A 95,439-nucleotide genomic window follows, 5' to 3' on the forward strand; every position below is an offset into this window, starting at 1 on the left:
CCCTCCTCGCACTCGCGGCGGGCGTCGCGATCAAACGCGCCGGCCCGCACCGGACGCCCCCCCGGCCGACCGCGCCGGGCGCGCCGGCGGCGGCGCGGGGGGGGGCGGTTGGCACCCCGCCGCGAACGGAAACCCGAACAAGATGCCCAATAATCCGTTGTCGCGTCAACTGTCGGATATGTAAGACTCGATTACGGCCCGTCGATCCGGCCGCGTCGGCCGTCGCGCACAAGCCCGCCGACAGCGGGCCGGCCGGGACGCGACCGGCCGCCTGCCGATCGCCCGCTGCGCGACCGAATGCTTGCGGATTGATACGGGAAACGCGCCAAGGCTCCTGCCCGACCCGCGCGCGCATGGCCGCGCGGCCGCGAAAAACGCGGCGAGCGGCGACCATGCACGACGCGCGCCCGCCCTCGCCCGCTCCCCGCGTACGCGCGCTCAGTGCAGCTTGACGCGCGGCAGCGTCGTGCGCCGCAGCCAGTGCGCGACCGTGTCGAGCATCATCCGCGGATAGCCGTGCAGCGCCGCGATATGCAACCGGTAGAGCGACATGTACATGAAGCGCGCGAACAGCCCCTCGATCAGCATGTTGCCGCCGATCAGCCCGCCCATCAGGTTGCCGACCGCGCTGAAGTGGCCGAGCGACACGAGCGAACCGAAATCGCGATACGTGAACTCGGGCAGCGGACGCCCGTCGAGCCGGCAGCCGATCGCCTTCAGCAGGAAGCTCGCCTGCTGATGCGCGGCCTGCGCGCGCGGCGGCACGTTGCGCTCGTTGCCGGGCCACACGCATGCCGCGCAATCGCCGAGCGCGAACACGTTGTCGTCGGTGAAGGTCTGCAGCGTGCGGCGCACGTCGAGCTGGCCCAGCTTGTTGACCTGGAGACCGTCGAGATGCGCCAGCACGGACGGCGCCTTGATGCCGGCCGCCCACACCGTCAGGTCCGCGCGCACCGCCTTGCCGCTGGCGGTATGCACGACGCCCGGCGCGACCTCGGTCACGCGCTCGCCGAGCATCAGCCGCACGCCGAGCTTTTCGAGCAGTTCGGCCGTCGCCGACGACACGCGCTCCTGCAGCGCCGGCAGAATGCGCGGCCCCGATTCGATCAGCACGATGCCGACGTCGTGGCGCGGGTCGAGCTTGTGCAGGCCGTACACGGACAGCACCTGCGCCGTATTGCGCAGTTCGGCGGACAACTCGACGCCCGTCGCGCCGCCGCCGACGATCACCACCTGGATACGCGGCTCGGCCGCTTCGCCCGGCGCGGCCTGCGCCGGCGCCGGCGCCGGCGCCTGATGTTCGGCGCGCATGCACGCGGCGATCAGGCGCTTGCGGAACCGCTCGGCCTCGCCGACGGTATCGAGCGCGATAGCGTTTTCCGACGCGCCCTGCACGCCGAAGAAGTGGGTCGTGCTGCCGATCGCGATCACGAGCGTGTCATATTCCAGCTCGCGCGCCGGCAGCAGCGCCTCGCCGTCGCTGTCGTTGACGGGCGCGAGCGTCAGGCGCTTCGCCGCGCGGTCGAGCCCGGTCAGCTCGCCCTGCTGGAACTCGAAGCCGTGCCAGCGCGCCTGCGCCGCATACTCGAGTTCCTGCGTGAAGGGATCCATGCTGCCGGCCGCGACCTCGTGCAGCAGCGGTTTCCAGATGTGCGTCGGATTGCGGTCGACAAGCGTGACGAGCGCACGCGCGGGACGATTGCCGCGTGCACCGTAACGGTCGCCGAGCCGCGTCGCCAGTTCCAGGCCGCCCGCGCCTCCGCCTACGATGATGATCCGGTGCATCTGTTCCCCCCTTTGCGATTCGAAACTGCCATCGCCGGACGATGCGTACGCGATGCATGCGCGCCGCCCGGTGGATTAACCGGTTAGGACATCATCGATGTGCAGTTCGAAGCACTTCGATACGTCCGCCCCGGAACGCGGGGCGTGCCGCCCCCGCATCAATGACATGGTTGACATGCATTGTCCGGGAGCTTGCACGCTGACCACAAGCAAACCATCTCGATATTCAGCATCCCTGCAACAATATGCCGCAGGAATCGGGAGCCGTGCGGCGGTGCGTCAGTGCGCCTCCTCCCAGTTCGCACCGGCGCCCACTTCGGCGACGAGCGGCACCTTCAGCTTCGCCACGCCGCACATCATTTCCGGCAGCTTTTCGCGCACCAGCGACAACTCGCTTTCGGGCACCTCGAGCACCAGTTCATCGTGCACCTGCATGATCATCCGCGACGCCAGCCCGTCGCGCGTGAGCCAGCCGTCCACCGCGATCATCGACAGCTTGATCAGGTCGGCGGCCGTGCCCTGCATCGGCGCGTTGATCGCCGCGCGCTCGGCCGCCTGGCGGCGCGGACCGTTGCCGCCGTTGATCTCGGGCAGCCACAGGCGGCGGCCGAACACGGTTTCGACGTAGCCCTTCTCCTTCGCGAGCGCACGCGTGTCTTCCATGTACTGCGCGACGCCCGGATAGCGGGCGAAATAACGGTCGATATAGAGCTTCGCCGCATCGCGCGTAATGCCGAGGTTCGACGCGAGACCGAACGCGCTCATCCCGTAGATGAGCCCGAAGTTGATCACCTTCGCGATCCGGCGCTGATCGGAATTGACCTCCAGCGGCGTCACGCCGAACACCTCGGCGGCCGTCGCGCGGTGGATGTCCTCGCCCTGCGAGAACGCGCGCAGCAGCGACGCGTCGCCCGAAATGTGCGCCATGATCCGCAGTTCGATCTGCGAATAATCGGCCGACACGATCCGGTGGCCCGGCGACGCGATGAACGCTTCGCGGATCCGCCGGCCTTCGGCCGTGCGCACCGGAATGTTCTGAAGATTCGGATCGTTCGACGCCAGGCGGCCGGTGACGGCCACCGCCTGCGCGTAGTTCGTGTGCACGCGGCCCGTCGCGGGGTTCACCATGCGCGGCAGCTTGTCGGTATAGGTCGACTTCAGCTTCGACAGCCCGCGATGCTCGAGCAGCAGCTTCGGCAGCGGGTAATCCTCGGCCAGCTTCTGCAGCACTTCCTCGTCGGTCGACGGCGCGCCGCTCGGCGTCTTCTTCACGACCGGCAACTGCAGCTTCTCGAAGAAGATCTGCCCGATCTGCTTCGGCGAGCCGAGATTGAATTCGCCGCCCGCCAGTTCGTACGCCTGCGCCTCCAGCTCGATCAGGCGCGTCGCGATCTCGGTGCTCTGCGCCTGCAGGCGCGCATCGTCGATCAGCACGCCCGTGCGCTCCATCTTGCGCAGCACGAGCGACACCGGCATCTCGATCTCGCGATACACGCGCTCGAGGCCCGGCTCGCGCGCGACCTGCGGATACAGCGCGTGATGAAGCTGCAGCGTGATGTCCGCATCCTCGGCCGCGTATTCGGCGGCCTGCTCGAGCGCGACTTCGTCGAAACCGATCTGCTTCGCGCCCTTGCCCGCCACGTCCTCGTACTTGATCGTCTTGACGCCCAGATGACGCAGCGCGAGGCTGTCCATGTCGTGCGTGCGGTGCGATTCGAGCACGTACGATTCGAGCAGCGTGTCGTGCTCGATGCCGTTCAGCTCGATGTCGTAGTTCGCGAGCACCTGCGCGTCGTACTTCAGGTGCTGCCCGACCTTCTTGCGATCGGCCGATTCGAGCCACGGCTTCAGGCGCGCGAGCACTTCGTCGAGCGGAAGCTGCTCGGGCATGTCGGGGCCGCGGTGCGCGACCGGCAGGTACGCGGCCTTGCCCGGCTCGACCGAGAACGACAGGCCGACGAGCCGCGCGAGCATCGGGTCGAGCGAGGTCGTCTCGGTGTCGAACGCGGTCAGCGCGGCCGCGTCGATCTTCGCGAACCACGCGTCGAACTGCGCCCAGGTCTGGATCGTCTCGTATTCGCGGACGAGGTCGGCCGCCACCACCGGCGCCGGCTCGCCTTCCGGCGCATCGGCGCCGCCGCCTTCCGCCGGCGCGCTGTCGACTTCGCGCAGCCAGGTCTTGAAACCGTAGCGCGCGAAGATGTCGCGCAGCAGATCGCGCGCTTCGCCGTCGGTCTTCAGCGACGCCTCGATCGATTCGAGATGCGGCGCGAGATCGCAGGCCGTCTCGACGGTCACGAGCGTGCGGCCGAGCGGCAGGAAGTCGAGCGCGCGGCGCAGGTTGTCGCCGACCACGCCCTTGATGTCGCCCGCATGCGCGATGACGCCGTCGAGGCTGTCGTACTGCGACAGCCATTTCACGGCCGTCTTCGGCCCGCACTTCTCGACGCCCGGCACGTTGTCGACGGTGTCGCCGATCAGTGCGAGGTAGTCGATGATCCGCTCCGGCGGCACGCCGAACTTCGCGATCACGCCGTCGCGGTCGAGCGTCTCGTTGGTCATCGTGTTGACGAGCGTGACGTGGTCGGTCACGAGCTGCGCGAGATCCTTGTCGCCCGTCGACACGATCACGTTCATCCCGTGCCGCTCGGCTTCGCGCGCGAGCGTGCCGATCACGTCGTCGGCCTCGACGCCCTCGACCATCAGCAGCGGCCAGCCGAGCGCACGCACGGCGCCGTGGATCGGCTCGACCTGCAATGCGAGATCGGGCGGCATCGACGGGCGGTTTGCCTTATAGTCGGCATAGAGGTCGTCGCGGAACGTCTTGCCCTTTGCATCGAACACGCAAGCGCTATACTCTGCACTGACTTCCTTGCGCATACGGCGCAGCATGTTGATGATTCCGTAGAGCGCTCCGGTCGGCTCCCCGCCAGGGCCACGCAAATCAGGCATCGCATGGTAAGCCCGATAGAGATAGCTCGAACCGTCAACCAATAGCAGGGTCTTACCTTCCAGATTTCGTTCTTCAGGCATTATGAACAAGAGAAAAGTGATTCCGAGTCTGCGTTCGCTCGCAGATCAAGAACGCGCGACGGCCAAGAAGGCGCGCGCATCGTGGCAGATGTTCACGATTATGGCAGAGTTTATCGAGGCGACCGAGTACCTGTCGGAGATCCGCCCGGCCGTCAGCATCTACGGTTCCGCCCGCCTCAAGCCCGACACGCCGCACTACAAGCTCGCCGTGCAGATCGCGCGCAAGCTGTCCGACGCCGGCTTCGCGGTGATCTCCGGCGGCGGCCCCGGCATCATGGAAGCCGCGAACAAGGGCGCGCACGCCGGCAAGGCGCCGTCGGTCGGCCTGAACATCGAGCTGCCGCACGAACAGGCCGGCAACCACTACCAGGACATCTCGCTGCGCTTCCGCCACTTCTTCACGCGCAAGGTCACGTTCGTGAAGAATTCGGATGCGGTGATCGTGATGCCGGGCGGCTTCGGCACGCTCGACGAACTGTCCGAAGTGCTCACGCTGATCCAGACGAAGAAGTCGCGCCTCGTGCCGATCATTCTCGTCGGCAGCGAGTTCTGGAAGGGGCTGCTGCAATGGTTCCGCGACCAGTTGATTCCGATGGGCCTCATCAATCCGGAAGACATGGACCTGATGCAGGTGATCGACGATCCCGACCAGGTGCTCGATGCTGTGCTCGCGTTCTACGAGGACAGCGGCGAGGAAGAAGGTTCGGACGAAGAAGGCCGCCCGCCGCGGCCCGAAGAAGACCGGATGTTCTATCTTTAAGCCCTCCGGAGCGACAGCCGGCCCGCTGGCCGGCGCACCGCTTCCCGCGCGGCAGGCACGGCTGTCCGGCCGCCTGCCGCGCATCACTTTGTAACGCGCCGTTAATCCCGCTTCGCGGCCGCGCGCCGTCGAATGTCAAATCCGCGCAGCCGTTGCCGCGCGATGCACACGCAATCCTCTGCACCCGTGTTCCGCCATTGTCAAATGACGCGGCTCGATGCCCGCGCACCACGCGCGCCGGCCGCCAACCCGGCGTAATAAACCCGCCTCGCGTTTTCCGTCCCTCGCCAGCACACTGAACGGGTCGGTGCGGCGATCCCCCGGTGGAGCGGTCCCCGTCGCTTCCATCGCGTCGCGCCGGCCTTTTGCAACGACATCACGGAAAACAACATGAAGCGCTCATTGATCGCTCTCGCCTTCACCGGCCTCGGCCTTTCGCTCTCCAGCCTCGCTCACGCCGTCAACGTCGACGTCAACATCGGCACGCCCGCGCCGGTCGTCGTCGCGCCCGCCCCCGTCGCGGTCGCCCCGGCGCCCGCGGTGATCGTCGGCTGGCATGGCGATCGCTACTGGGACGGCCACCGCTACTGGGAGCGCCGCGAGTGGGAAGATCACCAGCGGCACCGCGGTCATGACGATCACGGCTATCGCTGCCCGCCGGGACACCCCAAGAACGGCGAGTGCTGAGCGGCACCGCAGCCGTTCGACGCATGCAAGACCGCCCGTGCGCTTCGGCGCCGGGCGGTTTTTTATTTGCCGACTGCCGGCCGCCCACATCGGCGACCGGTTCGACCGGCAAACGCCCGATGGTAGTATTGCCATTGTCCGAGGCCAATCCCGCCACCCATGCCGCTCATCCGAATCTGGGCTGTCGAACATGCCCTTGCATCCGGCGTCGCCGCGCCGACCGACATCCTCACGGCGGCCAACCATCTCGCATCGAGCGCTCCCCAGGGCCGCGCGACCGCGCCGTTTCGCTGGCGCGTCGAATCGATCGGCGGACGGCCGGTACGCGCGGCCTCCGGCCAGATCATCCCGGTCGACGGCGCGATCGACGGCGGCAGCCCCGCCGATGCGATCTGGCTGACGAGCCCGTTCGTTGCGGATCTCGAGCGGCTGCTCGACCGCCCCGCGTCGCTCGCGCCGCTGTTCGACGCATTGCGCCGGCAACACGCACGCGGCACGCTGATCGCGACGTACTGCACCGGCGCATTCCTCCTCGCGGAAGCCGGCCTGCTCGACGGCCGCGTCGCCACGACGCACTGGTCGAAGGCATCGAGCTTCCGCGCACGCTATCCGGACGTGGCCTTGCGCGCGTCGGACATCCTCACCGAGCAGGACGGGATCCTGTGCGGCGGCGCCGTCACCTCGTATCAGAATCTCGCGCTGCGCGTCGTCGACAAGCTGGCGAATGCGCGCCTCGCCACGTCGGTCGCCAGGCTCATGCTGATCGACATGAACCGCGAATCGCAGGATGCGTTCATCGATCTCGACCGGACGGGCCATCGCGGCCATGACGACGCGACCATCGCACGCGCGCAGCGCTGGATGGAAAAGCATCTGCGCGAACCCTTCAGCCTCGCCCGGCTGAGCGAGCACGTCGCAATGAGCGAACGCACGCTCCATCGCCGCTTCAGGGACGCGGTGGGCGCGCCGCCGCTCAGGTATCTGCAGACGCTCAGGATCGAGGTCGCGAAGCGGCTGCTCGCGGACACGAAGCTCGCGATCGACACGGTGTGCGAGCGCGTCGGCTATGCGGACATCAGCGGGTTTCGGCAATTGTTCAAGCGCGAGACCGGCATCTCCCCCGGCGAGTATCGGCGTCGCTTCACGCCATGATCGCGCGCGGCAAGCGTCGCGCATGATGTCCGGAATGGCATTGCGGAATGGCAGTTTCGCCACTGCGCGTATCGGTATGCGGTCCATACACTGGATTCACGTCGCCCGGCACCGGAGCGACGCCATCTCCAACGAACCAGGACTTCACACCATGCCGATGATCGACGTCTACATCCCCGAAGGTGCGCTCGCGCCGCAAGCCGAAACACAACTGATGGCGGAGCTGACCGACACGCTGATCCGTCACGAGGGGCTCGATCCCGACAATCCGCGCGTACGGGACGTAACCTGGATCTTCGTCCACCGGCCTGCGGCCGTGTATCGCGCCGGCGCGCCCGCGCCCGCGCCGATCTACCGGATCGTGCCGACCGTACCGGAAGGACAGTACACGGACGCCGCGCGCGCCGGGCTGATCGCGGACGTGACCGCCGCCGTCGCGCGTGCGGAAGGCGTGCCGGTCGACGCCGTCGCGACACGCGTGTGGGTCTTGCCAACAGAAATCGACGACGGCTGCTGGGGCAGCCGCGGCGTCGTGCGCCGCCTGCCGGACATCATGGATTACTTCGGCGGCGCGCCGCTGCGGGCACTCGGCGAACAGCGGCTGGCGATCAAGCGGCGCACGGATGCGTTGAAGCTCGTCGATGCGGTGCGCGATTCGCTGCATGAGACGGACCTGGGCGCGTCGCACAAACCGGGCAACGGCGCGGTGCGCTAACGTTGGTTCGCCGTATCCGGGCTGGATGAGTGCGGCGAGAGAACAGCCGGCGCGCTCCGGCAGGCGATACGTCGCACAACGCGATGTGCGACGTATCCGGGGCCGCGGCCGGTATTACTGAAACGCCACTTCCGCAAAGCTCCGCAGCTTGCGGCTATGCAGCTTGTCGAGCCCGTTCGTGCGCAGGATCTCCATCGCCTTCACGCCGATCTGCAGATGCTGGTCGACCTGCCCGCGATAGAACGTGTCGGCCATGCCCGGCAGCTTCAGCTCGCCGTGCAGCGGCTTGTCCGACACGCACAGCAGCGTGCCGTACGGCACGCGGAAGCGGAAGCCGTTCGCGGCGATCGTCGCGCTTTCCATGTCGAGCGCGACCGCGCGGCTCTGCGACAGCCGCTGCACCGGTTCGCGATGATCGCGCAGTTCCCAGTTGCGGTTGTCGACGCTCGCGACGGTGCCCGTGCGCATCACGCGCTTCAGTTCGACACCTTCGAGCTTCGTGACGTCGGCCACCCCACGCTCGAGCGCGAGCTGCACTTCGGCGAGCGCCGGGATCGGCACCCACAGCGGCAGGTCGTCATCGAGCACGTGATCCTCGCGCACGTAACCGTGTGCGAGCACGTAGTCGCCGAGGCGCTGCGTGTTGCGCAGCCCCGCGCAGTGACCGAGCATCACCCACGCGTGCGGACGCAGCACCGCGATGTGATCGGTGATCGTCTTCGCGTTCGACGGACCGACGCCGATGTTGACCATCGTGATCCCGCTGCCGTCCGCGCGCTTCAGGTGATACGCGGGCATCTGCGGCAGGCGCGGCGGCGCGGCACCCTCGGCCGGCTCGCTGCCGAGGTTCGCGTTGTAGGTCACGACATCGCCCGGCTCGACGAACGAGCTGTACTGGCTGCGATACGCGCGCACCTCCGGATCGTCGCTCTCCGTCATCACCGTGCGGCCCAGCTTCACGAACTCGTCGATGTAGAACTGGTAGTTCGTGTAGAGCACGTAGTTCTGGAAATGCGTGGGCGACGTCGCCGTGTAGTGGCGCAACCGGTGCAGCGAGAAGTCGACCCGCGCGGCCGTGAACAGCGCGAGCGGATACGGCTCGCCCGGCGCCGGCTCGAACGTGCCGTTGACGATGCGGTCGTCGAGATACGACAGGTCGGGCGTGTCGAAGATGTCGCGCATCGCGAGCAGGCGGTCGCGGTCGAGCTCGCCCTCGAGGTGGATGCCTTCCGGAAACGCGAAATGGATCGGGATCGGCTGCGACGACACGCCGATCTCGATCTTCACATGGTGGTTCTTCGCGAGCAGGCGCAACTGCTCGCGATAGTAGTTCGCGAAGAGATCGGGGCGCGTGACCGTGGTCTCGAACACGCCGGGGCCCGCGACGAAACCGTACGAGCGGCGCGAATCGACGTGCGTGTTGACGTCGGTGCGGATCCGCACGAACGGGTAGCACGCGCGCACGTGCTCGGTGATCGGCTCGTGGCGGCGATAGCGCGCGAATGCGTCGCGCAGGAAGCCCGTGTTCGTGTCGTAAATGGCGGACAGCCGCGCGACGGCGGCGATCGGATCGTCGAAAGCCTCGACCGACGGGCTTTCGGGGGTCAGCACACGGTGCCGGCGGCTCAAATCGTTCTTCATTGTCATACCCTCGTCTGATCCGACGACATTACCACGGAACCCTGTCGCCCTCATGGCCGCCGCATCCGCACGCGGAGGCCGGAAGGGGCGCAGTATTTGCTAAAATCGCCGGGTTCACTGGAGACTCATCATGAAGCCGCTCATTCTCGTCGCCGCTGCCGCCGCGTTTGCCGCCGCCAGCGTCGCTTACGCCGCCGGCAGCACGCCTGACGCCGACGCGCAGGCCCGGGCCGACGCCAACGAGGCCGCCGGCCTGCCCGATCTCCGTCAGATCAACCGGCCGGGCGCCGAAGTCACGTCGAAAGTCGACTTCGCCGACATCCGCCGCACGCCGAGCTTCCACGAAAAGAGCAAGAGCGGCACCGAAGTCACCGAGTACCGCGACCGCGGCAAACCGGTCGAGATCGACGTGAAGTCGAACTTCGGCACGCGCTATCAGATGAGCTCGACGCCCGACACGTCGCCGAAGCCACACGACGCGGGCGTCCCGATCACGCGCCTGCCGTCGCTGAACCTGCGCTACTGATTCCGTGGCGCGCGGCGCCGGGCGCCGCGCGCCGCCCCCTTCACCTGCTGTCGCGACGCACGCCGCCCGCGTGCCGACACCCTGACCTGACGCATCCCGCATGGCCGTTTTCACCGCTGTTTCCGACTCCGATCTCGCGCAATGGATGCGCCACTACGAACTGGGCGACGTGCTCGCGTTCCGCGGCATTCCGTCCGGTATCGAAAACAGCAATTTCTTCCTGACGACGACGCGCGGCGAGTACGTCTTCACGATCTTCGAAAAGCTCACGGCGCAGCAACTGCCGTTCTACCTCGACCTGATGAGCCACCTGGCCGGCCACGGCGTGCCGGTGCCGGATCCGATCCCGCGTGACGACGGCGCGCTGTTCGGCGAGCTGCACGGCAAGCCGGCCGCGATCGTCACGAAGCTCGACGGCGCGGCCGAACTCGCGCCCGGGGTCGAACACTGCATCGAGGTCGGGCAGATGCTCGCGCGCATGCACCTCGCCGGGCGCGACTATCCGCGCAACCAGCCGAACCTGCGCAGCCTGCCGTGGTGGCAGGAGAACGTGCCGGCGATCGCGCCGTTCGTCACGGACGCGCAGCGCGCGCTGCTGGAAGGCGAGCTCGCGCATCAGGCAAGCTTCTTCGCGTCTGACGATTACGCGGCGCTGCCGTCGGGGCCGTGCCATTGCGACCTGTTCCGCGACAACGTGCTGTTCGCGCACGCGGCGCCCGGCACCGGCCACGACGTGCGGCTCGGCGGCTTCTTCGACTTCTATTTCGCGGGCTGCGACAAGTGGCTGTTCGACGTCGCGGTGACGGTCAACGACTGGTGCGTCGACCTCGCCACCGGCGTACTCGACGTCGCGCGCGCCGATGCGCTGCTGCGCGCGTACCAGACCGTGCGGCCGTTTACGGCCGAGGAGCGCCGCCACTGGAGCGACATGCTGCGCGCGGGCGCGTACCGCTTCTGGGTATCGCGCCTGTACGACTTCTACCTGCCGCGCGCGGCCGAGATGCTCAAGCCGCACGACCCCGGCCATTTCGAACGCATCCTGCGCGAGCGTATCGCGCATACGCCCGCGCTTCCCGAGATCCAAACCGCATGCAACTGATCGAAGTACCCGCCAAAACGGGCTATGTCTGGTTCCGACAAGGCATCTGGCTGTTCCGCCGGAATCCGCTCGCGTTCATCACGCTGTTCTTCACGTACCTGCTGGCGATCACGCTGGTGTCGATGGTGCCGGTGATCGGCTCCGCGCTGCCGCTGGTGTTCATTCCCGGCATCGCGGTGGGCTTCATGGCCGCCTGCCGCGACACCGTGGCCGGCAAGACCGTGATGCCGACGATCCTCATCGACGGCTTCCGTTCGTACGGCACCGTCGCGACCCAGCGGCTGCTCGTGCTCGGCGTGATCTACGTCGTGTCGATGGTGCTCGTGTTCGCGGCGTCGTCCTTCGTGGACGGCGGCGCCCTGTTCCACGTGATGATGGGCGCGGCGGACGAAGCGAGCACGACGCCGGAGGCGCTCGCCGCGCAAGGCACGCTCGGCGCGCTGTTCTTCGCGACGCTGCTCTATCTGCCGGTCGCGATGCTGTTCTGGTTCGCGCCCGTGCTAGTCGCATGGCACGACGTCCCGCCCGCCAAGGCACTGTTCTTCAGCGTCGTCAGCTGCTGGCGCAATCGCGGCGCGTTCATCGTGTACGGCATGCTGTGGTTCAGCGTCGCGCTCGGCACGTCGCTCGCGCTGTCGCTGCTGCTGCAGGCGCTCGGCGCCGGCGCCTATGCGCTGACGATCATGATGCCGGTGACGATCATCATCGTCACGATGCTGTACTGCTCGTTCTACGCAACCTATCGCGGCTGCTTCGGCATTCAGGAACCGGGCGCGACGCCCCCCGCCACGAGCCGTTGACGCGCGGCGCGGCCGGCGCCCGCCGGCGGCTCTCACGCCGCACCCCGCGCCGGGCCGCCGCCCGGCGCAGCCTTCCCGCTCATGCCCCCTCTGGCCCGGCATCCGTCGCCGGTCGCGTGTCGCAGCGCGCCCCTGTTCATCCCGATCTTTTGCGCGCAGAATAATTTGCGTGCAAATTTTTCGCGCGTTCGCCGCGCCTCCCGAATCATGGATCGCCTGCCCCCGCTCCCCCAGACGCTCGACGAGCAACTGTGCTTCGCGCTCTATTCCACCTCGCACGCGATGACGAAGGCGTACAAGCCGCTGCTCGACAAGCTGTCGCTGACCTATCCCCAATATCTCGCGATGCTGGTGCTGTGGGAGCGCGACGACATGGCGGTCAAGGACATCGCCGCGCGGCTGGACCTCGATCCGGCCACGGTCACGCCGCTGCTGAAGCGGCTGGAGGCGCTCGGCTACGTCGAACGCGTGCGCAGCGCGGCCGACGAACGTGTCGTCAACGTGCGCGTGACGCCGGAAGGCCGCGCGCTGAAGGATCGCGCGCGCTCGGTGCCCGCCGACCTCTTCTGCGCGATGCAGCAGACGCCGGATTTCCTGGTCAGGCTGCGCGCCGATCTCCAGCAGTTGCGCGACGCGCTGTCGGCCGCCAACGGCCGCTGACAGCCGGCCTCGGACAACCGGCCCGGCATCGCCGGGCTTTTTCTTCAAAATTTCATTTGCACACTAATGATTTGTGTTCTATATTTTCCCCGTGGCAGGCGACATCCCGTTCGATCCGGCCGCTTTTCTCCCCTTTTTCCGACAGGAGCTGCACGATGAACATTCTGTACAAGACCAGCGCTACGAGCACTGGCGGCCGCGACGGTCGCGCGGTTTCCGCCGACAACAAGCTGGAAGTAAAGCTGGCCGCACCGCGCGAACTCGGCGGCACGGGCGCGGAGGGCACCAATCCGGAGCAGCTGTTTGCCGCAGGTTACTCGGCCTGCTTCCTGAGCGCGATGAAATTCGTCGCCGGCCAGAACAAGCAGGCGCTGCCGGCCGATACGCAGGTCACGGCGGAAGTGGGCATCGGCCCGAACGACGCAGGCGGCTTCGGGCTCGACATCGAGCTGCGCGTGTCGCTGCCGGGGCTCGACAAGGCCGATGCGCAGGCGCTGGTCGACAAGGCGCACCACGTGTGCCCGTACTCGAACGCGACGCGCAACAACGTGCCGGTGCGCCTGACGGTCGTCTGACGCAACGCAGCGCGGCGAATGCAAAAAGGGCGCGTGCGGCATGTAGCCGCACGCGCCCTTCTGCGTGACTCGCCGGATCGGCGGACCGGCCGGCCCGCCCCGCGCTGCTTAGCGCGCGCCGATCGAATACGGGCGGTTCATCGCCGCTTCGCGATCGATCTTGCGCATGCGGAATTCGAGATCGTGGATGTCGGTGGCTTCGGCCAGGTACGCCTCGGCGCGCTCTTTACGGGCCGTTTCAGCGTTCTTGGTCAGCATCAGGAAGAGGTGGCTCAGCAGGTACATGTTCGATCTCGCAATCCAAGGGTTCTTTGACTAGGGTTTTCCCGAATTATAGGGAAAACCCTAGTCCTTGGCCAGCGTCGATCAGACGATGCGTCGTTCGGTCGCCACAGCCCGACGCTGCGCCTCGAAAAAGGCCCAGATCATCGCGCTCGCATCGGGGCCGACCGCCGCATGAAACGGCACGGCTTCGTCGCCGCCGGACCACGCGTGATCAAGCCCTTTCACATGGCAGAGTCGCACCACCGGCTCGCCGTCGCGGCACACGTCCGTGATCTGCGCCCCTTCGTCGTGCGTCTCGACCCGCTCGCCGCCGCGCAGCGCGCCGCGGCTGTCGGCCAGCCCGTTCAGGCGCATGAACTGCACCGCCAGTTGATCGGCATTTTTCGGCGCGACGACGTGGTCGCCGTCGCCCTGGACGATCAGCGCGGGCATGCCGGGATAGGCGCCGGCATCGACCAGCGCGTCGATCGCCGCCGCCGGATTCTGCCGCAGGCCGCGCCGCATCACGTCCATCGCGGTGATGCCGGAGTTCGCCTCGCCGAGCGCGGGGCCCGAATGCAGCGCCACCGCCGCGAAACGGTCCGGATGGTGCAGTGCGAGAAGCGACGCGAGCCCCGCGCCGGCCGACAGCCCCGCGACGTAGACGCGCGACGCGTCGAAACCGCGCTCGTCGACGAGCGCGTCGACGAGCGACGCCACCGCATTCGCCTCGCCACGGCCCGCGCGGTCGGTGTCCTCATACCAGTGCCAGCAGCCGTGCGCATGCGCGCGCAGCGACTGCTCCGGATACAGCACCGCGAAACCGTGCTTGTCGGCCAGCAGGTTCATGCGCGTACCCTGCACGAATTCGTCGACGGACTGCTGGCAGCCGTGCAGCATCACGACCAGCGGCATCGCGCCGCGCCGGCGGCCGGGCGGCACGTAGAGGCCGTACGCGAGATGCTGGACGAGGCGCCCGAGCGCAGGCGCCATCGGATGTTCGCCGCGCGTCCACTCGCCCGCCGCCCATGCGGCGGCGCGCGGCCGCACGCGCGATTCGCGCGGCGGCGACAACTCGGATACGGCGGACGCAACCGCAACCTCGAGCGCGTCGCGCGTAATCCGTTGCGCATCGCGCGTCGCGCGCTTGGCGGCCGGGGACAGCATGCGTTTCACACCGCCCAGCCACACCTTGGTCAGACTTTTGGTCATCGATCGGGCTCGCAGTCAGGAAAAATAGGGGCACCACAACAGGTGCATCGCTCGTCTTTGTGCAATGCACCATAACATTGTTTCTGGGATTTTTCCTGCATGCGGATAGTTCCCGGCGCCGCAAAATGCGGGCCTTATGCACACGCGGCGCTATACTGAGACTTCGCCGCTTGTATCCGTTGTAGTCGTTCTTTCCGGCTCGCGCGTTGATTTAAGCATCTTCCCCGCCTTCGTTCGTCCCCTTCCCGATGTTCGACCTGTCGTCTCACCTGTGGATCAAGATCACCGCGTTCGGCGGCGCCGGCCTGACCTTGCCGCTGGCGATCACGATCGCCGTCTGGCTCGCGCTCGGCTACTCGTGGCGGCGCGCCGCCGCGTGGCTCGGCGTGCTCGCCGCCGCGATCGGCGTGGTCGCGCTCACGAAGATCGCCTTTCTCGGCTGGGGGATCGGCATCCGTGCGTGGGATTTCACGGGATTCAGCGGCCATGCGATGCTGTCGACGTCGGTTTATCCGGTCGCGATTTTCCTCGCGCTGATCCGCACGCGTGCGCCGCTGCGGATCGCCGGCATCGCGCTCGGGCTCGCCGCCGGCATCGCGGTCGGCGTATCGCGCGTCGCGCTCGACGCACATTCGCCGTCCGAATCGATCACCGGCTGCATCGTCGGCGCGATCGCCGCGCTCGTGTTCATCGCCGGCTCGTGGCGCGCGGTGCCGCACCGCTGGTCGGTGCCGGCGGTCGTCACGAGCCTCGCGCTCGTCACCGTCGCGCTGCACGGCATCACGGTGCCGTCGCATCGCTGGGTCACCAAGGTTGCGCTGCAGTTGTCGGGCCACGAGCGCCCGTTCGTCCGCGCACGCTGGAAAGCCAACCCGAACTACCGTCCGGCGTCGCAGCCGTCGCCGCTGCAGCGCACCGAATCGTCGCTGCACACGCTGCGCACGTGACGGGCCGCCCGGCCGTCACGCCCGTCCGCTTTCACGTCTGACATGACCATGCGCGCCGTCGCATGAGCGGTATGTCGAGCGTTATAACCCGCCCTATATTACGATTACGGTTTCCATCCAATCGAACGAACCTGCCATGCGCTCCTCGACCGTCCGTCCGCTTCGCCGCACCCTGCTTCGCCTGTTGCCGATCGTCACGCTTGCCGCCGGGGTCGGGTTCAGCGCGCCCGCTTCCGCCGCCGACGAACTCGTCGTGTCGGCCGCCGCCAGCCTGACGAACGCATTCAAGGCCGTCGGCGATGCATACGAGAAGCAGCACCCGGATACCAAGGTGCTGTTCAACTTCGGCGCGTCGGACGTGCTGATGCAGCAGATCGCCAAGGGCGCACCGGCCGACGTGTTCGCATCGGCCGACCAGAAGGCGATGGATCGCGCGGCCGACGAAAAGGTGATCGTGCCCGGCACGCGGCGCGATTTCGCGGCGAACTCGCTCGTGCTGATCGTGCCGGCGGACAGCCGCGCCGCCGCGCCGACGTCGCTGAACGACCTGACCGCGCCCGGCGTGAAGCGCATCGCGTACGGCGATCCGGCGTCGGTGCCGGTCGGCCGCTACACCGAAGGCGCGCTGCGGGCAGCCGGCGTGTGGGACGCCATCAGCGCGAAGGGCGTGCTGGCCGCGAACGTGCGCCAGAGCCTCGACTATGTCGCGCGCGGCGAAGTCGACGCGGGCTTCGTGTTCGGCACCGACGCCGCGGTCATGCCGGGCCGCGTGAAAATCGCGCTGACGGTGCCGACGAAGACGGCCATCACCTACCCGATCGCCGTGGTCAAGGACAGCCGCCACGCCGCACAGGCGCAGTCGTTCGTCGATTTCGTGACGTCGCCGCAAGGCCAGGCCGTGCTGTCGACGTTCGGCTTCAAGCCCGCGAGCAAGTGAGCGTATCGCGATGCAAGGCGCCTGGGTCCCGTTGCTGCTGTCGCTGAAGGTTGCCGGCTGGGCAACCGCGCTCGACCTCGTGCTGGGCGTCGCGGCCGCGTTCGCGCTCGCGCGCTGGCGCTCGCCGCTGCGCGACGTCGTCGATTCGCTGCTGACGCTGCCGCTCGTGCTGCCGCCGACGGTACTCGGCTATTACCTGCTCGTGCTGCTTGGCCGGCGCGGCGTATTCGGCGCGTGGCTCGACCGGCTCGGCATCGAGCTCGTCTTCACGTGGCAGGGCGCGGTGATCGCATCGATGGTCGTCGCGTTCCCGCTGATCCTGAAATCGGCGCGGGCCGCGTTCGAAGGCGTCGATCCGCATCTCGAACGCGCGGCGCGCACGCTCGGGCTCGGCGAAGCCGCCATCTTCTTTCGCGTGACGCTGCCGCTCGCGACACGCGGGATTCTCGCGGGCGCCCTGCTCGCGTTCGCGCGCGCACTCGGCGAGTTCGGCGCGACGCTGATGATCGCGGGCAACCTGCCCGGCCGCACGCAGACGCTGTCGGTCGCGATCTATGCGGCCGTGCAGGCCGGCGACGACAGCACGGCCAACTTCCTCGTGCTGGTGACGTCGATCACCTGCATCCTCGTGCTGCTCTCGGCCGGCTGGCTCGTGCCGTCGCGAGCGCGACGGAGCCAGCTCACATGACGCGCCGCGCCCATCCGCACGGCCGGCCCCGTCCGGCAGCCCCGCGGCTTCGACGGAGGTCCGCATGAGCCTCGTCGTCGACATCCGCAAGACCTACGCGAACGCCGAGCGCCGCTTCACGCTCGACATGTCGTTCATGGCGACGACGCAGCGGGTCGTGCTGTTCGGGCCGTCCGGCGCCGGCAAGAGCATGACGCTGCAGGCGATCGCCGGCCTGCTGTCGCCCGACGAAGGCACGATCGTGCTGAACGGCGAACCGCTGTTCGACGCCGCGCGCCGCATCGACGTGCCGACCCGCGAACGCCGCGTCGCATACCTGTTCCAGGACTACGCGCTGTTTCCGCACCTGAACGTGCGCCAGAACATCGCGTTCGGGCTCACGCCCGGGCTGCGCAACCCGCGCGCGAAAACGGTGCCGCCGGAAGTCGCGTACTGGCTGCGCGCATTCGACCTCGAGGCGCTCGCGGGGCAGTATCCGGCGCAACTGTCGGGCGGGCAGAAGCAGCGCGTCGCGCTTGCGCGCGCACTGGTCGCGCAACCGCGGATCCTGCTGCTCGACGAGCCGTTCTCGGCGCTCGACGGCGCGATGCGCCAGCGCATGCGCCATGAGCTCGCCGAACTGCAGGCGCGGCTCGATATCCCGATGGTGCTGATCTCGCACGATCCCGACGACGTCGCCGCGTTCGGCGACCAGGTCGTGCAGTTGAGCGAAGGACGCGTGCAGGCGGCCCCGCCGCACGCCGAGTGGCCGACGCACGTTGCGTGAACGCGTAGGTTTGAGGGAGCCTGAGAGAGAGGCCGCGCGTAGCGGCACCTGCTGAAAACGGAAACGGAGCCGGCGTCGGGCGCACGCCGTGCGACGCCGGCTTCGTTCCGCCCCTCGCACGCTCGCGCCGGCGCCGCGCGGCCCTCCTTCGTCAGCCCGTCACCGCGAGGATCACGCTCGACGCCTTGAACAGCGCGATCACCCGCCGGCCGGCGTCGAGCTGCAGCGCGTCGACGCTGTCGTGGGTGACAACGGCCGTCAGCGTCCCGCCGCCGTCGAGCGCCAGCGTCACCTCGCTGTTCACGGCGCCCGCCGCGACGGTTTCCACGCAACCGCGCAGCCGGTTCCGCGCCGAAACCTTCGGCTCGGGCCCGCCCTCGTCGATCGCGAGCACGACCCACGACGCCTTCACCAGCGCGCACGCGTCCGTGCCGGCCCGCAGGCCGAGCGCATCGGCGCTTTCGTGGGTGAGCACCGCGACGACCGGCTGCCCGCCGGGCAGCGTGAGCGTGACCTCGTCGTTGACCGCGCCGCGCACGATCGACGCGACCTTGCCGAACAACTGGTTGCGCGCGCTGGTCTTCATTCCGATCCGGCCGATCAGCGCCCAGTCGACGTCGAACCCGGCCACCGCCGCACTCGCGGCCTCGATGAAACGGCGATGTTCGCGCTCGATCGTGCGGAACGCGGCGATCAGCGACGTCGCGCGCGGCGTCAGCGTCGTGCCGCCGCCGCCCTTGCCGCCCGTCGAGCGAACGACGAGCGGTTCGCCGGCGAGATTGTTCATCGTGTCGACCGCATCCCACGCGGCCTTGTAACTGAGGCCGACGGCCTTCGCCGCGCGCGTGATCGAACCGGTGTCGCCGATCGCCGCGAGCAGCGCGATGCGCGTCGCGCCGCCGAGCGTCTGCTCGCCCGCGCGCAGCCATAGCTCGCCGCCCAGTTCGAGCGGCTCGGCGGACGGGGAAACATGCGGGGCGTCGGTCATCGGGATGCGTGCGAAAAACGGTCGGCCATTATAGTCAGCGTGCGCCGCTCAACCCGGCTTGCCGTCGAGCTTCGGCGGACGCAGGCCGGCCAGCAGCGCCTCGGCGTCGCGCGCCGCGCGCTGCTCGAGCGCCGCGCCATAGCCGCGCACGAAGCCGAGCTGGTACGGCGGCGCCGCCAGCTTGTCGAGATGGTGGAGCGCGACCATCGTGTCGTTCGCCTCGCCCAGCACGCCCTGCACGCGGGTAAGCGTCTTGACCGTCTCGGTGCGCGTGCGGCGCGACGCCAGCGACGCGAAGAATTCGAGCGCATAGCGCAGCCGCTTGGCGTCGATCCGAACCTGGTGGCGCGCGGCCGTGTCCAGCGACGTGAGCGCCGGTGTTGCGTAGAGATGGCCGAACAGCCGCCGCACGCGCTTCGTCGCGTGGCGCCGCAGCGAGGGGGCGTCGCCGTCGTCGGCCTGCGGCAGCGCGAGCGTGCCCAGCCATTCGAGCCAGCCGAGCGACAGCCGCGCGTAGCGGGCCGAATGCAGCGCCTGCCGCAACTCGACGCGCGCGGCCGCGCACTGCGCGCGCGCGGCGTCGAGCGTTCCGTTCCATTCGCCGTCGCCGCCGTCGGCCGCGATCAGCGCGGGCAGGCTTTCGGTCGTGAACACATCCCAGTCGCGCACCGTGCCGAGCAGCGCGGCGAGCCAGCGCAGGTCGACGCCGAGCGTGTCCCGCCACTGGCGGTCGGCAAAGCGCGGAAAGAACCGCATCAGCGTGCGCAGGCGGCGCAGCGCGACACGCATCTGGTGCACGAATTCGGGATCGTCGTGTTCGAGTACGCCGCCCTCGTTGCCGAGCCATTGCGCGGTGATGTCGCCGGACAGCGCAAACAGCGCGGCGCGCTGCGTGCGCACGCCGGCCAGATCGACGGGCTGCGCCTTGACCGGCCCGACGGCGGGCGGCTCGCCCGCGCACGCGCGATCGAGCACGCTCGTCAGTTGCACGAATGCGGGCCACGCGCCGCTCAGTTCGCGCGCCGCGGCAAACAACGCGTGCAGCGCGGCCGTGCGCGCGGCCTGGGTTTCCCAGTCGGGCGCGGCGAGGCGCAGCTCGACGTAGCGGCGCGGCGGCGCGCCGCCGTCGTGCAGCGTGACGTCGTCTAGCGTCATCTCGACCACGACGCCGCTATCGTCGGCCCAGCGCCCGCGACGCCGGTCGCTGACGAGGCGCAACGCCGACGATTCCGGCTGCACGCCGGCGTCCGAAGGCGCGGCAGCCTCCGGCGCCGTGCCGTCGACGTCGCCGACCGGCGCATCGGCATCGGCCGCAGCGGCGGTCGCGGTCGCAGGCGACGGCGTCGCGACGGCGATGCCCGCATGTTCCGCGTCGAACCGTTCGCGCTGCGTGACGCCGGGCGCGAACGCCTCGGTGCGGGACGCGACGACCCGCCGCCCCTGCGCGCCCGATTCGACCCAGGTCCACCAGCTTGCGCCGGGACTCGGCTCGGCCTCCTCGACCTGGCACGGCTCGATCGTCACGCACTCGTGGCCGCGGCGCATCCGGACCTGCGGGCAGATCCGCCACGCGCGCACGAGTTCGGCGCCGAAATCGCGCTGTGCGCCACGGGCGCGGCTTGCGGCCTTGACGGGCCAACCTTCCAGCGACAGCGACAACACGATTTCCAGCACACGCGACATGGAAGCTCCTTCACATGAGAAAACGCCGGCGCATCGACCGCGCCGGCGTAGCCTGCGAACCGGCTTCCATAGTACACGCCGCAAAAACGCGCCGTCGATGATCCGGCCCTGTCGACGTGTCGTGCGTCAAACGGCGTATTGCGCGAGGCCGTTGCCGAACGACCAGTCCTCCTTCAACACCTCGACCAGGCCGATGAAGACATCCTCCTTCCGTACGCCGGGCCGCTGCGCGAGGTTTTCCGCGATCGTCCGGTACAGCGCCCGCTTCTGCTCGAGCGTACGCGTGTTGTTCGCGGTGATCTGGATCATCACGAGATCGTCGCTGCGCTCGATATCGAGGTAATGGCGGCCGAACACGAAGTTCTCGGCCGCATGCTCGGTCACGACCATGAAGATGTCGTCCTCGGGCACGTTGAACGTCTGCATCAGCGCGCGATGCACGCCGTCGACGAGCGCCGCGCGATACGCGGCCGGTTTGCCTTCGCGCACGGCGATACGGGTAAATGGCATGGTGCTGCTCCTGTCGGTGAGGTTGACGTTGAAGAACGGAAACGCAAGATCAGGTTAGGCGCATCGATCTATAATGAACAGTCATCGATGAATATTTCATCCATTTATATTTGAAATGAAAGTACTCGACCTCGATGCGGTGCGCGCGTTCGTGCTGGTTGCCGATCTCGCCAGCTTCACGCGCGCCGCCGACGCGCTCGGCATCACGCAGTCGGCCGTCAGCCTGAAGCTGAAGCGGCTGGAGACGCATCTGGGCAAGCCGCTGCTCGCGCGCACGCCGCGCGTCGTCAAGCTGGCCGCCGACGGCGAGAACTTCCTGCCGGCCGCGCGTGCGCTGCTCGACGCGCACGACCATGCGCTCGGCGCGATTTCGGCCGGCACGCACCGCCTGTCGCTCGGCGTCAGCGAACACGTCGCGGTGCCCGACCTTCCGGCCGTGCTCACGAGCCTGCACCGGCAGGACCCGGGGCTGTCGCTGGAAATGCATCTCGGCACGTCGACGAACCTGCTCGCGCAATACGACGAACGCCGGTTCGACGCGGCGATCGTGCGGCACGAACCCGGCGAGGACCCGCCGCGCGACGATGGCACGCTGCTGTTTGCCGAGCCGCTGGCCTGGCTCGCGGCGCCGGACTGGGCGCCGCGCGCGGGCGAACCGCTGCCGCTCGCGGTGCTGGCCGGCCCGTGCGGGGTGCGGGCGGCCGCGCTGCGCGCGCTCGACCGTGCCGGCCGGCCGTGGCGCGAGCGCTTTACCGGCGGCGGCGTCGCGGCGGTCACTGCGGCGGCGGCGGCGGGGCTCGCCGTCTGCCCGCTGGCGCGGCGTGTCGCGCCGCGCACGCTGGTCGACGTCGGCGCGAAATTCGGGCTGCCGCCGCTGCCGTTGTCACAGGTCGTGCTGTATTCGCGGGTGCGCGACGCTCGCGCGGCCGCCGCGTTGCGCAGGTTTGCCGACAGCCTTGCAATCTCGGCGTAAAGTATCGGGTTCCGCCGCCCGCAATCTCCAGAAGAATTCCGATGAAGCCCGACGCCCGCAAGCACCTCCGCGCCAACCTGCTGATGCTCGCCGCCGCCGCGATATGGGGCTCGGCTTTCGTTGCGCAGCGATTGAGCCTCGACGTGATCGGGCCGTTCCTGTTCACCGGGCTGCGCTTCCTGCTCGGCGCGCTGGTGCTCGTGCCGCTGCTGAACTTCAACGCGGCGTCGCGCGCCCAGCTCGCGGCGATCCGCCGCGAGCCGGCGCTGCTGCTGCCGGGCCTCGCGCTCGGCGGGCTGCTGGCGGTATCGATTTCGCTGCAGCAGATCGGCCTGCAGTACACGCGCATCGCCAACGCGGGCTTCATCAGCTCGCTGTACGTCGTGATCGTGCCGCTGATGGGCGTATTCGCGCGACACCGGATCGGCGCCGGCACGTGGTTCGGCGCGCTGCTCGCGGCGATCGGCCTGTATTTCCTCAGCATCGACGAGCACTTCTCGGTGCTGTACGGCGACTGGTTCCAGCTCGCCGGCGCCGTGATCATCGCCGCGCACGTGATGGCCGTCGGTCATTTCGCGAAGCGCCACGATCCGCTCGTGCTGGCCTTCCTGCAGTTCGTCGTGTGCGGCGCGCTGTGCCTCGCGATCGGCCTCGCCGTCGAGCCGGTCAGCGTCGCGATGCTGCGCGGCGCGCTGCCGACGCTGCTGTACGGCGGACTGCTGTCGGTCGGCGTCGGCTATACGCTGCAGGTCGTCGCGCAACGCGACGCGGCGCCCGCGCATGCGGCCGTGATCTTCAGCATGGAAGGCGTATTCGCGGCGATCGCCGGCTGGGCCGCGCTCGGCGAAACGCTGACGCTGCGCGCGCTCGTGGGTTGCGCGCTGATGCTGGCCGGCCTGCTCGCGTGCCAGTTGCTGCCGAACGGCGACGCACGGAAAAAGGACGAGGACGCGCTGCCGGCGTGACACGCACCGTCCCTATAATGGCGGTTCGCGTGACTGCCACGCCAACCGCTTCCGACAGGCCAGCTCCGTGACGTCCACTTCCGTCGATCCCGCCGCCGACCTGCTGCGCGAACGCGCAGCGCACTACGCCGCCCAGGCGGCGCTGTTCCTGCGCGACCACGCGCTCTCCACCGCGTCGCACGACCTGCGCAGCCCGCTCAACGCCATGCACAGCTGGGCGTACGTGCTCGAGCGCCAGCTCGCCAACGCCGACCCCAACCTGCAGCGCGCGCTCGCGGGCATCCGGACCGGGATCGACCAGCAGGTCGCGCTGATCGACGACGTGCTCGACGCGCCGCGCGCGGAAACCCGCACGCCGGCCCTCGCGCGGCAGCCGTTCGCGCTGCGTGCGCTGCTCGACGACACGATCGCGCTCGTCCGCTTCGCGCTCGCCGATGCGCGTCAGGTCGCGCTCGACGCAACGCTGCCGGACGGCGAACCGGTGCTGACGGCCGATCGCGAACGCATCGCACAGGCGCTCTGGACGATGCTGACGGCCGCCGTCGAGGCCAGCGCCGCCGGAAGCCGCGTGACGTTCGCGTGCACGCGCGACGGCGCCCGGTTCACCGCGCGCGCCGCCTGCTTCGTGAACGCCGACGCGCTCGCCGATCCCGCACAACCGCACGCGTTCGAACCGTTCGCCCGGCGCGAGATGCTGCGCGAGCGCGACGCGAAGCGGATCGCCTGGACGCTCGCGCTCTGCCAGCGCGTCGCGCTCGCCCACGGCGGCGCGTTCTCGCACGACGCGTTCGCCGACGGCGCAACGGCCGCCATCGCGTTCTCCATCCCGGGCGAGGCGCCGGTGTAAGCAATCGGCCGCCCAATACATTACGAATACCTTTCTGGCTCTATACTGATGAGCCTGTCATAACCGGAGCGATTCTTTGTTACAGATCTTCGCGCTCATCGGCGCGTTGTTCCTGGTGGCCCTGAACGGGTTCTTCGTCGCGGCCGAATTCGGCCTCGTCAAACTGCGCGCCACGCGCGTCAAGACACTGGCCCGCAAGCACGGCCTGCGCGGCCGCATCCTCGGCATCGTGCACGGCCGGCTCGACGCGTATCTTTCCGCGTGCCAGCTCGGCATCACGCTTGCGTCGCTCGGCCTCGGCTGGGTCGGCGAACCGGCGTTCGCGCAACTGCTCGGCCCGCTGCTCGACCTGATCGGCGTGCAGTCCGAACGCGTCGTGCACCTGATCTCGCTCGTGTTCGCGTTCTCGCTGATCTCGTTCCTGCACATCGTCGTCGGCGAGCTGGCGCCGAAATCGATGGCGATCCGCCAGTCCGAGAAGGTCGGCCTGTGGGTCGCGCTGCCGCTGTATGCGTTCTACTGGGCGATGTACCCGGCGATCTGGGTGCTCAACAACAGCGCCAACGCCGTGCTGCGGCTCGCGGGGCTGTCCGCCGACCACGGCAGCGACGCGCACTACTCGACCGACGAGCTGAAGCTGATCCTGCGCAGCCGCCGCAGCACGGCCGGCAGTGCCGCCCAGCCGGCGCGCGGCACGTACAGCAACGACGAGTGGAACACGCTTGCGCATTCGCTCGATTTCTCGTCGATGACCGTGTCGGACCTGATGCGGCCGGCCCATGAAATGATCGGCCTGCGGCGCGACCTGCCGCTGCCCGACAACATGGAGATCGTCGCGCGGCACCGCTTCAGCCGCTATCCGCTGTTCGAGAATGCGTCGCGCGAACAGGTGAGCGGGCTGATCCACCTGAAGGACCTGCTGCTCGCGCGTCACGCCGGCGCGGCGCTCGAGGACTTGTCCGACTACGTGCGCCCCGTGCAGTACGTGAAACCCGACACCCCGGCGCTCGACCTGTTCCGCCGCTTCCGCAAGGGCGCGCCGCACTTCGCGCTGGTCGGCAACAAGGGCGAGAAGCCGATCGGCTTCCTGACGCTCGACAACCTGCTCGGCGCGCTGGTCGGCCAGATCCACGACGAGTTCCGCCAGGGCGACGCCGACTGGAGCCGCCTCGACGACGGCACGCTGATGGGCAAGGGCAGCCTGCCCGTCGTGTCGCTCGAACAGGCGCTCGGCATCGACATCGACGAAGGCCGCGCGGAATCGGTCGGCGGCCTCGTGATCCAGGCGCTCAACGACCTGCCGACCGAAGGGCAGCGCGTGTCGTTCGACCGCTTCGACGTCGTCGTGAAGAAGATGAACGGGCCGCGCATCGTGCTCGTGCGCGTCTATCCGAAGATCGCGAAAGAGGCCGACGAATGACGGCCCCGCTTCGCCGCACGCGATGACCGCCGCGCTGCCGCGCTGCTGCGTGATCACGCCGGAGCCGGCTTCCGCGTCGGCGGCCGATTGCGCGGCGTTCCTCGACCGGCTGGCCGACGTGCTCGCGCGCGGCGAGACGCTCGTGCAACTGCGCGTGAAATCGCTCGACGCGGCCGCGTTCGCGGCGCTCGCCGTCGCGGCGCTCGCGCGCTGCCGCGCGGCCGGCGCCCACCTGATGCTGAACGGCCCGGTCGACGCGGCAGGCGTGATGCGGCTCGACGGCGCCGGCTGGCATCTCGACGGCACCGCGTTGCGCGCCGCCGCGCAGCGGCCGTTGCCGGCCGGACGATGGGTGTCCGCCGCATGCCATACACGCGACGACCTGCTGCTGGCCGCGCGCGCCGGCGCGGACTTCGTCACGCTGTCGCCCGTGTTGCCGACGCTCAGCCATCCCGGCGCGCCGACGCTCGGCTGGACGCAATTCGACACGCTGGCCGCCCGGGCCGCGATGCCCGTCTTCGCGCTCGGCGGCATGACGCGCGCCCACCTCGACGACGCACGCCGTCACGGCGCATACGGCATCGCGGGCATTCGCGGGTTCTGGTAGCCAGGGGCTTTCGCGCGACGCGGCGGGAGACAGGCGGGCCCGACCGTCCGGACGCCTGCCCGCTCATCCCCTCATGCGTTCAGGTTCGGACGCGCCCCGCGCCACGCCCCGTCGTCGATACGCCGCACATCGTGCGTGAGCGCGTACCGGTTGACGTCGCCCGTCAGCCACGCAACGAGCGAATACGCCGGCAACGCGCCTTCGTCGACCCGGTCGCGCGCACGCGCCGGCGTCTCGAACACGACCCGCCCACCCGGCGCGTCGAACGGCACCGCATCGGGCGACAGGTTCAACGCGATCGTCAGCGTCTCGTCGTCGGCGAGCCGCCATGACGCGAGCAACGCGTCGGCATCGCCGTCCCCGTCCGCCTTCAGCGCGCGCGCATCCTGCGGCCGGCAATCGGACAACCGCGGCGCGATCAGCTTCGCGCGCACCGCGAGCGCCGACTGCACGAAATGCGCGCGCTCGGCATCGCGCGCGGTTTCGTCGAAGATCAACGGAATCTGCGGCGTGAGCAGCGACAGCGCCAGCGCGGCCAGACCGGCCGCGTGCCCGCCGTTGCCGGGCCCGCCGTCGCGCCACGCGCCGTCGGACAGCACGAGCGACGTCAGCGAAAGCCCCGCCTCGGCGGCCATCCCTTCTCCCGGCGCGGCCGGCTGGAACGCCGCGCCGGCCGCGGTCAGCGCGCGGGCCAGCGTGTGGATCGACTGGTGCGTGGAAATGCCTTCATGCGCCGACGTGTCACGCCCGGTCAGGCGGTGCAGCGCGCGTTCGCCGCAACCGTTCCACTGCGCATCGAAATGGGTATCGGCAAGATGCGCCGGATGCCGCTCGCTGCCGAGCACGAGATGGATCAGCCGGTCGGCCGGCACGGCCGCGCGCACGCGGTCGGCAATCTCGCGCAGCCACGACACGCCGATGCGATCGGCTTCGCGCAGGCGCAGCCCGTCGCAACGATATTCGTCGATCCAGTACAGCGCGTTGTCGCAGAAGAAATCGCAGACTTCCGGATGATCGAGCGCGAGCGGCGGCGCCTGCAGCGGATCGTCGCGCGTGTGGAAGAACGGCGCCGCATAGTGGCGCAGCGCATCGGTGCCGCTGCCGAAGCGCGCATAGTCGAGCTCGAGCAGCACCGCGAGACCGTAGCCGTGCGCGTCGTCGATCAGCGCCTTCAGCGCGTCGGGGCCGCCTTCGGACGCCAGCGGCGCGAACGGCAGGCTGTCGTGCGGCGACGCGAGCAGCTCCAGCGCGGTCACGCCGAGGCGGGCAAGCTGCGGCAGGCGGCGGCGCACGCCGGCGAAGCCGCCCACCGCGTGCGGGCGAATCGCGTAGAGCGCGATGTCTTCCCACGCGCGCCCGCGCCAGAACGTGTTGCGCCACGTGAACGCACGCGGATCGACGACTTCGCTCGGGCCGTTGAGCCCTTCGGGTTGCGAGCGCGATGCGGGATCGGGAATCGACACGGCGTCGTCGAGGCGATAGCGGTAACGCACGCCCGCGCCGTAATCGGCAAAGACTTCGAACCAGTTCGGGCCGGCGGCCGTCATCGGCACGACCACCGGGCCGTAGCCGGTATCGAGTTCGAGCTGAACCTGCGTGACGCCCGGCGCCCACACGCGAAAATGCGTGCGCGGCGTCGCGCAGAGCGCGCCGCAGGGCTGCGCGCCGAACGGCAGGCAATGGATGAAGTGCTGCGCATACGGATCGTGCGGACAATCGGACATCATGCGCTCCTCGTGCGTGCCGGGCAGCATGGCCGCGCCAGCGGCGCGGCGCATCGGGGCCCGGCATGCGACGGCCAGGCGAGAGGGAGAAACGAGTATGCGCCGGATTCGCCCTCGCAATGTGGGGCACCCGGACATTATTAAATACGAACAGACCCCCTCGAAGCAGGCAGCCGCGCACCGTGCCGGCGAGGCGGGTAGCCGGCATACCGGGATGGCGGCTCGCCTTGTTGCCCCGGCCGTGCCCGCTTACGCTCGGTACGATGCGCGCGGACACGTCGTCCGCGCCCGACCCGAGGAGCCCGTCATGTCCGTTCCCGCCAGCGCCGCGAAATTCGACCCGGCCCGCGCCCACGAATACGCCGAGCAATCGCGCATCGCGCTCGCCGGCTACGATGCCTGCCATGAACTCGCCGCGTGCATGCTCTCGTCGGCGATCGCTGCGCCCGATGCGCGGATCCTCGTCGCCGGCGCCGGCGGCACGGGACAGGAAATCTGCGTGGCGGCCGCGCTCGAGCCGGGCTGGCGGTTCACCGCCGTCGATCCGTCCGCGCCGATGCTCGCGCTTGCCCGCGCGAACCTCGAGGCGGCGGGCTTCGGCACGCGCACGGCGTTCGTCGAGGACGGCGTCGAGGCGTTGCCGGACACGGTCGCATTCGACGGCGCGACGCTGATCGGCGTGCTCCATCACGTCCCCGGCGACGATGCGAAGGACGCGCTGCTGCGCGCGATCGCACGACGCCTGAAACCCGGCGCGCCGCTGGTGCTCGCCGGCAACCACCGCCGTTACGCGGACCACCCTCGCCTGCTCGATGCGTGGCAGCAGCGCTGGCGCATGAAGGGCGCGTCGCCCGACGCCGTGCGCGCGCAACTCGCGAAGATCCTGCAGGGCGCCGATCCGCCCGCCTCCGAGGAAGCCGTGTTCGGACTGCTGCGCGATGCGGGCTTCGAGGCGCCGCTGCGCTTTTTCGCGAGCCTGTTCTGGGGCGCATGGATCGCCGTGCGGCGCGCATGACGGATCGGTGCGGCGCACGACAGGTTGTCGCACGGACGCCGTGCGCGCTGGGTATGATGTCGTTCCCGCCCCCACTTCCGGCGTCGCCATGCTCACCGTCCATCACCTGAACAACTCGCGTTCGCAGCGCGTGCTCTGGCTGCTCGAGGAACTGGATGTGCCGTACGAGATCGTGCGCTACGAGCGCGATCCGAAAACGATGCTCGCGCCGCCCGCGTTGCGCGCGATCCATCCGCTCGGCAAATCGCCCGTCGTCACCGACGGCGGGCGCACGTTCGCCGAATCGGGGGCGATCGTCGAGTATCTGGTCGAGCGCTACGGCAACGGGCGCCTCGCGCCGCCGCCCGGCACGCCCGAGCGGTACGACTACACGTACTGGCTCCACTACGCGGAAGGGTCGGCGATGCCGCCGCTGCTGCTCAAGCTCGTCGCGCTGCGGATCGCGCACGCGCCGATGCCGTTCTTCGCGCGGCCGGTCGCGCGCAAGATCGCCGCGACGCTGCAGTCGAGCTTCGTCGATCCGCAGATCGCGCTGCATCTCGGCCACATCGACGACACGCTGAGCCGCACCGGCTGGTTCGTCGGCAACGACTTCAGCGCGGCCGACATCCAGATGAGCTTTCCGCTCGAAGCCGCGACCGCGCGCGGGGACGACGGCCGGCATCCGGCGATCGCGCGCTTTCTCGACACGATCCACGCGCGGCCCGCGTACCGGCGCGCGCTGGAGCGCGGCGGCCCGTACGAGCTGCTCAAATAGCCCGGCGGGCGGCGCGGGCCCGGCTCAGCTCAGCAGGCCCGCCGCGACGTTGATCGACAGCCCGAGCACGGCCATGTTGAAGTAGAACGACAGGATCGACTGCGCGAGCACCGCGCGCCGCGCGGAGCGGTTCGTCAGCGAGACGTCGGCCGTCTGCGACGCAACCGCGAGCGTGAACGCGAAATACAGGAAATCCCAGTAATCGGGTTCGGGGTTCCGGTCCGGGAAGCGCAGCGCGCGATCGCCGCTCGGCGAGCCGTAGTAGAGCCGCGCGTAGTGCAGCGTGAAGATCGTCGGAATCAGGAACCATGCGCCGAACAGCGTCGCCCCCGTGATCGCGTAATGGCCGAGCCCCGCGCGGAAGCCGACGCTCTTGGCGGTGGCGAGCTCGATCGCGATCGCGGCCACGCTCGCGACGGTGGCGACGCAGATGACGGTCAGCACGGTGGTCGCGTTCTCGTCGTCGCGGATCGCGATCTCGCGCACCTTGTGATGGTGCGCGGTGACCATGCGCACCCACATCAGCGCGAGATACAGCCAGATCGCGCAATCCCAGCCGATCAGCGCACGCACGGTCGGACGCAGCGGAAGCGGCAGCAGCACCGCGCACAGCAAGCCGGCGGCGAACGCCGCGACCATGCGCGGGCGGTTACGCAATACCTGCGGATAAAACGTCATCGTGTGATTCCGAAAGCGGATGGAAAGGATCCGGCCGGCGCGCGGACAACCCCGCCGCGCCGTACCGGCGGGTAGCGCCCCGATTATCGCCATTCCGGCATGACGTGACGATGGGCGCGAGCGCCTAAGATAACGGAATGACCGCCACCGCCTCCCTCTGCCGCCATCCGGCGAATTCGGCCGGCCGCGACTTCGTCGTCGGCGACCTGCACGGCTGCGTGAACGTGCTGCGTGCGCTGCTGCGCGAGATCCGCTTCGATCCCGCGTGCGACCGGCTGTTCTCGGTCGGCGACCTCGTCGACCGCGGCCCCGAATCCGAAACCACGCTCGACCTGCTCGACCGCCCGTGGTGCCACGTCGTGCGCGGCAATCACGAGGAAGTGCTGAGCCTCGTGTCGCGCGGCAAGCTGTCGCCCGACGCGTGGCGCGGAATCGGCGGCGACTGGGGCGCCGACCTGGCGCCGGAGCGGCTGCACGCGCATGCCGCGCGCGTCGACGCGCTGCCGCTGGTGCGCACGATCGGCGACGGCCCGGGGCGCTTCAACGTGCTGCACGCGGAATTCTTCGGCACGGACGCCGCGCTCGACACGGGCCGCTATGCGCCCGACGTGCGCGAGCGGCTGATCTGGGGCCGCGATCTCGTCCAGGGGCTCGCCGATCCGGCGCGGCAGGCCGGCCTGTCGCTGACCTGCACCGGGCACACGCCCGTGCGCGCGCCGCAGCGGATCGGCGCACAGTGGTTCATCGACACGGGCGCGTTCGCGCCGGCCGGGCGACTCACGCTCGCCGAGCCGCACACCGGACGCACGTGGTCGATGACGCAGGCCGAAGCGCGCGAACGCCACGCGAGCGACTGGCCGCTGCCTTAGGCCGGCTCCGCCAATGACGGGCCGCCGGCCCGTTCATCCGGGCAACGGCCCCCCTAACCGACCTGATTCAGTTCGAACACCGCATCGACGGCCGAGCCGTTCCAGTTGTATTCGAGATAGGCCGCGTGATGGCAGTCGTGCAGCAGCGCGGTGCGGAACGCCGCCAGGCATTCGCCGCGCGGGTCGCGCACCGACGGATAGACGATTCCCGCGCCGCCGGCATTGCGCACCGCGCGGCCGAGCGCCTGGCCGGCGCTGTAATCGAGCGGGTGCAGCAGCGCCGGATCGCGTTGCGGCCAGGCGCGCACGTCGACCGCGTCGCCTTGCGCGAACACCGTGTAGAGCCGCATCTGCTGGCGCATCGGCGGCTCCTTCGTGGCGGCCAGGAACAGCGCGCCGTGATAGCGCGTTTCCGCGATCGCCGTATCGCGCGAGCGCGCGCAGTAGAACACGCCGTAGCTGCCGTCGGAAAAACGGCTGCCTTGCGGATTCAGGTGCGTGAACGCGGCCATGATCGGCCCCCAGCCGTGCCCGTAGCGCCGCTCGGCGGGCGGCACGAGATCGAGCGTGCCGACTTCGTTGCGGATCCGGTCGTTGGTCAGCGATTCGAGCGCGTACAGCGCGTCGAAATCGTCCGCCGAGGCCACCCGGTCGAACAGGTTGATCGCCGGGAACCGGGTGGGAATCACGCGATAGGCGGGCGCCCAGTCGACGGCGGCCGTGGGCCATTGTTGTGCTTGGATCGGCAGTGTCACGCCCAGCCACCTCGCATCGCGTCGAGATATTGCCGGACGGCGACCAGATCGCCGACATTGCCGGCCAGCATCCGGTCGAGGGCGCGCCTGCCGCCGAACGGCGCCGCGTCGTTGGGCCGCTTGACCCATGCATCGGCAGCGGACGGCTGCGGCAGCAGGATCTGCAGCGCCTTGTAGATGCCGAGCAGCAACGATAGCCGCTCGAGCGTATCGCGCGGCAGCCGCGCCGATTCCGGCGCGGCCTTCCACTTGAAGAACGTCGAACGGCCGGGCGACCCGAGCAGCACGATCTGCTCGTCGATCGTCAGCTCCCAGTCGCGCGCGATGTTGAAAAACGCACGCAGGCCGGCCGCCGACATCTGCGCGACCGAGGCCTGCGGCGGGGCGGAATGCGAATCGTAGGCGGGCTGTGACATGATCGTTAGTCTCGAAACGAATTTACTAACAAGATTAGTCCATTTTCGTATTTTTGCAAGGGTCGACACCCGTCGATCGACCTGCGCATCCGCCAAAACGATATTTTTTGTCCATTCTGGACTCTTATTTTATTTTCTGCGTTAATGGCCGTGCGGACACCGCGCGCAGACGCGGTTCGTGTCCGTGGAGCCGTGCCGCACTGAAACCGGAAGCCCCGCCAAGGAACGCACCATGAAGAGACTGATTGCCGCTGTTTCGATCGCCCTGCTCGCGGTATCGGCAGGCCCTGCCGCCGCGAAGGACTGGACCACGATCCGCTTCGGCACCGACGCCAGCTACGCGCCGTTCGAGTCGAAGGCGCCCGACGGCAAGCTCGTCGGTTTCGACATCGACCTCGGCAACGAGATCTGCGCCCGCCTGAACGCGAAGTGCGTGTGGCTCGAGAACGATTTCGACGGGATGATTCCGGCGCTGAAGGCGAAGAAGTTCGACGCGGTGCTGTCGTCGATGTCGATCACGCCGCAGCGCGCGCAGCAGATCGGCTTCACGACGAAGATCTACAACCAGCCGACGCGGCTCGTCGTGAAGAAGGGCTCGCCGCTGCTGCCGACGGCCGAATCGCTGAAGGGCAAATCGATCGGCGTCGAGCAGGGCACGACGCAGGAAACGTATGCGAAGGCGTACTGGGGCAAGCAAGGCGCGAACGTCGTGTCGTACCAGAACCAGGACGGCGTGTACGCCGACCTGACCTCGGGCCGCCTCGACGCGGCGCTTCAGGACGAGGTGCAGGCCGCGATCGGGTTCCTGAAATCGCCGCGCGGCGCGAACTACACGTTCGTCGGCCCCGAACTCGTCGACGAGAAGGTGCTCGGCATCGGCGCCGGCATCGGGCTGCGCAAGGAGGACACCGACCTGAAGGCGAAGATCGATCGCGCGATCCTCGACATGGTCAAGGACGGCACCTACAAGCGGCTCGCATCGAAGTACTTCGACTTCGACATCTACGGCGGCTGAAACGGCGTCGCGCGCGTACGGGCGCCACCCTCGTCGCGCGCGTCCGACCGCCCTCCCTTCACCATCGGACGGCAACGGCGTGGCGCCGTGTGCCGTCGCATCGGATGCATCGACCGTCTCGCCCGCGGCGCGACGTCGCGCATTTCATTCGGATTGCAGATCGATCGTTCGCGGCAGCGCTGCGCGGCGCGAACGGCGACCGTACCGCTTCGGTCAGTACGCGAAGACCGGGCGTCGAGGTACCGGCGCCCGTACGCACATGCCCTTGCGAATCGGGTTGGCATGCAGAAAAGCGCCGACCCGGCGCGGGTGACCGGCACTCAGCCGGATCCGCCTCGCGCCGGGCGCGGAGAGATGGCCTGTCGATGCATGCCGGCGGGCTGCGAGAACGACGTCCGACCCGCGATGCGTCGAATCACTGCGATCGCGGCCTGCCGGCCGCGGCGTGTGGCGATCGATCATTTTTCTACCCCGTTTCAGTCTGATGCTTGTTCCGGCAACCGGACGCAGCCGGTGCCCCGACGATCGGGCGACGACGTTCCGTGCACGCCGGAACGCGGCTGCTTCACCGCGCTCCGTCGCCGCATCCCCGCGGACTGCATCCGGGCCGGCACCGGCAGGGTTCGCTGCCGGCCCGGTCGGACCTGGTGTCGTCGACTTTCGCACGCCCACCTTCGCAAGGAGCGGGCCAGCTTCGCGCGAGCCCGTCCGGACAAGGCGTCGATCGGGCAATGCGGCGGCGGGAACGGGTGCGGCATGCCGAAGGTTGCGAAACTGAAACACGCGGCGCGCGGCACGCGCCGGCCGCACGGCGGCCAAGCCTTGCCGGATAAGGCTGAACAATGCGGCGCGGCATTTTTACCGATGCGCGTCCGGCCGTTCGGCGCGATTCTCCGCGCCATTTCGCGTCGCGGCCGACGCGAAATGTTTCATGCGCTTTACATGCGGCCGGCGGCATGCGGGCCGCACGTCTGCCGCGAGAGGAGTCGGCCTGCGCCGAGCCGGCCGGTTGCGGGGCTCGCCCGGCTATACTGCGAAACCGGCTTGCACCCCGTTTGCCGCGGCGTCTTCGCCGGGAAACGCCCGGCCCCACGACCCCGCTTCACACGCCGCCACGCCGCCCGAACGAACGGAACGCCCTCGATGATCCGCGTCCTCCATACCGCCGAACGCACCAGGCTGATCCGCTTCGGCGTGTCGGGCCTCGGCTCGACCGCGCTGCATGCGCTGATCGCGGCCGCGCTGTTCGCGCTGTTCGACGCCACGCCCGTGATCGCGAACGCGGTCGCGTTTGCGTGCTCGACCGCGTTCTCGTATCTCGCCAACACCCTGTGGAGTTTTTCCGCGCCCGTGACGTGGGGCAACTTCGTGCGCTTTCTCGCGGTCGCGACGGCCGGCCTGGTCGTGACGATGCTGCTTGCGCACGGCACCGAAACGCTCGGGCTCGCACGCGCGTGGAGCATCGTCGCGGTCGTGCTGTGCGTGCCGCCCGTCACGTTCCTGCTGCACCGGCTCTGGACCTATCGCTGACGCGGTGCGCGTATCGCGCGCACCGCTCAGCCGACCCGCTGATGCTCCGCGTCGCCGGACGGCGCACCGTCGTGCCCGCCGCTGTCGCCGTTCCCGCCGTTGTTGTCGTGCTCGTTCAGCCCGTGCTCGATCATCATCCGGTAGAGCGTCACGCGCGAAATGCCGAGCTCGGCAGCGGCCTTGTTGATGCGGTGATCGTTGCGCAGCAGCGCGTTCTCGATCGCGGTGCGCTCGGCCAGCGCCCTCGCCTGCTCGAGCGTGACGGGCTCGGTTTCGCCGGGCGTGTCGAGCCCGAGATCGTGCGGCGTCAGCAGCCGGCTCTCGGCCATCACGATCGCGCGCCGCACGCGGTTGATCAGCTCGCGCACGTTGCCGGGCCACTCGTAGCGCCGCATCGCGTCGAGCGCGGCCGACGTGAAGCCGCTGATCTTGCGGCCGCTGTCGGCCTTGTACTTCTGCAGCACGTAATGCGCGAGGATGTCGATGTCCTTGCCGCGCGCGCGCAGCGGCGGCTCGTGGATGCGCAGCACGCACAGGCGGTGATAGAGATCCGCGCGGAAGCGCCCGGCCTCGACCGCGCCGTCGAGATCGACGTGGGTGGCCGAGATGATCCGCACGTTGACCGCGATCGATTCCTGCCCGCCCAGCCGCTCGATCTTCCCTTCCTGCAGGAAGCGCAGCAGGCTGGCCTGGCTTTCGACCGGCATGTCGCCGATTTCGTCGAGGAACAGCGTGCCGCCGTTCGCCGATTCGATCCGGCCCGCGCGCCGCTGGTTCGCGCCGGTGAATGCGCCGCGCTCGTAGCCGAACAGTTCCGACTGCAGCAGATGGTGCGGAATCGCGCCGCAATTGATCGCGACGAACGGCCCCTTCCCGCGCCCGGAACGCTCGTGAATCGCCAGCGCCGTCAATTCCTTGCCGGTGCCCGATTCGCCCGAGATGAACACGCTCGCGTCGGTCTTCGCGACCTTGCGGATCGTGCTGAACAACTGCTGCATCGCCTCGCAGTTGCCGATCATCCCGTGCTCGCCGATCGACGCCGCGTAGGCCGCGCCGTCGACCCGGTCGAGCGCGGCCATCCCGCGCGCATGGCCGAGCACGTGCGAAATCCACTCGTAGGGCAGCGGCAGCGTCACGTAGTCGAAACAATAGCTGCGGATCAGCTCGCGCACGGCGGGGCCGATCGTGACGCCCGCCTGCGCGATGGAAATCCAGCCGATCGACGGCTGGCTCAGGCACGTCTTCAGCGCGGGATAGTCGCGCGACGTGAACCCGGTGAAGTCGACCAGCCCGGCGGCCACGCTCACGCCGGACGTCATGTTCTGCGCGGCGCCGGCCGTCTTCGCGACGGCGATTTCCCAGCCGAGCCCGCGCAGCTGCTCCAGCAGCGGTTCGTCGGGCGAGCGCATGATCACGAACAGCTTGCGCCCGTCCTCGGGAGCGGTGACGGACACATGCGTCAGCTCGGGCGCCGCGGGCCCGTTTGCGTCAGGTGACCTAGCAACCATCGTTGTTCCCCGCTTGGCATTGGTATCGCGCGCGCCGGCTCACCGTCGCGTACGACGGACCTCGATCGAACCGACATATTGGCCGCATTTCCGTCCGAATAAAATCCCCCCGCGCACGAATCGCGCAAGAGGTGGACAGTGTCATGAACGGTATATCGATGCCGCCGTCGCGCGGCTAGATGGGTGTTATCCCGGTGGCGTGCGCGGCACGCACGGTTGCGCGCCCCGCAAAGCCGCGCCGGCGCTGGTGCGCGGCGTTCTCGGCCGATGCCGAGTCGCTCGGCGCGGCTCGCCGCCGCATGCGTGCGCGACGGACCGACCGGTCGGCCGGACACCGGTGCGGCCGGTTCCGGTTGATTTCGATCAATCGTCAGAGGTAGCCGGCTGATGCACGAACGCAACACGCGCGGCCCGCCGCCGCGCAGGCCGGCGCGACGCCCGCCTCAGCGGCCCGACGCGAGCGGGGCCGGCGTATTCGCGCGGCCGCGGCCGGCCGGCGCCCCGCCGGGGTCGCCGTAGGCGGCGGCGAGCGCGTCGACCCGCGCAAGATGGTGGCGATTGTCGTGATCCCACGGATGGAAACCGGGCCGGAAGAAGCTCAGCCATTCGCCGGCGATGCGCGGAAACAGGCCGCGACGCGGCCCGTACAGGAACGCGATCATCCGCAGCATGCCCCGCACGTGATGGCCGGCGCCGCGATCACGCCACAGCAGCGTCGCGTGCATCAGGAACACGGTCGGCCAGAACGTCAGCGTCGTCAGCAGATAGACGCCGATGCGGACCAGGTAGCGGCGCAGCCCCGGCTTCATCGCGGCGTTCCATACGTCGAACGACACGGCCTTGTGCTCGGTTTCCTCGAGCGCGTGCCAGATCCACATCTGACGATAGCCCTCGACCGAACCGTCGAGACGCGTGGGATCGCGCAGCAGCCAGTCGGCGAGCATCGCGGTGTAGTGTTCCGCCGCGACCGTGTGCGCGAGCTGCACCGAGTGCGGCAGCTTGCGCTTCATGTAGCCGAGCACCGCCCACACGCGCTGGTCGAGCTTGCGCGCGGGCAGGCGGTTCGCCTGCATCAGCTCGTTGTACTCGATGTGTTCGCGGGTGTGCATCGCCTCCTGGCCGATGAAGCCCAGCACCTGTTGCTTCAGCACGGGATCGTCGATCCGTTCGCGGTAGTTGCGCACCGAATCCATGAAAAAGCGTTCGCCGGCCGGGAACAGCAGCGACAGCGCATTGAAGAAATGGGTCACGTGCGACCCGAGGCCATGCCAGTCCTTCGCGCGTTCGACCGGCAGGTCGAAGCGCAGGTCGCGACGCACCGGCATGATCCCGGCCGCGGTGACGGAAGCGGCTGACTTCATTTCATCGTTCTCCTGTTTCGGGCGCGGCCCGGCGCGTCGTCCGACGCGACCGGTGCAACCCCGGACGGCGCATCCCGCGCCGCCAAAATCTTGACATCGACAGATGTAACGATAGGCCGCCGGTGCCGGCGCGCGCAAGCCGCGCGGTAGATGCGCGCTTCCAAACAGGGCACGGTCGGAAACGCGGAAAAAGCGGCGCTGGAGCAGCGTCCGTGCGGGCCGTCATTCGAACGCGCGTGGCCGCCCGCGAACGATGTGCGACGCCCGGCGCCGGGTTGCGCCGGCAGCCCGCAAGCCCCGTGCGGCGGGCGCCCGGCCGAAGCCGGCGGCGCCATGCGGCCTGCCGCCGGGCACTCCGGTCGCACCGATTCATACGCACGGCGCCCTTGTGCGGTGCAACCGCGCCTGCACCGCCCCCGGAGACATTCAAACGCGCGTTCCATTTGCGTTTCCGGCAGCTGCGGCCACGGCATGCCGCCGCCGTCGGCGCGGCCCGCGCGGCGAGCCTGCGCGACGTGCGGCGGCCCGCTGCGCGCTCGCCTACAATAGCGGTCTTGTTCACCCTATTTCAGGAGAAGTCATGTCTGTCACCACGACCGAATCGGGCCTCAAATACGAAGACCTGACCGAAGGCACCGGCGACGTAGCGCAAGCCGGCCAGACCGTCAGCGTCCACTACACGGGCTGGCTGACCGACGGTCAGAAATTCGATTCGAGCAAGGATCGCAACGACCCGTTCGCTTTCGTGCTCGGCGGCGGCATGGTCATCAAGGGCTGGGACGAAGGCGTGCAGGGCATGAAGGTCGGCGGTGTACGTCGCCTGACGATCCCGCCGCAACTCGGCTACGGCCCGCGCGGCGCAGGCGGCGTGATTCCGCCGAACGCCACGCTCGTGTTCGAAGTCGAACTGCTCGCGATCTGACGCGGCACGCCGCCGCCGGCCGGCACGCTGCGCCATGACGCACCTTCCGTCCCCCACCGTCGCACTGCATCGCTACGACGCGCTCGAAGCGTCGGACGTGCACGACTTTCACCAGATCGTGCTCGGCATCGACGGTGCGATGGTGATGGCGGTGGACGGCGTCAGCCGGCGTCTCGACCGGCACGGCGCGTGGCTGGTTCCGGCCGGCGCGCGCCACGATTACGCGGGCCTGGGCGAGAACCGCCAGCTCGTGCTCAACCTTCCGGTCGCGTCGCTCGCGGTGCCGCAGCGGCTGTTCGACAGCGCGCGTGCGATGGCGATCGATCCGGCGCTGACGTCGCTGGTCGCGCAGATCGCGGCGGCCGCCGCGCAGCTCGAAACGCCGGCCGGCGACGCGCAGCACGCGGCCGCCCGCCGGTTCCAGTGGCAGGCCGCCGCGCGGCTGTGCGGCGCGCTGCTCGACGAACGCGGCATCGCCGCGCCCGCGGCAGGCCTCGATTTCGCGCGCATCGACCGCTGGCTGCGCGCGCGGCTCGCCGAGCCGCTGCGCATCGCCGATCTCGCCGCGCACTGCGGCTATGGCATGCGCCGGTTTCATCAACTGTTCGTCGACGCGTTCGGCGAAACGCCGCATCGCTACCTGCAGCGGCTCAGGCTCGACGCGGCCGTGATCCTGCTCGCCGACGGCCGGTATCCGCTCGTCGATATCGCCGGGATGGTCGGCTTCGCGGATCAAAGCACGTTCACGCATGCGTTCACGCGGCGCTTCGGCATGGCGCCCGGACGCTGGCGCGGCGAACGGCACTGAGCAGGCTCGTGCGCCCGTTCTGAGCGCGTGCCGGCGCATGTCGCGGCACGGTTCTTCGGCAAACCGCACAGCCTCCGCTTCGCTTCCCGCACTTTCCCGCTCGCCGCCTCCGCCACCGCGCATCGCCCGTATCGACGCTTCACGTCCCGCTGAAACATCGTCCGCCCGTCGCGTCCTACGATCGACGCATGGACAAGACCGCCCCCTCCTCCGCCTTCCCGCCCGCACTCGCCCGCGTCGTCGCGACCGTCAGCACCGGTTTCGTCGTCACGCAGCTCGACGTGACGATCGTCAACATCGCGCTCGCGCATCTCGCCGGCGACCTGCACCTGCCGGTTGCCGGCCTGCAGTGGGTCGTCGATGCGTACACGCTCGCGTTCGCGGTGCTGATGCTGTCGGGCGGCGCGCTCGGCGATCGCTTCGGCGCGCGCCGCCTGTACATCGGCGGCCTCGTGCTGTTCGCGCTCGCGTCGCTCGCGTGCGGCGCCGCGACCGCGCCCGCGATGCTGGTCGCGGCCCGCGCGCTGCAAGGCGTCGGCGCGGCGGCGATGCTGCCCAATTCGCTCGCGCTGCTCAACGACGCGTGCCGGCACGACCCGCACCTGCGGGCGCGGGCCGTCGGCGGATGGACGGCGGCCGGCGCGATCTCGATCGCGGCCGGCCCCGTGGTCGGCGGCCTGCTGATCGCGGCGTGGGGCTGGCGCGGCATCTTCCTCGTGAACCTGCCGCTATGCGCGGCCGGGCTCGCGGCCGCGCTGGCCTGGATACCCGCACGCCGTGCCGGGGCGACGCCGGCCGCGCCGTCCCGGTCCGTCCGCGCACTCGACCTGCACGGCCAGTTCATCGCAATCGTGATGCTCACCGCGCTGACCGGCGCCGTGATCGAATGGCGGCCGCTCGGCTTCGCGCATCCGCTCGTCGCCGGCGGCTTCGCGCTGGCGGCGCTGGCCGCGCTCGCGTTCGTCGTGGCCGAAACGCATACGGCCACGCCGATGCTGCCGCTGTCGCTGTTCCGCCATCGCACGTTCAGCGCGGCCGTGCTGTTCGGCATCTGCGTGAACCTCACGTACTACGGCACCGTGTTCGTACTCGCGCTCTATCTGCAGCGCGCACGCGGCGAATCGGCGTTGCAGGCAGGCCTCGCGTTCCTGCCGCTGACGGGCGGCTTCCTGCTGTCGAACCTCGCAAGCGGCCGCGTCGTCGCGCGTCACGGCCCGCGCGTGCCGATGCTGGCGGGCGCGCTCGTCGCCGCGCTCGGCTACGGATCGCTGCACGTCGCCGACGCAGCGACGCCGCTGGCCGTCCTGCTCGTGCCGTTCCTCTTGATTCCGACCGGCATGGGTTTCGCGGTGCCGGCGATGACGACCGCCGTGCTTGCGTCGGTCGCGCCCGAGCGGGCGGGCATCGCGTCGGCCGTGCTGAATACCGCGCGGCAGGCCGGCGGCGCGATGGGCGTCGCGGCGTTCGGCGCACTCGCCGGCGGCGGCGGCGCGGCACAGGTCGTGAACGGATTGCGGATCGAGACGGCCGTGTCGGTCGCGCTGCTGGTCGCGGCCGCACTGCTCGCCACGCAGGTGCGGCCCGATGCGCATCGCCGCGCCGCGCCCGCGCGTCAGGCCATGCCGGCGGCCGACTGAAAGCGGACGGTCATGCGTCGCCGGGATCGCGCTGGACCAGGTGACGCCACGGAAACACGTTCTCCCTGAAATGGCTCACGTAGCCGCCGCTGCCGGCCTGGATCACGCTGAACGACAGCCGCGGATGCAGCGCCTGCAGCGCGTCGAGCGCCTCCCGATCGAGACAGGTATTCCTCAGCGCCAGCGTATGGAGCCGCTGGCCGGCCGGGCTCCTCAACAGGCGCTCGTACGCATCGAACGACGTCACGCTGCCGGCGTCGCGGCGGTGCTTCCACGTTGAATGCAATTCCGTCGATTCGGAAAAATCGAGCCAGCCGAGCGACGGCAGGCTGTCGCTGCCGGCCAGACGGTCGATGAACTGCTGCGTATCGGATCCGCCGCCGATGCGCAGCCGGTTCAGATGCGCGAGCGGCACCGCGAAGAACGCCGCATCGGGCGCGTTCGGCACGGTCAGCTCGGCGAGAAACGGCGCCTTCGCGACGAAGCGGGCGATCTCGCCGCCCTCCTGCATGATCCGGCCGCGACGCACGATCATCGACTGGTTGCGATCGGCCGGCTCGGTGGGCCTGACGTACAGCGAACGCAGCATCGGGAACCGCGCGTCCGAATCGAGCAGCGGACCGAAATCCCATTCGCGCGTGCCGTTCGCGCCTTCGTCCGGGCCGCTGAACGCGAGGTCGGTCACGCACGCCGCCACGTCGCGTTCCGCGAGGCATTGCAGCATCCAGTCGAACGGCTCGTCCCAGGCGCCGCCGAAGTACCGGACGTGCAGCCCGGCCCGCATCGGCGCAACGGCGACATGGTTGAAATCGGTCAGCCACAGCGGCTCCGCCGGATCCGCATGATCGCGCCCGTCCTCGGCCCCTTCCTGCTCGCAGTAGTCGTGGATCCTGCGCTGCAGGTCGAGCAGCCGCCGATAGCCGGCGGAATCCAGCGGGTGGGACATGGCGATGCGGCTCCGGTCAGGACGATCGCGACAGTCTATCCGACGGTACGGCGATCGCGCGCGCCACCCGGCACCCGCCACGCAACAGGTTGCATTTTAAAACTACTTTTCCTACACTCACACCAGTTTTAATTTGCAACTACATTGCGAGAGGGAACCCATGGATTCTTCCTGTCAGTCCGGCGGCGTTGCCGCGAGCCCGGCCACGCACGCGGCGTCTCCGGCCGACGGCGGCCGCCTGTCCGCCGCAAGTGTCGCGCTGCTGGCCGTCTGCTGCGCGGCGAGCGTCGCGAACGTCTACTACGCACAGCCGCTGCTCGATTCGATCGCGCGGGATTTCGGCGTGCCGCAGGCCGCCGTCGGCGGCGTCATCACGGCCACGCAGCTCGGCTGCGCGCTCGCGCTGCTGTTCGTCGTGCCGCTCGGCGACCTGCTGAACCGCAAGCGCCTGATCACCGTGCAGCTTCTGCTGCTGACGGCCGCGTGCATCGGCGTGGCCGCGGCGTCGACGCGCGTCGCGCTGCTGGCGGGCATGATCGCGATCGGGCTGCTCGGCACCGCGATGACGCAAGGGCTGATCGCGTGCTCGGCCGCACTCGCGGGCGCCGGCGAACGCGGGCGCGTGGTGGGCGCCGCGCAGGGCGGCGTCGTGATCGGGCTGCTGGCCGCGCGCTCGCTGGCCGGCGTCGTCACCGATATCGCCGGCTGGCGGGCCGTCTATCTCGCGTCGGGCGCGCTCACGCTCGCGATGCTCGTCGTGCTGACGCGGCTGTTGCCCGACATGGACGAACCGCGCGAGCGCATCGGTTACGCCGCCTTGCTGCGTTCGATGGTGTCGCTGCTGCGCGACGTGCGCGTGTTGCGCGTGCGCGGTGCGATCGCGCTGCTGATGTTCGCGGCGTTCAGCATCTTCTGGAGCGCCCTCGTGCTGCCGCTCAGCGCGCCGCCGCATTCGATGTCGCATACGCAGATCGGCGCGTTCGGCCTCGTCGGCGCATTGGGCGCGGCGGCGGCCGCACGCGCGGGCCGGCTGGCGGATCGCGGGCGCGGCGAAGCGACCACCGGCGCCGCGCTCGCGCTGCTCGCGTGCTCGTGGCTGCCGCTCGCGTTCGGCAATACGTCGATCGCGCTGCTGATCGTCGGCATCGTGCTGCTCGACATCGGCGGACAGGCCGTCCACGTCGTCAACCAGAGCATGATTTTCGAGGCGCGACCCGATGCGCATGCGCGCCTCGTCGGCTGCTACATGCTGTTCTACTCGGCCGGCAGCGGGCTCGGCGCGATCGCGTCGACGATGATGTATGCGCGCGCCGGATGGACCGGCGTGTGCACGCTCGGCGCGGTCGTGAGCGTCGCGGCGCTCGGCTTCTGGGCCGCGACGCGCCGGCGCGCGTGACGCGTGCGGGCATCGCGTATCGCATGGAAGCGGGCTCGCCCGTCGCGGGCGGCGTGCGCCCGAGCCGACCGCACGCCGCGCCGCTCGCCGGCCCGGCGTGCGCGATGCCCGTTGCGGCCGCTCAGCCCGCCGCCCGGATCGCCTCTTCGTACACGCCGGCGACGCGCCGCGCGATGACCGCGTTGTCGAAATGATCGCGCGCGTAGCGCTTGCACGCGGTCTCGTCCGGCAGCGCGATCGAACCCGACAGCGCGGCGCCGAGCCCCTCGGCAATCGCGGCTGCGCCCGTGGACGGCAGCACGAGATCGTTCGACAGCCCCGCGACCGCCTCCGGCAGCCCGCCCACCGGCGTGACCAGCACCGGCGTGCCGGACGCCAGCGATTCGACGGTGATCAGCCCGAACCCTTCGAGCGCGACCGTCGGCACGACGCTGACCGTCGCCGCGCGATACAGCGCCGCGAGATGATGGTCGGGCACGAAGCCGAGCAGCTTCACGTTGTCCCGCAGCCCCGCCGCGTCGATGCGCTGCTGCAGTTCCTCGCCGATCTTGCCCTTGCCGGCGATCAGCAGCAGCACGTCCGGGTGACGGTGCCTGACGAGGCCGATCGCGTCGATCAGGTCCTCCAGCCCCATGCGCCGCACGAGCCGCCGCACGGCCAGCACGATCGGCCGGTCCTGCGGCAGTTGCAGCCGGCGCCGCGCGTCGCCGGGCGTGAGCGGCGTATCGAACTGCGCGGTATCGACGCAGCCGGGAATCACGCGCACGCGCGACGGATCGATCCCGTAGCGGTTCGTCAGGATCTGGCCGAACGCCTGCGACAGCACGATCAGCCGCGACGAGCGCGTATAGACGGCCTGTTCGAGATAGCGCTTCGCGCGCTGCCCGAGCGACGCCGCGCCCTCGACCTGGCTTTCGTCGGCCCACGGCCCCTGGAAATGCGACACCTGCGGAATGCCGCGCGTCACGTCGAGGCCCGGGAACGTGTACAGCGCGAAGTGCGACGAGATCACGTCCGGCCGCGCGCTGCGGATCTCCGCGCGCAGCGCGCGCCGTGCGGCGAGCATCCGGCGCGCGAGCGGCTCCGTCGCGGGGCCGAAGCCCTGGATCGAGCCGCCGGTGTCGTCGGCGACCTTCGGCGAGCCGGCGACGAGCCCGCGCACCTCGACGCCCGCGCCCGGCAATGCGCCGACGAGCGAGTAATACATCCGGTCGAGGCCGCCCGCGCGTTCGGGAAACCAGTGCATGCCGATCTGCAACGATCTGATCGGCCGGGAAGATGAGGACATCACGATGGCTCCTGCGTGACCGCATGCTCGACCCGCTCGAATGCGGACGGCTGCGAGGGTTGGCCGATGCGCCGGTAAAGCGCGACGTACTGGGCGCCCATGTGCGCCCAGCCGAAACGGGTCATCAGTTCGCGCGCGGCGTCGCCCATCGCGCGACAGGTGTCGCGGGACGCCGCGAGCGTTTCGATCGCCCGGGCGAGCGCGGCCGGATCGTCCGGGTCCTCCAGCACGATCCCGCAGTCGCGCGTGATGATTTCCGCGCCGCCCGCCGTGCGCGCGGTGACGACCGGCAGCCCGGCCGCCATCGCCTCCAGCAGCGACAGGCTCATCGCCTCGTAGCGCGACGGAAAGACATACGCGTCGACCGAGCGCATCAGCGTCGGCATGGTTTTCACCAGGCCGAGGAAATGCACGCGCGCATCGATGCCGAGCGCGCGCGCCTCGTCCGGATACGGGCTGCCGGGCAGATAGCCCGCGACCGCGAGATGCACGTTTGCCGGCAGCTTCGTCAGCGCCTTCAGCACGGTGCCGAGATTCTTGCGCGGCGTGCGCAGGTCGCCGACGAACAGCAGCAGGAACGCGTCGCCCGGCAGCCCGAACGCCGCCCGATCGGCCTGCGCGCCCGCGAACGCGCCGCCGTCGACGCCGTTGTAGATCACGCTGATCTTGCCGCGGTCGATGCCGAGCGCGGCGATCTCGTCGGCCACCTTCTGCGACACGGCGGTGATCGCGCGCGAACGCCGGTAGGCCCAGCGCTCGAGCACGGCATTCACGCGCGTATAGACGTACTGGTACGCCGACCACGGCCCCTTCGCGGGCCCGAACGGATAGTACGGACTCTTGAACCAGCCGCCGTGCACGAAGTGCGCGGTATTCACGTCGGCCCCGATCCACGAGATGAAGCCGTTCACGTGCAGCACGTCGTAGTCGCCGCGGTGCGCGCGCAGCCAGGCCGCGCTCTTCAGCGCGAACACCTGCTGCCTGACGAGATTCGACGGCCAGAAGCCGCCGACCTTCACGGGCACCCAGCGCACGCGCGGGTCGGCCAGCAGCTCGGGCGCGACGTGCGACGCGACCAGCGTGACCTCGCACTGCTCGGCCAGCGCCGCGCGCGCGATTTCGTAGTTGACGCGGCCCTGGCCGTCGTTATGCCGCACGACGTGCGTGACGATCGCGATTTTCAATGGTCGCCTCCCCGTAAGTGCGCGGCGGCCGGCAGGCGTTGCGCCTTCTGCCAGTGCGCCGCGGCAAGAATCGAAAACATGGCCGTGAACATCAGCAGCCCGCCCGTGCCGATCAGCGAGTTCGTGAACACGAGCATCGCGAGCGTCGACAGGCACAGGCTCAGGCATGCGCCGACGAACTTGTCCTTGCGCAGCCTGAACGCCGCGCGCAGCGTGCGGCCGAACAGCATCGCGACGCCGGCGAGGTACAGCAGCGTGCCGGGCCAGCCGAGCACGAACGGCACGTTCATCACGCCGCTGTCGAAGCTGCCGTACTTGCCGAGCTCGCCGCTGTCGCTCGACAGCTTCGTGGATGCGCCGGTCGCGCCCATCCCCTCGCCGGCGACGTCGGTGAACGCCGTCTGCGCGAAGGTCGCGTAGAACTTGTTGCGGTCGTCGTAGCTGCGGTCGTCCTTCAGGTTCCCGATCGACTGGAGCCGCTGGCCGAGACGGTCGGCCACCGGCCCGACGGTCAGGAGCGGCACGCACAGCCCGACCAGCACGACGCCGCTGACGAGAATCCGCATCCGTACGCGGTTGTTCGACTGCGCGAGCTGGATCGCGAGCGCGATCACCCAGCCCCCCCACGTCGAGCGCACGAGGCACAGCGCGAACGACACGAAGCCGGCCGCCCCCGCGAACCAGCGGATCTTCTGCGGCGCCGCGAGCACGAACACCAGCGCGCCCATCATCGCGAACGCGAACGGCCCCGACGAGTTCATCGTGCTGAACACGCGCACGCCGTACGGCACCGGCTCGCCCTGCGACCCCATGTCGGAACCGATCATCCACAGCACGTCCCATTGCGGCATCACGAAGTACTGCACGACGCCGTACACGCCCATCACGAGCATCCCCCACATGAAGGTGGACAGCAGCACGTCGCGATACTCGGGATGGTTGCGCGCGTTGACCATGATGTGAAAGCCGATCAGTACCGGGTACACCCAGTTCGCGAGGTCGTAGGTGGCGGCCATCACGCCGCTCGACACGATCCCGACGAGGTACGCATACGTGAGCCCGAACAGCATCAGCAGGACGGGAATCCCGCGCCGCTGCGCGAGCACGCGGTAATGCCGGATCAGCCCGAAGCCGGCGATCATCGTCACCGCGAGCGGCGCGACCTGGATCAGGCTCGTCGGCGTGAACGCGCCCTTCGACCAGTCGGCGAGACGCCGCACCTCCGGGCTCAGGAACCACACCCACCACATGAACCCGACGTAGCGCGCCGGGCTCTTGAAATACAGCCAGATGCCGACCGCGATGGCCAGCACCGGAAACGCGAGCGTCAGCACCTTGCCCTGGTGAATGGCGATCAGCGCGGCGGTGAACGTCCACAACCCGGCCTGCCCGACCCAGTGCTTCGGTTCGGGCAAGCGGCTGCGGCGGCGCGGCGGCGCGCGTTCGGCGGCAAGCGTACTCATCGGCCCGCCCTCAGCGCGACGACGGATGCGAATCCGCAAGCGGCATCGCGCTGCCCGCGGCCGCCGGCGCAGGGCGCTGGCGCAGCATGTCGCGCGTGATCCGCACGTGCTGCTCGGCGAACGCCCGTGTGGTCAGGTCGCGCTCGCGCAGGCACGCGGCCGCGGCCCGTGCGCAGTCGAGCGCCGCGCCCGGCTCGGCGACGAAGCGCTCGGCGGCCTCGCGCATCGCCTGCGTGTCGAACGCCGGCACATAGGCGGCGGTGTCGTGCGGGAAATAGTCGCCGAGCCCGCCGACGTCGGACACGATCATCGGCTTGCCGACGGCGGCCGCCTCGAGCATCACGGTGATGCCCGACGCGTGGTGGTTCGGCCGCAGCGGCACGACGATCACGTCGGCCCACGCGTACAGCGCGTGCTGCTTCGCGAGCCCCGACGCCGCGCCGATCGTCACGTTCGGTGCATGCCACGCGCGCGGCACGCGGCGGCGCGTCGCGAGCCGCACGTCGTAGCGCGCGTCGCCGCCGAACGCGGCGAGGAACGTGCGCCAGTCGCGGTCGCGGTCGTTGCCGATCGCCGCGATCCGCAGCGGCCGGTTCGGTTGCCACTGGCGCGGCTCGCCGATCGGGAAATCCTGCGTATTCAGCCCGTAGTAGACGAACTCGGCGTCGCGCCCGAGATGGCGGCGGCACAGCTCGGCGTTGTCGCGGGCGAGCGTGGTCAGCGCATCGGCGCGCGCGAGCAGCGTGCGATACAGCCAGCGGCGCGGGGCGCCGAAGCTGCTCCACCGGTCGAACAGCCACACGCTCTGCGCGAGCAGCAGCGGGCGCCGGCCGCGCGCGCCGGCGAGCTTCAGGATCAGCGCGGCGGCGAGATGCTCCTGCTCGGTATGCGTCCAGATCACGTCGGTATCCAGTAGCGCGGCCCGGTTGCGCCATGCATGCACGACATCGAAACCGAGCGCCGCCTTCAGCGCGCGGCGCGCGATGCCGGCAACACGGCCCTCGCCGCCGTCGCGTGAATAGGTCAGCCGGAATTCGTCGGATTCGGCATGGTGATAGCCGTACAGGCAACCGATGTTCTCGCCTTTCCGGTAGGTACGCGGATCGGCGCCGTAAAACAGATGGACATGGACCTTGGTCGCGGTCATGCGAGCCCTCCTCCGGGTTCGGCTGCGCGGCGTTGCGCGCGCAGCCCGTTCAAGACGCCACCGGCGGCAGCGCCGCGCCGCGCGCGGCCGGGTTCGCGCGGCGCGCCTCGCGTGCGCCGCGGCGCACCGCGCGCCAGTGTTCGAGCACGCGGGCGCGCCGCGTGGTGTGCAGCGACAGCAGCACGTGCGCGACGCCCGGATAGACGCGCGTGCCGACCAGCGTCCACCACCACCACGCGATCTCGCGCCGGACCGGCGGCAGATGCTCGCGCAGTGTCAGCTGCAGGTTGTACGCGCCGTTGCTGAGTGCATTCAGCGACGCGGCGTCGCGCCGGTCGTCGTCGAAGCGCTCGGCCGGAAAATGGTCGACCGCGATCGCCGGGTCGTAGACGAGCTTCCAGCCGTCGCGCCGCACGTTCATGCTGAACGCCATGTCGTTGTGCACCTGCGCGCCCGCGCCGCGCAGCCGCGTGTCGAAGCGCAGCCGCTCGATCGCGGCGCGGCGGTAGCTCATGTTCGCGCCCTTCAGCATGTCGACTTCGCGCATGCCGCCGACGCCAAGATGATGATTGCCGACGATCCTGCCCGACAGCGTGAGCCGGCCGACGCGTTCGCGCGACTCGTCGAGCACGCGGCCCTTCTCGTGGACCCAGTCGCGCCCGCCGACCGCGCCCACGCGCGGATCGGCCCGGAACACGGCCTCGACGCGCGCGAGCCAGTCGGGGTGCGGCGCCGCGTCGTCGTCGGTGATCGCGACGATGTCTCCGCACGTCGCGTCGAGCCCCCGGTTCAGCGCGGCAACCTGGCCTGGTACATCGACCGGCACGATGCGCAGCGGCAGCGCGCCGCCGACGGCCGGATCGGCGAGCCGTTCGTGCGTGGCGTCGTCCTCCGGGCGCGCCACGACCACGACCTCGTCGGGCAGGCGCTGCTGCCGCTGCAGCGCCTGCAGGCAGCGCGCGAGGTCGGCGGGACGCCGGTAGGTCGGAACGAGCACGGAAATTTTCATCGTCGGGTTCTCCAGTCGGCCGGGCGGGCGGCGGGCGCGGCCCGCCCGGCTGCGTGCGCCGCGCATCAGGCGCTCAGGTATTCGTGCACGGCCGCATAGCCGCGTCCGTAGCCGCGCGCCTTCGGCGGCACGCCGTTGAAGATCCCGCCTTCCAGATCGACGCCCGCGGTGCGCAGGCGCTTGATCGCGTCGGCGATCTCGCCCTCGGTATGCATGCCCGAGCGCAGCACGAGGAAGGTCGCGCCGGCCATGCGGCCGATGATGGTCGCGTCGGTGACGGCGAGCACCGGCGGCGAATCGATCAGCACGACGTCGTAGCGCTTGCCGAGCCCCTCGAGGTATTGCGGCAGGCGCGCCGACATCAGCAGTTCGGACGGGTTCGGCGGGCGCGTGCCGGCCGCGATGAACGACAGGCCCTGCACCGGCGTGTCGCGCACGGCATCCTCGAGCGCCGCCTGGTCGCTCAGCAGCTCCGACAGGCCTGGCTGCACGGTGAGGCCGAAGTAGCGGTCGAGCAGGCCGCGACGCATGTCGGCGTCGATCAGCAGCACGCGCTTGCCCGAATGCGCGAGCAGCACCGCGAGGTTGACCGTCAGGAAGCTCTTGCCGATCCCCGGCGTCGGGCCCGTCAGCACGATCACGCGGTTCCTGGCGTCCATCAACGCGAACTGAAGCGCGGTGCGCAGGCTGCGCAGGCTCTCGACGCCGAGATCCTTCGGCCGCAGGCTCGCCAGGATCGGCCGCGCGCGGCTGCCGCCCTTCTCGGCCGCCGCGTCGAGCTTTACCTGCTCGGCGCTCTGCGGCACCAGCCCGTACAGCGGCAGGTTGAACGCGCGCTCGATGCGGTCGGGATCCTCGATGCCCTGGAACAGGTTGCGGCGCAGGAACACGACGCCGGTGCCGAGGATCAGCCCGAGGAATACCGCGGCCGACAGGATCAGCACCTTCTTCGGCTTGACCGGATCGCCCGGGCGCAGCGCCGAATCGACGAGGTGGATGTTGCCGCCGGTGCCCGCCTTCTGTACCGACAGCTCCTGCACGCGGTTCAGCAGCAGCACGTAGATGTCCTCCGCGACCTTCGCGTCGCGCTGCAGCTGGACGGCCTTCACTTCGGTGGCCGGCAGGCTGCGGAAGCGGTTGCTGAACTTGTCCTTCTCGCCCTGCAGCTCGGCGAGCTGCTGCTTCGCGGCGATCACCATCGGATGGGAATCGGTGAAGCGCTGCGCGAGCGACGCGAGCTGCAGGCGCTGCGCGGCGATCTGCTGCTCGTACTGCACGCTGCCTTCCAGATACACCTTCGCCTCGTCGCTCGCGTTGATCGAGCCCGACGTGCGCTGGTACTGCGTCAGCGCGGCTTCCGCGCGTTCGAGGTCGGCCTTCAGGCGCGGTTCCTCGCCCTGCAGGAAGTCGAGCATCTTGGTCGCTTCGGACTGCTTGGCGACCACGTGCTGGTTCAGGTACGACTGCGCGAGCGCGTTCGCGATCGCGGCGGTCTGCCCTGGGTCCTTGCCTTCGAGCGAGATCTGCACGACGCCCGTCTGCTTGCCCTGCTCGGTCACCTGGATGCCGGCCTGGAAGCCGGTGATCGCGTCGAGATCGTTATAGCGGATCACCGTGAACTGCGTGCCGGGGCGCGCGACGAGCTTCGACACGAGCAGCGTCACGCCGCCGCCCTGCGCCGCTTCGCCGACACGGCCCGACAGCAGCCGGCCGCCGTTGTCGTCGGCGAGCGCATAGGTGCCGCCCGGGCCGGCCGTCAGCGTCAGCTTCCTGCCCTCCAGCGCGGGCACGACGCCGATCGAATCGACGTCGGCGACTTCGCCGCCCCATGCGTACGACTTCAGGCCGAGCCACGGCCGCGCCGGCTCGCCCGGCGTCGCGACGCGCGCGGCGAGGCTGCCGATCACCGGCAGCGTCTTCGGCGCGACCGAGAAATTCAGCTTGAACTGCTCGACGACCGGCGCCACCACGCCGCGGCTCTTGATGATCTCGATTTCCGCATCGGTCGGCGCCTGCTGCGGGCCGCTGTTGATCACCGCACCCGTCTGCGTCTGCGTGAGCGCCTGCGACGTGTTGTCGTTGCCCTCGACCCGCACGTGCACGTCGGCCTGGTAGACCGGCTTCGCGATGTAGCAATAGAGGCCGGCGAGCGCGACGACCGTCACCGCGATGCCGAGCAGCAGCCAGATGTCGTCCATGATCACCTGGAGCAACTGGCCCAGGACGAGGTCTTCTTCCTCGGTTTTCGCGGCCGGATCCGCGTAGACATGTTTCGCTTGCGTGTTCACCATTCGTTCCCGCTTGAGTGGTGCCGGGGCGGAGGCGCCGCCCCGGCGGGCTGTCAGCGCGTGATCTGCTTCATGTAGAAAATCGTCTGGATCGTCGGCAGCACCTGCTGCAGCACGCGGTTGAACTGCACCGAGCCGGCCGTGCTGACGTAGACGACGTCGAGCGGTTGAAGCGGGAAGCGGCTCGACAGCATCAGCGCATCGGGCTGCGTCATGTCGAGACGGAACACTTCCGGCTTCGTCGGGTTGTCGCGCATCCCGCGCATCACGTAGATCCTGCGCGGGTTCGCATCGGTGTCGAGGATGCCGCCGCCCGCGGTCAGCGCGTCGGCGATGGTCAGCCGGCCCTTGAGCATCGGCACCGTGACCGGCGTCTTGACCTCGCCCATGATGAACACGCGGCTGTCGCTGCGGTCCGGCACGTTGACGATGTCGCCGGGCTGCAGCATCACGTTCTGCCGCACTTCGCCGCGATCGAGCAGGCCGTTCGCGTCGAGCGTGTAGAGCTGGCCGTCGCGCGTCAGCCGCACGCGCTGCAGATCGGCCTCGGCGGTCGAGCCGCCCGAGCGCGAGATCGCGTCGACCAGCGTCAGCGGCACGTCGCTCACCGCGAGCGGGCCCGGCTGCTTCACCTCGCCCGTCACCTGCACCTTCTGGCTGCGGAACGACAGCACGCGCACGTCGAGCTGCGGCTTCTTCACGTAGCGCGACAGGCTGGCCGCCAGCTCCTCGCGGATCTGCGCGATCGTCTTGCCGGCCACGCGGATCCGGCCGACGAACGGGAAGAAGATCGTGCCGTCGGCGGCCACCGTCTGGCCGTACGGATCGGCCTGACCCGGCAGCGCCGTCGTATACGGCTGCTGCAGCGCGCCCGCGATCGTCTGCGTCGTGTTGCCGCCGCTCGAGAACGACTGGCCCTGCGGCGTCGTCAGTTCCGGGTGGTCCCACACCGTGACGCCGAGGATGTCCTGCGGGCCGACGCGGTACACGTACTGCGCCGGATCGGCGTAGCGCCCCGGCGGCAGCGGATGCTCGACCTGCTGCTTCTGCAACTGGTCCATCACGACCGTGGCGTCGATGTAATGAACCGGGTAGGTCTCGGCCGCGGTCTGCCGGCCCTCGTCCTTCAGGTTCGACGCATCGAGGTAGTTGCCGGGCGCGGTCGCACAGGCCGACAGGAGGATGGTCAGCGCGACGGCAAGCGCCACGGGGCGCAGCGGGCGTTTCAGCATAGTTTCTGTAGCCATCCTTGAACCAGGCGTTCGATCAGTGAGTAGCTCTCGCGGTAGTCGGCCTCGGGGCCGCCGTGCGGATCGGCAATCTCGGCCCCTTCCCACTTGCCGAGCAGGTGCACCTTGCCGCGCGCGAACGGATCGACCGCCTCGACGGCCGCGATCTGTCCGCGCTCGCTGACGAGAATCAGGTCGGCGTCGCGCACGATCCGGCGCGACAGCCGGCGCGAGCGATGGGGCGTCGCATCGACGCCGCACTCGGCGAGCAGCCGCCGCATCACCGGATCGATGCCGTCGCCGTCGTTCGCCTGCACGCCGGCCGAATGGAACGTCGGGCGCGGGCCGCCGCGCGACGCGGCGTGCGACTTGAACAGCAGCTCCGCCGCCGGGCTGCGGCAGACGTTGGCGTGACAGACGATCAGGATGTTCCGGAACATGGCGGCTCGCGACGAGTGACGGGAAGCGGGTTACGCGCTCGCGGGCGCGGTGCCCGGCACCCGGGCGACGACGGCCCCGCGCGAGCCCGGCCGGCCGATCGGGTGGTACTCGATGCCCAGCTCGCGCATCGTCTCCGGCTCGTACAGGTTGCGCCCGTCGAAGATCACCGGCGCCTTCCACAGGCGGCCGAGCGCCACGAAATCCGGGCTCTTGAACGCCTTCCATTCGGTGACGATCACGAGCGCGTCGGCGTCGCGCGCGGCCTGCGCCTCGTCGTCGACGAAGGCCAGGCGCTCGAGCCGGCTCGGGTGAGCGGCGAGATCGAGCGCGAACACGCGGCGCGCCTCCTGCCGCGCGACCGGGTCGTACGCAACGACGCGCGCCCCGCGCGACAGCAGCTCGGCGATCAGCTCGCGGCTCGGCGCTTCGCGCATGTCGTCGGTGTTCGGCTTGAACGCCAGGCCCCAGACCGCGAACGTGCGGCCGGTCAGGTCCTCGCCGAAACGCGCGACGATCTTGTCGGCGAGCACGCGCTTTTGCGTCGCGTTGACCGACGACACGGCCTTCAGGATCCGCAGCGATTGACCGTGCTCGTCGGCCGTGCGGATCAGCGCCTCGACGTCCTTCGGAAAGCACGAGCCGCCGTAGCCGCAGCCGGCATACAGGAAGTGATAGCCGATGCGCGGATCGGAACCGATGCCGCGGCGCACGGCCTCGATGTCCGCGCCGAAGCGGTCGGCGAGGTTAGCCAGCTCGTTCATGAACGAGATGCGGGTCGCGAGCATCGCGTTCGCCGCGTACTTCGTGAATTCGGCCGAGCGCACGTCCATGTACAGCGTGCGCTCGTGGTTGCGGTTGAACGGCGCGTACAGCTTCTTCATCAGCTCGCGGGCGCGCTCGCCCGGCACGTCGTCGTCGCAGCCGATCACGATGCGGTCCGGCCGCGTGAAATCGTCGACCGCCGCGCCCTCCTTCAGGAATTCCGGGTTCGACACGACCGAGAACATCGGCTCGCCGCCGCGCTTCGCCAGTTCCCCGGCGACCGCCGCGCGCACGCGCCCGGCCGTGCCGACCGGCACCGTCGACTTGTCGACGATCACCTTGAAGCCGGTCATGTAGCGGCCGATGTTGCGCGCGGCCGCGAGCACGTACTGCAGGTCGGCCGAGCCGTCCTCGTCGGGCGGCGTGCCGACCGCGATGAACTGCACGTCGCCGTGCGCGACCGCGGCCTCGATATCGGTCGAGAAGCGCAGGCGGCCGGCCGAGCGGTTGCGCGCGATGACTTCCGCGAGGCCCGGCTCGTGGATCGGCACGCCGCCGTCGTTCAGGATGTCGATCTTTGCCTGGTCGACGTCGAGACAGAACACGTCGTGCCCGATGTCGGCGAGACACGCGCCGGTGACCAGCCCCACGTAACCGCTGCCGATGATAGTCAGATTCATGATGTGTCGGACCTCTTGACCAATGATTCGAAATTCGTCGCGCCGCAGCGCCCGCGCGGCCCCGGCGTGCCGCGCTCAGTACGCGTTGCTGCCGGTAAAGCCTTTCCAGAGCGTCAGCACGACGATCTTGATGTCGAGCCAGAACGACCAGTTCTGCATGTAGTACAGATCGAGCTTCACGCGCCCCATCATCTTCTCGATCTGGTCGGTCTCGCCGCGAAAGCCGTTGATCTGCGCCCAGCCGGTGATGCCCGGCTTGATCCGGTAGCGGAACATGTAGCCCTTGACGAGATCCTTGTAGATGTCGTCGTGCGCGAGCGCGTGCGGACGCGGGCCGACGACCGACATCTCGCCCTTCAGCACGTTGATGAACTGCGGCAGCTCGTCGAGGCTCGTGCGGCGCAGGAACCGGCCGACCGGCGTCACGCGCGCGTCGTTCTTCGTGGCCTGCGTCACGTGCCCGGCCGCTTCCTGGTGCACCTTCATCGAGCGGAACTTGTAGATCTCGAACTCGTGCCCGTCGATGCCCTTGCGCTTCTGGCGGAAGAACACCGGCCCGCGCGACGTCAGCTTGATCAGGCCGGCGATCAGCACCATCGCCGGCGCGAGCGCCGTCAGCGCCGCCAGCGCGAACAGCCGGTCGAACACGAACTTCGGCAGGATCCGCACGTCGGTGATCGGCGACGCCGCGAGGTTGATCGCCGGCACGCCGAGCAGCTCGACCACGTCCTGGTTGAAGAACGACAGCGTGCGCACGTCCGGGATGAAGCGGATATTCACGAAGTCGTGGCGGAACACGGTCACGATATGGTGAATCCGGCGTTCCTCGGTGATCGGCAGCGTGAGCCACAGCTCGCTGATCGCCCGGCTGCGCACCAGCCACACCAGCGATTCGAACTGCCGCTCGATGCGCACGTCGTCGAGCGCGACCTCGCCCGGCGCCTCGCTTTCGTCGTACACGCACACCGGATTGAAGCCCGCTTCCGGTCGCGCCCGCATCTGCGCGATCAGCCGCCGCGCGGCCGGCGTCCCGCCGACGATCGCCACCGCCTTCAGGTTGTAGCCGCCGCGCCGCAGTTGCCGCAGCACGACGTGCACGCACGTCTTCGAGCCGACGAGCAGCGCCATCGTCACGACCGCCCAGTAACCGAGCCACAGCCGCGACAGGTCGCCCGACTGGTGAAAGCTGAAACTCATCAGGATGCCTGCCAGTTCGACCGCGAGCCACGCGAACGCGACACGGCCGACCAGCCCGACGAGACGCTTGCCGCGCCACGACTGATAGATGCCGAAGGCGGGGAAGCACACGACGACCAGCAGGCAATCGAACAGCATCATCGTGCGCTGCAGGTCGTCGAGCCCGATGGCGCCACCGTGCAGCGCGGCGGCGATCAGCGCCCCCGCCACGACCATCGCGATATCGATGACTCTCGCCAGCACGCTCAACATGTCCGCTTCCTCTTTGAACAGGCGTTCGTCGAACCGCGCGTCGTGCGACCCGTGCCGCACCTTCGATTCAAACGTTGCATGACGCTATTGAAGCGGCAAGAAAATTCCGCCTCAAGCGCACAAGTATTTCGAAAAATAATCGGAAATTCTTGCCGTTTCTCTTTTTAATTAATTCGGCAGGTTTTCCCGAAAAGATCCCGATCGGGGAATTTTCAGGAAGCTTAACGATTTCCTCCAGCCCTTTGCCGGCTGTCATGTCAGACTCACCGTCGGAATTATTTTTTTATTTTTTATTTGCATCGAATGTTGCCGTCGAAAATTCCTCCGGACGATCCCACGGCGAATAACCGGCAATGGGCCCGGTTTTATTGTCGATTTACTTCATGCTAAAACGGCAGGCACCGACTTCAACCGTGGAGAGTGTCATCATGAATGCTCCGGCCGTGGCTGCCGAAACGCGCCATTCCTCTTGCGCCCCCTCCGCCGCCGGCACGCGCGTCGCCGTGCAGCCGGTGATTCTTGCCGGCGGCTCCGGCACGCGTCTGTGGCCGATGTCGCGCGAGCGTTTTCCCAAACAGCTGATCGGCCTGCTCGGCGAGCATTCGCTGCTGCAGTCGACCGCGCTGCGCCTCGACGGCCTGACGGCCGACCATCCGCTGAACGACGACGTGCTGATCGTCTGCGGCGAGGATCACCGCTTCACGACCGCCGAGCAACTGCGCCTGACCGGCAAGTCCGCGTCGATCATGCTCGAGCCGCTCGGCCGCGACACCGCCCCCGCCCTGACGCTGGCCGCGCTGCGGCTCGTCGCCGGCGGCCAGGACGCCGTGATGACCGTGATGCCGGCCGACCATGCGGTCGCCGATCTGCCGCGCTTTCACGCGGCCGTCGCGGCCGGCGTGCGCTGCGCGGCGCAGGGCCGGATCGCGACGATGGGCATCGCGCCCACGCACGCGGAAACCGGCTACGGCTACCTCCGCGTCGGCGCGCCGCTCGACGCCGCGGACACGAGCGGCCTCGACGTGCGCCGCCTCGAGCGTTTCGTCGAAAAGCCGCATCTCGAACTTGCCCGGCAGTACGTCGCATCGGGCGAATACTGGTGGAACAGCGGGATCTTCATCGTTCGCGCATCGGTGTGGCTGAACGCGATCCGGCAGCTCGAACCGGCGATCCACGCGGCCTGCGAGCAGGCCGTGGCCCGCGGCACGGCCGACGGCGATTTCTTCCGTGTCGACCGCGACGCGTTCGCCGCTTCGCCGTCGAACTCGATCGACTACGCGGTGATGGAGCCGCTCGCGAGCCAGCCGCAACTGTGCGAAAGCGTCGTCGTGCCGCTCGACGCCGGCTGGTCGGACGTCGGCTCGTGGGACGCGATCTGGGAAATCTCGGCGAAGGACGAGGCCGGGAACGTCGGCCGCGGCCACGTGCTGCTCGAAGGTGCGGAATCGACGTTCGCGCATTCGGAAAGCCGGCTCGTCGCCTGCCTCGGCACGCAGAACCTCGTCGTCGTCGAAACGCCCGACGCCGTGCTCGTCGCGGACAAGTCGCGCGTGCAGGACGTGAAGAAAATCGTCGGGCGCATCAAGGCGCAGCGCGGCGCGGAAGCCGCCGATCACCGCAAGGTGCATCGGCCGTGGGGCCACTACGACTCGGTCGACACGGGCGAGCGCTTCCAGGTGAAGCGCATCGTCGTGAAGCCCGGTGCGCGACTGTCGCTGCAGATGCACCACCACCGCGCCGAACACTGGATCGTCGTGCGCGGCACCGCACGCATCACGCGCGGCGACGAAACGTTCCTGCTGTCGGAAAACGAATCGACGTACATCCCGCTCGGCGTGTCGCACCGCCTGGAGAATCCGGGCAAGATGCCGCTCGAGCTGATCGAGGTGCAATCGGGCGCGTATCTCGGCGAGGACGACATCGTCCGCTTCGACGATACCTACGGCCGGCAGTGACGCAGCGTGCACCCGGAGCGCCGCTTCGACGGCGGCGGCCCCGGGCAACGCGTGACGGGGCGGCCCGCGCGTCACCGCGGTATGGCGATCAGCCTACGCGGAAAGCGTACTCGTGACGCTCAGGCTGCACCGGATCGTTGCGGCTTTCGGACAGCGCGCCCGCATGGCGCTCGGCGATGAAGCGCTTGATGTCCGACTCCGCCCGCGCCAGCGCGGACAGGCCGGACAGCACCTCGCCTTGCGGCTTGCGCGCCGGCTCGTCGCTTGCCCCGTGGCGATCGATCCACTGGCGCGCCCAGTCGAGCGCGAACTGCTCGGCCGCCTCGGCGTCGGTGAAGCGCGGGCCGATGAGGCCCGAGCGCTCGACGCGCCGTTCGTCCTGCGAAATCTCGGCCCATGCGCGATACATCAGGTTCTGCACGGGCTGCGCGATGCCGCAGATCGAATAGCCGCGATACGCATCGACCTGCGGCTCGGCCGCGGCAAAGCTCGCCGACGACGCATGCGCATGGTGCAGCGCCATCGACGGCGCGCCGGGCACCGCGAACGACGCCTCGACCCGACCGGCCACCGCGTCGCCTGGGGGTGCGGCTCGCGACGCACCCTCGCCATGCCAAACGTTTGCGTGCGCGACCGGCAGTTGCCACGACTCGGGGTTCTGCCAGAACACGCCGCGCAGGCGATCGTTGTCGGGCGCGGGCTCCGCGCGGCGCGCGGGGACGACCGGCAACGGCGGCGGCGGGACATACGCGAACGTGCGCCCGCTGAACCGGGTCAGCACATCGATCATCTGCAGCAACGTGCCGCTCGCAAGCCAGTCCTCGTAACGGCGTCGGCACGTCGGCCCGGACGGATAGCGTCCGGGCAGCTTCGACCAGGCTTCCCCGGTCGTCAGGATCCAGAGCACCGCATTGGCAACGACGCGCGGTTCGGCACGCGGTCGCCCGCGACGGTTCAACCGGATGGGTTCATCGGCGATCAGCGTTGAAAGACGAAACCACTCTTCATCGTTAAGCTCATCGAAGAACATAGTAGATCTCTCCACACAGCCAGGCCGGGGCTGCGATTGGCGGCGCCGTCGCGACGTGTCGCGTCGCATGGCGGCCAGGTTGCACATTATGGTTATCCCGTGTCGTGCATGCCGATGCGACACCGCACGTTCACGGTGCCGCCATTCCCGGCAATGACGCACAAATCACGTGTCTCACTCCAATGCGGGAATTTTTGTGCACAAAGCATACCATCCCCATGGCTTATCTCAATATGACAACGACTTAATGTTACGTGCTGAAACAACCTGTCATGGGCAGGCAATCCATTTACGCATGAATTTTTTTGCGAGATCGTTATGCCCGCAGCTGGAAAGGCCCGTCTGGCGGGGCTCCAGGGCGCATAGCAAGGTCGCTGCAGTGGCCGTTTTTCGGCCTTTTACACCCACCTCCGGCAACAATCCAAGGCATTGCCGACCGGCATCGGTAAATCAGGGGAAAATTCGTAACAGGACATTCACGAATCGGTAAATCATTCGAATTCCACACGATTTAATTATCCCTGCACACAATCTCTTTATTGTTTCTCTGCGGGTGATGAAAGGACAGTGACGCGCGATGCACATTTTTCGCCGCAAGCAAACTCGCGACACCGGCGACATCTATCGCGCCGCAAGCGTGCGGACAATCTGTTTCGGGTCGGAACAGAAAAGCGACAGCCGCGCACGGGACGCGCGGCGCCCGCGTCAGCGCAGGTCAGCCGCCAGCGACGCGGCCACGTCGGCCTCCACGCGCCGCGGCGGCAGCGTGTATGCCGCGTGATCGCAGCCGATCGACAGCGCGGCCCCGCCCTTGAGCGCCGCGCGCATCGGCGCGTCGAGTTCGAAGCGCACGAAGTGCACGGCCGAGGTCTTGCTGGCGTTGTCGCGCTCGAGATCCTCGTCGGCGATCGCATGGACGCTCGCGTACCCGTCGACCTGCAGGTACACGCGGTCCTCCACACCGATCAGCCGCTCGAGCGCCGCGCGCCGCTCGATCTCGTTCTCGTACTCGATCTGCAGCGTCGCCTTCAGGTTGGTGCCGTCGGGCACGAGCGGCAGGTACGCTTCCAGCTCGCCTTCGATGCCCGCCCGATCGAAGATCTTCTCGATGTGCAGCATCTCCTGGATCTGATAGCGGATCGTCGTCTCGTCCTCGAACAGCAAACGCAGATGGTTGCCGAGCGCCACCGCGCGGCGGCGCTTGTACGCGACGAGCCGCGCGTGTTCGGCCTTGCGGATCTGCGCATACGCTTCGAGCGTCAGCAGGGAGTCGCGGGTGAGCGTCATCGGAAGTCCTCGTGGGTGGGCCGGCCGCGGCTCAGATGCCGTACGCGCGGCGCAGCAGCGTGAGCGGATGCGCGAGCGGCGCCGGCGACAGCCCCTGCTCGTCGATGCCCTGCACGATGTGATGGCCGGCGAGCGCGCAGTCGGACGACACCACATCCGGCTGCGGTTCGGCCATCGCCTTGAACACGGGCGCACCGATCCGCATCGCGTCCGCATGGAACGCCTTCTTCACGCCGAACGTGCCCGCATGGCCCGAGCAGCGCTCGACGACGTGCACGCGCGTATCCGGCACGAGCGACAGCGCGTCGGCCGTCTTGCGGCCGATGTTCTGCACGCGCGCATGGCACGGCACGTGATACGACACGGTGCCGAGGCCCGTCTTGAAATCGGTCTTCAGCAGCCCGTCGCGATGCCGCGCGATCACGTATTCGAACGGATCCCAGAAGGCGTCGGCCACCGCGCGCACGGCTGCGTCGCCGGGGAACATCAGCGGCAGCTCGCTCTTGTACATCAGCACGCAGCTCGGAATCGCGCCGATCAGCGCATAGCCTTCGCGAGCATAGCGCTCGAGCACGGGCAGGTTCCGGTCCTTCTTCGCGGCGACGCCCGCCAGGTTGCCCTGCTCGAGCAGCGGCATCCCGCAGCACGCTTCGCGCGCGACGAGTTCGTACGGGATCTCGTTGTGCGCGAGGATTGCCAGCAGGTCGTGGCCGATGCCCGGCTCGTTGAAATTCACGTAGCACGTCGCGTAGATCGCGACCTTGCCGGGCGTGCGCTCGCCGTCGCGCACGGGCACGCCGTCCGAGGGCTTCGCCGTGCGCCGGAACTTGCGCGTCGCGAATTCCGGCAGCCATGCGTCGCGGTCGACGCCGAGCGCCGCCTCGAGCGCATGACGCGCGGGCGGCGTGCGGTTCACCGCGTTGACCGTCTGCGTGACGACCGGAATGCCGGCCAGGTGGCCAAGCGCATCGGTGTTCGACAGCACCTTGTCGCGCAGCGGCGCTTCGCCCCGCCGGTAGCGCGCGGCCTTGCCGCGCAGCATCAGGTGCGGGAAGTCGACGTTCCATGCGTGCGGCGGCACGTACGGGCATTTCGTCATGTAGCAGAGGTCGCACAGGTAGCACTGGTCGACGACCTTGCCGAACGCCGCCTTCGGCACTTCCTCGATATCGCCCGCCGGCGTGTCGTCGACCAGATCGAACAACGCCGGAAACGCGCCGCACAGCGACACGCAGCGCCGGCATCCGGCGCAGATGTCGAACACGCGCGTCATCTCCGCGTCGATCGCGGCCGGGTCGTAGAACGTTTCGGACTGCCAGTCGAGCGGATGCCGGGTCGGGGCTTCGAGACTGCCTTCCTTGTGGGGCATGGAACGCTCCAGCGTGGCGCGCATGCGCGCCGGCGCCGCCCGCGCCAAGCAGGCGGCGATGAACGAACAGCCGGCCGCTTGCCGGTCGCGCGGCCATGCCGCGCGGCCCGCGGCGGCCCGTCAGTCGACGAGACTGTCCAGCGCCTTCGTATAGCGGTTCGCGTGGCTGCGTTCGGCCTTCGCGAGCGTCTCGAACCAGTTCGCGATCTCGTCGAAGCCTTCGTCGCGCGCCGTCTTCGCCATGCCCGGATACATGTCGGTGTATTCGTGCGTTTCGCCGGCGATCGCCGCTTCGAGATTCAGCCGCGACGAACCGAACGGCAAACCCGTGGCCGGATCGCCGACAGCTTCCAGGTATTCGAGATGGCCGTGCGCATGGCCGGTTTCGCCTTCGGCGGTCGAGCGGAACAGCGCGGCGACGTCGTTCTGGCCTTCGACGTCGGCCTTCGACGCGAAATACAGATAGCGCCGGTTCGCCTGCGATTCACCCGCGAATGCCGCCTTCAGGTTCTCTTCGGTCCTGCTGCCCTTGAGTTGAGCCATTTGCGCCTCCGTGCAGGTCGGCGCGGCCGCGTACGAGGCCGGGCCGATCAGGTATGTGGGGAGCGATGCGCACGCCGGGCGGCGCGCGTCGCGCTTTTCAATCTAGGCGCTCGCGTTCGCATCCCCCAATAGGCTTTTTCAATCCGGGCGATAGTGCTGGCGCGTGGCGCGGCGCCCGCGGCCGGGAGCGTGCGGCGTGCAATGCGGCGTGCGATGCGACCTGCTCGCGCGGGCTGCGCGCGTTGCGTATCCGTCATGCATTCGTCATGCATCCGTCGCGCGCCCGAGCAGCAATTCGCGTTCGCGCGCATTGCGCGTCAGCTCCGCCGCACGGAGGAATTCGGCTCTCGCCTCGTCGGCGCGGCCGAGCTTCGCCAGCAGGTCGCCGCGCACGCTCGGCAGCCAGTGATAGCGCGCGAGCGCGGGATCGTCGCGCAGCGCGTCGACGAGTTCGAGCGCCGCGGCCGGCCCGAAAGCCATGCCTACCGCCACCGCGCGATTCAGCTCGACGACCGGCGACGGCGCGACTTCGGCGAGCGCGTCATACAGCGCGACGATCTGCGCCCAGTCGGTGTCCGCCGCCTGCCGCGCACGCGCATGGCAGGCGGCCAGCGCGGCCTGCAGCGCGTACGGCCCGCGCACGCCGCCGAGCGTCGTCGCGTGTTCGAGCGCCGCGAGGCCGCGCCGGATCAGCAGCGGATCCCAGCGGCTGCGATCCTGATCGAGCAGCAGCACGGGCCGGCCCTGCGCGTCGGTGCGCGCATGCATGCGCGACGCCTGCAGCTCCATCAGCGCGACGAGCCCGAACACCTCGCTCTCGTCCGGCGCGAGCCCGGCCAGCACGCGGCCGAGCCGCAGCGCCTCGTCGCACAGCGCCGGACGCGTCCAGTCGTCGCCGGCGGTCGCAGCGTGGCCCTCGTTGAACACCAGGTAGATCACTTCGAGCACCGACGCGAGCCGCGCGGGCCGCGCATCGGCGGCCGGCACCTCGAACGGCACGTGCGCCGCCGAAAGCGTGCGCTTCGCGCGCACGATCCGCTGCGCGATCGTCGCCTCGGGTGTCAGGAATGCGCGCGCGATCTCGGCCGTCGTCAGCCCGCCGAGCAGCCGCAGGGTGAGCGCGACGCGCGCATCGGTCGACAGCACCGGGTGGCAAGACGTGAAGATCAGCCGCAGCAGGTCGTCGCCGATGTCGTCGTCGCGCGCATCGGCAAGCGCGTCGGCGATGTCGGGAACGACGTGCGCATCGAGCGCGTCCATCTCGCGGCCGAGCTGGTCGCGCTTCGCGGCATGGAGCGACTCCTGCCGGACCCGGTCGAGCGCACGCCGCTTCACGGCCGTCATCAGCCATGCGGCCGGGTTGTCGGGCACGCCGTCGACGGGCCAGTGCTCGAGCGCCGCGACGAGCGTGTCCTGCGCGAGTTCCTCGGCCACGCCGACGTCGCGCACCACGCGCGCGGCGCGCGCGATGATCTTCGGCGCCTCGATCCGCCACACCGCCTCGATCGCACGATGCGTCGCCTCACGCGTCACGACGCGTGCCCCGGGGCCGGCGCATCCTGCGCCACGTACATCAGCTCCCACGCGTGGCCGTCCGGATCGGCGAACCCGTGACCGTACATGCCCGGATATTCCATCGGCGGACGCGGCGCGGTGCCGCCGGCCGCGCGCGCCTTCGCGACGACCGCGTCGACTTCGGCGGGGCTTTCGCACGACAGGCACGACAGCACCTGCACGTGCGTTGCCGGATCGACGACGGTGCGGTCGGTAAAGGTCTGGAAAAACGGCCGCACGAGCAGCATCGCGAAGATCGTGTCGCTGATCCTGAGGCAGGCGGCCTGGTCGTTGGTATAGGCCGGCACGACCTCGAAGCCGAGCGCCTGGTAGAACGTCTTCGCGCGCGGCAGGTCGGCCACGGGCAGGTTGATGAAAACCATCTTGTGCATGGGTTGCTCCGGTGCGGATTGAATCAGGCGATCAGGCGGCGTGGCCGCGGCCGACATGGAGTTCGCGGAACCGCTCGACCGCGTCGCTCGGCGTGAGGTCGTCGAGTTCGAACAGCGGCCGCACCTCGATCTCGCAGTCCATCCCGGCGCCGAACGGCGCGGGGAAGCGGCGCGTCCATTCGAGCGCCTCGTCGCGCGAACGCACCTGGATCAGCGTATAGCCCGCGATCAGTTCCTTCGTTTCGGCGAACGGGCCGTCGACCACCGTGCCCTTGCCGCCCGCGTAGCGCACACGCCAGCCGCATGCGCTCGGCTTCAGCCCGTTCGCGTCGAGCAGCACGCCGGCCCGCGCCAGCTCCTCGTGATAGACGGTCATGGCCTCGACCAGCCGGTTGTCCGGCAACGCGTCGGACTCGCTGACGGCATTGGCCCGGATCATGATCATGAATCGCATCGTGCACTCCTTGTCGTGGGTGAAAAGCGGCGGCCCTCATCGGCGCCTCACCCGCACGACGGGCGGCGTCCGGCCGGATCGACACGTTCCGTGACAAATCAGGGTAAATACGGGGGCGCGCCGGTCACAGGAAGCACGGGCCGACCGCGCGCACCTCGACCGTGCACCATTGCGCGGCCGGGCACTGGCGCGCGATCTCGATCGCTTCCTCGCGCGTGTCGACGTCGACGAGGAAGAAGCCGCCGACCATCTCCTTCGCCTCCGCGAACGGGCCGTCGAGCAGGCGCGTCTCGCCGTCGCGCACCTGCACGCGCGTGCCACGCTCGGCGCGCTCCAGCGACTCGACGCCGCGCAGCACGCCGCGCGCCTTCAGCGTCTCGGCGAAATCGACCATCCGCGCGTACAGCGCCTGACCTTCGTCGAGCGTGCGCTCGGCGCGCTGGTCGGTCGGTTCGACAATCAACAGCATGTAGGACATGGAGCTCTCCTGTGGGAACGGGTTGCGGCAGCGCTCGCCATGCGATCGGGATGCGCCGCCCGATGCAAAAGCGTAGCAGCCGCCGTGCGACCTGCCTGCCTGGCCGAACGGAACTGGCCGGATGGCCAATTCAGCCGCTTCCTGACATTTTGCCGTCAAGATGCCTGCCGAACCGCCGGATTTTCTTCATCAGGAGCCCTCCATGTCACGCCTGCTTCCGCCGCTTGTCGTCGCCCTCCTCGTCTCGGCCGCCGCCCGGCCGGCCGCTGCCGCGCTGCCGGTCAGCGCCGGCTGCGGCGGCGCGACCACGCCTGTCGTCGAGCTACGCACCGCCGGCGGCCCGTCGCCGCTGGCCGGGCACACGACGTCGATCGAAGCGGTCGTCACCGCGACGTTCGGCGGCGCGGACGGCCTGGGCGGCTTCTTCGTCCAGCAGGCCGATGCGCAACGGCGCCATCGGCCGGGCATCCCGGAAGGCGTGTTCGTCTACGCGCCGAACGCACGCGCGCAAGCCGGCGACCTCGTGCATCTCACGGGCCGCGTCGACGAGCGATACGGCCGGACGCAGTTCACGCTGTCGGGCAACGTGACCGTGTGCGCGCACGGGCAGTCGGTCACGCCGGCCACGCTCACGCTGCCGGTCGCCACGCCCGCCGTGCTGGCCGCGCACGAAGGCATGCGGGTGCGCCTGCCGCAAACGCTGACGGTCAGCGATACCCACGCACTCGGCCGCTACGGCAACCTCGTCCTCAGCAATGGCCGGCTGCGCATGCCGACCCAGGTCGCGCCGCCGGCCGAAGCCGCCGCGCTCGCGGCGGCCAACGCGCGCAACCGCATCGTGCTCGACGACGGCTCCGGCCGCCGCGACCCCGCAACCGTGCGCTATCCGCCGCCCGCCCTGAGCGCCGCCAACACGCTGCGCGCGGGCTACACGGTACGCGGCGTCGAAGGCGTGCTCGAGTGGCGCCACGGCGAGTGGCGGCTGCAACCGGTTGCCGGCGCGGCGCCGGTGTTCGATGCCGCCGCGAATCCGCGTACCGGTGCGCCGCCCCGGCATCCGGATGCCGACCTGCGCATCGTGTCGTTCAACGTATTCAACTATTTCAACGGCGACGGCCACGGCGGCGGATTCGACGCGCCGGCCGACCGTGGCGCGAAAACGCCCGCCGCGTTCGCCCGGCAGGAGGCGAAGATCGTCGCGGCCTTGCGCGCGCTGCGCGCCGACGTGATCGGGCTGATGGAAATCGCCAACAACGGCTACGACGACGCGAGCGCCGTACGGCGTCTCGCCGCGCAGCTCGGCGACGGCTGGCGCGCGGTCGAGCCCGCCGCCGCGCGGCTCGGCCGCGATACGATCGCGGTCGCGCTGCTGTACGACAGCCGCGCGGTCGAGCCGGTCGGGCGCGCCGCCACCGTCGCGCTCGGCGGCCGGCACCGCCCGCCGCTCGCGCAGACATTCCGGCGCATCGGCGGCGCGCGCGCGCTCACGGTTGCGGTCAATCACCTGAAGTCGAAGAACTGCCCGAACGCGACCGGCGCCGAGCGCGACCAGTCGGACGGCCAGGGCTGCTGGAACGCGGCGCGCACGCGGGCCGCCGCGCGCGTCGCCGACTGGCTCGCCACTTCGCCGACCGGCGCGGCGGCCGACGGCGTGCTGCTGATCGGCGACCTGAACAGTTATGCGAAAGAGGACCCGCTTCGCGCGCTCGAATCGCGCGGCTACACGAACCTCGTCGCGCGCTTCGTCGGCGATGCTGCGTACAGCTACGTATTTCGCGGCGAAGCGGGCAGCCTCGACCACGCGCTCGCCACCCCGGCGCTCGCCGCGCGCGTGAAGGCCGCGCACATCTGGCACATCAACGCCGACGAGCCGGCCGCGCTGCAACCCGTGCCCGACTACCGGACGCCCGCGCTGCGGGCAGCGTACTACGCTCCCGATGCATACCGCTCGTCGGACCACGACCCCGTCGTCGTCGACGTCGCGCTTGACGACGGCGCCCGGTGACCGACCAACGGCACGGCATGCACCGTGCGGGTCGCCTCCGTGCCGACTAGTGCAATTGCACCGGCGCAAGGCCTGCAACGGCACTATTTACCTGGCTATACCGGAGACGCCATATTTACCGCACATTCACCGCGCACCGCTGCCCGATACGCGGATTCGCCAGACATGCGAAATTGTTACAACCGCCGTGCCGCCCCGTGCGGCGGGGCTTCGCGGCGATCCTGCCGACGAGTTGAAAGTTTGTCTCGAAACTCAATCGGGCCACGTGAATCAGATTGGTTGCTGGGATTCGTCTTATCTTCAAATTAGCCTTGAACCGAAGGAGGATAACCACCATGGCGCTTACCGACTCGATCGAACACAAGCTGGACCGCGGCCTCGCCGACATCCGTCGCACCGGCCGGCGCGTGGGCCGCACGACACGCTCGGCCGCCCGCGACCTGCATGCCGACGTGACCGACGATCTGCGCGGGCTGGTCGACGAACTGGAAGACCTGCTGAAGAACGATGGCGACGGCGATATCGCCGCGCTGCGCAAGCGCGTGCAATCCCGGCTCGACGAAGCGCGCAACACGCTCGACGACGCATCGGGCAACGCGGCGGCCCGGCTGCGCGATTCGGCCGAACGGGTGTCGCAGGTCGTGCGCGACAACCCGTGGCAAACCGCCGGCGTCGTGGCCGGCCTCGCATTCGTGGCGGGCCTGCTCCTCGCCCGCCGTTGAACGGCGCTGCCCGCCCCGTTCGCCCTCACTCAGACAACGAAGGAGAATCGCCATGCAAAAGACCCTTGTCATGAAAGCCGCCGCCGCCGTGATGCTCGGCAGCCTCGCGCTCGCCGGCTGCACGACCACCCCCGACAAACCCGAGAACGCCGCGACCAGCGCGTCGAAACGCCAGTCGATCGACGCCAGCGTCAACGCGACGCTGTCGCGCCTCTATTCGACGGTGCCGGGTTCGCGTGAGCTCGTCGCGAAATCGCGCGGCGTGCTCGTGTTCCCGAACGTGCTGCAGGCCGGCTTCATCGTCGGCGGCCAGTCCGGCAACGGCGCGCTGCGCGTCGGCGGCAGCACGGTCGGCTACTACAACACGTCGTCGCTGTCGGTCGGCCTGCAGGCCGGCGCGCAGTCGAAGGCGATCGTGTTCCTGTTCATGACGCAGGATTCTCTCGACGCGTTCCGCAAGTCCGAAGGGTGGGCCGCCGGCGCCGACGCGTCGGTCGCGGTCGTGAAGGTCGGCGCGAACGGCGCGATCGATACCACCACGGCCACCGCGCCGGTCGAGGTGCTGGTCCTGACCAACGCCGGCCTGATGGGCGACCTGTCGGTCAACGGCACCAAGGTCACGAGGCTCGACATCTGACGATGCGGCACGCGGCGTCGCGCCGCGTCCGCGTTCCGGCAACGCCGCGGCCCCGGCCGCGGCGTTGTCGCATGGGCCGCGCGCAGCGGCTATGATGGCGGCGCCTTTGCGGGCATACTCCGGATCGGGCCGCCCGGCGGATGGCCGCCCGCGGAGGGCCGCCCCGCGGCGCATTTTGCCGCGCACCCGCGACGTTCGAGAACCGATCGCGCGCGGGACAACGGAATTCAATCAAACCACGCATCAATCTGCGCGAATGTCATCCATGGATAGCGGACACGATCACCAAAAATTCTTCTATTTCCTGCTGGCCGCGGTCACCGTCGGGCTCTGCTGGATCCTCGCGCCGTTCTCCGGCGCCGTGTTCTGGGGCACCATTCTCGCGATCCTGTTCCAGCCCGTGCAGCGGTGGCTCGCCGCGCGCTTCGGCAAGCGGCGCAACCTCGCCGCGCTCCTGACGCTGTCGCTGATCGTCCTGATCGTGATCCTGCCGCTCGTGTTCGTCGCCGCGACGCTCGTGCAGGAAATCGCATACGTGTACCAGGAAATCAAGACCGCGCAGCCGAACTATTCGCAATACTTCCAGGACATCATCCACGCGCTGCCGTCGTCGATCCAGCACCTGCTGCAGAAGTACGGACTGTCGAACCTTCCCGGCATCCAGAAGAGGCTGACCGACGGCGCCGCGCAGATCAGCCAGCTCGCGGCCACCCAGGCGCTCAGCATCGGCCAGAACACGTTCCAGTTCGTCGTGAGCTTCGGCGTGATGCTGTACATGGTGTTCTTCCTGCTGCGCGACGGCGGCGAGATCGGCCGCCGCGTGCGCCGCGCGCTGCCGCTCGACGACGAGCACAAGAACCTGCTGCTGGCAAAATTCACGACGGTCGTGCGCGCGACCGTGAAGGGCAACATCGCGGTCGCGCTCGTGCAGGGCGCGCTCGGCGGCCTGATCTTCTGGATCCTCGGGATCGAGGGCGTCGTGCTGTGGGGCGCGCTGATGGCGTTCCTGTCGCTGCTGCCCGCGATCGGCGCGAGCCTCGTGTGGGTGCCTGCCGCGCTCTACTTCGTGATGATCGGCGCGTTCTGGAAATGCGCGATCCTCGTCGCGTTCTGCGTCGGCGTGATCGGCCTCGTCGACAACCTGCTGCGCCCGATCCTCGTCGGCAAGGACACGAAGATGCCCGACTGGGTCGTGCTGATCTCGACGCTCGGCGGGATGGCGCTGTTCGGCATCACCGGCTTCGTGATCGGGCCGCTCGTCGCCGCGCTGTTCATGGCGAGCTGGGACATCTACGCCCGTTCGGAACAGGGCGAATGACGCACCGCGCGCCATGCGCGCGACGGCCGGCCCTCCGCGCCACCGCGGGCGGCGGCCGTCACGGATGACGGATGCGGATCACGACGGGCGCCACGGCGCCCGTTTCTTCATCCGCCGCCACCGTCAGCACGCCGCCGTACGGCCCCACGCGATGGCCGCGCCCCGATGTCAGCGGCACGCCTCGCGCATCGTGCGCGTCGCGCCAGGTTGCGCGCACACCCGAACCGGCATCCGGCGCGAACGGCGCGCCGTCGACCCCGACCAGCGTCACCTGCGCGCCCGGCAAACGCCGGCCATGCGCATCGAACCGCAGCGTGGCCGCCGCGCCGCCGGCCGCGACTTCCCGCCCTTCCACCACCGCGTCCGACGGTGTGACGAACGTCACGTCGTAGAGATCGACGAGCGCACCGGCGAAACGCACGACGCCGCCCGGCGCGGCAGGCTCGCCCGCCGCCGCATTCGACATCGCCAATGCCACGCCGAGCCCGATCGCCATCATTCGCGCCGCACCGGCGGCAGCACCGCGCGCCGCCCGGTTGCGCGCCACCGCCGATGCCGTCCGCTTTGTCCTGTTTCGCATGCCCTCTCCCTGTCGCGAGACCAGAAAAAAACGGCGTGACACATCGGTCACGCCGCTTGTTCGCCGGCAATCACTGTAGGGAGGGCCGCCCGGGAAGGATATGGGACTGGTCCTAAACTGAGCCCCGGTTGATCGAGCAGGCGCGCGGCCTCGCGCGCCACGCCGCGGGACGGTCAGGCGTCCGGATCGACCCGCAGCACGAGCTTGCCGCGATGGTCGCCGTCGAACAGGCGATTCAGCACGTCGGGCGCGTTCTCGAGGCCGTCGGCCACGGTCTCCTCGGCCTTGAGCCGGCCGTCGCGCAGCCAGCCCGCGAGCGTCTGCACGGCTTCGCGGCTCTTGCGGTAGTCGAGGATCAGGAAGCCGCGCATCGTCAGCCGCTTCGAGATCAGCACGCCGACGTCGTCCGCCGCGCGCCCGCTGTTGTAGTTCGAGATCACGCCGCACAGCGCGACGCGACCGCCGATCACCATGCGCGACAGCACCGCGCGCATCACCTCGCCGCCGACGTTCTCGAAGTCGACGTGCACGCCGTCCGGCGTCGCCGCCTTCAGTTGCTGACGGAAATCGTCGGCCTTGTAGTCGACGGCCGCGTCGAAGCCGAGCGTCTCGGTCAGGTAGCGGCACTTGTCCGGTCCGCCCGCGATGCCGACCACGCGCGCGCCGTGGATCTTGCCGATCTGCCCGGCGATCGAGCCGACCGAGCCGGCCGCCGCCGACACGACGAGCGTCTCGCCCGGCTGCACCGGCGCGATATCGGTCAGCCCGTAATACGCGGTCAGTCCGCTCATCCCGCACGCACCGAGCAGCGTGGGCAGCGGCAGGCCCGACTGCGCCGGCAGCTTCACGAGCTGCGCGGCCTGGTCGGCCGGTACGACCGCGTAGTCCTGCCAGCCGACGAGCCCCTGCACGAGATCGCCCGCCGCGAAACCGGCGTGCCGCGACGCCACCACGCGCCCGATGCCGAGCGCGCGCATCACCTCGCCGATCGCGACGGGCGGCAGGTACTGCGGCACGTCGCTCATCCACACGCGGTTGGTCGGGTCCATCGACAGGTACAGCACGCGCACGAGCACCTCGCCGTCCGCGAGCGCCGGCACCGGCGCCTCGACGAGCGAGAAGTGTTCGCGGCCGACCCGCCCTTCCGGGCGCGTCTTCAGCAACAGCTGGCGGTTCACGGGTGTGGACACGAGGTTCTCCTCCGGTCGTTGTGGTTCGGGATGCGCGTCAGACCGCGCACATGCCGCCGTCGATCACGAGTTCGGCGGCCGTCACGAAGCGGCTCTCGTCGGACGCGAGATAGACCGCCGCATGCGCGACGTCGTCCGGCTCGCCGAGCCGGCGCAGCGGGATGCCGCGTGCGAGCTTGCGCGTCGCGTCGCGTTCGCCGAGCGTCTGGAACAGCGGCTCGACGATCCCCGTGCGGATGAACGCCGGGTGAATCGAGTTGCAGCGCACGTCGAGCTCGCGGCGCGCGCAGTCGATCGCGACCGACTTCGTCAGCGACGCGACCGCCGCCTTCGACGCGTTGTACGCGGTGAAATCGGGCTCGACCTTGAACGCGGCCACCGACGAGATGTTGATGATCGAGGCCGGATGGCTGGCGGCCAGATACGGCAGCGCGTGCTTGCAGCCGAGCACGATGCTCTCGACGTTGATCGCCATCACGCGCCGCCACTCGTTCAGCTCGATTTGCGCGGGCGAGCCGATCGAGCCGACGCCCGCATTGTTGACGAGCACCGACAGCCCGCCCATCGCCTCGTTCGCCTGCGCGAGCAGCGCCTGCCAGCTTGCTTCGTCGCGCACGTCCTGGGTCGCCGCGAACGCGACCGGCTTCGCACGGCCCGCGTTGAGTTCCTGCGCGAAGGCATCGAGCACCGCCGCGTCGGCGATGTCGGTCACGAACACGTGCGCGCCCTGCTCGACCATCCGGCGCGCGATCGCGCGGCCGAGGCCGCCCGCGGCGCCCGTGATGTATGCGCACTTGCCGGCAAGGCGCGGAGAAACGACTGTCATGTGACCTGCTCCTATCGTGAATCGTCGGCGCGCAACGCTGCCGCGACGGCGGACCGCCTGTCGCCGCCGGGCCGACGCGGGCCGGTTGCCGGTGCGTCGACGCCACGACGCGCGCCGTGGTTTCCGCGAGTATATCGAGACGGACGCGGCACGCGCCCGACGGACCGGGCAGCCGCCCCCGGTCGAACGACAGCCAGCGTACGCGAATGCCGCCAATCGATGAAATGAATATTCGTTATGCCCGGTCATCAACGGGAATCATGACCTTCGCCCGCCCGCGGCGATCCGCGAGCGGACGCGGCCGATCCTGCGGACCGGCCGGTTCGTCGGCTCAGGAGGTGGCGCATCGCGGGACGCGACGGGCGGGATGCAACCGGGAGAACGATACGGGGAACCGCCGCGCGATCGCCGGCAGCGACCGATGAGCGACGACCGTCAGAACCTGTCGCCCGACGGCGCGCGCACGAACGCGCAGAGTTGCGGCGAATGCGTGTCGATCATCTGCTGGAACGGTGCGCGGTGCCCGTACGCGATGCCCGACACGAGCAGCAGGCAGACGGCCGCGACACGCGGAGACACTGCGCGCTGCCGCGCGCCGTCGTAGCGGCGCAGGAACGCCAGCGCGACCAGCGCGCCGAGCATCCAGCCGACGACGACTTCGGGAACGGTGTGCGAGTGATCGAACACGCGCGCGACGGCCGTGACCGCGCCGATGGCCAGCCCGGCCGCGATGCCGGGCGCCTTGCCCGGCCGGAACGCCTGCCACAGCATCGACAGCGCGACCGTCCACACGGACGTCGACAGCATCGTATGGCCGCTGATCACGCGGAAATCGAAGCTGGGGAGTTCGATGCCGCACCCGGCGTAGAGGATCTTGGTTGCGCCGACCAGGCCCATGCCGGCGGCGAGCAGCACGCCCCAGCGCACGGCGAGGCGCCAGTCGGCCAGCGCGAGCCATGCCGCGCACGTCAGCGCGATCGGCAGGGTCAGCGCGGCATCGCCGAGGTTGCTGATTTCACTCCACATGACGGACTTCGGAGGGCTATCGAAAGGCCGCAGTTTACCGCATGCGCACGGCGCGCCTGTTTCATCCTGTGACAGGCTGTATCAGCCTGCGACACCCGTGATCAGCAGCAGGTTCGTGCCGGTGATCACGGCGAACAGCGCCCACGCGGCGACCTGCATCCCGCGCCCGATCCCGTGCTCGCCCATCACCGAGCGATCGCTGACGGTCCGGATCAGCGGCCACATCGCGAACGGAAGCTGCAGGCTCAGCAGCACCTGGCTCCACACCAGCAACTGGCCGACCGAGCCGTCGCCGAGCCACAGCACGCCGATCAGCGCCGGCACGAGCGCGAGCCCGCGCGTGATCAGCCGGCGCTGGTAGCACGGGATCTTCGTATGCAGGAAACCGTCCATGATCACCTGGCCCGCGATCGTCCCGGTGAGCGTCGAGCTTTGCCCCGACGCGAGCAGCGCGATGCCGAACAGCAGCGCCGCCGCCCCGCCCGCGATCGGCGTAATCAGCTTGTAGGCCTGCTCGATGTCGGTCACGTTGTGCTGGCCCGTCGCATGGAACGCCGCGCCCGCGACGATCAGGATCGCCGCGTTGACGAGCATCGCGACGAACAGCGACACGCAGGTATCGATGCGCACCAGCGCGAGCGTGTCGCGAATCGTCCCGCGCGCGCCGCCGACCACGCGCCGCGTCTGCACGACCGACGAATGCAGGTAGAGGTTGTGCGGCATGATCGTGGCGCCGACGATGCCGAGCGCGAGCACGATCGCGTCCTTGCGGTCGTGGCCCGGGTCTCCCGGCACGAGCCCGCCGACCACCGCGTGCCAGTCCGGCGGCGTGATCGCGACCTGCGCGACGAAGCAGAACGCCATCGTCGCGATCAGCGCGAGCACGATCGCCTCGATCTGCCGGAACCCCTTGCCCTGCAGGCCGAGCACGATCACCGTGTCGAGCGCGGTCAGCACGATCCCCCACGCGAGCGGCACGCCGAGCAGCAGCTTGAACGCGAGCGCGCAGCCGAGGACTTCCGCGATATCGCACGCGACGATCGACACTTCGGCGGTCACCCACTGCAGGACGCGGCCGAACCGGCCGTAGCGGTCGTAGCTGGCCTGCGCGAGATCCCGGCCCGCGACGAGGCCGAGCCGCGCCGCGAGCATCTGCAGGAAGATCGCCGCAAGACTGGAGAACGCGACCACCCACAGCAGCGAATAGCCGAACTGCGAACCGGCCTGGATGTCGGTCGCCCAGTTGCCGGGATCCATGTAGCCGATCGCGACCAGCAGGCCGGGGCCGAAGAAACGCTTGAGCTTCTGCCAGCGCGGCGCGCCGGCGTCGATCGTGATACTGCCCTTTACTTCCGACGGGCAGAAAGGGGCAGTGGCGGTAGTAGGGAGGAGTGGCATGAAAACCGGGAATCGAGATCGCGAGAGGTCGATTCTACGGGTATCCGTCCGATTGCCTCCCGCACGGTGGCGCACGCCGCGCAACCCGCCCCGGCATCGTGGCCGCACGCGGACGCGTGCCCCTCGCCGTCGTCCGCATCGACCGGCACGGTGCCGCGCGCATGGAGCCTTTCGCGCTCGGACACGCGAAATTCGGTTGGCGACATCAGCATGCGCTGGCGAAACAGCTTCGCGAGCCGCTCGCCGCTGCCGAACCCGGTGCGGCGCGCGACCTTGTCGGCCGGCAGCGTCGTGTGGACCAGCATGTGGCAGGCGCGCTCGAGCCGCACGTGCTGGACGAACTCGGTCGGCGTCACGCCGATCTCCTTCTTGAAGCGCCGCAGAAAGTTGCGCTCGCTCATCGCAACCGCCTGCGCGATGTTCGCGATCGAGGTGCGGTTCACGCTCTGCGCGCGCAACTGCTGCACCGACGTCCGGATCGACGGGCTCGCGCTCAGCTCGCGAAACGCCCACATCGACTGCACGTAGCGCTGCTCGACCGGCCGCATCATGTTGCTGGCGATCTCCTGCGCGGCGCGATCGCCGAGATCGGCGCGGAACATGTCGAGCACGACGGCGAACACGTCCGTTTCGCCGCCGTTCAGTTCGACCGTCGTCGCGGTACGCTGCCCCGCCCTGCCGGGCAGCCCGTCGAGCATCGCCGCCGGCCGCTGCACCGCCGCGAGCGTGGGCAGGTCCATCGCATCGACGATCCAGCGCGCACGACGGCGAATGTCGGTCAGGCGTCGCTGCAATGCGTCATCCCAATTGACGGCCGCGCGGTCGCCGTGAAGATGAAAGAACGCGAGCGCGCGGCGCCCGTGCTCGTCGCCGAGCGGATCGGCCGCAATGCTCACGCCGGACGACGACTGCAGCAGCCCGCCGGTTTCGGATACGTACTTCAACTGGTAATCGGCACTGTACGCGTGCAGACGATTCGCCAGATTGAAAACCTCGCCGAGTCGCGCGGCCTGAGCCAACGAAAACCCCGTGCTCAAATAGATAACGACCCATCTCTGATCTGCTGCATTCACTGGCCAAGCCCCCGCTTGTTTCGACTTTCTTGTAATACCGTCGAACTGTCGGGCTTATATTTGGTTTGAATGCGTTCGACAGGACGGCTATCCCGAAATATGAAGCGACGGCATCTTAGCCGAACGGATTGCGCGTTTGGCGCGAAATGGCCGACGCGGACAGCATCATGGCGGATTACTACAGGCTGTCGGACGGCGCCGGCCGGCCTGCGCGAATGCGCGCATGCCGGCACCGTCGCAGGTGGCGATCGGGTGCGTTTCGGCAGGCCTGTTCGACAGCGGCGCGCGGCGTCAGGCAGCGCGACGAAGCCGCCGCCGCGGCGCGATTGAAACGGCCCCGGCCGGCAGCCGGCATCTCCGTTCGCCGCGCACGCGAACCCGCGCCTCCGTTGCCCGCACATCCATTAGAATCGGCCCACGATTCATCACGCCGCCCGCCCCCGTGCCCGCCGATCACCGACTCGACCTGAACCTGTTTCGCGTGCTCGACGCCGTCTACGTGCATGGCGGCATCAGCGCGGCCGCCCGTGCGCTGCATCTCACGCAGCCGGCCGTCACGCATGCGCTCAACCGGCTGCGCGCGCATTTCGACGATCCGCTGTTCGTGCGCCAGGGCAACCGCGTCGTGCCGACCGAGCGCACGCGCGCGATCATCGCGGACGTGCAGCAGCACCTGAAGGGCCTGCAAGGCACCGCGCGCGCGCCGTCGGGCTTCGATCCCGCAACGCTCGACCTGAGCATCGCGGTGGGCATTCGCGACGTGCTCGAATCGATCGCGCTGCCGCGGATCGTGGCAGCGTTCGCCGACGAGGCGCCGGGCCTGCGGCTCGTGAGCCGCCGCATTGCCGTGACCGACATCGAGCGCGAGCTCGCATCGGGCAATCTCGATCTCGTCGTCGACCGGCGCGTGCCGACCGGCCCGCGCATCGCCACCGAACACCTGCTCGACGATTCGCTCGTCGTCGCGCTGCGCCGCGATCATCCGCTGGCGCGCGAACCGCTGCGGCGCGGCGACTATTTCGCGGCGCGGCACATCGCGGTGTCGTCGCTCGGCGAGCCGCAATCGCTCGACGTGCTGCTCGGCAACGACGGCCGCTTCCGCGATATCCGGCTCACCTGCCAGCACTACTTCGCCGCATGCCAGATCGCCGCGGCCGGCAACCTGCTGGTCACGCTGCCGCACACCTATGCGCTGAGGATGGCCGCGCTGCTGCCGATCGTCGTGCAGCCGCTGCCGCTGCGGCTCAAGCCGTTCCCGCTGCTCGCCTACTGGCACGAATCGCGCGACGCCGATCGTGCGCACCAGTGGGTGCGCGAACGCGTCGCCGCACTCGTGCGCCACAGCGCCGGCGCGGCCGACGCGTAGCCGCGCAGCGCACGCCGCCGCGGCCGGGACGGTATGCTGACGGCCGCACGCCGCCATGCGGCGCCCGTTTTTCCTTGCCCGCTTCCCGGAGACCTGCCATGCCGCTCATCCACGCCGCCGCCGTCCTCGATGCCGACGCGCCCGACTACATCGTCCGGTTGCAGGCCGGCACGCACGCGCTGACCGGCGACGAGGCTTCGCGCGAAGGCGGCCAGGATCGCGGGCCCGCGCCGTACGAGTTCGTGCTGGCCGGTCTCGCGCAATGCACGGCCGCGACGCTGCGCATGTACATGCAGCGCAAGGCGTGGCCGGCCGCGCGCATCGACGTGCGCACCGAGCTGCATGCCGATCGCGACGGCACGCAATACGTGCGCCGCGTCGTGACGCTCGACGGCCCGCTCGACGATGCGCAACGCCAGCGCCTCGCCGAGATCTGCGAGAAGACGCCGGTCACGCAGTTCATCAAGCGCGGCACGCGGATCGACACGACGCTGGGCTGACACGCGCGGCGCACGATCGTCGCGCCGAAACGAAACGGGCGGGGCGCGCATGATGCACGCCCCGCCCGTTCGTCGATCCGGTCTCGCGCTTACAGTCCGAGCGCGGACAGATCCAGCTTGCCGCCCTTCATCGGCGGGCACCAGAAGTAGGCGCCCGTCAGCGGCTGCGTGAAGCGGAACAGGCCGTCGACGATCCCGTCTTCCGCGCCGCTCATGCGGCGCATCTGCACGTCGAACGCGCGGAACGAGTTGCCGAACGCGACGAAATAGAGGCCCGCGCGGCGCGCATCCGACCACGGCGACGAACGGCGCAGCATGAATGCCTCGGGCTCGAAGCTTTCCTGCGCGGTGCGCTTCACGTGCGCGAACTCGGGCGCATCGTCCAGTTCTTCGTTGTCCGAGCGGCGGCGCCCGATGATGTTGTCCATGTCGCCCGACGGAATGCGCTCCATCCGGTCGAAGTCGTGCAGCCATTGCTGGACCGCGACGAAGCTTGCGCCGTCGAGCCCCGCGCCCTGCCCCGCGACGATCGCCGCAGCCACCGCCGCGTCGCCATCCGGGTTCTCGGTGCCGTCCTCGTAACCGGACAGGTCGCGATCGTTCGAATAGCGGAAACCGTCGACGGCGTCCTGCAGCGCGAACGCCGGCGCCAGCGCGCGTTCGATCGCCCGCGCGCGCAGCACGATCTCGCCGCGGTCGTCGCCACGCAGCCAGACCCACACGTCGGCCGGCGTCGCCGGCAGCGTGCGGTCCTGCACCTTGAACGCCGGAAATTCGACGAGGCCCGGAACCGGACGCCCCAGGTGCGCGGCCAGCGCATGCCCGAACCCGACGACCGTGTCGCGTCCGTCGACGATCTCGCGCAGCGCGGCCAGCGCCGCCGCCACGTTGCCGTCGTTCGAAATCGTGAAAGTGAGGTATCGGGCCGCCGTATCGATCGGGGTCAGGATGCCTTGCTGAACGTCGCTCATCGTTTCCTCAGGAATGTATCGTGGTGAATCCGCGCGGGCTGCATCGTCCCGCGCTGCGAACGCTGAAGTGTAATCGATGCGCACGCCGGCCCATGCGCCGCCGCGCCGCGCGAGGCCCGCGACAAAAGGGCCGGAACCCTGAATGCCAACCGTATCGACGCGGCAACGCCGCATTCGTCAGACGTTGCGGCGCGCCGGGCACTGCTGATAGAATCTTTCCACGTCTTTTCGGCGTCCTTTCAACCGTTCACTTCAGGGGAGGTGCAGATGTTGCCAATGCCAGCCACCTTCCCGAACGTGGTCCCGCGGCGCAGCTGATCCAGCCCGCCGTCCGCGCCGGCTCCCGGGCTTTTCACCAACCCGTCGGCCGCGCCTTTTCCTGACAGCCCGTTCCGTTTCGCCCGCGTGTCCTTGCGCGGCTCCGGCTGTTGCGTTTTCGATGTTCTCCGAACCGGAAAGTCCCGTCGCGCGATGCGCCGGGCAACGATACATGACCCAGAAAACCACTCGTCAGGGCGGCCATGCATTCCAGGCCGTATTCGGCTTCACCTTCCGCTACTGGCGCAAGCAGCCGGCCCGCATCGCCACGGTCGTGGCGCTGGCGCTGCTCGCCGCGCTCGTCGACGTGCTCACGCCGCTGTTCGCGGGCCGCCTCGTCGACGCCCTGTCGGCCGGCGTGACCGACCGGGCCGCCGCGTGGCATTCGGCGCTCGCCGCCTTCGGCACGCTCGCCGCGCTCGGCCTCGGCGCGACGGTGCTGCGCCAGGGCGTGTACCTGAACATCATCCCGCTCACGCTGAAAATGATGAGCGAGATCGCGGCCGCGTCGTTCCATCGCGTACAGCGCTTCTCGACCGACTGGCACGCGAACAGCTTCGCGGGCTCGACCGTGCGCAAGATCACGCGCGGGATCTGGGCGCTCGACCTGCTGAACGACACCGTGCTGATCGCGCTGCTGCCGTCGGTCGCGATGCTGGTCGGCGCCACCGTGCTGCTCGGCACGCACTGGCCCGCGATGGGGCTCGTCGTCGGCGCGGGCTCGCTGCTGTATATCGCGGTGACGGTCGCGGTATCGCTCGGCATCGTCGCGCCGGCCGCGCGGCTCGGCAACCTGTGGGATACGCGCATGGGCGGCGCGCTCGCCGATGCCGTGAGCTGCAACGCGGTCGTCAAGGCGTTCGGCGCGGAAGCGCGCGAGGAAGCGCGGCTCGAACGCGTGATCGACAAATGGCGGCAGCGCACGCGCCGCACATGGGTGCGCGGCACGTTCAACGGCGGGCTGCAGGGCGCGATGCTGGTGGCGATGCAGGCGGCGATGATCGGCGTCGCGCTGCGGCTGTGGGCGAACGACGAGGCGAGCGTCGGCGACATCGCGTTCGCGCTGACGATGTTCTTCATGCTGCAGGGTTACCTGCGCGACGTGGGCATGCACATCCGCAACCTGCAGCGCTCGGTGAACGACATGGAGGAACTCGTCGCGCTCGAATCCCAGCCGCTCGGCATCGACGATCGTCCCGGCGCGCCGGCCATCCGCATCGGCCAGGGCGAGATCCGCTTCGAGCACGTGACGTTCCGCTACGGCAGCCATCCGGTGCCGCTGTACGACGACTTCTCGATGCGGATCGCGCCCGGCGAGCGCGTCGGCCTCGTCGGCCACTCGGGGTCGGGCAAGACGACCTTCATCAAGCTGATCCAGCGCCTGTACGACGTGTCGGGCGGCCGCATCACGATCGACGGCCAGGACATCGCGCACGTGCGGCAGGATTCGCTGCGCAGCCAGATCGCGATCGTCCAGCAGGAGCCCGTGCTGTTCCACCGCACGCTCGCGGAGAACATCGCGTATGCGCGCCCCGGCGCGAGCCGCGCGGAAATCGAACGCGCGGCGCGGCTCGCCAGCGCGCACGACTTCATCGCCGCACTGCCGGACGGCTATGACACGCTGGTCGGCGAACGCGGGATCAAGCTGTCGGGCGGCGAGCGCCAGCGTGTCGCGATTGCGCGCGCGTTCCTCGCCGATGCGCCGATCCTGATCCTCGACGAGGCGACGTCGAGCCTCGACAGCGAGAGCGAGGTGCTGATCCAGCAGGCGATGGAGCGGCTGATGGTCGGCCGCACGACGCTCGTGGTCGCGCACCGGCTGTCCACCGTGCGCGCGCTCGACCGGCTGCTGGTGCTCGATCGCGGCAAGGTGGTCGAGGAAGGCAGCCACGACGCGCTGATCCGTATCGACGGCGGCATCTATCGCCGGCTGTTCGAGCGGCAGGCGCTGGAGCTCGCGAAGGGGCTCGCCGATGCGCCGCCGCGCGCGGCCGACCACGACGCCGGCTCGCTGGACGAACCGGCCGAGGCCTGACGGCGGCCCGTCGCGCCGGGGCCCGATGGCGGGTTGCCGCCGCCGGGCCCCGGCCGTCAGCGGGTCAGGTTCGAGATCGGGGCCGTGCCGGGCGCACGGCCCTTTTTGTGTGCGCGGCCCCTGCGGGGCGCCCCGGAACCGCGCGTCGCGAGTCGTCGCTTCCGGGATCACTTATCATGTCGGCCAGGAAATTTGCGACGAGGGATCGACCATGTTTACAGGAATTGTCCAGGGCGTTGGCGTCATCCAGGCCATCAAGGATCACGGGGAGCTGAGAACCTTCAGCATCGCCTTCCCCGAACGGTTTACGGACGACATCGAGATCGGCGCCAGCGTCTCGGTCGACGGCGTGTGCCTGACGGTGACGACCATCCATTCGCCGGAGCTGATCGACTTCGACGTGATGCTGCCGAGCCTGAAAATCACCACGCTGGCCGACCTGTCGACCGGCTCGCGGATCAACGTGGAGCGGGCCGCGAAGGACGGCGCGGAAATCGGCGGGCATCCGCTGTCCGGCCACGTCGACTTCCCGGGCACCATCCTGCACATCGCGACGTCCGAGCACAACCGGATGATCCGCATCGGCGTGCCGGCCGAGTTCAAGCGATACGTGTTCGCGAAGGGCTACATCGCGATCAACGGCTGCAGCCTCACCGTGTCGGACGTCAATCGCGACGAAGGCTGGTTCGAGATCTGGCTGATTCCGGAAACGCGACGCGCGACGACCTTCGATGCGAAGGGCGTCAACGACAAGGTCAACATCGAGATCGAGCGCAGCACGCAGGTGGTCGTCGATACGATCCGCGAATCGGTCAGGGAAACGCTCGGCGAATTGACGGGTGTCGTCACCGCGGTGCTGGCGGAGAAAGGCGTCGACATCGAGGAGCTGCTGGCCCGCCACGTCGCGCGACTGCCGAAGCCGTAACGCCCGCCGGTGTTTCAGGTGATGCGCTGGATCACCGAATACCGGCTTCCGAGCGCGGCGGAGCCGAAACGGAACACCGCGTCGACCGGCGGGAGCGGGATTGCGTCGGAGCGGCATAGCGGGCGCGCCGAACGGACGGGATGCGCGGCCGTTTCCACCCGGCCCGACGTGCCGTCCTCGTCGAGATACACGTTCAGCCACACGCCGTCGCGCTCGAACGACATGCACAATGCGCCGGCCTCGACGCCATGCCGGTAGCCGGCGACGGGTGCGTCGCCATCCGCGAAGCGGTATCGAAGGCAGGGCCTGGCAAGGCGGTTCGCTTCGGTCAGAAAGTCGGCCACTGTCATCCTGTGTATCCCGTTGGTGTCCGGCGGCCTCACTCCGCCTCGACCTGCGCGCCCTTCCCCACCGCCACGCGCTGCGCGCGATAGATCCCCGCGTGCCCCGAAAACAGATACGCGACGACACACGCGACGATCGCGTACACGCCGATATCCGCGCCGAACAGCTCGATCGCCATGATGGTCGATGCGATCGGCGTATTGGCCGCGCCGGCGAACACCGCGACGAAGCCGAGCCCCGCCAGCACGGGCACCGGCAGCGCCAGCACCTGGCCGAGCGCGTTGCCAAGCGTCGCGCCGATGTAGAACAGCGGCGTCACTTCGCCGCCCTTGAACCCCGACGCCAGCGTGACGACGGTGAACGCGAACTTGCCCGCGAAATCGTAGAGCGGCAGCGGGCCGTGAAACGCGGCCTCGATCGTCGGAATGCCGAGCCCGAGATACTGCGGCACGTTCAGCACGGTGGCGGCCGCCGCGACCAGCAACCCGCCCAGCACCGGCTGCAGCGGCGCATGGCGAACCGCGCGCCGGAACCACGCGGTCAGCGCGTGCGTCGCAAACGCGAACAGCCGCCCGACGACGCCGAACGCGATGCCCGCGACGACGGTCACGGCCAGGCCCGTCGCCGACACGGCCGGCACGAATGGAATCGCATAGACGGTGTGATGCACGCCCCACGCGCGGCATACGACGTCCGCGACGATCGCCGATGCGACGCAGGCCAGCAGCGCGTCGTAGCGCACGCGCCCGATCGCCAGCACCTCGAGCCCGAACACCGCGCCCGCGAGCGGCGTGCCGAACACCGACGCGAAACCGGCCGCGATGCCGCCCATCAGCAGCACGCGACGATGCTCGCGATCGAGGCGGAACACGTGCGTGATCCGGTCGGCCAGCGCGCCGCCCATCTGCACGGCCGTGCCCTCGCGGCCCGCCGAGCCGCCGAACAGATGCGTGACGACGGTCGCGACGAGCACGAGCGGCGCCATCCGCTTCGGCACGAGCGCCTTCGGGTCGTGAATCTCGTCGATCAGCAGGTTGTTGCCGCGCGCGACGGACTGGCCGAAACGATGATAGATCCACCCGGTCGCGAAACCGGCGGCCGGCAGCCCCCACAGCAGCCACGGATGAGCCACGCGCGTGCCGGTCGCCCAGTCGAGCGCGATCAGGAACAGGGCGGATGCCGTGCCGGCGAGCACGCCGAGCAGGGCCGAGAGCGCGAGCCAGCGGCATACGTAGCGCACGCTCGAGAAAAGATCGGCAGAAGTCTTGAAAAACATGATTTCCAGATTCGACGGAACATCAAAACCTGGGCGGCAGAATACCGCATGGACGGCCTGCGACCTCCTGACGACCCAGGAACACGCAGGCATCATCAGCCGGGCAAACCGGCGGTTGAGGGCCGCCCCACGCACGATGCGCCGGGAACGACCGCAGGGAGGCATGCCATCTCCGCTGGCCGCCATTGTACGCGACGCCGCGCGACGCCCGCAATGCGGCCGTCGGCGCGCCGCGACAGGACGGCGGCGCGCGCCCCGGCACGCCGTCAGTCGCGCGGCAGGCGCGCAATGCGCGAGATCAGCTGGGGCGCGATCCGCTCGAGCGGCAGGATCGCCGACGCCGCGCCGATCGCGGCGGCCGCCTTCGGCATGCCGTACACGGCGCTGGTCGCCTCGTCCTGCGCGATCGTGTAGCAGCCCTTCGCGCGCATCGCCTTCAGGCCGAGCGCGCCGTCGCGCCCCATGCCCGTCAGCAGCACGCCGAACGCGTCGCCTTGCCAGCCGTCGGCGACGCTGTTGAAGAACACGTCGATCGACGGCCGGTACGGCGTCTCGACCGGGTGCCGCGTATAGCCGAGCACGCCGCGCGGCGACAGCGTCAGGTGATCGTTGGTCGCCGCGAGCAGCACCTCGCCGGCCAGCGGCACGCTGCCCTGCCGCGCGACGCGCACGGGCAGCCGCGTGTAGCCGTCGAGCCACTCGGCCATCCCGAGCGCGAACGCCTGGTCGACGTGCTGGACGATCACGATCGCAGCCGGAAAATCGGCCGGCAGCACCCGCAGCAGCGCGGTGAGCGCGGTCGGCCCGCCCGCCGACGCGCCGATCGCGACGAGCGTCGGCTGGCCGCGCTCGGGCGTCGGCCCCGGCGGCACGAGCGCGGCGGTGCGGCTTTCGAGCAGCCGGCCGATCTGGTCGATCTTCGCGAGCAGCGCCTGCGACGACGCGCCGGCCGACAGCCCGAGCGCGAGCGTCGGCGTGTCGACCGCATCGAGCGCGCCGGCGCCCATCGCCTCGTAGACCGACGACGTATTCGCGCTGACACTCGCCGTCACGATCAGGATCGCGCACGGTGCGCGCGCCATGATCCGGCGCGTCGCGACGACGCCGTCGACCTTCGGCATCACGAGATCCATCAGCACGAGATCGGGCGGATGCGCGACGCAGAAATCCACCGCCTCGTCGCCGTCGGTGGCCACCCACAGCACGCGGTGGTCCGCACGCAGCGCGAGCACGCGGCGCAGCGCCTCCACGGCGAGCGGCAGGTCGTTGACGATGCCGATGTTCATGCGCGCGCGTCCCCGATCAGGTCGTGCACGGCATCGAGCAACGCCTCGTCGTGGAAGCTGCTCTTCGCGAGGTAGTAGTCGGCGCCCGCGTCGAGCCCGCGACGGCGATCCTCGTCGCGATCCTTGTACGACACGATCATCACCGGCACGCGCTTGAGCAGCGGATCGCCCTTGATCAGCGTGACGAGTTCGATGCCGTCCATGCGCGGCATGTCGACGTCGGTGACGACGAGGTCGAACGCGTCGCTGCGCACCGCGTTCCAGCCTTCCATTCCGTCGACCGCGACCGTCACGTCGTAGCCGCGCTTTTCCAGCAGCTTGCGCTCGAGCTCGCGCACCGTCAGCGAATCGTCGACGACGAGCACGCGGCGGCGCCGGTCGGCGAGCGCGCGCTGCGGGTCGCGCGTGAGCCGCGCGAGCTGGCCGCCGCGCACGAGCTTGTCGACGGAGCGGATCAGGTCCTCGACGTCGACGATCAGCACCGGGTCGCCGTTCTCGAGCAGCGCGCCGGCCGCGATGTTCTGGATCTTGTGCAGGCGGCCGTCGAGCGGCTGCACGACGAGCATCCGCTCGCCGAGGAAGCGGTCGACCGCCACGCCGTACAGCTCGGGCTCGCCGCCGACGACCACGACCGCGGTGCTGGTGCGGGTCGCATCGGGCTCGCCCGCGTCGAGCAGCTGGTGTGCGGCGACGAGGCCCGCACGCCGGCCGTCGAACGGAAAGTGCGGCTGCCCCTCGAGCACGTCGATATCGTCGTGCGCGAGTTCGAGCGTCCGGCGCACATGGGCGAGCGGGAACGCATAAGGCTCGCCGGCGACCTCGACGAGCAGGCTGCGGATCACCGACAGCGTGAGCGGCAACTGCAGCACGAAGCGCATGCCCGCGCCCGGCTCGTTGAAGATCCGCACCGCGCCGCGCACGCCGCGCACCATCTCCTGCACCGCGTCGAGGCCGACGCCGCGGCCCGACACGTCGGTCACCGCGTCGCGCATCGAGAAGCCCGGCAGCAGCAGGAATTCGAGCAGCTCGGGATCGGACAGCCGCGCGGCCGTCTCGTCGTCGGTCAGGCGCTGGCGCACGACGGCCGCGCGCAGCGCGTCCATGTCGACGCCCGGCCCGTCGTCGATCACGCTGACGAGCAGCGAACCGGCGCTGTGGCGCGCCTCCAGCGTCACGCTCGCCTCGTCCGGCTTGCCGCGCGCGCGCCGCGCCTCGGGCGAATCGACGCCATGGTCGATCGCGTTGCGCAGCAGGTGACCGAGCGGCGCGTCGAGCAGGTCGAGAATGTCGCGGTCGACCTGCGTGCCCTCGCCGACGATCGAGAAGCGCACCTGCTTGCCGAGCGAACGCGCGAGATCGCGGACGATGCGCGGATACGCGCGCGTCGCGTCGCCGAACGGCCGCATCCGGCACTGCAGCGCCTCGTCGTAAAGCTGCTCGGCGATATGCGTGCTGCGCCGCTCGAAGCGGTCGAACTCGTCCATGCGCTCGGCGAGCGAACGCTGCAGGTCGTTGAGCATGTGCCGCACTTCGTTCATCGACGCGAGCATGCCCGCGTCGAGATCGTCGGCGAATTGTTCGTACATCAGATCGAGCGAACGGGCCGCGTCGCGCTGGGCGCGCTTCACGCGCAGCATCGATTCGGCAAACGGCTTGAGCCAGCGCGATTCGACCAGCGATTCGCCGGACAGGCTCAGCAGCCGGTTCAGCGTGTCCGCGCGCACGCGGCGCATCGCGCCGGCGCCGGCCACGCGGCCGGCCTGGGCCGGATCGGGCGCCGTCGCCGACACCGCGAGCGGCGGCACCGCGGCGCCGGCCCCGACCGGCTCGTTCGCGGCGCCGTCGTGCTCGCGATACGGCACGAACGACGGCGGCACCGGCGCCGGCCCGGCGGCCGGCGCGTGCATCGTCTGCGCGCCGTCGGCGCCCGTCAGCGCCGCCGCGAACACCTCGATCTCGGTCTGCGACACCGGCTGCGCTTGCGGGTCGCCGACGCGCACCAGCAAATCGACCCCGGCGAGCAGCACGTCGACGTGGGTGGCCGTCAGCGCGATCGTGCCGGCCTGCGCGGCGACGAAGCACTCCTCCATCCGCCCCGCGATGTCGACGCCGAGCGGCACGCCGACGATGCGCGCGGCCCCCTTCAGCGAATGCGCGGCGCGCATGCACGCCTCGAGCGCGACGGAATCGGGCTCGCCCGATTCGAGCGCGAGCAGCCGCTCGGACAGCGCCTGGGTTTGCGTGCGCGTCTCCTCGCGGTACAGCTCGAGCAGCGACAGATGGCTCAGGTCGTCATCGCCGCTCATCGCATGCTCCGCGTCACGGCGTCGAACAGGCGATCGTCGTCGAGCAGGCCCACCGACTTGCCGCGCCACGACAGCACGCCGCGCGACAGGCCGGCGCTCGCGCGCCCGACCGTCGCCGGCACGGGTACCCAGTCGGATGCGCCGAAGCGCAGCACGCCCTCGACCTCGTCGACCGGGAACACCACCGGCTCGCCCTGGTGCGCGGCCACCAGCAGCCGCGTGAAACGGCCGTCGTCGCCGCGGCCGTTGCCGCCCTTGCCGGCGCCGAGGCCGAGCAGCGCGCCGATCGAGATCGCGATGCGCAGCGTGCCGCGAATGTTGACCACGCCGCGCACGGCCGAATTGCGGCGATGCGGCAGCGAATGGATCGGACGCGTGCCGGCGATCTCGCGCAGCACGCCGATCGGCAGCGCGAGCCATTCGTCGGCCACGCGGAACGCCAGCGCCGCGTGGTGCGAGTCCGCGTCGGCGTCATGCACGTGCGTCGTACCGGGCGCACTCATCCGGCGCGCGGCGTCGGCCAGCTCGGCCGCGTCGAGCGGGCGCTCGAGCAGCTTCGCCGCGTGATAGGCATACACAGGGCAGTTCAGGCAGCGCAGGCAGTCGTTCAGCCGTTCGCACGAACGATCGCCGCGCGTGCCGATCCGGTTCCAGCAATCGTCGACGTCGATCGTCGTAGCGTCAGTGGCAGCGGCGGCGCGGTTCATGAATTCCTCTGGTCATCGCGGTGTCGGTTCCCAACCCGTAGTCGTATCAGCCGGCCGAGCGCCGTGCGCGCTCGAGCAGCCATTGCGCACCGGCGCGATCGCCGCCGACGTCGAGCAGCGTCGCAAGATGGGTCAGCGCCTCGTGGTGCGTGGGCCGCAGGTACAGCGCCTTCCGGTAGAAATCGCCGGCTTCCGCGGCGCGCCCGCGCGCATCCGCGATCAGCCCGTTCAGGTAGAACGCATCGGCATGCGGGCCGACGCGCGCCGAGAACTGCGCGAGCACGCGTTCGGCTTCGTCGAATGCGCCGGCGTTCGCAAGCGCCTGGGCCTCTTCCAGCGTCGGCGCGAGGCCGTCGGCGGCCGGCGCGGCCGGTTCGCCCGCCGCCACCGGCAGGTCGGCCCGCGCGTCGAACGCGGCCGCCGGCATGGCCGGCGGCGGCGTGAACGGCTGGCGGAGCTCGCCGAGCCAGGCCGGCGGCGCGACGGCCAGCACGGAACGCGCCGCCGCGAGCGGCGCGACCGTGAAGCGTTCCGCGCGCCGGTACGGCGCCGCCACGCTGAACGGCGCCGCCGGCCGGGCGGCGTATGCGTCGACCGCCGTGCCGGCGGCCTCGCGATGAAACGCGAACGCGAGCGGCACGCGCGCCGAGCGCATGCCGTGCCGCATCGCGACGCCCGTTTCGGCCGGCCCGACGAACAGCATGCCGTCGTCGGCGAGACGCGCGTCGAGCGAGCGGATCACACGATCCTGCGCGTCGCGATCGAAGTAGATCAGCACGTTGCGGCAGAACACGAAATCGTAGCGAATGCCCGTGTCCGCGACCGGTTCGACGAGGTTCGCCTGACTGAAATGCACGCACGCGCGCACGCGTTCGTCGAGCAGCCAGCCGTCGCGGGTCGGCGTGAAATACTGCGCGCGAAACTCCGTCGCGGTGCCGCGAAACGCGTTGCGCCCGTAACTGCCGAGCCGCGCCTGCTCGATCGCGCGCGCGCTGAGGTCGATCGCGTCGACCGTGAAGCTGGCCGGATCGAGCCCCGCGTCGAGCAACGCCATCACCGCCGAATACGGCTCCTCGCCGGTCGAGCACGGTGCGCTCAGCACGCGGATCACGCGGCCGGGCAACGCGGCGACCCGCTCGAGCGCCAGCCGCGCGAGCGTCGCGAAGGCCTCGCGGTCGCGGAAGAACCAGGTTTCGGGCACGACGAACAGCTCGATCAACGCGCGCCGCTCGTCGGCCGATGCATTGAGCTGCTGCCAGTACGCGTCGAGCACCTCCGGCGTCACGGGCGGCCGGGCCGCCGACGGCAGGCGCTCGCCGTCCGCCTGCAGCGCGTGCACGCGTTCCGTCAGCGCGCGGGTCATGAAATCGTTGCCGAGCGAATCGGGGTCGATGCCGGTTTCGCGCAGCAGCCAGTCGCGAAATCGCGATTCGGATTCTTTCATGCGGACTCTCCCCCGTGGCCCGGCGGGCCGTCGAACAGATACAGGCGTGCAACGTCGTCGATCAGGTCGGCTACCGATACCTGCTGCACGACGCCGTCGGGCGTATTCGCGACCGGCCCGAGCCAGCGCGTGCGCGCGGTCGAGATGCCGCTGGCGCGAAATGCCGCGCGGTCGATCCGCATCGTCCGCGTCGCGCACTCGACGATCAGGCCGATCGTGCGTACGCCGCCGGCCTCGCCCACGCGGTAGCGGACCATCACGAGCCGCGTCGAGCGCAGCGCGTGCGCACGGCGCCCGAGCGCCAGCATCGGCACGTCGATCACCGGCACCGGCTGGCCGCCGCGCATCAGCAGCCCGGCGATCCACTCCGGCGCACCGGGCACGGCCTTCGTGACCGCCAGCGGCAGCACCTCGTCGATGCCGGCCGCGTCGAGCGCATAGCGCTCGCCGTCGAGCTCGAACATCAGGAACAGCGCGTGTACGCCGTTCTGCGGATCGGCGCGCGTCACGCGTCGACCTTGAAGCGCGACACGCTGGTGCGCAACTGGTTCGCGACGAGCGTCAGGTCGTCGATCGCCTGCGACGACTGGCGCAGCGATTCGGCCGTCTGCTGCGCGGCCTCCGACAGTTGCGACAGTGCCTGCGTGATCTGCTCGGCGCCGTTCGCCTGCGTCTGCATCCCCTCGTTGACCATCTGGAAGCGCGGCGCGAGCGTCTGCACCTCGGCGATGATCTGCGACAGCTGCCCGCCGACCTGCTGCACGTCGAGCATCCCGCGGCGCACTTCCTCGGAGAACTTGTCCATCCCCATCACGCCCGCCGACACGGCCGACTGGATTTCCTTCACCGTCTGCTCGATGTCGTAGGTCGCCACCGCCGTCTGGTCGGCGAGGCGGCGGATCTCGGTCGCGACGACCGCGAAGCCGCGACCGTACTCGCCCGCCTTCTCGGCCTCGATCGCCGCGTTCAGCGACAGCAGGTTGGTCTGGTCGGCCACCTTGGTGATCGTCGCGACCACCTGGTTGATGTTCAGCGCCTTCTCGTTGAGGATCGCGAGCTTCGCGTTCACCGAACCGGCCGCGTCCATCACGCTGCGCATCGTCTCGCCCATCCGCGTGAGGCCGCTCTGGCTCACGCCCGCGAGCGTCGCCGACTGCTCGGCCACGCCGGCCACCTCGTTCATCGTGCGCAGCAGGTCGCGCGACGTCGCGAAGATTTCACGCGAGGTCGCGCCGATCTCGGTGGTCGTCGCCGCGGTTTCGTTCGCGGTCGCCTGCTGCTCGCGCGACGTCGCCGCGATCTCGGCGACCGACGTCGTCACCTGCAGCGACGACTGCTGCGCGCGCGCGACGAGCTCGGTCAGCTCGTCGGCCATCCGGTTGAAGCCCGTCTCGAGCGTGCCGAACTCGTCGCTGCGCTGCAGGTCGAGGCGGTGCGTCAGGTTGCCGGTGCGCATCACGTCGTGCACCTCGACGAGCCGCGCCATCGGCACGGTCACCGAGCGGTACAGCCCGTAGCCGAGCCCCAGCGCGGACAGCAGCATGATCGCCAGCGCGGTCGCGAGCACCACCTCGGTGTCCTGCACGGATTCGCGGATCAGCTTCGCCGACTGCTCGGCGAACTTGCGGTTTTCCTGCACCAGCACGTTCGCGTTGCGCACGACCTCGGCCCATGCGGGCAGCACCTTCGCGTATGCGGCCACCGCGTCGTCGTGCGACTGGCGGTGCCGCTGCACCGCTTCGTTCAGCAACGGCAGGTAGTGATCGTAGGCGCCGCGAAACGTCGCGAAGCGCTGCCGGTCGTCGTCGCGGAAGATCGAGTTCTGATAGTCGACCGACAGCGACTCGACGTCCTTCGCCGAATCGGCGATCTTCGCGAGATCGTGCTGGATGTTCTCGGGGTCCGTCTCGACGAACGTCGCCTGCTGCAGCAGCATGAACGATTCGTTCACCGCGCCGCGCAACGACGACGCGAGGTAGACGCCGGGCAGCGAGTCGCGCTCGATGCTGACGGCTTCGCTGTTGATCGCGCGCAGTCGCTCGTACGACACGCCGGCTGTCACCAGCATCAGCACGAACAGCACGCCGAAGCTGAGCAGGATGCGATTGCCGAGCGTCAGCCGGCCAGCGCCGATCGTCGGATGCAGGCTTTCATTGGTCGCGCGGGGCGTCACGGTGGCCATGTTCGTTATGGGCTTTCTAGTATCTTCGTTGAAAAAACCGCGCCCGCCTGCGCGCCGGTCGGCGCGCCACGAGGGCATCGGGGTCTGCGGACGACGCGGCGCCGGCGGGCCGCGCCGCTCAATCATCGCTCCGGTTGCGCCGGCAGCCGGAGCGCGACCATGAAGCCGCGCGCCGTATTGCGCATCAGGATCTGGCCGCGATGCCGCGCCGCCGTCGCGCGGACGAACGCCAGCCCGAGGCCGAAGCCGCCGCGCGTCGCGCCATGCACGGCTTCGAGCTGCACGAACGACTCGGTCGCGGCCGTGCGCTGCTCCGGCGCGATCCCCGCGCCGGCATCCTCGACGCCGATCAGCCACGCGCCGTCCTCGGCGCTCAGCGTGCAGTGCACGTCCGTGCCGGGCGGGCCGTACTTCAGCCCGTTGTCGATCAGGTTCGCGACCGCGCGCGTCAGCATCATGCGATCGCCCATCGTCACGCACGGGGTATCGGGCACGTGCGCGACGACCCGGCCGCCAAGCCCGGCTGCCTTCTCCCACAGCTGGTCTACGGCATCGAGCACGATCTCATTGAGCATCACGACCTCGTGCGCGCGGCGCTCGGACTGCGCGCGGGTCAGGTGAATGAAGCCGTCGGCGAGCGCAAGCGCGCGCCGCGCGTGGCCGGCGATGCGCTCCATGATCGCCGGCATGTCGCCGTGTTCGGCGCGGTAGACGTCGAGCAGCGCGAGGATCGACGTCTGCGGCGAGCGCATGTCGTGCGACAGGAAGTCGAGCGCCTCGTCGCGCTGCCGCGACATCAGGTAGGAATTCGAGTGGTAGCGGATGCGTGCGGCCAGCTCCATCGCGTCGGGAAGCTTCACCAGATAGTCGTTCGCGCCGGCGATGAACGCCTCGCGCTTGACGATCGGCTCCTCCTTCGCGGACAGCACGATGATCGGCACGCGAGCGGTGGCGGCGTCCGCGCGCCACGCGCGGACGAGATCGAGGCCGTCGATCTCCGGCATCACGAGATCCTGCAGGATGACCGTCGGCTTCACGTCGCGCGCAACCGCCATCGCCCGATGTGCGTCGGTGCACATGTGCAGGTCGATGTCGTGCTCGCTGCGCAGCGCGCGGCGAATCACCTCGCCGACGAACGGTTGATCGTCGACGAGCAGGACCGATAACCCCGATTCAAGACAATCCGGGGCATTATCACCGCTCGATTCTTTCATAAATACAGTTTCAAACGCCGATTCTCCAATCGATTCTTTCATAGGAGTTGTTTATCCGGCTTGCACGCTATCTTATTCTGGCGGTTGAAAACCCCACCCGATTCCGCCGACCTGGCCTGTCAGCACTGCTTTTCAGGGCATCGGACGCCGATTTTTCCCCGCAGGCGGCCGCATTACCTACGCATCCTTTCTCTCAATAAAGATAACCGGCTGATTCTAAATGAAATTAGAACACAGCATCTATCACCTTCCGGTTTAGTTTTGCCAAATATGCAGAAAGAGACCGAATCATATAAATCAGATCATTTACGGATTCGAAATGCGGTAACGTTTGCGAGATCGGCCCGTCAGGCTTGCATGCGCTGCAAGGCTGACCATCCGGCGAATTGGGGCCGGATAGAAAAACAGGCGGACGAAGCGGCGCACGGGCGGGAAAATCGCCGTGCTGGCGCCGCTCCGAAGGGGCGGGCCGGCAGGCAGCCGGCCGCGCATTGGAGGGGACTTATCCGCGCGCGTGCTGCGCGGACACTTCCTGAAGGTCGAGGTCGCGCTCGAGCGCGTGCAGCATCTCGTCGTGGATGCGGCCCGAGCGGTGCAGGCGCAACAGCTCCGCGCGCCCGGCCCGGATCGCGGCCAGCACGACGTCGTAGTGCGCGGCGCGCACTTCCGCCGGATACATGGGCTCGTCCTTCGCCCGCTCGGTCAGTTCGGCGCGATACGTGTACTGCTCGAGCAGGCGCGGATGGATCACGACCCCGTTCTCGTCGCGCACGAGCGGCTGGATCGCCGCGAGCTGCGCCGCCTCGACATGCGCCCACGTCTGCGGCTCGGTCAGGTGATGCGCCGCGCGCTCCTCGCGCTGCGGCAGGCGCAGCAGCCGGATCAGCGGCCCGATCGTCGTGCCCTGCAGCAGCACGGTGACGAGGATCACCGCGAACGACGCCACCAGGATCACGTCGCGGCCAGGCATCGCCTCGGGCAGCGACAGCGCGATCGCCAGCGTCACGACACCGCGCATCCCCGCCCAGCTCATGATCGTCGCGGCTTTCCAGTCGGGTGTTTCGCCGCGCCGCGCGATGCCGCGCACCGGCCACTTCAGCGCCTCGACCGCGTAGATCCACACGAAGCGCGACACGATCACCGCCGCCAGCACCGCGAACACCGGCGGCGCCATCGTGCCGAGCACCTGCTCGAACCCGCCGAGCCGGTGCATCGCGCCGCGCAGCGACAGCCCGATCAGCACGAACACCATCGCCTCGAGCAGGAACACGATGACCTGCCAGAACGCGGTGCCGCGCGTGCGCACAGCGGCCGAGAACACCTCGTGCTGATGCCAGCCGACGATCATGCCGGCCGTGACGGTCGCGATCACGCCCGACACCTCGACCATTTCGCCCGCGATATACGCGATCCAGCCGGCGATCACCGCGACGGTGATCACGAGATAGTCGTCGTCGAGCAGCTTCAGGAACCACACGACGAGCCTGCCGACCACGAACCCGACCACGACGCCGCCGAGCCCGAGCTCCGCGAAGCGCACGACCGCGTGCTCGAGGCTGAACGCGCCGGTCAGCGCGGCCGCGACCGCGAAACGGAACAGCACGAGGCCGGCCGCATCGTTCAGCAGGCTTTCGCCTTCGAGCAGCACCATCAGCCGGCGCGGCAGCGCGACGCGTTCGAGCACGGCCTTCGCGGCCACCGCGTCGGGCGGCGACACGATCGCGCCGAGCGCGAAACACGCGGCCCACGGCAGCGCCGGCGCCACCCAGTGCACCGCGAAGCCGACCGCGAACGTCGTGAACACGACCGCGCCGATCGCGAGCAGCAGGATGCCGCCGACGTTGCGCTTGAACTCCTCCCACACGGAGAAATACGCGCCGTCCATCAGCAGCGGCGGCAGGAACACCAGCAGCACCAGCTCGGGATCGAGGTTGACCGGCGGCAGGCCGGGAATGAACGCAATGCCGATGCCGCCGACCAGCAGCGCGGCCGCCGGTGGCAGCCGCAACCGCTTGGCGATGCATTCGAGCGCGACGATCGCGAGGAATGACAACAAAACCAGCTTGAATGCCGAGACGGGAGACATGAATCGTCCTCGTGAAGAATGAATGCGTGCTTTCCGGCGTCGTCCCCCGGTCGGCAGTTTGGCGCGATTACATCACGGCGCGAGCCCCGCAGTCGAGCGCGCATCGGCCGGCGCGGTGGGCGGT

86 protein-coding genes, 1 pseudogene and 1 riboswitch are annotated in these 95,439 nt (G+C 69.3%); of the genes and pseudogenes, 37 read left to right on the forward strand and 50 right to left on the reverse strand.

The window, feature by feature from the left end; genetic code table 11:
- Positions 1–438 precede the first annotated feature (438 nt).
- Entirely contained in the window at positions 439–1,785 is a 1,347-nt protein-coding gene (locus tag GQ57_RS24755; RefSeq protein ID WP_034199312.1) for an NAD(P)/FAD-dependent oxidoreductase, read from the reverse strand.
- 279 nt (positions 1,786–2,064) lie between these two features.
- Complete coding sequence (gene polA, locus GQ57_RS24760) at positions 2,065–4,818, reverse strand: DNA polymerase I (protein WP_034199313.1); 2,754 nt, start codon at positions 4,816–4,818, stop codon at positions 2,065–2,067.
- Position 4,819: 1 nt separating this feature from the next.
- On the opposite strand from polA, the gene GQ57_RS24765 reads away from it, so the two are divergent.
- The 4 genes from GQ57_RS24765 (at position 4,820) to GQ57_RS24780 (ending at position 8,132) form a co-directional block, all read left to right on the forward strand.
- On the forward strand, positions 4,820–5,578 hold the full coding sequence (locus GQ57_RS24765; protein ID WP_031399778.1) for a TIGR00730 family Rossman fold protein: 759 nt from the start codon (positions 4,820–4,822) through the stop codon (positions 5,576–5,578).
- Positions 5,579–5,968: 390 nt separating this feature from the next.
- Positions 5,969–6,265, forward strand: coding sequence for a hypothetical protein (locus GQ57_RS24770; RefSeq protein WP_031399779.1), 297 nt, complete (start codon positions 5,969–5,971; stop codon positions 6,263–6,265).
- A gap of 159 nt (positions 6,266–6,424) precedes the next feature.
- Positions 6,425–7,417: a GlxA family transcriptional regulator gene (locus GQ57_RS24775; protein WP_031399780.1), complete on the forward strand. Its 993-nt coding sequence runs from the start codon at positions 6,425–6,427 to the stop codon at positions 7,415–7,417.
- Positions 7,418–7,568: 151 nt separating this feature from the next.
- On the forward strand, positions 7,569–8,132 hold the full coding sequence (locus GQ57_RS24780) for a tautomerase family protein (protein WP_034199314.1): 564 nt from the start codon (positions 7,569–7,571) through the stop codon (positions 8,130–8,132).
- Between the two features lie 114 nt (positions 8,133–8,246).
- Here the strand turns inward: GQ57_RS24780 and GQ57_RS24785 are convergent, their stop codons facing one another.
- The gene (locus GQ57_RS24785; RefSeq protein ID WP_034199315.1) at positions 8,247–9,773 is read right to left on the reverse strand and encodes an AMP nucleosidase; all 1,527 of its coding nucleotides are present in this window, start codon (positions 9,771–9,773) and stop codon (positions 8,247–8,249) included.
- A 130-nt stretch (positions 9,774–9,903) separates the two neighbouring features.
- On the opposite strand from GQ57_RS24785, the gene GQ57_RS24790 reads away from it, so the two are divergent.
- From GQ57_RS24790 to GQ57_RS24810, 5 genes are all read left to right on the forward strand, one after another.
- The gene (locus GQ57_RS24790; protein ID WP_031399787.1) at positions 9,904–10,299 is read left to right on the forward strand and encodes a hypothetical protein; all 396 of its coding nucleotides are present in this window, start codon (positions 9,904–9,906) and stop codon (positions 10,297–10,299) included.
- A 100-nt stretch (positions 10,300–10,399) separates the two neighbouring features.
- Positions 10,400–11,398: a homoserine kinase gene (locus GQ57_RS24795; protein WP_031399788.1), complete on the forward strand. Its 999-nt coding sequence runs from the start codon at positions 10,400–10,402 to the stop codon at positions 11,396–11,398.
- Complete coding sequence (locus GQ57_RS24800) at positions 11,389–12,198, forward strand: BPSS1780 family membrane protein (protein ID WP_031399789.1); 810 nt, start codon at positions 11,389–11,391, stop codon at positions 12,196–12,198. Before GQ57_RS24795 ends, GQ57_RS24800 begins: the two co-directional genes overlap by 10 nt.
- Before the next feature lie 207 nt (positions 12,199–12,405).
- Complete coding sequence (locus tag GQ57_RS24805) at positions 12,406–12,858, forward strand: MarR family winged helix-turn-helix transcriptional regulator (protein ID WP_031399790.1); 453 nt, start codon at positions 12,406–12,408, stop codon at positions 12,856–12,858.
- Positions 12,859–13,013: 155 nt separating this feature from the next.
- On the forward strand, positions 13,014–13,433 hold the full coding sequence (locus GQ57_RS24810; protein WP_031399791.1) for an organic hydroperoxide resistance protein: 420 nt from the start codon (positions 13,014–13,016) through the stop codon (positions 13,431–13,433).
- A 108-nt stretch (positions 13,434–13,541) separates the two neighbouring features.
- On the opposite strand, the gene GQ57_RS40125 is transcribed toward GQ57_RS24810, so the two are convergent.
- Both GQ57_RS40125 and GQ57_RS24815 read right to left on the reverse strand, forming a co-directional pair.
- Positions 13,542–13,718: a DUF3563 family protein gene (locus GQ57_RS40125; RefSeq protein WP_075122957.1), complete on the reverse strand. Its 177-nt coding sequence runs from the start codon at positions 13,716–13,718 to the stop codon at positions 13,542–13,544.
- Positions 13,719–13,799: 81 nt separating this feature from the next.
- Entirely contained in the window at positions 13,800–14,909 is a 1,110-nt protein-coding gene (locus GQ57_RS24815) for an extracellular catalytic domain type 1 short-chain-length polyhydroxyalkanoate depolymerase (protein ID WP_034199316.1), read from the reverse strand.
- 248 nt (positions 14,910–15,157) lie between these two features.
- On the opposite strand from GQ57_RS24815, the gene GQ57_RS24820 reads away from it, so the two are divergent.
- The 4 genes from GQ57_RS24820 (at position 15,158) to GQ57_RS24835 (ending at position 18,247) form a co-directional block, all read left to right on the forward strand.
- Positions 15,158–15,856: a phosphatase PAP2 family protein gene (locus tag GQ57_RS24820; RefSeq protein ID WP_031399793.1), complete on the forward strand. Its 699-nt coding sequence runs from the start codon at positions 15,158–15,160 to the stop codon at positions 15,854–15,856.
- Between the two features lie 136 nt (positions 15,857–15,992).
- Positions 15,993–16,793: a molybdate ABC transporter substrate-binding protein gene (modA, locus tag GQ57_RS24825; RefSeq protein ID WP_031399794.1), complete on the forward strand. Its 801-nt coding sequence runs from the start codon at positions 15,993–15,995 to the stop codon at positions 16,791–16,793.
- A gap of 10 nt (positions 16,794–16,803) precedes the next feature.
- Positions 16,804–17,481, forward strand: a complete 678-nt coding sequence (modB, locus tag GQ57_RS24830; protein WP_031399795.1) for a molybdate ABC transporter permease subunit — start codon at positions 16,804–16,806, stop codon at positions 17,479–17,481.
- Positions 17,482–17,545: 64 nt separating this feature from the next.
- Positions 17,546–18,247 (forward strand): sulfate/molybdate ABC transporter ATP-binding protein, encoded by a 702-nt coding sequence (locus tag GQ57_RS24835; RefSeq protein ID WP_034199317.1) that lies wholly within the window; start codon positions 17,546–17,548, stop codon positions 18,245–18,247.
- 151 nt (positions 18,248–18,398) lie between these two features.
- Here GQ57_RS24835 and GQ57_RS24840 read toward each other — a convergent pair whose 3' ends face one another.
- The 3 genes from GQ57_RS24840 to GQ57_RS24850 all read right to left on the reverse strand — a co-directional run bounded on the left by GQ57_RS24840 (position 18,399) and on the right by GQ57_RS24850 (position 21,428).
- Positions 18,399–19,235 (reverse strand): TOBE domain-containing protein, encoded by an 837-nt coding sequence (locus tag GQ57_RS24840; protein ID WP_031399797.1) that lies wholly within the window; start codon positions 19,233–19,235, stop codon positions 18,399–18,401.
- 48 nt (positions 19,236–19,283) lie between these two features.
- Complete coding sequence (locus GQ57_RS24845; RefSeq protein ID WP_034199318.1) at positions 19,284–20,918, reverse strand: CHAD domain-containing protein; 1,635 nt, start codon at positions 20,916–20,918, stop codon at positions 19,284–19,286.
- A 126-nt stretch (positions 20,919–21,044) separates the two neighbouring features.
- Positions 21,045–21,428 carry a tautomerase family protein gene (locus GQ57_RS24850; protein ID WP_031399799.1) on the reverse strand — a complete coding sequence of 128 codons (384 nt, stop codon included), beginning with the start codon at positions 21,426–21,428 and terminating at the stop codon, positions 21,045–21,047.
- A gap of 115 nt (positions 21,429–21,543) precedes the next feature.
- Here GQ57_RS24850 and GQ57_RS24855 point away from each other — a divergent pair, with 115 nt between their 5' ends.
- The 5 genes from GQ57_RS24855 (at position 21,544) to GQ57_RS24875 (ending at position 26,240) form a co-directional block, all read left to right on the forward strand.
- Complete coding sequence (locus tag GQ57_RS24855) at positions 21,544–22,401, forward strand: LysR family transcriptional regulator (RefSeq protein WP_034199319.1); 858 nt, start codon at positions 21,544–21,546, stop codon at positions 22,399–22,401.
- Positions 22,402–22,442: 41 nt separating this feature from the next.
- On the forward strand, positions 22,443–23,366 hold the full coding sequence (locus tag GQ57_RS24860) for a DMT family transporter (protein WP_031399801.1): 924 nt from the start codon (positions 22,443–22,445) through the stop codon (positions 23,364–23,366).
- A gap of 67 nt (positions 23,367–23,433) precedes the next feature.
- Positions 23,434–24,213, forward strand: coding sequence for a sensor histidine kinase (locus GQ57_RS24865; RefSeq protein WP_034199320.1), 780 nt, complete (start codon positions 23,434–23,436; stop codon positions 24,211–24,213).
- A gap of 76 nt (positions 24,214–24,289) precedes the next feature.
- Positions 24,290–25,633, forward strand: coding sequence for a hemolysin family protein (locus GQ57_RS24870; RefSeq protein WP_031399803.1), 1,344 nt, complete (start codon positions 24,290–24,292; stop codon positions 25,631–25,633).
- Positions 25,634–25,655: 22 nt separating this feature from the next.
- Entirely contained in the window at positions 25,656–26,240 is a 585-nt protein-coding gene (locus tag GQ57_RS24875) for a thiamine phosphate synthase (protein ID WP_034199321.1), read from the forward strand.
- A 71-nt stretch (positions 26,241–26,311) separates the two neighbouring features.
- Here GQ57_RS24875 and GQ57_RS24880 read toward each other — a convergent pair whose 3' ends face one another.
- Positions 26,312–27,964, reverse strand: coding sequence for a DUF3459 domain-containing protein (locus tag GQ57_RS24880; RefSeq protein ID WP_031399805.1), 1,653 nt, complete (start codon positions 27,962–27,964; stop codon positions 26,312–26,314).
- Between the two features lie 307 nt (positions 27,965–28,271).
- Between GQ57_RS24880 and GQ57_RS24885 the strand changes: the two genes are divergently transcribed.
- Positions 28,272–28,979 carry a class I SAM-dependent methyltransferase gene (locus GQ57_RS24885; protein WP_034199322.1) on the forward strand — a complete coding sequence of 236 codons (708 nt, stop codon included), beginning with the start codon at positions 28,272–28,274 and terminating at the stop codon, positions 28,977–28,979.
- 88 nt (positions 28,980–29,067) lie between these two features.
- Positions 29,068–29,736, forward strand: coding sequence for a glutathione S-transferase (locus GQ57_RS24890; RefSeq protein ID WP_031399807.1), 669 nt, complete (start codon positions 29,068–29,070; stop codon positions 29,734–29,736).
- Between the two features lie 24 nt (positions 29,737–29,760).
- Here GQ57_RS24890 and GQ57_RS24895 read toward each other — a convergent pair whose 3' ends face one another.
- A complete protein-coding gene (locus GQ57_RS24895) occupies positions 29,761–30,414 on the reverse strand; it encodes a DUF1345 domain-containing protein (protein ID WP_034199323.1) in 654 nt (217 codons plus the stop codon).
- Positions 30,415–30,551: 137 nt separating this feature from the next.
- Between GQ57_RS24895 and GQ57_RS24900 the strand changes: the two genes are divergently transcribed.
- Complete coding sequence (locus tag GQ57_RS24900; protein ID WP_031399809.1) at positions 30,552–31,283, forward strand: metallophosphoesterase; 732 nt, start codon at positions 30,552–30,554, stop codon at positions 31,281–31,283.
- A 53-nt stretch (positions 31,284–31,336) separates the two neighbouring features.
- Here GQ57_RS24900 and GQ57_RS24905 read toward each other — a convergent pair whose 3' ends face one another.
- Positions 31,337–32,032 (reverse strand): RES family NAD+ phosphorylase, encoded by a 696-nt coding sequence (locus GQ57_RS24905; RefSeq protein ID WP_407638592.1) that lies wholly within the window; start codon positions 32,030–32,032, stop codon positions 31,337–31,339.
- 2 nt (positions 32,033–32,034) lie between these two features.
- A complete protein-coding gene (locus GQ57_RS24910) occupies positions 32,035–32,454 on the reverse strand; it encodes an MbcA/ParS/Xre antitoxin family protein (protein ID WP_031399811.1) in 420 nt (139 codons plus the stop codon).
- A gap of 232 nt (positions 32,455–32,686) precedes the next feature.
- Between GQ57_RS24910 and GQ57_RS24915 the strand changes: the two genes are divergently transcribed.
- Entirely contained in the window at positions 32,687–33,469 is a 783-nt protein-coding gene (locus tag GQ57_RS24915; RefSeq protein WP_034199324.1) for an ABC transporter substrate-binding protein, read from the forward strand.
- A gap of 1,143 nt (positions 33,470–34,612) precedes the next feature.
- A complete protein-coding gene (locus GQ57_RS24920; RefSeq protein WP_034199325.1) occupies positions 34,613–34,999 on the forward strand; it encodes a GtrA family protein in 387 nt (128 codons plus the stop codon).
- Positions 35,000–35,025: 26 nt separating this feature from the next.
- Here GQ57_RS24920 and GQ57_RS24925 read toward each other — a convergent pair whose 3' ends face one another.
- Positions 35,026–36,507, reverse strand: a complete 1,482-nt coding sequence (locus GQ57_RS24925) for a sigma-54 dependent transcriptional regulator (protein WP_031399814.1) — start codon at positions 36,505–36,507, stop codon at positions 35,026–35,028.
- Positions 36,508–36,950: 443 nt separating this feature from the next.
- On the reverse strand, positions 36,951–37,868 hold the full coding sequence (locus GQ57_RS24930) for a metal-dependent hydrolase (RefSeq protein WP_034199326.1): 918 nt from the start codon (positions 37,866–37,868) through the stop codon (positions 36,951–36,953).
- Between the two features lie 580 nt (positions 37,869–38,448).
- Between GQ57_RS24930 and GQ57_RS24935 the strand changes: the two genes are divergently transcribed.
- The 3 genes and pseudogenes from GQ57_RS24935 (at position 38,449) to GQ57_RS24945 (ending at position 41,235) form a co-directional block, all read left to right on the forward strand.
- The gene (locus GQ57_RS24935) at positions 38,449–38,790 is read left to right on the forward strand and encodes an FKBP-type peptidyl-prolyl cis-trans isomerase (protein ID WP_031399816.1); all 342 of its coding nucleotides are present in this window, start codon (positions 38,449–38,451) and stop codon (positions 38,788–38,790) included.
- Between the two features lie 22 nt (positions 38,791–38,812).
- A pseudogene (locus GQ57_RS24940) lies at positions 38,813–39,598 on the forward strand (AraC family transcriptional regulator); the annotation flags it as partial.
- 188 nt (positions 39,599–39,786) lie between these two features.
- A complete protein-coding gene (locus GQ57_RS24945; protein ID WP_034199328.1) occupies positions 39,787–41,235 on the forward strand; it encodes an MFS transporter in 1,449 nt (482 codons plus the stop codon).
- Positions 41,236–41,245: 10 nt separating this feature from the next.
- Here GQ57_RS24945 and GQ57_RS24950 read toward each other — a convergent pair whose 3' ends face one another.
- Positions 41,246–42,181: a hypothetical protein gene (locus GQ57_RS24950; RefSeq protein WP_034199329.1), complete on the reverse strand. Its 936-nt coding sequence runs from the start codon at positions 42,179–42,181 to the stop codon at positions 41,246–41,248.
- 160 nt (positions 42,182–42,341) lie between these two features.
- Between GQ57_RS24950 and GQ57_RS24955 the strand changes: the two genes are divergently transcribed.
- The gene (locus tag GQ57_RS24955) at positions 42,342–43,577 is read left to right on the forward strand and encodes an MFS transporter (RefSeq protein WP_034199330.1); all 1,236 of its coding nucleotides are present in this window, start codon (positions 42,342–42,344) and stop codon (positions 43,575–43,577) included.
- Positions 43,578–43,698: 121 nt separating this feature from the next.
- On the opposite strand, the gene GQ57_RS24960 is transcribed toward GQ57_RS24955, so the two are convergent.
- The 10 genes from GQ57_RS24960 to GQ57_RS25005 form a co-directional block, all read right to left on the reverse strand.
- Positions 43,699–44,865, reverse strand: coding sequence for a glycosyltransferase family 4 protein (locus GQ57_RS24960; protein WP_034199331.1), 1,167 nt, complete (start codon positions 44,863–44,865; stop codon positions 43,699–43,701).
- Positions 44,865–46,049, reverse strand: coding sequence for a glycosyltransferase family 4 protein (locus GQ57_RS24965; RefSeq protein WP_031399822.1), 1,185 nt, complete (start codon positions 46,047–46,049; stop codon positions 44,865–44,867). Before GQ57_RS24965 ends, GQ57_RS24960 begins: the two co-directional genes overlap by 1 nt.
- Entirely contained in the window at positions 46,046–47,512 is a 1,467-nt protein-coding gene (locus GQ57_RS24970; protein ID WP_031399823.1) for an O-antigen ligase family protein, read from the reverse strand. The genes GQ57_RS24965 and GQ57_RS24970 overlap by 4 nt, the downstream gene beginning before the upstream one ends.
- Before the next feature lie 10 nt (positions 47,513–47,522).
- Positions 47,523–48,659 (reverse strand): glycosyltransferase, encoded by a 1,137-nt coding sequence (locus GQ57_RS24975; protein ID WP_034199332.1) that lies wholly within the window; start codon positions 48,657–48,659, stop codon positions 47,523–47,525.
- A gap of 49 nt (positions 48,660–48,708) precedes the next feature.
- Positions 48,709–49,668 (reverse strand): glycosyltransferase family 2 protein, encoded by a 960-nt coding sequence (locus GQ57_RS24980; protein WP_034199351.1) that lies wholly within the window; start codon positions 49,666–49,668, stop codon positions 48,709–48,711.
- Positions 49,669–49,733: 65 nt separating this feature from the next.
- A complete protein-coding gene (locus GQ57_RS24985; protein ID WP_034199333.1) occupies positions 49,734–51,959 on the reverse strand; it encodes a polysaccharide biosynthesis tyrosine autokinase in 2,226 nt (741 codons plus the stop codon).
- Positions 51,960–52,009: 50 nt separating this feature from the next.
- Positions 52,010–53,188: a polysaccharide biosynthesis/export family protein gene (locus GQ57_RS24990; protein WP_031399827.1), complete on the reverse strand. Its 1,179-nt coding sequence runs from the start codon at positions 53,186–53,188 to the stop codon at positions 52,010–52,012.
- Positions 53,182–53,625: a low molecular weight protein-tyrosine-phosphatase gene (locus GQ57_RS24995; RefSeq protein ID WP_031399828.1), complete on the reverse strand. Its 444-nt coding sequence runs from the start codon at positions 53,623–53,625 to the stop codon at positions 53,182–53,184. Before GQ57_RS24995 ends, GQ57_RS24990 begins: the two co-directional genes overlap by 7 nt.
- A gap of 30 nt (positions 53,626–53,655) precedes the next feature.
- Positions 53,656–55,068, reverse strand: coding sequence for a UDP-glucose dehydrogenase family protein (locus GQ57_RS25000; RefSeq protein ID WP_034199334.1), 1,413 nt, complete (start codon positions 55,066–55,068; stop codon positions 53,656–53,658).
- A gap of 75 nt (positions 55,069–55,143) precedes the next feature.
- A complete protein-coding gene (locus GQ57_RS25005; RefSeq protein WP_034199352.1) occupies positions 55,144–56,517 on the reverse strand; it encodes an undecaprenyl-phosphate glucose phosphotransferase in 1,374 nt (457 codons plus the stop codon).
- A gap of 74 nt (positions 56,518–56,591) precedes the next feature.
- Here GQ57_RS25005 and GQ57_RS42070 point away from each other — a divergent pair, with 74 nt between their 5' ends.
- Together GQ57_RS42070 and GQ57_RS25010 are read left to right on the forward strand one after the other, a co-directional pair.
- Positions 56,592–56,864 carry a hypothetical protein gene (locus tag GQ57_RS42070; protein WP_152603349.1) on the forward strand — a complete coding sequence of 91 codons (273 nt, stop codon included), beginning with the start codon at positions 56,592–56,594 and terminating at the stop codon, positions 56,862–56,864.
- A gap of 81 nt (positions 56,865–56,945) precedes the next feature.
- Positions 56,946–58,472, forward strand: coding sequence for a mannose-1-phosphate guanylyltransferase/mannose-6-phosphate isomerase (locus GQ57_RS25010; protein WP_034199335.1), 1,527 nt, complete (start codon positions 56,946–56,948; stop codon positions 58,470–58,472).
- Positions 58,473–58,560: 88 nt separating this feature from the next.
- On the opposite strand, the gene GQ57_RS25015 is transcribed toward GQ57_RS25010, so the two are convergent.
- From GQ57_RS25015 to GQ57_RS25050, 8 genes are all read right to left on the reverse strand, one after another.
- Positions 58,561–59,502, reverse strand: a complete 942-nt coding sequence (locus GQ57_RS25015; protein WP_034199336.1) for a transposase — start codon at positions 59,500–59,502, stop codon at positions 58,561–58,563.
- A gap of 705 nt (positions 59,503–60,207) precedes the next feature.
- On the reverse strand, positions 60,208–60,789 hold the full coding sequence (locus tag GQ57_RS25020; RefSeq protein ID WP_034199337.1) for a DUF3501 family protein: 582 nt from the start codon (positions 60,787–60,789) through the stop codon (positions 60,208–60,210).
- Positions 60,790–60,820: 31 nt separating this feature from the next.
- On the reverse strand, positions 60,821–62,158 hold the full coding sequence (locus tag GQ57_RS25025) for a heterodisulfide reductase-related iron-sulfur binding cluster (protein WP_034199353.1): 1,338 nt from the start codon (positions 62,156–62,158) through the stop codon (positions 60,821–60,823).
- 120 nt (positions 62,159–62,278) lie between these two features.
- On the reverse strand, positions 62,279–62,701 hold the full coding sequence (locus GQ57_RS25030) for a rubrerythrin family protein (protein WP_031399835.1): 423 nt from the start codon (positions 62,699–62,701) through the stop codon (positions 62,279–62,281).
- 264 nt (positions 62,702–62,965) lie between these two features.
- Positions 62,966–64,234: an RNA polymerase sigma factor gene (locus tag GQ57_RS25035; protein WP_034199338.1), complete on the reverse strand. Its 1,269-nt coding sequence runs from the start codon at positions 64,232–64,234 to the stop codon at positions 62,966–62,968.
- Complete coding sequence (locus GQ57_RS25040) at positions 64,231–64,647, reverse strand: VOC family protein (RefSeq protein ID WP_031399837.1); 417 nt, start codon at positions 64,645–64,647, stop codon at positions 64,231–64,233. Before GQ57_RS25040 ends, GQ57_RS25035 begins: the two co-directional genes overlap by 4 nt.
- 31 nt (positions 64,648–64,678) lie before the next feature.
- Positions 64,679–65,101: a YciI family protein gene (locus tag GQ57_RS25045; protein WP_034199339.1), complete on the reverse strand. Its 423-nt coding sequence runs from the start codon at positions 65,099–65,101 to the stop codon at positions 64,679–64,681.
- Between the two features lie 124 nt (positions 65,102–65,225).
- Positions 65,226–65,579 (reverse strand): YciI family protein, encoded by a 354-nt coding sequence (locus tag GQ57_RS25050; RefSeq protein ID WP_031399839.1) that lies wholly within the window; start codon positions 65,577–65,579, stop codon positions 65,226–65,228.
- A gap of 202 nt (positions 65,580–65,781) precedes the next feature.
- Here GQ57_RS25050 and GQ57_RS25055 point away from each other — a divergent pair, with 202 nt between their 5' ends.
- The 4 genes from GQ57_RS25055 (at position 65,782) to GQ57_RS25070 (ending at position 70,261) form a co-directional block, all read left to right on the forward strand.
- Positions 65,782–67,584, forward strand: coding sequence for an ExeM/NucH family extracellular endonuclease (locus tag GQ57_RS25055; RefSeq protein WP_034199340.1), 1,803 nt, complete (start codon positions 65,782–65,784; stop codon positions 67,582–67,584).
- A 335-nt stretch (positions 67,585–67,919) separates the two neighbouring features.
- Positions 67,920–68,306 (forward strand): DUF883 family protein, encoded by a 387-nt coding sequence (locus GQ57_RS25060; protein ID WP_031399841.1) that lies wholly within the window; start codon positions 67,920–67,922, stop codon positions 68,304–68,306.
- 52 nt (positions 68,307–68,358) lie between these two features.
- On the forward strand, positions 68,359–68,943 hold the full coding sequence (locus GQ57_RS25065; protein WP_034199341.1) for a BPSL1445 family SYLF domain-containing lipoprotein: 585 nt from the start codon (positions 68,359–68,361) through the stop codon (positions 68,941–68,943).
- A 265-nt stretch (positions 68,944–69,208) separates the two neighbouring features.
- Positions 69,209–70,261: an AI-2E family transporter gene (locus GQ57_RS25070; RefSeq protein WP_031399843.1), complete on the forward strand. Its 1,053-nt coding sequence runs from the start codon at positions 69,209–69,211 to the stop codon at positions 70,259–70,261.
- A 58-nt stretch (positions 70,262–70,319) separates the two neighbouring features.
- On the opposite strand, the gene GQ57_RS25075 is transcribed toward GQ57_RS25070, so the two are convergent.
- The 6 genes from GQ57_RS25075 to GQ57_RS25100 form a co-directional block, all read right to left on the reverse strand.
- Positions 70,320–70,841 carry a hypothetical protein gene (locus GQ57_RS25075; protein WP_034199342.1) on the reverse strand — a complete coding sequence of 174 codons (522 nt, stop codon included), beginning with the start codon at positions 70,839–70,841 and terminating at the stop codon, positions 70,320–70,322.
- 173 nt (positions 70,842–71,014) lie between these two features.
- Positions 71,015–72,031, reverse strand: a complete 1,017-nt coding sequence (locus GQ57_RS25080; RefSeq protein WP_031399845.1) for an NADP-dependent oxidoreductase — start codon at positions 72,029–72,031, stop codon at positions 71,015–71,017.
- A gap of 37 nt (positions 72,032–72,068) precedes the next feature.
- On the reverse strand, positions 72,069–72,857 hold the full coding sequence (locus GQ57_RS25085) for an SDR family oxidoreductase (RefSeq protein WP_031399846.1): 789 nt from the start codon (positions 72,855–72,857) through the stop codon (positions 72,069–72,071).
- A gap of 435 nt (positions 72,858–73,292) precedes the next feature.
- Positions 73,293–73,883 carry a phosphatase PAP2 family protein gene (locus GQ57_RS25090; RefSeq protein ID WP_031399847.1) on the reverse strand — a complete coding sequence of 197 codons (591 nt, stop codon included), beginning with the start codon at positions 73,881–73,883 and terminating at the stop codon, positions 73,293–73,295.
- Positions 73,884–73,964: 81 nt separating this feature from the next.
- Positions 73,965–75,281 (reverse strand): Nramp family divalent metal transporter, encoded by a 1,317-nt coding sequence (locus GQ57_RS25095; protein ID WP_031399848.1) that lies wholly within the window; start codon positions 75,279–75,281, stop codon positions 73,965–73,967.
- Entirely contained in the window at positions 75,230–76,300 is a 1,071-nt protein-coding gene (locus GQ57_RS25100; RefSeq protein ID WP_031399849.1) for a helix-turn-helix domain-containing protein, read from the reverse strand. The genes GQ57_RS25095 and GQ57_RS25100 overlap by 52 nt, the downstream gene beginning before the upstream one ends.
- A gap of 496 nt (positions 76,301–76,796) precedes the next feature.
- Here GQ57_RS25100 and GQ57_RS25105 point away from each other — a divergent pair, with 496 nt between their 5' ends.
- Together GQ57_RS25105 and GQ57_RS25110 are read left to right on the forward strand one after the other, a co-directional pair.
- A complete protein-coding gene (locus GQ57_RS25105) occupies positions 76,797–77,720 on the forward strand; it encodes a LysR family transcriptional regulator (protein WP_034199343.1) in 924 nt (307 codons plus the stop codon).
- Positions 77,721–77,818: 98 nt separating this feature from the next.
- A complete protein-coding gene (locus tag GQ57_RS25110; protein ID WP_034199344.1) occupies positions 77,819–78,220 on the forward strand; it encodes an OsmC family protein in 402 nt (133 codons plus the stop codon).
- Between the two features lie 89 nt (positions 78,221–78,309).
- On the opposite strand, the gene GQ57_RS25115 is transcribed toward GQ57_RS25110, so the two are convergent.
- Positions 78,310–79,191, reverse strand: coding sequence for a Dyp-type peroxidase (locus GQ57_RS25115; protein ID WP_031399852.1), 882 nt, complete (start codon positions 79,189–79,191; stop codon positions 78,310–78,312).
- A gap of 490 nt (positions 79,192–79,681) precedes the next feature.
- On the opposite strand from GQ57_RS25115, the gene GQ57_RS25120 reads away from it, so the two are divergent.
- Positions 79,682–81,544: an ABC transporter ATP-binding protein gene (locus GQ57_RS25120; protein WP_031399853.1), complete on the forward strand. Its 1,863-nt coding sequence runs from the start codon at positions 79,682–79,684 to the stop codon at positions 81,542–81,544.
- Positions 81,545–81,755: 211 nt separating this feature from the next.
- The gene (locus GQ57_RS25125) at positions 81,756–82,469 is read left to right on the forward strand and encodes a riboflavin synthase (protein WP_034199345.1); all 714 of its coding nucleotides are present in this window, start codon (positions 81,756–81,758) and stop codon (positions 82,467–82,469) included.
- Between the two features lie 14 nt (positions 82,470–82,483).
- On the opposite strand, the gene GQ57_RS25130 is transcribed toward GQ57_RS25125, so the two are convergent.
- The 10 genes from GQ57_RS25130 to GQ57_RS25175 form a co-directional block, all read right to left on the reverse strand.
- Positions 82,484–82,819: a hypothetical protein gene (locus GQ57_RS25130; RefSeq protein ID WP_235215128.1), complete on the reverse strand. Its 336-nt coding sequence runs from the start codon at positions 82,817–82,819 to the stop codon at positions 82,484–82,486.
- Between the two features lie 29 nt (positions 82,820–82,848).
- Positions 82,849–84,090, reverse strand: a complete 1,242-nt coding sequence (locus GQ57_RS25135) for a voltage-gated chloride channel family protein (RefSeq protein WP_034199346.1) — start codon at positions 84,088–84,090, stop codon at positions 82,849–82,851.
- 79 nt (positions 84,091–84,169) lie between these two features.
- Positions 84,170–84,273, reverse strand: a riboswitch (Fluoride riboswitch).
- A gap of 83 nt (positions 84,274–84,356) precedes the next feature.
- A complete protein-coding gene (locus GQ57_RS25140; RefSeq protein ID WP_031399857.1) occupies positions 84,357–85,376 on the reverse strand; it encodes a chemotaxis response regulator protein-glutamate methylesterase in 1,020 nt (339 codons plus the stop codon).
- Positions 85,373–87,682: a hybrid sensor histidine kinase/response regulator gene (locus GQ57_RS25145; protein WP_031399858.1), complete on the reverse strand. Its 2,310-nt coding sequence runs from the start codon at positions 87,680–87,682 to the stop codon at positions 85,373–85,375. Before GQ57_RS25145 ends, GQ57_RS25140 begins: the two co-directional genes overlap by 4 nt.
- Positions 87,679–88,389, reverse strand: a complete 711-nt coding sequence (locus GQ57_RS25150) for a chemotaxis protein CheW (protein WP_034199347.1) — start codon at positions 88,387–88,389, stop codon at positions 87,679–87,681. The genes GQ57_RS25145 and GQ57_RS25150 overlap by 4 nt, the downstream gene beginning before the upstream one ends.
- A 46-nt stretch (positions 88,390–88,435) precedes the next feature.
- Positions 88,436–89,833 (reverse strand): CheR family methyltransferase, encoded by a 1,398-nt coding sequence (locus GQ57_RS25155; RefSeq protein ID WP_034199348.1) that lies wholly within the window; start codon positions 89,831–89,833, stop codon positions 88,436–88,438.
- Positions 89,830–90,297, reverse strand: coding sequence for a chemotaxis protein CheW (locus tag GQ57_RS25160; protein ID WP_425322008.1), 468 nt, complete (start codon positions 90,295–90,297; stop codon positions 89,830–89,832). The genes GQ57_RS25155 and GQ57_RS25160 overlap by 4 nt, the downstream gene beginning before the upstream one ends.
- Before the next feature lie 41 nt (positions 90,298–90,338).
- Complete coding sequence (locus GQ57_RS25165; RefSeq protein ID WP_031399862.1) at positions 90,339–92,015, reverse strand: methyl-accepting chemotaxis protein; 1,677 nt, start codon at positions 92,013–92,015, stop codon at positions 90,339–90,341.
- Positions 92,016–92,137: 122 nt separating this feature from the next.
- Entirely contained in the window at positions 92,138–93,271 is a 1,134-nt protein-coding gene (locus GQ57_RS25170; RefSeq protein ID WP_031399863.1) for a hybrid sensor histidine kinase/response regulator, read from the reverse strand.
- Between the two features lie 460 nt (positions 93,272–93,731).
- The gene (locus GQ57_RS25175) at positions 93,732–95,315 is read right to left on the reverse strand and encodes a Na+/H+ antiporter (RefSeq protein ID WP_034199350.1); all 1,584 of its coding nucleotides are present in this window, start codon (positions 95,313–95,315) and stop codon (positions 93,732–93,734) included.
- Positions 95,316–95,439: the final 124 nt, after the last annotated feature.

Origin of the sequence: Burkholderia sp. MSh2 (assembly GCF_000731655.1) — a bacterium.
In the GTDB taxonomy this organism is placed as follows: Bacteria; Pseudomonadota; Gammaproteobacteria; order Burkholderiales; family Burkholderiaceae; genus Burkholderia; species Burkholderia paludis.

Bases quoted from the DNA above. Each gene is read 5' to 3' on its own strand.
- GQ57_RS24755 (WP_034199312.1), bottom strand. From the start codon at position 1,785: ATGCACCGGATCATCATCGTAGGCGGAGGCGCGGGCGGCCTGGAACTG.
- polA (WP_034199313.1), bottom strand. From the start codon at position 4,818: ATGCCTGAAGAACGAAATCTGGAAGGTAAGACCCTGCTATTGGTTGAC.
- GQ57_RS24765 (WP_031399778.1), top strand. From the start codon at position 4,820: ATGAACAAGAGAAAAGTGATTCCGAGTCTGCGTTCGCTCGCAGATCAA.
- GQ57_RS24770 (WP_031399779.1), top strand. From the start codon at position 5,969: ATGAAGCGCTCATTGATCGCTCTCGCCTTCACCGGCCTCGGCCTTTCG.
- GQ57_RS24775 (WP_031399780.1), top strand. From the start codon at position 6,425: ATGCCGCTCATCCGAATCTGGGCTGTCGAACATGCCCTTGCATCCGGC.
- GQ57_RS24780 (WP_034199314.1), top strand. From the start codon at position 7,569: ATGCCGATGATCGACGTCTACATCCCCGAAGGTGCGCTCGCGCCGCAA.
- GQ57_RS24785 (WP_034199315.1), bottom strand. From the start codon at position 9,773: ATGAAGAACGATTTGAGCCGCCGGCACCGTGTGCTGACCCCCGAAAGC.
- GQ57_RS24790 (WP_031399787.1), top strand. From the start codon at position 9,904: ATGAAGCCGCTCATTCTCGTCGCCGCTGCCGCCGCGTTTGCCGCCGCC.
- GQ57_RS24795 (WP_031399788.1), top strand. From the start codon at position 10,400: ATGGCCGTTTTCACCGCTGTTTCCGACTCCGATCTCGCGCAATGGATG.
- GQ57_RS24800 (WP_031399789.1), top strand. From the start codon at position 11,389: ATGCAACTGATCGAAGTACCCGCCAAAACGGGCTATGTCTGGTTCCGA.
- GQ57_RS24805 (WP_031399790.1), top strand. From the start codon at position 12,406: ATGGATCGCCTGCCCCCGCTCCCCCAGACGCTCGACGAGCAACTGTGC.
- GQ57_RS24810 (WP_031399791.1), top strand. From the start codon at position 13,014: ATGAACATTCTGTACAAGACCAGCGCTACGAGCACTGGCGGCCGCGAC.
- GQ57_RS40125 (WP_075122957.1), bottom strand. From the start codon at position 13,718: ATGTACCTGCTGAGCCACCTCTTCCTGATGCTGACCAAGAACGCTGAA.
- GQ57_RS24815 (WP_034199316.1), bottom strand. From the start codon at position 14,909: ATGACCAAAAGTCTGACCAAGGTGTGGCTGGGCGGTGTGAAACGCATG.
- GQ57_RS24820 (WP_031399793.1), top strand. From the start codon at position 15,158: ATGTTCGACCTGTCGTCTCACCTGTGGATCAAGATCACCGCGTTCGGC.
- modA (WP_031399794.1), top strand. From the start codon at position 15,993: ATGCGCTCCTCGACCGTCCGTCCGCTTCGCCGCACCCTGCTTCGCCTG.
- modB (WP_031399795.1), top strand. From the start codon at position 16,804: ATGCAAGGCGCCTGGGTCCCGTTGCTGCTGTCGCTGAAGGTTGCCGGC.
- GQ57_RS24835 (WP_034199317.1), top strand. From the start codon at position 17,546: ATGAGCCTCGTCGTCGACATCCGCAAGACCTACGCGAACGCCGAGCGC.
- GQ57_RS24840 (WP_031399797.1), bottom strand. From the start codon at position 19,235: ATGACCGACGCCCCGCATGTTTCCCCGTCCGCCGAGCCGCTCGAACTG.
- GQ57_RS24845 (WP_034199318.1), bottom strand. From the start codon at position 20,918: ATGTCGCGTGTGCTGGAAATCGTGTTGTCGCTGTCGCTGGAAGGTTGG.
- GQ57_RS24850 (WP_031399799.1), bottom strand. From the start codon at position 21,428: ATGCCATTTACCCGTATCGCCGTGCGCGAAGGCAAACCGGCCGCGTAT.
- GQ57_RS24855 (WP_034199319.1), top strand. From the start codon at position 21,544: ATGAAAGTACTCGACCTCGATGCGGTGCGCGCGTTCGTGCTGGTTGCC.
- GQ57_RS24860 (WP_031399801.1), top strand. From the start codon at position 22,443: ATGAAGCCCGACGCCCGCAAGCACCTCCGCGCCAACCTGCTGATGCTC.
- GQ57_RS24875 (WP_034199321.1), top strand. From the start codon at position 25,656: ATGACCGCCGCGCTGCCGCGCTGCTGCGTGATCACGCCGGAGCCGGCT.
- GQ57_RS24880 (WP_031399805.1), bottom strand. From the start codon at position 27,964: ATGTCCGATTGTCCGCACGATCCGTATGCGCAGCACTTCATCCATTGC.
- GQ57_RS24885 (WP_034199322.1), top strand. From the start codon at position 28,272: ATGTCCGTTCCCGCCAGCGCCGCGAAATTCGACCCGGCCCGCGCCCAC.
- GQ57_RS24890 (WP_031399807.1), top strand. From the start codon at position 29,068: ATGCTCACCGTCCATCACCTGAACAACTCGCGTTCGCAGCGCGTGCTC.
- GQ57_RS24895 (WP_034199323.1), bottom strand. From the start codon at position 30,414: ATGACGTTTTATCCGCAGGTATTGCGTAACCGCCCGCGCATGGTCGCG.
- GQ57_RS24900 (WP_031399809.1), top strand. From the start codon at position 30,552: ATGACCGCCACCGCCTCCCTCTGCCGCCATCCGGCGAATTCGGCCGGC.
- GQ57_RS24910 (WP_031399811.1), bottom strand. From the start codon at position 32,454: ATGTCACAGCCCGCCTACGATTCGCATTCCGCCCCGCCGCAGGCCTCG.
- GQ57_RS24915 (WP_034199324.1), top strand. From the start codon at position 32,687: ATGAAGAGACTGATTGCCGCTGTTTCGATCGCCCTGCTCGCGGTATCG.
- GQ57_RS24920 (WP_034199325.1), top strand. From the start codon at position 34,613: ATGATCCGCGTCCTCCATACCGCCGAACGCACCAGGCTGATCCGCTTC.
- GQ57_RS24925 (WP_031399814.1), bottom strand. From the start codon at position 36,507: ATGGTTGCTAGGTCACCTGACGCAAACGGGCCCGCGGCGCCCGAGCTG.
- GQ57_RS24930 (WP_034199326.1), bottom strand. From the start codon at position 37,868: ATGAAGTCAGCCGCTTCCGTCACCGCGGCCGGGATCATGCCGGTGCGT.
- GQ57_RS24935 (WP_031399816.1), top strand. From the start codon at position 38,449: ATGTCTGTCACCACGACCGAATCGGGCCTCAAATACGAAGACCTGACC.
- GQ57_RS24945 (WP_034199328.1), top strand. From the start codon at position 39,787: ATGGACAAGACCGCCCCCTCCTCCGCCTTCCCGCCCGCACTCGCCCGC.
- GQ57_RS24950 (WP_034199329.1), bottom strand. From the start codon at position 42,181: ATGTCCCACCCGCTGGATTCCGCCGGCTATCGGCGGCTGCTCGACCTG.
- GQ57_RS24955 (WP_034199330.1), top strand. From the start codon at position 42,342: ATGGATTCTTCCTGTCAGTCCGGCGGCGTTGCCGCGAGCCCGGCCACG.
- GQ57_RS24960 (WP_034199331.1), bottom strand. From the start codon at position 44,865: ATGTCCTCATCTTCCCGGCCGATCAGATCGTTGCAGATCGGCATGCAC.
- GQ57_RS24970 (WP_031399823.1), bottom strand. From the start codon at position 47,512: ATGAGTACGCTTGCCGCCGAACGCGCGCCGCCGCGCCGCCGCAGCCGC.
- GQ57_RS24975 (WP_034199332.1), bottom strand. From the start codon at position 48,659: ATGACCGCGACCAAGGTCCATGTCCATCTGTTTTACGGCGCCGATCCG.
- GQ57_RS24980 (WP_034199351.1), bottom strand. From the start codon at position 49,668: ATGAAAATTTCCGTGCTCGTTCCGACCTACCGGCGTCCCGCCGACCTC.
- GQ57_RS24985 (WP_034199333.1), bottom strand. From the start codon at position 51,959: ATGGTGAACACGCAAGCGAAACATGTCTACGCGGATCCGGCCGCGAAA.
- GQ57_RS24990 (WP_031399827.1), bottom strand. From the start codon at position 53,188: ATGCTGAAACGCCCGCTGCGCCCCGTGGCGCTTGCCGTCGCGCTGACC.
- GQ57_RS24995 (WP_031399828.1), bottom strand. From the start codon at position 53,625: ATGTTCCGGAACATCCTGATCGTCTGTCACGCCAACGTCTGCCGCAGC.
- GQ57_RS25000 (WP_034199334.1), bottom strand. From the start codon at position 55,068: ATGAATCTGACTATCATCGGCAGCGGTTACGTGGGGCTGGTCACCGGC.
- GQ57_RS25005 (WP_034199352.1), bottom strand. From the start codon at position 56,517: ATGTTGAGCGTGCTGGCGAGAGTCATCGATATCGCGATGGTCGTGGCG.
- GQ57_RS25010 (WP_034199335.1), top strand. From the start codon at position 56,946: ATGAATGCTCCGGCCGTGGCTGCCGAAACGCGCCATTCCTCTTGCGCC.
- GQ57_RS25015 (WP_034199336.1), bottom strand. From the start codon at position 59,502: ATGTTCTTCGATGAGCTTAACGATGAAGAGTGGTTTCGTCTTTCAACG.
- GQ57_RS25020 (WP_034199337.1), bottom strand. From the start codon at position 60,789: ATGACGCTCACCCGCGACTCCCTGCTGACGCTCGAAGCGTATGCGCAG.
- GQ57_RS25025 (WP_034199353.1), bottom strand. From the start codon at position 62,158: ATGCCCCACAAGGAAGGCAGTCTCGAAGCCCCGACCCGGCATCCGCTC.
- GQ57_RS25030 (WP_031399835.1), bottom strand. From the start codon at position 62,701: ATGGCTCAACTCAAGGGCAGCAGGACCGAAGAGAACCTGAAGGCGGCA.
- GQ57_RS25040 (WP_031399837.1), bottom strand. From the start codon at position 64,647: ATGCACAAGATGGTTTTCATCAACCTGCCCGTGGCCGACCTGCCGCGC.
- GQ57_RS25045 (WP_034199339.1), bottom strand. From the start codon at position 65,101: ATGCGATTCATGATCATGATCCGGGCCAATGCCGTCAGCGAGTCCGAC.
- GQ57_RS25050 (WP_031399839.1), bottom strand. From the start codon at position 65,579: ATGTCCTACATGCTGTTGATTGTCGAACCGACCGACCAGCGCGCCGAG.
- GQ57_RS25055 (WP_034199340.1), top strand. From the start codon at position 65,782: ATGTCACGCCTGCTTCCGCCGCTTGTCGTCGCCCTCCTCGTCTCGGCC.
- GQ57_RS25060 (WP_031399841.1), top strand. From the start codon at position 67,920: ATGGCGCTTACCGACTCGATCGAACACAAGCTGGACCGCGGCCTCGCC.
- GQ57_RS25065 (WP_034199341.1), top strand. From the start codon at position 68,359: ATGCAAAAGACCCTTGTCATGAAAGCCGCCGCCGCCGTGATGCTCGGC.
- GQ57_RS25070 (WP_031399843.1), top strand. From the start codon at position 69,209: ATGGATAGCGGACACGATCACCAAAAATTCTTCTATTTCCTGCTGGCC.
- GQ57_RS25075 (WP_034199342.1), bottom strand. From the start codon at position 70,841: ATGCGAAACAGGACAAAGCGGACGGCATCGGCGGTGGCGCGCAACCGG.
- GQ57_RS25085 (WP_031399846.1), bottom strand. From the start codon at position 72,857: ATGACAGTCGTTTCTCCGCGCCTTGCCGGCAAGTGCGCATACATCACG.
- GQ57_RS25090 (WP_031399847.1), bottom strand. From the start codon at position 73,883: ATGTGGAGTGAAATCAGCAACCTCGGCGATGCCGCGCTGACCCTGCCG.
- GQ57_RS25095 (WP_031399848.1), bottom strand. From the start codon at position 75,281: ATGCCACTCCTCCCTACTACCGCCACTGCCCCTTTCTGCCCGTCGGAA.
- GQ57_RS25110 (WP_034199344.1), top strand. From the start codon at position 77,819: ATGCCGCTCATCCACGCCGCCGCCGTCCTCGATGCCGACGCGCCCGAC.
- GQ57_RS25115 (WP_031399852.1), bottom strand. From the start codon at position 79,191: ATGAGCGACGTTCAGCAAGGCATCCTGACCCCGATCGATACGGCGGCC.
- GQ57_RS25120 (WP_031399853.1), top strand. From the start codon at position 79,682: ATGACCCAGAAAACCACTCGTCAGGGCGGCCATGCATTCCAGGCCGTA.
- GQ57_RS25125 (WP_034199345.1), top strand. From the start codon at position 81,756: ATGTTTACAGGAATTGTCCAGGGCGTTGGCGTCATCCAGGCCATCAAG.
- GQ57_RS25130 (WP_235215128.1), bottom strand. From the start codon at position 82,819: ATGACAGTGGCCGACTTTCTGACCGAAGCGAACCGCCTTGCCAGGCCC.
- GQ57_RS25135 (WP_034199346.1), bottom strand. From the start codon at position 84,090: ATGTTTTTCAAGACTTCTGCCGATCTTTTCTCGAGCGTGCGCTACGTA.
- GQ57_RS25140 (WP_031399857.1), bottom strand. From the start codon at position 85,376: ATGAACATCGGCATCGTCAACGACCTGCCGCTCGCCGTGGAGGCGCTG.
- GQ57_RS25145 (WP_031399858.1), bottom strand. From the start codon at position 87,682: ATGAGCGGCGATGACGACCTGAGCCATCTGTCGCTGCTCGAGCTGTAC.
- GQ57_RS25150 (WP_034199347.1), bottom strand. From the start codon at position 88,389: ATGAACCGCGCCGCCGCTGCCACTGACGCTACGACGATCGACGTCGAC.
- GQ57_RS25155 (WP_034199348.1), bottom strand. From the start codon at position 89,833: ATGAAAGAATCCGAATCGCGATTTCGCGACTGGCTGCTGCGCGAAACC.
- GQ57_RS25160 (WP_425322008.1), bottom strand. From the start codon at position 90,297: ATGTTCGAGCTCGACGGCGAGCGCTATGCGCTCGACGCGGCCGGCATC.
- GQ57_RS25165 (WP_031399862.1), bottom strand. From the start codon at position 92,015: ATGGCCACCGTGACGCCCCGCGCGACCAATGAAAGCCTGCATCCGACG.
- GQ57_RS25170 (WP_031399863.1), bottom strand. From the start codon at position 93,271: ATGAAAGAATCGATTGGAGAATCGGCGTTTGAAACTGTATTTATGAAA.
- GQ57_RS25175 (WP_034199350.1), bottom strand. From the start codon at position 95,315: ATGTCTCCCGTCTCGGCATTCAAGCTGGTTTTGTTGTCATTCCTCGCG.